85 protein-coding genes, 2 tRNA genes and 2 pseudogenes are annotated in these 98,996 nt (G+C 46.0%); 39 read left to right on the top strand and 50 right to left on the bottom strand.

Going from position 1 to position 98,996, the window contains the following annotated elements; genetic code table 11:
• Positions 1 to 1,023: 1,023 nt before the first annotated feature.
• A tRNA-Leu gene (locus tag L4D06_RS20005) sits at positions 1,024 to 1,109 on the bottom strand.
• Between the two features lie 181 nt (positions 1,110 to 1,290).
• Between L4D06_RS20005 and L4D06_RS20000 the strand changes: the two genes are divergently transcribed.
• Positions 1,291 to 1,767, top strand: coding sequence for an RDD family protein (locus L4D06_RS20000; RefSeq protein WP_274166775.1), 477 nt, complete (start codon positions 1,291 to 1,293; stop codon positions 1,765 to 1,767).
• 145 nt (positions 1,768 to 1,912) lie between these two features.
• Here L4D06_RS20000 and lptG read toward each other — a convergent pair whose 3' ends face one another.
• Complete coding sequence (lptG, locus tag L4D06_RS19995) at positions 1,913 to 2,986, bottom strand: LPS export ABC transporter permease LptG (RefSeq protein ID WP_274166774.1); 1,074 nt, start codon at positions 2,984 to 2,986, stop codon at positions 1,913 to 1,915.
• Entirely contained in the window at positions 2,986 to 4,086 is a 1,101-nt protein-coding gene (gene lptF, locus L4D06_RS19990) for an LPS export ABC transporter permease LptF (protein WP_274166773.1), read from the bottom strand. The genes lptG and lptF overlap by 1 nt, the downstream gene beginning before the upstream one ends.
• A 193-nt stretch (positions 4,087 to 4,279) precedes the next feature.
• On the opposite strand from lptF, the gene pepA reads away from it, so the two are divergent.
• From pepA to L4D06_RS19970, 4 genes are all read left to right on the top strand, one after another.
• A complete protein-coding gene (gene pepA, locus L4D06_RS19985; RefSeq protein ID WP_429740905.1) occupies positions 4,280 to 5,788 on the top strand; it encodes a leucyl aminopeptidase in 1,509 nt (502 codons plus the stop codon).
• 145 nt (positions 5,789 to 5,933) lie between these two features.
• Positions 5,934 to 6,383: a DNA polymerase III subunit chi gene (locus L4D06_RS19980; protein WP_274166771.1), complete on the top strand. Its 450-nt coding sequence runs from the start codon at positions 5,934 to 5,936 to the stop codon at positions 6,381 to 6,383.
• 24 nt (positions 6,384 to 6,407) lie between these two features.
• Positions 6,408 to 9,281 carry a valine--tRNA ligase gene (locus L4D06_RS19975; protein ID WP_429740902.1) on the top strand — a complete coding sequence of 958 codons (2,874 nt, stop codon included), beginning with the start codon at positions 6,408 to 6,410 and terminating at the stop codon, positions 9,279 to 9,281.
• A 369-nt stretch (positions 9,282 to 9,650) separates the two neighbouring features.
• Positions 9,651 to 10,052 (top strand): DUF2061 domain-containing protein, encoded by a 402-nt coding sequence (locus tag L4D06_RS19970; protein ID WP_274166769.1) that lies wholly within the window; start codon positions 9,651 to 9,653, stop codon positions 10,050 to 10,052.
• An 83-nt stretch (positions 10,053 to 10,135) separates the two neighbouring features.
• Here L4D06_RS19970 and L4D06_RS19965 read toward each other — a convergent pair whose 3' ends face one another.
• Entirely contained in the window at positions 10,136 to 11,245 is a 1,110-nt protein-coding gene (locus L4D06_RS19965; RefSeq protein WP_429740900.1) for a YjgN family protein, read from the bottom strand.
• A 423-nt stretch (positions 11,246 to 11,668) separates the two neighbouring features.
• Here L4D06_RS19965 and L4D06_RS19960 point away from each other — a divergent pair, with 423 nt between their 5' ends.
• Positions 11,669 to 12,583, top strand: a complete 915-nt coding sequence (locus L4D06_RS19960; RefSeq protein ID WP_429740899.1) for a bifunctional helix-turn-helix transcriptional regulator/GNAT family N-acetyltransferase — start codon at positions 11,669 to 11,671, stop codon at positions 12,581 to 12,583.
• Between the two features lie 116 nt (positions 12,584 to 12,699).
• Here L4D06_RS19960 and rraB read toward each other — a convergent pair whose 3' ends face one another.
• Positions 12,700 to 13,104: a ribonuclease E inhibitor RraB gene (gene rraB / locus L4D06_RS19955; protein WP_274166766.1), complete on the bottom strand. Its 405-nt coding sequence runs from the start codon at positions 13,102 to 13,104 to the stop codon at positions 12,700 to 12,702.
• Between the two features lie 573 nt (positions 13,105 to 13,677).
• On the opposite strand from rraB, the gene arcA reads away from it, so the two are divergent.
• The 5 genes from arcA to L4D06_RS19930 all read left to right on the top strand — a co-directional run bounded on the left by arcA (position 13,678) and on the right by L4D06_RS19930 (position 18,537).
• Complete coding sequence (gene arcA / locus L4D06_RS19950) at positions 13,678 to 14,898, top strand: arginine deiminase (RefSeq protein ID WP_429740897.1); 1,221 nt, start codon at positions 13,678 to 13,680, stop codon at positions 14,896 to 14,898.
• A 206-nt stretch (positions 14,899 to 15,104) separates the two neighbouring features.
• Positions 15,105 to 16,109, top strand: a complete 1,005-nt coding sequence (argF, locus tag L4D06_RS19945) for an ornithine carbamoyltransferase (protein WP_274166764.1) — start codon at positions 15,105 to 15,107, stop codon at positions 16,107 to 16,109.
• Between the two features lie 404 nt (positions 16,110 to 16,513).
• Entirely contained in the window at positions 16,514 to 17,443 is a 930-nt protein-coding gene (gene pyrB / locus L4D06_RS19940; RefSeq protein ID WP_274166763.1) for an aspartate carbamoyltransferase, read from the top strand.
• Between the two features lie 16 nt (positions 17,444 to 17,459).
• Positions 17,460 to 17,927 (top strand): aspartate carbamoyltransferase regulatory subunit, encoded by a 468-nt coding sequence (gene pyrI, locus L4D06_RS19935; protein WP_274166762.1) that lies wholly within the window; start codon positions 17,460 to 17,462, stop codon positions 17,925 to 17,927.
• A 220-nt stretch (positions 17,928 to 18,147) separates the two neighbouring features.
• On the top strand, positions 18,148 to 18,537 hold the full coding sequence (locus L4D06_RS19930; RefSeq protein WP_274166761.1) for a RidA family protein: 390 nt from the start codon (positions 18,148 to 18,150) through the stop codon (positions 18,535 to 18,537).
• A gap of 94 nt (positions 18,538 to 18,631) precedes the next feature.
• Here the strand turns inward: L4D06_RS19930 and idi are convergent, their stop codons facing one another.
• The 8 genes from idi to nudF form a co-directional block, all read right to left on the bottom strand.
• On the bottom strand, positions 18,632 to 19,168 hold the full coding sequence (gene idi, locus L4D06_RS19925; RefSeq protein WP_429740894.1) for an isopentenyl-diphosphate Delta-isomerase: 537 nt from the start codon (positions 19,166 to 19,168) through the stop codon (positions 18,632 to 18,634).
• A gap of 88 nt (positions 19,169 to 19,256) precedes the next feature.
• Complete coding sequence (locus L4D06_RS19920) at positions 19,257 to 19,985, bottom strand: 1-acylglycerol-3-phosphate O-acyltransferase (protein WP_429740892.1); 729 nt, start codon at positions 19,983 to 19,985, stop codon at positions 19,257 to 19,259.
• 220 nt (positions 19,986 to 20,205) lie between these two features.
• A complete protein-coding gene (parC, locus tag L4D06_RS19915) occupies positions 20,206 to 22,485 on the bottom strand; it encodes a DNA topoisomerase IV subunit A (protein WP_429740890.1) in 2,280 nt (759 codons plus the stop codon).
• 26 nt (positions 22,486 to 22,511) lie between these two features.
• Positions 22,512 to 24,404 (bottom strand): DNA topoisomerase IV subunit B, encoded by a 1,893-nt coding sequence (gene parE / locus L4D06_RS19910; RefSeq protein WP_274166757.1) that lies wholly within the window; start codon positions 24,402 to 24,404, stop codon positions 22,512 to 22,514.
• Positions 24,405 to 24,500: 96 nt separating this feature from the next.
• On the bottom strand, positions 24,501 to 25,079 hold the full coding sequence (yqiA, locus tag L4D06_RS19905; protein ID WP_274166756.1) for an esterase YqiA: 579 nt from the start codon (positions 25,077 to 25,079) through the stop codon (positions 24,501 to 24,503).
• Positions 25,080 to 25,081: 2 nt separating this feature from the next.
• The gene (gene cpdA, locus L4D06_RS19900; protein WP_274166755.1) at positions 25,082 to 25,906 is read right to left on the bottom strand and encodes a 3',5'-cyclic-AMP phosphodiesterase; all 825 of its coding nucleotides are present in this window, start codon (positions 25,904 to 25,906) and stop codon (positions 25,082 to 25,084) included.
• Between the two features lie 51 nt (positions 25,907 to 25,957).
• Positions 25,958 to 26,386: a DUF1249 family protein gene (locus L4D06_RS19895; RefSeq protein WP_429740887.1), complete on the bottom strand. Its 429-nt coding sequence runs from the start codon at positions 26,384 to 26,386 to the stop codon at positions 25,958 to 25,960.
• A gap of 35 nt (positions 26,387 to 26,421) precedes the next feature.
• Positions 26,422 to 27,054, bottom strand: coding sequence for an ADP-ribose diphosphatase (nudF, locus tag L4D06_RS19890; protein WP_429740885.1), 633 nt, complete (start codon positions 27,052 to 27,054; stop codon positions 26,422 to 26,424).
• A gap of 242 nt (positions 27,055 to 27,296) precedes the next feature.
• On the opposite strand from nudF, the gene tolC reads away from it, so the two are divergent.
• Positions 27,297 to 28,625 carry an outer membrane channel protein TolC gene (tolC, locus tag L4D06_RS19885; RefSeq protein WP_429740883.1) on the top strand — a complete coding sequence of 443 codons (1,329 nt, stop codon included), beginning with the start codon at positions 27,297 to 27,299 and terminating at the stop codon, positions 28,623 to 28,625.
• A 124-nt stretch (positions 28,626 to 28,749) separates the two neighbouring features.
• On the opposite strand, the gene hldE is transcribed toward tolC, so the two are convergent.
• Positions 28,750 to 30,180, bottom strand: coding sequence for a bifunctional D-glycero-beta-D-manno-heptose-7-phosphate kinase/D-glycero-beta-D-manno-heptose 1-phosphate adenylyltransferase HldE (gene hldE, locus L4D06_RS19880; protein ID WP_274166751.1), 1,431 nt, complete (start codon positions 30,178 to 30,180; stop codon positions 28,750 to 28,752).
• Positions 30,181 to 30,354: 174 nt separating this feature from the next.
• On the opposite strand from hldE, the gene lpxL reads away from it, so the two are divergent.
• Positions 30,355 to 31,284, top strand: a complete 930-nt coding sequence (lpxL, locus tag L4D06_RS19875) for an LpxL/LpxP family Kdo(2)-lipid IV(A) lauroyl/palmitoleoyl acyltransferase (protein WP_429740881.1) — start codon at positions 30,355 to 30,357, stop codon at positions 31,282 to 31,284.
• 87 nt (positions 31,285 to 31,371) lie between these two features.
• On the opposite strand, the gene glnE is transcribed toward lpxL, so the two are convergent.
• The gene (gene glnE, locus L4D06_RS19870) at positions 31,372 to 34,218 is read right to left on the bottom strand and encodes a bifunctional [glutamate--ammonia ligase]-adenylyl-L-tyrosine phosphorylase/[glutamate--ammonia-ligase] adenylyltransferase (RefSeq protein ID WP_429740879.1); all 2,847 of its coding nucleotides are present in this window, start codon (positions 34,216 to 34,218) and stop codon (positions 31,372 to 31,374) included.
• Positions 34,219 to 34,344: 126 nt separating this feature from the next.
• Positions 34,345 to 35,943 carry a methyl-accepting chemotaxis protein gene (locus tag L4D06_RS19865; protein WP_429740877.1) on the bottom strand — a complete coding sequence of 533 codons (1,599 nt, stop codon included), beginning with the start codon at positions 35,941 to 35,943 and terminating at the stop codon, positions 34,345 to 34,347.
• A 114-nt stretch (positions 35,944 to 36,057) separates the two neighbouring features.
• On the opposite strand from L4D06_RS19865, the gene L4D06_RS19860 reads away from it, so the two are divergent.
• Positions 36,058 to 36,870, top strand: a complete 813-nt coding sequence (locus tag L4D06_RS19860; RefSeq protein WP_429740875.1) for a potassium channel family protein — start codon at positions 36,058 to 36,060, stop codon at positions 36,868 to 36,870.
• A 126-nt stretch (positions 36,871 to 36,996) separates the two neighbouring features.
• Here the strand turns inward: L4D06_RS19860 and L4D06_RS19855 are convergent, their stop codons facing one another.
• Complete coding sequence (locus L4D06_RS19855) at positions 36,997 to 38,523, bottom strand: CYTH and CHAD domain-containing protein (protein WP_429740873.1); 1,527 nt, start codon at positions 38,521 to 38,523, stop codon at positions 36,997 to 36,999.
• A 179-nt stretch (positions 38,524 to 38,702) separates the two neighbouring features.
• Here L4D06_RS19855 and L4D06_RS19850 point away from each other — a divergent pair, with 179 nt between their 5' ends.
• The 3 genes from L4D06_RS19850 to L4D06_RS19840 all read left to right on the top strand — a co-directional run bounded on the left by L4D06_RS19850 (position 38,703) and on the right by L4D06_RS19840 (position 41,530).
• Entirely contained in the window at positions 38,703 to 39,383 is a 681-nt protein-coding gene (locus L4D06_RS19850; RefSeq protein ID WP_274166745.1) for a TIGR00153 family protein, read from the top strand.
• Positions 39,384 to 39,418: 35 nt separating this feature from the next.
• Complete coding sequence (locus L4D06_RS19845) at positions 39,419 to 40,684, top strand: inorganic phosphate transporter (RefSeq protein ID WP_274166744.1); 1,266 nt, start codon at positions 39,419 to 39,421, stop codon at positions 40,682 to 40,684.
• A gap of 231 nt (positions 40,685 to 40,915) precedes the next feature.
• Positions 40,916 to 41,530 (top strand): TIGR04211 family SH3 domain-containing protein, encoded by a 615-nt coding sequence (locus L4D06_RS19840; protein ID WP_429740871.1) that lies wholly within the window; start codon positions 40,916 to 40,918, stop codon positions 41,528 to 41,530.
• Positions 41,531 to 41,686: 156 nt separating this feature from the next.
• Here L4D06_RS19840 and L4D06_RS19835 read toward each other — a convergent pair whose 3' ends face one another.
• Positions 41,687 to 44,044, bottom strand: coding sequence for an AAA family ATPase (locus L4D06_RS19835; protein WP_429740869.1), 2,358 nt, complete (start codon positions 44,042 to 44,044; stop codon positions 41,687 to 41,689).
• Between the two features lie 216 nt (positions 44,045 to 44,260).
• On the opposite strand from L4D06_RS19835, the gene L4D06_RS19830 reads away from it, so the two are divergent.
• Positions 44,261 to 45,502, top strand: a complete 1,242-nt coding sequence (locus L4D06_RS19830) for a multifunctional CCA addition/repair protein (RefSeq protein ID WP_429740867.1) — start codon at positions 44,261 to 44,263, stop codon at positions 45,500 to 45,502.
• Between the two features lie 164 nt (positions 45,503 to 45,666).
• On the opposite strand, the gene L4D06_RS19825 is transcribed toward L4D06_RS19830, so the two are convergent.
• The 3 genes from L4D06_RS19825 to folB are packed head-to-tail and all read right to left on the bottom strand — an operon-like array spanning position 45,667 to position 47,351.
• On the bottom strand, positions 45,667 to 46,470 hold the full coding sequence (locus L4D06_RS19825; protein ID WP_274164784.1) for an undecaprenyl-diphosphate phosphatase: 804 nt from the start codon (positions 46,468 to 46,470) through the stop codon (positions 45,667 to 45,669).
• Positions 46,471 to 46,509: 39 nt separating this feature from the next.
• Positions 46,510 to 46,995 (bottom strand): 2-amino-4-hydroxy-6-hydroxymethyldihydropteridine diphosphokinase, encoded by a 486-nt coding sequence (gene folK, locus L4D06_RS19820; protein ID WP_429740865.1) that lies wholly within the window; start codon positions 46,993 to 46,995, stop codon positions 46,510 to 46,512.
• Complete coding sequence (gene folB, locus L4D06_RS19815) at positions 46,992 to 47,351, bottom strand: dihydroneopterin aldolase (protein WP_274164782.1); 360 nt, start codon at positions 47,349 to 47,351, stop codon at positions 46,992 to 46,994. Before folB ends, folK begins: the two co-directional genes overlap by 4 nt.
• Positions 47,352 to 47,530: 179 nt before the next feature.
• Between folB and plsY the strand changes: the two genes are divergently transcribed.
• A complete protein-coding gene (gene plsY / locus L4D06_RS19810; protein ID WP_274164781.1) occupies positions 47,531 to 48,163 on the top strand; it encodes a glycerol-3-phosphate 1-O-acyltransferase PlsY in 633 nt (210 codons plus the stop codon).
• Between the two features lie 123 nt (positions 48,164 to 48,286).
• On the opposite strand, the gene tsaD is transcribed toward plsY, so the two are convergent.
• Positions 48,287 to 49,306: a tRNA (adenosine(37)-N6)-threonylcarbamoyltransferase complex transferase subunit TsaD gene (tsaD, locus tag L4D06_RS19805; protein WP_274164780.1), complete on the bottom strand. Its 1,020-nt coding sequence runs from the start codon at positions 49,304 to 49,306 to the stop codon at positions 48,287 to 48,289.
• Between the two features lie 195 nt (positions 49,307 to 49,501).
• Here tsaD and rpsU point away from each other — a divergent pair, with 195 nt between their 5' ends.
• The 6 genes and pseudogenes from rpsU (at position 49,502) to darG (ending at position 55,540) form a co-directional block, all read left to right on the top strand.
• Entirely contained in the window at positions 49,502 to 49,717 is a 216-nt protein-coding gene (gene rpsU / locus L4D06_RS19800; RefSeq protein ID WP_002537656.1) for a 30S ribosomal protein S21, read from the top strand.
• 25 nt (positions 49,718 to 49,742) lie between these two features.
• Positions 49,743 to 50,186, top strand: coding sequence for a GatB/YqeY domain-containing protein (locus tag L4D06_RS19795; RefSeq protein ID WP_274164779.1), 444 nt, complete (start codon positions 49,743 to 49,745; stop codon positions 50,184 to 50,186).
• Between the two features lie 152 nt (positions 50,187 to 50,338).
• The gene (dnaG, locus tag L4D06_RS19790) at positions 50,339 to 52,093 is read left to right on the top strand and encodes a DNA primase (protein ID WP_429740861.1); all 1,755 of its coding nucleotides are present in this window, start codon (positions 50,339 to 50,341) and stop codon (positions 52,091 to 52,093) included.
• 81 nt (positions 52,094 to 52,174) lie between these two features.
• Positions 52,175 to 54,019, top strand: a pseudogene (gene rpoD, locus L4D06_RS19785) (RNA polymerase sigma factor RpoD); the annotation flags it as partial.
• Positions 54,020 to 54,172: 153 nt separating this feature from the next.
• Positions 54,173 to 54,248 (top strand) — tRNA-Ile (locus L4D06_RS19780).
• 257 nt (positions 54,249 to 54,505) lie between these two features.
• Complete coding sequence (darG, locus tag L4D06_RS19775) at positions 54,506 to 55,540, top strand: type II toxin-antitoxin system antitoxin DNA ADP-ribosyl glycohydrolase DarG (protein WP_429740859.1); 1,035 nt, start codon at positions 54,506 to 54,508, stop codon at positions 55,538 to 55,540.
• Positions 55,541 to 55,548: 8 nt separating this feature from the next.
• Here the strand turns inward: darG and L4D06_RS19770 are convergent, their stop codons facing one another.
• The 9 genes from L4D06_RS19770 to L4D06_RS19730 all read right to left on the bottom strand — a co-directional run bounded on the left by L4D06_RS19770 (position 55,549) and on the right by L4D06_RS19730 (position 64,857).
• Positions 55,549 to 56,139: a DarT ssDNA thymidine ADP-ribosyltransferase family protein gene (locus tag L4D06_RS19770; RefSeq protein ID WP_429740857.1), complete on the bottom strand. Its 591-nt coding sequence runs from the start codon at positions 56,137 to 56,139 to the stop codon at positions 55,549 to 55,551.
• 159 nt (positions 56,140 to 56,298) lie between these two features.
• Positions 56,299 to 57,837 carry a replication endonuclease gene (locus L4D06_RS19765; RefSeq protein ID WP_429740855.1) on the bottom strand — a complete coding sequence of 513 codons (1,539 nt, stop codon included), beginning with the start codon at positions 57,835 to 57,837 and terminating at the stop codon, positions 56,299 to 56,301.
• Complete coding sequence (locus tag L4D06_RS19760) at positions 57,821 to 58,084, bottom strand: hypothetical protein (RefSeq protein WP_429740853.1); 264 nt, start codon at positions 58,082 to 58,084, stop codon at positions 57,821 to 57,823. Before L4D06_RS19760 ends, L4D06_RS19765 begins: the two co-directional genes overlap by 17 nt.
• Positions 58,077 to 58,319: a helix-turn-helix transcriptional regulator gene (locus tag L4D06_RS19755; protein WP_371732881.1), complete on the bottom strand. Its 243-nt coding sequence runs from the start codon at positions 58,317 to 58,319 to the stop codon at positions 58,077 to 58,079. Before L4D06_RS19755 ends, L4D06_RS19760 begins: the two co-directional genes overlap by 8 nt.
• 93 nt (positions 58,320 to 58,412) lie before the next feature.
• Complete coding sequence (locus L4D06_RS19750) at positions 58,413 to 59,324, bottom strand: hypothetical protein (RefSeq protein WP_429740851.1); 912 nt, start codon at positions 59,322 to 59,324, stop codon at positions 58,413 to 58,415.
• 492 nt (positions 59,325 to 59,816) lie between these two features.
• On the bottom strand, positions 59,817 to 61,730 hold the full coding sequence (locus L4D06_RS19745) for an AAA family ATPase (protein WP_429740849.1): 1,914 nt from the start codon (positions 61,728 to 61,730) through the stop codon (positions 59,817 to 59,819).
• Positions 61,718 to 62,245, bottom strand: a complete 528-nt coding sequence (locus L4D06_RS19740; RefSeq protein WP_429740848.1) for a hypothetical protein — start codon at positions 62,243 to 62,245, stop codon at positions 61,718 to 61,720. The genes L4D06_RS19745 and L4D06_RS19740 overlap by 13 nt, the downstream gene beginning before the upstream one ends.
• Complete coding sequence (locus L4D06_RS19735) at positions 62,238 to 63,473, bottom strand: hypothetical protein (protein WP_429740846.1); 1,236 nt, start codon at positions 63,471 to 63,473, stop codon at positions 62,238 to 62,240. Before L4D06_RS19735 ends, L4D06_RS19740 begins: the two co-directional genes overlap by 8 nt.
• A 142-nt stretch (positions 63,474 to 63,615) precedes the next feature.
• Positions 63,616 to 64,857, bottom strand: coding sequence for a site-specific integrase (locus L4D06_RS19730; protein ID WP_429740844.1), 1,242 nt, complete (start codon positions 64,855 to 64,857; stop codon positions 63,616 to 63,618).
• A 406-nt stretch (positions 64,858 to 65,263) separates the two neighbouring features.
• Here L4D06_RS19730 and L4D06_RS19725 point away from each other — a divergent pair, with 406 nt between their 5' ends.
• Positions 65,264 to 65,827 carry a hypothetical protein gene (locus L4D06_RS19725; RefSeq protein WP_429740842.1) on the top strand — a complete coding sequence of 188 codons (564 nt, stop codon included), beginning with the start codon at positions 65,264 to 65,266 and terminating at the stop codon, positions 65,825 to 65,827.
• 177 nt (positions 65,828 to 66,004) lie between these two features.
• Here the strand turns inward: L4D06_RS19725 and L4D06_RS19720 are convergent, their stop codons facing one another.
• Together L4D06_RS19720 and L4D06_RS19715 are read right to left on the bottom strand one after the other, a co-directional pair.
• Entirely contained in the window at positions 66,005 to 66,367 is a 363-nt protein-coding gene (locus tag L4D06_RS19720) for a hypothetical protein (protein ID WP_429740840.1), read from the bottom strand.
• Between the two features lie 15 nt (positions 66,368 to 66,382).
• Positions 66,383 to 66,574, bottom strand: a complete 192-nt coding sequence (locus L4D06_RS19715) for a hypothetical protein (RefSeq protein ID WP_429740838.1) — start codon at positions 66,572 to 66,574, stop codon at positions 66,383 to 66,385.
• 628 nt (positions 66,575 to 67,202) lie between these two features.
• Here L4D06_RS19715 and L4D06_RS19710 point away from each other — a divergent pair.
• The 3 genes and pseudogenes from L4D06_RS19710 to L4D06_RS19700 all read left to right on the top strand — a co-directional run.
• Positions 67,203 to 67,352 carry a hypothetical protein gene (locus L4D06_RS19710; RefSeq protein WP_429740836.1) on the top strand — a complete coding sequence of 50 codons (150 nt, stop codon included), beginning with the start codon at positions 67,203 to 67,205 and terminating at the stop codon, positions 67,350 to 67,352.
• Positions 67,345 to 67,632, top strand: a complete 288-nt coding sequence (locus L4D06_RS19705; protein WP_429740834.1) for a hypothetical protein — start codon at positions 67,345 to 67,347, stop codon at positions 67,630 to 67,632. The genes L4D06_RS19710 and L4D06_RS19705 overlap by 8 nt, the downstream gene beginning before the upstream one ends.
• Before the next feature lie 28 nt (positions 67,633 to 67,660).
• Positions 67,661 to 67,927 (top strand): annotated as a pseudogene (locus tag L4D06_RS19700) (T6SS effector amidase Tae4 family protein); the annotation flags it as partial.
• A 525-nt stretch (positions 67,928 to 68,452) separates the two neighbouring features.
• Here L4D06_RS19700 and L4D06_RS19695 read toward each other — a convergent pair.
• A complete protein-coding gene (locus L4D06_RS19695) occupies positions 68,453 to 69,415 on the bottom strand; it encodes a transposase (protein ID WP_429740833.1) in 963 nt (320 codons plus the stop codon).
• Between the two features lie 473 nt (positions 69,416 to 69,888).
• Between L4D06_RS19695 and L4D06_RS19690 the strand changes: the two genes are divergently transcribed.
• The 3 genes from L4D06_RS19690 to L4D06_RS19675 all read left to right on the top strand — a co-directional run bounded on the left by L4D06_RS19690 (position 69,889) and on the right by L4D06_RS19675 (position 72,344).
• Complete coding sequence (locus L4D06_RS19690) at positions 69,889 to 71,292, top strand: hypothetical protein (protein WP_429740831.1); 1,404 nt, start codon at positions 69,889 to 69,891, stop codon at positions 71,290 to 71,292.
• 242 nt (positions 71,293 to 71,534) lie between these two features.
• On the top strand, positions 71,535 to 71,792 hold the full coding sequence (locus L4D06_RS19685) for a bacteriocin immunity protein (RefSeq protein ID WP_429740829.1): 258 nt from the start codon (positions 71,535 to 71,537) through the stop codon (positions 71,790 to 71,792).
• Positions 71,793 to 72,122: 330 nt separating this feature from the next.
• Complete coding sequence (locus L4D06_RS19675) at positions 72,123 to 72,344, top strand: DUF7683 domain-containing protein (RefSeq protein WP_429740825.1); 222 nt, start codon at positions 72,123 to 72,125, stop codon at positions 72,342 to 72,344.
• Between the two features lie 134 nt (positions 72,345 to 72,478).
• On the opposite strand, the gene L4D06_RS19670 is transcribed toward L4D06_RS19675, so the two are convergent.
• Positions 72,479 to 72,802, bottom strand: coding sequence for a hypothetical protein (locus L4D06_RS19670; RefSeq protein ID WP_429740823.1), 324 nt, complete (start codon positions 72,800 to 72,802; stop codon positions 72,479 to 72,481).
• Positions 72,803 to 72,939: 137 nt separating this feature from the next.
• Complete coding sequence (locus L4D06_RS19665; protein WP_429740822.1) at positions 72,940 to 73,251, bottom strand: hypothetical protein; 312 nt, start codon at positions 73,249 to 73,251, stop codon at positions 72,940 to 72,942.
• 347 nt (positions 73,252 to 73,598) lie between these two features.
• On the opposite strand from L4D06_RS19665, the gene L4D06_RS19660 reads away from it, so the two are divergent.
• Complete coding sequence (locus tag L4D06_RS19660) at positions 73,599 to 74,741, top strand: hypothetical protein (RefSeq protein ID WP_429740820.1); 1,143 nt, start codon at positions 73,599 to 73,601, stop codon at positions 74,739 to 74,741.
• Positions 74,742 to 74,927: 186 nt separating this feature from the next.
• Here L4D06_RS19660 and L4D06_RS19655 read toward each other — a convergent pair whose 3' ends face one another.
• The gene (locus L4D06_RS19655) at positions 74,928 to 76,076 is read right to left on the bottom strand and encodes an Acg family FMN-binding oxidoreductase (protein ID WP_429740818.1); all 1,149 of its coding nucleotides are present in this window, start codon (positions 76,074 to 76,076) and stop codon (positions 74,928 to 74,930) included.
• Between the two features lie 83 nt (positions 76,077 to 76,159).
• On the opposite strand from L4D06_RS19655, the gene L4D06_RS19650 reads away from it, so the two are divergent.
• Positions 76,160 to 76,624: a MarR family winged helix-turn-helix transcriptional regulator gene (locus L4D06_RS19650; RefSeq protein ID WP_429740817.1), complete on the top strand. Its 465-nt coding sequence runs from the start codon at positions 76,160 to 76,162 to the stop codon at positions 76,622 to 76,624.
• 214 nt (positions 76,625 to 76,838) lie between these two features.
• On the opposite strand, the gene L4D06_RS19645 is transcribed toward L4D06_RS19650, so the two are convergent.
• A complete protein-coding gene (locus L4D06_RS19645; RefSeq protein ID WP_274164756.1) occupies positions 76,839 to 77,132 on the bottom strand; it encodes a hypothetical protein in 294 nt (97 codons plus the stop codon).
• Positions 77,133 to 77,475: 343 nt separating this feature from the next.
• Here L4D06_RS19645 and L4D06_RS19640 point away from each other — a divergent pair, with 343 nt between their 5' ends.
• Complete coding sequence (locus L4D06_RS19640) at positions 77,476 to 77,832, top strand: hypothetical protein (protein ID WP_429740816.1); 357 nt, start codon at positions 77,476 to 77,478, stop codon at positions 77,830 to 77,832.
• A 62-nt stretch (positions 77,833 to 77,894) separates the two neighbouring features.
• On the opposite strand, the gene L4D06_RS19635 is transcribed toward L4D06_RS19640, so the two are convergent.
• The 3 genes from L4D06_RS19635 to L4D06_RS19625 form a co-directional block, all read right to left on the bottom strand.
• Entirely contained in the window at positions 77,895 to 78,581 is a 687-nt protein-coding gene (locus L4D06_RS19635; RefSeq protein WP_274164754.1) for a hypothetical protein, read from the bottom strand.
• Between the two features lie 163 nt (positions 78,582 to 78,744).
• The gene (locus L4D06_RS19630; protein ID WP_429740814.1) at positions 78,745 to 80,403 is read right to left on the bottom strand and encodes an acyl-CoA synthetase; all 1,659 of its coding nucleotides are present in this window, start codon (positions 80,401 to 80,403) and stop codon (positions 78,745 to 78,747) included.
• 9 nt (positions 80,404 to 80,412) lie between these two features.
• Positions 80,413 to 81,207 (bottom strand): enoyl-CoA hydratase, encoded by a 795-nt coding sequence (locus L4D06_RS19625; protein ID WP_429740812.1) that lies wholly within the window; start codon positions 81,205 to 81,207, stop codon positions 80,413 to 80,415.
• 432 nt (positions 81,208 to 81,639) lie between these two features.
• Here L4D06_RS19625 and L4D06_RS19620 point away from each other — a divergent pair, with 432 nt between their 5' ends.
• Both L4D06_RS19620 and L4D06_RS19615 read left to right on the top strand, forming a co-directional pair.
• Positions 81,640 to 83,346 (top strand): glycoside hydrolase family 30 protein, encoded by a 1,707-nt coding sequence (locus tag L4D06_RS19620; protein ID WP_429740811.1) that lies wholly within the window; start codon positions 81,640 to 81,642, stop codon positions 83,344 to 83,346.
• A gap of 168 nt (positions 83,347 to 83,514) precedes the next feature.
• Entirely contained in the window at positions 83,515 to 84,150 is a 636-nt protein-coding gene (locus L4D06_RS19615) for a 3'-5' exonuclease (RefSeq protein ID WP_429740809.1), read from the top strand.
• Between the two features lie 88 nt (positions 84,151 to 84,238).
• Here L4D06_RS19615 and L4D06_RS19610 read toward each other — a convergent pair whose 3' ends face one another.
• Positions 84,239 to 84,448, bottom strand: a complete 210-nt coding sequence (locus L4D06_RS19610; protein ID WP_274164751.1) for a hypothetical protein — start codon at positions 84,446 to 84,448, stop codon at positions 84,239 to 84,241.
• A 719-nt stretch (positions 84,449 to 85,167) separates the two neighbouring features.
• Here L4D06_RS19610 and L4D06_RS19605 point away from each other — a divergent pair.
• Positions 85,168 to 86,070, top strand: coding sequence for a sensor domain-containing diguanylate cyclase (locus L4D06_RS19605; RefSeq protein WP_429740806.1), 903 nt, complete (start codon positions 85,168 to 85,170; stop codon positions 86,068 to 86,070).
• A 25-nt stretch (positions 86,071 to 86,095) separates the two neighbouring features.
• Here the strand turns inward: L4D06_RS19605 and L4D06_RS19600 are convergent, their stop codons facing one another.
• Positions 86,096 to 87,544: a sensor domain-containing diguanylate cyclase gene (locus L4D06_RS19600; protein ID WP_274164749.1), complete on the bottom strand. Its 1,449-nt coding sequence runs from the start codon at positions 87,542 to 87,544 to the stop codon at positions 86,096 to 86,098.
• A 631-nt stretch (positions 87,545 to 88,175) separates the two neighbouring features.
• Here L4D06_RS19600 and pykF point away from each other — a divergent pair.
• The gene (gene pykF, locus L4D06_RS19595; protein ID WP_274164748.1) at positions 88,176 to 89,588 is read left to right on the top strand and encodes a pyruvate kinase PykF; all 1,413 of its coding nucleotides are present in this window, start codon (positions 88,176 to 88,178) and stop codon (positions 89,586 to 89,588) included.
• Positions 89,589 to 89,771: 183 nt separating this feature from the next.
• Here the strand turns inward: pykF and ilvN are convergent, their stop codons facing one another.
• From ilvN to L4D06_RS19560, 7 genes are all read right to left on the bottom strand, one after another.
• A complete protein-coding gene (ilvN, locus tag L4D06_RS19590) occupies positions 89,772 to 90,269 on the bottom strand; it encodes an acetolactate synthase small subunit (RefSeq protein ID WP_274164747.1) in 498 nt (165 codons plus the stop codon).
• Positions 90,269 to 91,987 (bottom strand): acetolactate synthase 3 large subunit, encoded by a 1,719-nt coding sequence (locus tag L4D06_RS19585; RefSeq protein ID WP_429740803.1) that lies wholly within the window; start codon positions 91,985 to 91,987, stop codon positions 90,269 to 90,271. Before L4D06_RS19585 ends, ilvN begins: the two co-directional genes overlap by 1 nt.
• Before the next feature lie 617 nt (positions 91,988 to 92,604).
• On the bottom strand, positions 92,605 to 94,401 hold the full coding sequence (locus L4D06_RS19580; protein ID WP_429740801.1) for an AMP-dependent synthetase/ligase: 1,797 nt from the start codon (positions 94,399 to 94,401) through the stop codon (positions 92,605 to 92,607).
• A 321-nt stretch (positions 94,402 to 94,722) separates the two neighbouring features.
• The gene (gene leuO, locus L4D06_RS19575) at positions 94,723 to 95,670 is read right to left on the bottom strand and encodes a transcriptional regulator LeuO (protein WP_274164744.1); all 948 of its coding nucleotides are present in this window, start codon (positions 95,668 to 95,670) and stop codon (positions 94,723 to 94,725) included.
• A 374-nt stretch (positions 95,671 to 96,044) separates the two neighbouring features.
• Complete coding sequence (locus tag L4D06_RS19570) at positions 96,045 to 97,184, bottom strand: MJ1255/VC2487 family glycosyltransferase (RefSeq protein WP_429740799.1); 1,140 nt, start codon at positions 97,182 to 97,184, stop codon at positions 96,045 to 96,047.
• Positions 97,185 to 97,229: 45 nt separating this feature from the next.
• Positions 97,230 to 97,748: a phosphatase PAP2 family protein gene (locus L4D06_RS19565; protein ID WP_429740797.1), complete on the bottom strand. Its 519-nt coding sequence runs from the start codon at positions 97,746 to 97,748 to the stop codon at positions 97,230 to 97,232.
• Between the two features lie 146 nt (positions 97,749 to 97,894).
• Positions 97,895 to 98,996: efflux RND transporter permease subunit (locus L4D06_RS19560; RefSeq protein ID WP_429740795.1), on the bottom strand; the 1,102-nt coding region annotated here is incomplete at its 5' end.

Genomic DNA, 98,996 nt, shown 5'->3' with positions numbered 1-98,996 from the left:
CGAAAGTGACGCTCAATGAATACTGAATTACTTTTTTGCCCTAAGGCAAAACTGCATTGACTGTGTTGATAGCATTACTCCGAAGAGCTCAACCATCTTGGGTCACTCAGTTCATTGATAAATCTTATGTCTATCAAGTACGAGTGCCCACACAGATTGTATAGGTCAAATTGTTAAAGAACGTTGACTTGGTCACTGGCTTAACTCGCCGTGTTCCGTGTCGATGGGCCGCATTATAGAGAGATCGATCACGTTGGCAATAGCAAAATACAAATAACTTTATAAAATCGACTCAACCGTTCACTTTTTCATCAAAACACCCAAAAGAGACGATTATTTACGCTGTTTTTACCAGTTTCACCTCTAGTTGCTATCTTAGAAGCACACCAAAACCTCTGGAAACAACATGAATTCCTCACAGCTGCGCGAGAAACCTATCTTAAGTACACAGTTATACATCTCTAGATAGTGCGTTCAAACAAATCGAACTGTCTATCTATACCAAAAACATCTCTCTGTTCAGTTTCAGCAATTGAAGTCCATTAACGAGATACTTCATGACAAAAACGCCATGCTTTAATAAGACACGGTAACATTGACACGAAACCGCCTTAACTCGGAATGGTATACCCCACCAACCTGAAGATGCAGGATTCAGCAAGGCTTACTGACGTTATGATCAAAGCGTCCTTTTTTGGTGTAGTGAACTCCATCAAAAAGGGATAACACCGGGCACGGCCTCAGTAAACTCGTCGAAGGGAGGCTCTAAGGTTAGTTGGGTATATATAGAGGAGAGAAATGGTCAATGACTTCAACGCACAGCACCCTTGATGATTATCTTCAAATAAACATTAATTCACAGGCTCTTTGCTATATAGAAGATACAAACTGTTGGAAGTAGAAGTAGAAGTAGAAGTAGAAGTAGAAGTAGAAGTAGAAGTAGAAGTAGAAAGGTTAACGCATAATCTTGAATGCATAGAACGAAAAAAGCCCCAGTCTTTCGACTGGGGCTTTTCCGGAAATTGGTGCCCGGGGCCGGACTTGAACCGGCACAGTTATTCACCGGCGGATTTTGAATCCGCTGCGTCTACCAATTTCGCCACCCGGGCAAGTGAGGCTGATTATACGCAAGCCGAACTACAGCGCAACCCCCTAATTCATTATTTTTGTTCAACCGTTTCTTTTTTCGCCAGCCTGCTATAAATACGCTCAAATGGGAGCATTTTTATGCATTCAACATCACCGCTAAGGCTGGTAGACTCTGCATATACTCAATTTTAGGACAGAAAGATGTCTCAATCTTCAATTCAATACAGTGTCCCCAAAGGCGCAAGCTTTTTTCGTCGTATGGGCGCATGGTTATATGACCTTCTCGTACTTGCTGCCGTGGAGATGTTAGCCATTGGTGTGGTGGTCGGTGGTTTTGCTATTGCGATTCAATTTGGTTTTTCAATTGAAGGTTATGTCGATGTTGGGGATTATCTCACTCGCAATCCAATGGTCAGTCCCCTGTTTACTCTTTATGTGTTTGCTGTCGCATCAGCTTTTTATGGCTACTTTTGGTCAAAGGCAGGCCAGACTGTTGGCATGAAAGCTTGGAAGCTTCAACTCATAAGCGAGTTTGGTGGGAATGTCACGTTTACCCAATCACTGATTCGCATGGCAACTTCATGTTTAGGTGCAGGCAACTTACTCGCCCTATTTGACCGTAACAATCGATCATTTCAAGACCACTTCGCGAACTGTCAAATGGTCAAAATCGACTGACTTACAGCGACGTCTGATACTCCACCGGTTTGATAATAAAAGAGGGAGCCTTTTGGCTCCCTCTTTTTGTCGTTCTGTTATTGGGTATCGTTATTGGTTACGACTAAAAATATCGCCTAACCTTCCACAACTTTCACTTTATCGGCTAGAGCTTTCTATTAAGCAAATAGAGCGTCACACCAATAAACGCCAAACTGGGTGCCACTGCACCAAAAAATGGCGGTAAATTGTAAACTAAGGTCAATGGTCCGAACACCTCGTTAGAAATGTAGAACGCAAAACCGAAAATGACACCTGAGAGTACTCGAGCCCCCATTGTCACAGAACGCAGCGGCCCAAAGACGAAACTCAGTGCCAGCAACATCATTACCCCAATAGAAAGAGGCTGTAGGACTTTGCGCCACAACGCGAGTTCATAGCGAGAAGCATCCTGTTCAGAGGCCTTGAGGTAATCCACGTAACTGTATACCCCACTCAACGAAAGCTCTTCAGGTTTGACCGTCACAATAGAGAGCTTTTCAGGGGTCAACGTCGTTCTCCAAGCTAATTGCTCTTGCTCGGTTTCACTGATTTTAACCGGACCTTCAAAATGGGTGATGGTTACGTTGCTCAACATCCAGCTGTCTTTATCCAGATATGTCCCTTTCTCCGCAAACACCATGGTCTTTAATTCTTGGTCGCCCTCAAACTTCCATATGTTCACGCCTGTTAAAGACTCTTTCTGATCAGTACGTGCAATATAGATGAAGTCTGAACCGTCTTTCGCCCATACGCCGCTACGAACTGACATGACATTACCGCCAGACTTCGCGAATGCTCTTAGCTCACGCGCTGCCTTTTGTGCATCAGGTGCGCCCCATTGGCCAAGCGCCAGCACTATTAGCATGAGCGGCATCGCGGTTTTCAATACGGAGAGACCAATATCGAGTTTTGAAAAACCCGAGGCTTGCATAACAACAAGCTCAGAGCTAGACGCCAATGTTCCTAGGCCAATCAACGCGCCAAGCAACACCGCCATCGGAAAGAACATCTCGATATCACGAGGCATACTTAACATCACGTATTGCACGGCAGTCATCATGGTAAAAGCACCTTCACCGACCGAACGCAATTGCTCTACGAATTTGATAATGGCTGACAACCCCACCAGCGTTGCCAAACAAAGCGAGGTCGTCGCTATGATGGTTCGCCCAATGTAAAGGTCGAGGATCTTAAACATTAAGCGGCTCTCCTCAGTCGATATCTCATTTTCCGCATCGGCAACGTATCCCAACTGATCAGCGCTACTGCCACCAACAAGGCAAGTATATTGATACTCCACAGACCAATTTCAGGCTTTAACGTGCCTTCTTCGATAGCAGACTTTGCCGCACTGATAGCCAGGAAGTAAGTCAGATATATAAGCACTGCTGGGAATAACTTCGCAAAACGACCTTGGCGTGGGTTCACCGAAGATAAGGGCACCACAATCATCGTCATCAATGGAATACAAAGCACCAATGAGATTCGCCATTGCAATTCCGCCTGTGCCGGTGCTGACGGTTCATCAATTAAGGCGACTGTCGGCATTGCATCCCAGTCACGGTGCTTTTGACGCACTTCCCTCTGACCAATCAACACCTGGTAGTTTTCATAGTCTGTGACGGTGTAATCCAATCGTGTTGGGATACCTTCGTAACGAACACCGGTATTCAGATCCAACACCTGACGCCCATCCGGGAGCTCCGAAACGAAGCCTTTTTCAGCAACAATCACATTCGGACGCATCGTTCCGCGAGGAACTGGCTGGGCTATAAAGACATTGTGTAAGTTCTGTCCGCTCTCAGTGATTTCGTTGACATACACAACAGCCTGGCCATCTGGCGTGGTTTGAATTTGTCCTTGCACCAAAAGCTCAAGCCCTGAATCAGACTCGAGGCTTTCCATCACTTTAATTTCTTTGTCATTCGCCCAAGGGGTCAGCCACAGTGCGTTAAACGCCGCAACAGCGCCAGTAATCAGTGCCAAATACAACGCAGCATGGATGAGAAATTTGTTCCCAATCCCAGTCGCATTCATCACTGTAATCTCACTTTCGGCATAGAGACGCCCGAAAGTAATCAAAATCCCTATATAAAGACTAAGTGGCAGCATTAACATCGCCATTGATGGCATGTAAAGGCCCACAAGAGTTAACACATCGCTACCCGGAATTGAGCCATCTGTAGCGTTTGCCAGTACACGAATAAACTTCTGACTAAAAAAGACCAGAAAAAGCACAAACAACACAGCAAGTTGTGTTTTCACTGTCTCTCGGATCAAATACCGAACAATAATCACGGCGTTTTACCTTTAGAAAACTTGTTTTTTTACTCGAATCGCTATAGTTTTTGGGTAAATGAGTTATTTTTTAATCTTTCGGCCAAGTGTTGACCTGCTTAATTCAAATTACCTCGAACAAGAAATCGAGTGCCAATAAAGCGGGCATTATCCAACATTTAGCCTCACTTGTCTTTAGGATGTAGGAGTACGCATGGAGTTCAGTGTAAAAAGCGGGAGTCCCGAGAAGCAGCGCAGCGCATGTATCGTCGTCGGTGTGTTTGAACCACGCCGCTTATCACCTGTAGCGGAGCAACTCGACAAAATCAGCGATGGTTACATCAGTAGTCTTTTGCGTCGTGGCGATCTAGAAGGCAAGCCAGGGCAGATGCTACTTCTGCATCATGTTCCTAACGTACTGTCTGAGCGCGTACTGTTAGTAGGCTGCGGTAAAGAGCGTGAACTGGGTGAGCGTCAATACAAAGAGATCATCAAAAACACCATCAACACCTTAAACGAAACGGGTTCAATGGAAGCAGTTTGTTTCCTGACTGAACTGCACGTTAAAGGTCGTGATACTTATTGGAAGGTACGCCAGGCAGTAGAAAGCACCAAAGACAGCCTATATACCTTTAATCAATTTAAGAGTGTGAAGCCGGAAACCCGTCGTCCACTACGTAAATTGGTGTTTAACGTTCCTACGCGTCGCGAGCTAAACCTTGGCGAGCGTGCCATTGCCCATGGCCTTGCTGTCGCATCAGGCGTAAGAGCATGTAAAGATCTTGGCAACATGCCACCAAACGTTGCGAACCCAGCTTACCTAGCTTCTCAAGCACGCCGTCTTGCTGATGACTTTGATAAAGTCAGCACCAAGATCATTGGTGAGCAAGAAATGAAAGAACTAGGCATGACGTCATACCTAGCGGTTGGTCAAGGTTCTCGTAATGAATCATTCATGTCGATCATGGAATACAAAGGCCACCCAGACCCAGATGCGAAGCCTATCGTATTGGTGGGTAAGGGTTTAACCTTTGATGCGGGTGGTATCTCTCTGAAACCACCAGCAAGCATGGACGAAATGAAGTACGACATGTGTGGTGCTGCATCCGTATTTGGCACGATGAAATCGCTCGCAAAACTTGATTTACCAATAAACGTAGTCGGCGTGCTTGCTGGTTGTGAAAACATGCCTGATGGCAATGCTTACCGCCCAGGCGACATCGTGACCACAATGTCAGGTCAAACCGTTGAAGTGCTCAACACCGATGCTGAAGGCCGTTTGGTACTTTGTGATGCGTTAACCTATGTCGAACGTTACGAACCAGAATGCGTGGTTGACGTTGCAACGCTGACAGGCGCATGCATTGTGGCGTTAAGCCACCACATCAGTGGCTTGATCTCTAACCACAACCCTCTGGCACATGAGATTGTGAACGCATCAGAACAAGCGGGTGACCGCGCGTGGCGTCTGCCGATGACAGAAGAGTACCAAGAGCAGCTGAAGAGCCCGTTTGCAGATATGGCGAACATTGGTAGCCCTGGCGGCGGCACTATCGTTGCTGGTTGTTTCTTGTCTCGCTTTGCGAAGAAATACAACTGGGCACACCTTGATGTCGCGGGTACTTCGTTCCGTGGTGGCGCAAATAAAGGCGCGACGGGTCGTCCTGTCCCACTGCTCGTCCAGTTCTTGCTGAACCGTTCTGGCCTTGAGACCGTGGAGTAACATTTATCCACACTGAAAAGAGGGGGCTGACAAGGCCCCCTCTTTTCGTTTGCAACGAGAGCAAAGAAACAAAAAGCAATAGATTTTGATTCTGACTCACCGCACACTGAGATACGTTAATACGGCTTAAGAGAGAAACGCGAATATGGCACTGGCAACCTTCTATTTATTGGATGATACCCATACCAACCACCAAGATCGCATGGTGGAAAAAGCCTGCCAACTTTCTGCGCATTTTTCTCAACAAGGTATGAAGGTTTACATTTCTGCGAGCGACAAATCTCAAGCAGAAACCGTCGACGAATATCTCTGGCAACAGTCTCCCGATCACTTTGTCCCGCATAATCTTGTAGGCGAAGGCCCAAGAGGTGGTGCGCAAGTTGAGATTGGCTGGTCAGGTGTCAGACATTCAGGACACCGAAATGTGCTGATAAATTTGGCCGAAGAAGCAGCAATTTTTGCGCCTTCCTTTGCACAAGTGGTAGACTTCGTGCCTTGCGAAGAAACTCTCAAGCAGCAAGCGCGAGAGCGCTACAAAATTTACAGAATGGCAGGGCGACAAATGCGAACCCTTGCCATTGATGACATGTCCTAAATCACACGATCCATCAAGAGCGCTATGGAAAAGACATACAACCCAACATCGATTGAAAAAGCGCTGTACCAGCGCTGGGAAGAGGCCGGTTACTTCAAGCCTCATGGTGACACATCAAAAGATGCGTACAGCATCATGATCCCGCCACCAAACGTCACTGGTAGCCTTCACATGGGTCACGCATTCCAAGATACCATCATGGATACCTTGATCCGTTGCGAACGCATGAAAGGCAAAAACACCCTTTGGCAGGTAGGTACCGACCACGCAGGTATCGCGACGCAAATGGTTGTTGAGCGCAAGATCGCAGCAGAAGAAGGCAAAACTAAGCACGATTACGGTCGTGATGCCTTCATCGACAAGATCTGGGAATGGAAAGCTGAATCAGGTGGCACCATCACCAAGCAGCTTCGCCGTCTTGGCGCATCTGTCGACTGGGATCGTGAACGATTCACCATGGACGACGGCCTATCTAATGCCGTTCAGGAAGTGTTCGTTCGCCTTTTCCAAGAAGATCTTATCTACCGCGGTAAGCGTCTGGTTAACTGGGATCCGAAACTGCACACCGCAATTTCTGACCTAGAGGTAGAAAACAAAGACGTCAAAGGCTTCATGTGGCATTTCCGTTACCCATTGGCTGACGGCGTAAAAACAGCAGACGGTAAAGACTACATTGTTGTTGCGACTACACGTCCAGAAACCATGTTGGGTGACACAGGCGTTGCAGTAAACCCTGAAGATCCACGCTACAAAGCACTGATCGGCAAAGAAATCATGCTGCCAATCGTGAATCGTCGTATCCCTATCGTGGGCGATGAGCACGCAGACATGGAGAAAGGCACAGGTTGCGTGAAGATCACCCCTGCGCACGATTTCAATGACTACGAAGTTGGTAAACGTCACCAATTGCCAATGATCAACATTCTGACCTTCAATGCTGACATCCGTGACAGCGCTGAAGTGTTCAACACCAACGGCGAAGCAAGCGACATTTATGGCACGGAGCTTCCAGAAGCTTACCGCGGAATGGAACGTTTCGCTGCACGTAAAGCGATCGTTGCGGAATTTGACACGCTAGGCCTGCTTGAAGAAATCAAAGATCACGATCTAACCGTGCCTTACGGTGACCGTGGTGGCGTGGTCATCGAGCCAATGCTGACTGACCAATGGTACGTACGTGCTGCAACACTGGCAAAACCAGCGGTTGAAGCCGTAGAGAATGGCGACATTCAATTCGTGCCTAAGCAATACGAAAATATGTACTTCTCTTGGATGCGTGACATTCAAGATTGGTGTATCTCTCGCCAGCTTTGGTGGGGTCACCGCATCCCTGCATGGTATGACAACGACGGTAACGTCTATGTTGGTCGCAGCGAAGAAGAAGTGCGTGAACAAAACAACCTTGCACCCGTTGTTGTACTTCGCCAAGACGACGATGTACTGGATACTTGGTTCTCATCTGCACTGTGGACGTTCGGTACACAAGGCTGGCCTGAGCAGACCCCAGATCTGAAAACCTTCCACCCGTCTGACGTGTTGGTCACTGGTTTTGACATCATCTTCTTCTGGGTTGCTCGCATGATCATGATGACCATGCACTTCTGTAAAGACGAAGACGGCAAATCACAAGTGCCATTCAAAACCGTTTACGTTACGGGTCTTATCCGTGATGAGAACGGTGACAAAATGTCGAAATCAAAGGGCAACGTGCTTGACCCTATCGACATGATCGACGGTATTGATCTGGAATCTCTTGTTGAGAAACGTTGTGGCAACATGATGCAGCCTCAACTTGCAGCCAAGATTGAAAAGAACACCCGTAAAGCCTTTGAAGGCGGCATCGAACCTTACGGTACAGACGCACTGCGTTTCACCCTTGCTGCTATGGCCTCTACCGGCCGTGACATCAACTGGGATATGAAGCGCCTTGAAGGTTACCGTAACTTCTGTAACAAGCTATGGAACGCTAGCCGTTACGTACTAATGAATACAGAAGACCAAGATTGCGGCACCTCTTTGTCTCAAGAACAGCGCGACGCGATGGAATTCTCACTGGCAGACAAATGGATTGAATCTCAGTTCCAACTGGCAGCAAAAGACTTCAACGCACACATTGATAACTTCCGTCTGGATATGGCAGCAAACACGCTGTACGAATTCATCTGGAACCAATTCTGTGACTGGTACTTAGAACTGACCAAACCGGTTCTTTGGAAAGGGTCTGAAGCGCAACAGAAAGCGACACGTTACACATTGATCACTGTACTTGAGAAGACATTGCGTCTTGCTCACCCAGTGCTGCCATACATCACCGAATCTATCTGGCAGAGCGTGAAGCCGCTAGTTAACGGTGTTGAAGGTGACACTATCATGCTGCAAGCATTGCCTCAGTATGATGAAGCACAGTTCGATGAAAATGCACTTGCAGACATTGAGTGGGTAAAAGCGTTTATCACTTCTATTCGTAACCTGCGTGCAGAATACGACATCGCGCCAAGCAAAGCGCTTGATGTAATGCTGAAAGCCGCGGACGAGAAAGACGTTGCTCGTCTCGAAGCAAACAAACAAGTTCTACTGTCTTTGGCAAAACTGGATGGCATTCGCGTTCTGTCTGCTGGCGAAGAGACACCTGCGTGTGCAACTGCACTGGTTGGTAAGTCTACGCTGATGATCCCAATGGCTGGCCTAATCGACAAAGATGCAGAGCTAGCACGTCTAGACAAAGAAATCGCAAAAACGGAAGGCGAAATCAAGCGTATCGCTGGCAAGCTTGGCAACCAAGGTTTCGTTGCTAAAGCACCAGAAGCGGTAGTTGAAGCTGAACGTGCGAAGCTAGATGGCTACAAAGAAACACTGGTGAAACTGGAAGAGCAGAAAGCGACTATCGCGGCACTGTAATTCTCACGTTAACCAACTTAACGCAAAAGGCTGATGGGTGACCATCAGCCTTTTTTTATGCGTTTTTCTCACCACCAAGCAACCGAATCCCAGACAAATTGGGCGTCACTTTAACGTTCCACCACTACTTTCCTGCGAAAAAATCGTGCTCAAATTGATTGTCGCGTTTGATTATCATCACGAATATTCATTATTTCGGGTTTCACCAGTCAACATGAAAAAAATTTTAATCGTTACCAATCAATGAATTAGATCGATATTCTTGCCCAATAGTTCAGACCTATCGGAACAATACGTGAAACTCCTATTTACAAATGAGAATCATTTGCAATAATGAAGTCATACCCATGAAGGATCGAAGGACCTGTTATGAAAAAGACCATCAGTTTTGCTGTGATCCATTTTACCGTTGCCTTTACCGTCGCATACATTTTGACTGGTGATATTCTGCTAGGTAGTTTGATAGCCATGGTAGAGCCAATGGTCAACACGGTTGCTTTCTACTTCCATGAAAAAGCATGGGACAGCAAATTATTGAAACGTACGATGAACAACAACCCTGGCCGAAAAACAGCAAGCTTTGCTGTCGTTCATTTCAGTGTTGCATTTGGTGTGGTGTACTTACTGACAGGCGATATCTTGATTGGTAGCGTGATGGCGATGATTGAGCCATGCATCAACACCATGGCTTATTACTTCCATGAACGTGTTTGGCAAAACAAAGAAGCGTTTCGCGCAATGCAATGTCGTCACACGGTTTTCCAAAAATAAAAAGATAAAGCCATAACCATAAAAAGGCAGTTTATTTCTGCCTTTACTCACAAATCATTTCATCGACAACATATCAATTAAAATCATTCAATAGCATGTTGAAAAGACTGTTTATCAACTTTTGAATTTGATTTCATGCCTTCATAACCAACAATGTCAGAACGCACATCCAAATCACCATCAATTATTACCGAAGAGACAAAATAGTTATACTCCCTAACCCTAACCCAAGGTGTCAAAAAACCAAGAGTCAACATTCTCGCGAGCATATTAGACAAAACAAAAATGACAGAATGCATCATTTTTTTGTCATTAAAAACATAAGCGTGAATCATGCGAGATAAAAAATGAAAAACCATTAAGGCTGGTATCGCATGCATAGCATAAAATAAGCCTTTAACAACAATAACTTTAGATGCATATAAGGCATAGTCAACCATCGACATTCGACTACTAACCCCCTCCAGCGTATAATGCGTCACCGCATCCTCTAGCTTCCAATCCAAATAGAATACGCCAACTGTAGAAGAAGAAAAAATCAACAGAGATACCAAACTGACGACGAAGCAGAAAACTTTTGAAATATCAGTTTTAGTTCCAAATTTAGCACCACCATATTCGTATCCACAATTAACATACTTAACCACTTCATAAATTAACTTAGATAGCCCTAAAACAAAAAAAATCCCAAGATAAATCGCCACAAGTAAATTATTTTGAGGGCTAACAACCAAAGAAAATATCATCCCTAATGAAAAAATTAATAATGAGACCAAAGAGCCAACAAAGATTGATTTATACGCACCTATCAAGGTCCCATTAAAATTAAACCGTTTATTCCGATAACTAGTCATACCAGCATTAACTCTAAGGTTTCTTCTAAAAAACCAAGGGGAAACCATCAGAAAAACAATAGCTATAAAATAAGCGCTTTCTTTGCTATGACTTACAAAAAATATGCAGACCACTAATGTTACAAAAAAAATAACCCTCCAAAAGAGTATTCTCACAGGAGAGTCATGATAGTCGAAACGGTCACCTGCTAATTCGGTTTGACCATAGAAGTATTTTTTCGTCCGAACCTTGGCCCAAGCAGAGTAAAGACCAAGTGTCAGCACGCTCATCACAACGTTCATTATCCATGTGTTGAAAAATTCACGACCTGAGCCATGAAATATCATTTTATTTTTCATTGAATCAATCCCTTGCCAACTTCATTGTCAGCATCTCAGCTGAAATGAGTTTTTTATTTATGTTTATGTTTATGTTCATGTCTTAGAAGAATAATATTAATGTCTTAACAGGAATGACGCTCCCTACTCTTATCCATATGCAAACCAGAAGCCTGTCTACCGAGTTGCCTCAGGTACAGAGAGTCTCATGAAAGGCGAGTTTTGTTGGCGGTCATACTCTGTTGCTGACTGTCAACCTAGATCCACTATGCTTTCAAAACAATCCTGAGCCTGCAAGCCAACAAATTGTCGTGGAACAAGCACTTTGAGATTGCTCGGGTATAATTGCTGTAACCAAACAGTTGATACAGCAATAAAGCCAAGGTTCACCTCAAGATTGAATCATGATTCATCTCGATACATTTGAAGTAAAATGGAGAAACAATGCCTACAGGTCCGGTTGAAATCCGCTCTTTAGTCCGTCAACTGCTCAGGCATCGCGGGTTGCTAGATAACATCTATGGCACGGCTGGTCTCACAACCGTGCAATGCCATGTATTGATTGAACTAGAGCAAGGCCCGCTAAGCGCAGAAGAACTCGCAGGGCGACTTAACATTGATGTCATCAACGCCAATCGCACCTTGGCTATCTTGATCAATAACGATACCGTCTCTTACCAAGCCGATGCCAAAAGTGCCCACCCCACCTATTTGTTGTCTGATTTTGGCCGAGCACGACTCGACCAGCATCATGTCGGGATCAATTCAGAAATCGCCTTGTACTTAGAACAACTCGATTTGGACGAAATTGAAAACTTGTCACGCTCTCTGTATCGCTATAATCGAGCGATGGAGCAAAGTCATCACCAAAAAGGCTTTACGTTGCGTTTGTTGGAGCCCGCTGACAACGCCGCCATCGCGGCGGTGATTCGCAAAGTGTCGACAGAATACGGATTAACTGAAGATAAGGGTTACAGCGTCGCAGATCCAACGCTCGACTCACTGAGCGAATGCTACCAAGCTGACAACGCAGCATATTGGGTCGTTGAACAGAATGGGAAGATCTTAGGTGGTGGTGGTATTGCACCATTGAAAGGCGAAGACGCTGTATGCGAGTTACAGAAAATGTACTTCCGCCCAGAGTTACGGGGAAAAGGGTTTGCACGTCGTCTAGCCGCAATGGCCATGAAGTTTGCACGAGAAAAAGGCTACACCGCGTGTTATCTGGAAACCACAGCATGTTTAAAAGAGGCGATTCACCTGTATGAATCGATTGGCTTCGAGCATCTCGACAAGCCGCTTGGTAATACAGGACATAGCGATTGCGAAGTCGTTATGCTGAAAGCTTTCTCGTCATAACAGCCTTGACCTTATTCAAACTCAGGCTCAAGTGGCATTTTCAAATAGCGCCCACAAAAAAGCCGGATATCTCCGGCTTTTGTCGTTTTTCTACTCGGTATTAAAAGAGGACGTGGTTATTTCTCGTCTTCTTCTTCAAGGTCACCTTCTTCTTCGTCAGATTCTTCGTCTGACTCAAAGTAAGTACCCCAACCGTCATAATCAATTTTGTGTTTTTCAGCCAATGCAGCAAGTGCTTCTACTTGTGCATCGATACGATCAGCGTCAAGAGCAGATTCCATTACCGCATCAAAACAAATCACTGTTGAACCGTCATCCAGTTCAAGCTCTTCCGCATCTAGCACTTCATAACCCAATTTGAACGCTTCCACTGCAGCGCCTTCTAGCTCCGCAAAGCTATCAGCTGAAAAGTGGTGTTCAATGGTGTAAAGCGCATCTGGATCGCTACCATCATCTAGCAGCGCAGCAATGATTTCGCGGGTTTCCGCTTTTTGTTCTTCAATAATGTCAGCGTAAGACATTGGATAACTCCAGACTGAAATAATAACCGAGGCACTATCGCATGGATTGGCTTGGTTTGCCACGTTCAATTGATACCAATACCAAGACGCCAAGCGATCGGATTTATCGCGAAAAAGATCGCACACGACACATGTTAATTAAAAGTAAAATTGACCTTAACCAACAAGGTTGTCATTATTTGAGAATGGGGACATAACCATACAAGATGCTGCGCATACCTAGGTTTTGCATCATCTTGCGCCAAGAAAACCCCGAATTATGGAATAGTGTGCATTTCTATCGCATAGATAAGCACAAATAGACGCGAGCATTTATTAGGATATTCAACACTTATCGTTAGCGCGAACTATCCTAAGCCGCTGTTTTGATAAATGGATTTACGACATGTTTTCAGGCGTCTTTGCTATCAAGCGCCCCAATTACAGAATTCTGTCGCTTAATCTCCCTATTTCCCCGTGATTGCAAACATCTTACTCACGCTTAACATCCTCAGTTTTACCCATAAAACCGAGTGAATAGCGAGCATGGTGAGCAACAGGCGGGTCTAATAAAAATTCAAGAGAGAGACGATAATGAGTCAGTTATATGTGGGTTCTGAAGTCGGTCAATTAAAGCGCGTATTGCTGCATCGACCAGAGCGAGCCCTTAATCACCTGACACCATCAAACTATAAAGACCTACTATTTGATGATGTGTTAGCCGTTGAGCGTGCTGGTGAAGAGCACGACCAATTTGCACAGACGCTACGCGACCAAGGCGTCGACGTATTGCTCTTGCACGATCTGTTGGCAGAGACCTTAGCGATCCCCGAAGCAAAAACGTGGCTACTTGATGTACAGGTGGGTGAATACCGCCTCGGTTATCAATTCGCAGGCGATGTGCGCAAATATCTTAATGAACTGAACAATGAAGAATTAGCACATATTCTATTGGGTGGCCTCAGTTATATTGATTTCCCGGTGCAGTCATCTTCCATGATGCAAGCCATGCATGAGCGTACCGACTTCATTATCGACCCACTGCCAAATCATCTATTTACCCGTGATACCTCATGCTGGATTTACGGCGGCGTATCGCTAAACCCAATGGCGAAACCCGCTCGCCAACGTGAAACCAACCACCTTCGCGCCATTTACCGCTGGCACCCTATCTTCGCCGGTGCAGATTTCCTTACCTACCTTGGCGCGGAACAACGTGACTATGACAATGCCATGGTAGAAGGTGGTGATGTATTGGTTATCGGTAATGGGGCAGTCTTGGTCGGCATGTCTGAGCGCACCACCCCACAAGGTGTTGAAGCACTGGCAAGAAACCTGTTCAAACATGGGCAAGCGAAAGAAGTGATTGCAATCAATCTGCCTAAGCATCGCTCATGCATGCACTTAGACACCGTCATGACACATATGGATATTGATACTTTTTCTGTCTATCCGCAGGTTATGCGCAAAGATCTTCAGTCTTGGCGACTCATTAACAAAGGCAATGGCGAGGTTGAGGTCAAAGAAGCTGACTATTTCCTCCATGCGATCGAAAAGGCCCTCGAGCTACCACAACTCAATATCATTACCACTGGTGGTGACAGCTTCGAAGCAGAACGCGAACAATGGAATGATGCCAACAACGTTCTGACTGTGCGCCCAGGTGTTGTCATTGGCTACGAAGGCAATGTCTACACCAACGAGAAATATGATAAAGCGGGAATAAAAGTACTGCCTATCCCAGGAGACCAATTGGGACGAGGACGCGGCGGCGCACGCTGCATGAGTTGCCCAATCGAACGCGACGGGGTGTAAAAATCGCAGATCCTCTTCTGTTTATAACCCCCATCAAGGCCACCCTTCAAGGTGGCCTTTTTAATGAATAGAGATCCATAACAAATAATTATTTATTCACAGGGGTTGCATTCTTAATCACATTTGAGTGAAAATCGTGATTATTATCATAGTAGAGGGTAATTCTACTATTCAGTTGTACGCAAGATTTTGAAGGGAACTCATTTATGGCTTTTAATCTTCGCCACCGGAATTTTCTGAAGCTATTAGATTTCACACCTCGCGAAATCGAACATCTGTTGTCATTGTCGGCCGATCTCAAAAAAGCCAAATACAATGGTTACGAGCAGCCTCGTTTGAAAGGCAAGAACATCGCGTTAATTTTTGAAAAAGCCTCTACGCGAACTCGTTGTGCATTCGAAGTTGCCGCTTTCGATCAAGGCGCGCAAGTGACTTACCTTGGCCCTTCAGGCTCTCAGATTGGCCATAAAGAATCGATGAAAGATACCGCCCGCGTATTGGGCAGAATGTACGATGGCATTCAATACAGAGGGTTTGGGCAAGAGATCGTTGAAGAACTCGGCCAGTTTGCAGGTGTTCCAGTGTGGAATGGCCTCACTGACGAATTCCACCCCACACAAATCTTAGCCGATTTCCTGACCATGCAAGAGTACGGACGCGGCAAACAGCTGCATGATATCAAGTTTGCCTACCTTGGTGATGCACGCAACAACATGGGCAATTCACTCATGGTTGGCGCTGCTAAAATGGGCATGGATATTCGCTTGGTGGCGCCTAAGCAATTTTGGCCAGAAGAAGCCCTCGTGGCGCAATGCCAAACCATTGCAGAATCAACCGGCGCACAGATCACCCTGACCGAAAACGTCGAAGAAGGCGTGAAAGGCTGTGACTTCCTTTATACCGATGTTTGGGTATCTATGGGCGAATCTAAAGATGCATGGGATGAGCGTGTCGCCCTCATGAAGCCATATCAAGTCAATATGGATGTCATCAAAGCCACTGGTAATCCACACGTGAAGTTCATGCATTGCCTACCCGCCTTTCATAACGACCAAACCACGATTGGTGCAGAAGTGGCGGAGAAATATGGCATGAATGGCTTGGAAGTCACCGATGATGTGTTCGAATCGGACTATTCCATCGTATTTGACGAAGCAGAAAATCGCATGCACACCATCAAAGCGGTGTTGGTAGCCACATTGGGTGATTAACCCGTCATAGAAATCCCCCAACTAGCCGCTGTCACTTACAGCGGCTTTTTTATTGGCAATGCAGCCTAATCCAATGCCATTACGTACTTAAACCTTGGTTTTCCCACTCAAAGAGCAGCACAGACACGTTTGTAGCCTCATGCTTGCACACGTAAAAAATGGGCGTATAATTCTTCGCAATTTGTCAAAAAATCGAATCGGAATGCCATATTTAGCGACACAATCGACTGCTAAACACTGCCCAACAGCGGCAATGGCCTCCTATTTTATTTTTCGTGTATTTTCAAAAAAAGCCTCCTGATCGGGAGGCTTTTTTTTGGCTAAAAAACGTACCACTTAGCGCTATCACGTTCTGGGTTTTGCCCAAACAAGCATGATGCGCAACCATTGAGGGAAGAAAAAACATGGCGACCTCGCTGTACAACAAACACATTATCTCCATCCCGGAGTTGTCCCGCGAAGAATTGGAAATCATCGTCGATACGGCTGGCAAATTAAAAGCAGAGCCGAATCCGACATTGCTGAAAAACAAAGTGGTAGCCAGTTGCTTCTTTGAAGCCTCTACAAGAACGCGCCTATCCTTCGAAACGGCTGTGCAACGACTTGGCGGTACAGTGATCGGGTTCCCTGACGCAGGCAATACCTCATCAGGCAAAAAGGGAGAAACCCTGTCTGATTCCGTGCAGGTGATTTCTTCTTACGTGGATGCCTTTGTCATGCGTCACCCTAAAGAAGGGGCAGCGAGACTCGCATCTGAATTCTCTAAGGGCGTGCCTGTTATCAATGGCGGCGATGGTGCGAACCAACACCCAACGCAAACCCTGCTCGACTTATTCAGCATATTTGAAACCCAAGGTCGCTTGGATAACCTCAATATTGCCATGGTCGGTGACCTAAAGTACGGGCGTACTGTGCATTCATTGACACAGGCGCTTTCTAAGTTCGATAACAATCGCTTCTATTTCATCGCGCCGGACGCACTGGCAATGCCAGACTATATTCTGGAAGAACTCGATGATTCAGGGATCCCTTACAGTCTGCACGGCAGCATTGAAGATGTCGTGCCTGAGCTAGATATTTTGTACATGACTCGTGTCCAAAAAGAGCGCTTTGACGAATCTGAATACGCTCACATCAAAGCTGCCTTTATTCTTGATACACCCGCTTTGGAACATGCTCGCGATAACTTAAAAGTACTTCATCCACTCCCGCGCGTTGATGAAATCACTGTCGCTGTCGATAAAACGCCTTACGCCTACTACTTCCAGCAGGCTGAGAATGGGGTGTATGCACGTCAGGCACTACTCGCATTGGTTATGAACGAAGAGATTTAAGGCAGGAGCACAGGACATGGGAAAACAAAACAAACTACAAGTCGAAGCCATTAAGAACGGCACCGTTATCGACCACATCCCTGCCAATGTCGGCTTTAAGGTGATGAAACTGTTCAAGCTGCATAAAACCAACGAACGCATCACCGTGGGTTTAAACCTGCCTTCATCTGCGCTGGGTGCAAAAGACATTATCAAGATCGAAAATATCTTTGTCAGCGAAGAGCAAGCTCAGCAATTGGCACTCTATGCACCGAACGCCACCGTGAACCAGATTGAAAACTACGAGGTCGTGGCAAAACTTCCGCTCACACTACCTCAAACCATTCTTGGCGTTTATCGTTGCCCTAACACCAACTGTATTACCCACGATGAGCATGCTGTTGAAAGCAGCTTTACTGTTATCAACAAAGCGGATGATATCCACTTGAAGTGTAAATACTGCGAGAAAGTATTCTCTCGAGAAATCATGACAGAGCGCCATTAATCCTGCGTCACCATTGCCTGTCCTCGGCGATAAATTTATCGTCACAGCATGGTATGCATGATAAGCCGACGATAACCGTTGGCTTTTTCTTGCTCCTGATGCGCACCAAAGAGCACAACAGATGTAAAATGTGATTTCGCAGGTTTACCTTGCTCCTGCCAAGATGCAGACTAGGCACCTACCTTGTTTCCGTACCAAATGTTTAATTAAGGATTGGTAAATGACTAAAGTGCTTCACACTGAACACGCTCCAGCAGCAATTGGCCCTTATATTCAAGGTGTTGATCTTGGCAACATGGTACTGACCTCTGGTCAGATCCCAGTTAACCCAGTCACGGGCGAAGTGTCTCCAGAAATTGCTGTGCAAGCACGTCAGTCACTGGAAAATGTGAAAGCGGTTGTTGAGTCATCAGGCCTGACAGTCGGCGACATCGTGAAAATGACCGTATTCGTTAAAGATCTGAACGACTTTGGTACAGTGAACGACGTCTATGGCAAGTTTTTCGATGAGCACAATGTCGAGCATTACCCTGCACGTTCTTGTGTAGAAGTGGCACGCTTGCCAAAAGATGTGGGTATCGAAATCGAAGCCATTGCGGTTCGCAAATAATCGACATCGCTTTTCGCATCACAGCGTATAGAATCAAAAAAAGCGGCAACTGCCGCTTTTTTTCTGTTCGATGACAAACGCACACAGCAAGTTGTTAACTCGCTAATTGAGCATCAACATGCCCGACAACTTGCGCAAACCAAGCGGTGAAGTGTTCAGGGGTCGCTGCCAGTGCTGTATTCATCTCTTGCTCAGGCCACCAGCGCCAATCCATGATTTCATCGGGGTTTGGCTCAAGCTCTACCTCATCCACTTGGCATAAAATAATCTGATCAAGCTCATGCTCAGTAAGGTCGTTGTCCAAGGCTGCGCGATAACAAAATGTCACACCCATTTGAAATTTCAGCGGCGCAATGATACCGAGTTCTTCATTTAAGCGACGTGTCGCCGCGACTTCGAAAGATTCCCCTTGCATAGGGTGGGAACAGCACGTGTTGGTCCACAGCCCACCACTGTGATATTTATGCTCTGCACGTTGCTGAAGCAAATACTCACGCCCTGACGCCGTTTCTCGATAAATCATCACAGAAAACGCCAAATGAAGCAGACCTTGTTGGTGCGCTGCCATTTTCTCAGCAAGTCCCGTGACTTCACCACTTTCAGTGACTAAAACAACCTGATTTCTCAGCATAGTGCTTAACTTCTCTCACTCTACTATCGCGTAAAAACTAAAAAAGGATACGCACAGGCGTATCCTTTTGTTCAGCGTGAGCGGAAGTTTATGCCTTTTTGTTTAACTCAGCCACTTCAGCGTCCAGTTGCGCTAACTTTTCTGCCATCACGTCGTGACAACGAGAAGCCAATTCACGGACTTGCTCTTTCGTGATGCCTTCCGTCGAGATAGGATCCATCACTTCCACAATCACATGCCCATTGTCACCACGAGATGCTCTCAGATCTCGGGTTGAACTACACACGATAGGAACAATCGGTACGCCAGCGGCAATAGCAGCGTGAAACGCTCCCGTTTTGAAAGGCAATAAGCCGCGCCCACGAGAACGCGTACCTTCAGGGAATAGCCACACTGACACGTTGTTTTCTTTGATTTGATCCACAACCTGACCAATCGTGCCCATCGCCTTGCTGCGGTTATTACGGTCAATCAGGATATTGCCCGTTAACCAATAAATAGCACCAAAGATAGGAATGTAAGTCAGGCTCTTTTTACCCACGGTCACCGCGCGTGGACGCACCGCGTTAGAAACAGTGACCAAATCCCAGTTACTCTGGTGATTAGCGATATATACGCAGGTACCCACCTCTTTTGAAGCGTCAGTTTCGCGTAAACTCAGCTTGATCCCAAACAAACTAGAGAGTTTGCCGAACCAGCGACCAATGGTGTAAACATTCTCGGGGTTTCTCGGGCTTAACAGGCAGTAACCACAACCGAACACAAAGATGACAATCGCAAACAAGGCAACCGCCAGCAGTCGCAGTATAAAGTACATTCTTCTCTCCTAATGCCTGACACCCGTTATCGGGGGTAGGAAAACATCCCTGTGAGCCCTATTCAACCAAGCGGTAGAATTACAGCGTACAGGTGTAAGCTTAAACATATTGGCGACTAGTATACTTATCCATCGGCAAAATTCACCCACCGAACGATAAAACGTCAACAAAAGCCGATAAAAAACCCTCCGGCTGGAGGGTTTAGAGTATTGTTGATGATTACGCTTCCGGTGTTTCCGAAGGCTCCACCGAATTTGGCGATTCAATCTCAATCGTTGTGACACGCTGCAACCCACGCGGCAACATTGCACCACGTCGACCACGCTCACCGCGGAAGTTATCGATGTCAGTCGGCTTAAGCGACAATTTGCGCTTACCTGCATGCAAGGTCACGGTTGAGCCTTGTGGGATCACACACAACTGTGCCAGCAATTCTTCACGGGCTTTCGCACGCGCTGCAGGAATATTGATAATCTTATTCCCTTTGCCTTTACCCAGTTGAGGCAGCTCTTTCACCGGGAATACCAACATCCGTCCTTCATTGGTGATCGCAAGAATATCGTCACTTTCAATGTCGCTGACTTTTTGCGGCGGCATTACCTCAGAAGCCTGAGGCAAGCTTAACAGTGCTTTACCGCTGCGGTTCTTCGACAGCAGATCGTCATGCTTACACACAAAGCCATAACCCGCATCAGACGCCATCAGCATCAAGTGATCATTCTCACCCATCAATACATGACGGATAGTGGTTCCTGCCGTGACGTTAAGGCGACCAGTGATTGGTTCACCTTGGCTACGTGCAGAAGGCATAGAATGTGATTCCAGCGCATAGCTACGCCCATCAGTCCCAATGAATACAGCGGGTTGACTGCTCTTTCCTCGGGCTGAAGCCAAGTAGTTATCACCTGATTTGTAGCTCAATGTGCTTGCGTCAACGTCATGGCCTTTCGCATGGCGAATCCAGCCTTTCTCTGACAGCACAACAGTGATCGGCTCACTCGGCATCAAATCGCGTTCTGTCATGGCTTTCGCTTCAGCGCGCTCTACCAATGGTGAACGACGATCATCACCGTATTTCTCAGCATCTGCGATGATTTCTTTTTTCAGTAGCGTGTTCAGACGACGCTCAGAGCCCAGCAACTTCTCTAGCTGCTCACGCTCTTTGTTCAATTCGTCTTGCTCACCGCGGATCTTAAATTCTTCTAACTTCGCTAATTGACGAAGTTTGATTTCAAGGATTGCTTCGGCCTGTTTCTCACTCAGGTCGAAACGCGCCATCAATTCTTTCTTTGGCTCATCCTCGGTGCGGATGATCTCAATCACTTCATCGATATTGAGATACGCAGCTAACAAACCCTCAAGGATGTGCAAGCGAGCAAGCACTTTGTCCAAACGGTACTGCAAACGACGTGTCACTGTGGTGCGGCGGAACTCCAGCCACTCAGTGAGGATCTGAAGCAAGCCTTTTACTTGAGGACGACCATCAAGGCCAATCATATTCAAGTTAGCGCGGTAGCTTCGCTCAAGATCGGTAGAGGCAAACAGGTGATTCATCAACTGATCGCAATCGACACGGTTTGAGCGCGGCACGATCACGATACGCGTTGGGTTCTCATGATCCGATTCGTCACGAAGATCGTCCACCATTGGCAGTTTCTTCGCACGCATCTGGTTCGCGATTTGCTCAAGCAGTTTTGCTCCAGACACCTGATGCGGCAAAGAGGTAATGACGATATCGCCATTGTCTTTGTGCCAAACAGCACGCATCTTCACCGAGCCACGGCCTTCACGGTACATCTTCTTCAATTCAACGTGCGGCGTAATAATTTCCGCTTCCGTTGGATAATCAGGTCCTTTCACGTGCTCGAGAATGCCGTCCAAATCCAATTTCGGCGAATCAATCAGCGCCACGACAGCGTTGGCAATTTCACGAGCATTATGCGGCGGAATGTCCGTCGCCATACCTACCGCGATACCCGTCACACCATTCAACAGAATGTGAGGCAAACGCGCCGGCATGGTTTTTGGCTCTTTCATGGTGCCATCAAAGTTTGGCAGCCAATCGACCGTGCCTTGGCCTAGCTCACTCAGCAGAACCTCTGAGAAGCGCGACAAACGAGATTCGGTATAACGCATTGCGGCGAATGATTTCGGATCATCCGGTGCGCCCCAGTTACCTTGTCCATCAACCAATGGATAGCGGTAAGAGAAAGGCTGAGCCATCAATACCATGGCTTCATAACACGCCGAATCACCGTGTGGGTGGTATTTACCCAACACGTCACCCACAGTACGGGCGGATTTTTTATACTTTGCGGTTGCCGACAGACCTAGCTCTGACATGGCATAGATAATGCGGCGCTGTACCGGTTTTAGGCCGTCACCAATAAATGGTAATGCGCGGTCCATGATGACGTACATCGAGTAGTTGAGGTATGCATCCTCGGTGAACTTCCGAAGGGGAAGCTGCTCGACACCGTCATAAGTGATATCAGTCATTGAAAACGTCCGATTCTAAACTCTAATTAAATATCTGCCAGTTCGGCTCTGTCGCCTTTGTCTTGCAACCAGTGGCGACGATCTTCAGCGCGTTTTTTACCAAGAAGCATGTCCATCATGCGGTCTGTTTCTTCTTGATCGTCAATGGTCAATTGCACCAATCGGCGAGTATTCGGATCCATGGTCGTCTCACGCAATTGCAATGGGTTCATTTCACCCAGACCTTTGAATCGCTGAACATCAATTTTCGCGCGCTTCTTGCTCAAGCTTTCTAAGATGCCCGCTTTCTCTGCGTCATCCAGGGCGTAGAACACTTCTTTACCGCAGTCGATACGATAAAGGGGCGGCATTGCCACGTAAACGTGACCCGCTTTAACCAGCGCATGGAAGTGCTTAACAAACAGTGCACAGAGCAAGGTCGCAATGTGAAGACCATCCGAGTCCGCATCCGCGAGGATACAAACCTTGCCATAGCGAAGCCCTGTCAAATCATCGTTATCAGGGTCAATACCCAGCGCCACAGAAATATCATGAACTTCTTGTGAAGCAAGCACCTGATCGGCAGAGACTTCCCACGTATTTAGGATTTTACCGCGCAGCGGCATGATGGCTTGAAACTCACGATCACGCGCTTGTTTGGCTGAACCACCTGCCGAGTCCCCTTCCACGAGGAAGAGTTCAGTACGCGCCAGATCTTGCATTGAACAGTCGGTCAGCTTACCCGGCAATGCAGGGCCAGAAGCGACTTTCTTACGCACGACTTTCTTAGCAGCACGCATACGCTTGTGAGCGTTTGCAATACAGACTTCCGCCAACTGCTCTGCCACTTGAGGACGTTCATTTAGCCACAAGCTAAAAGAGTCTTTCACCACACCTGAAACAAATGCAGCGCACTGACGCGAAGACAAACGCTCTTTGGTTTGCCCTGCAAACTGAGGATCCTGCATTTTGACTGAAAGCACATAGGCACAGCGCTCCCATACATCATCGGCGGTCAGTTTCACGCCACGTGGCAATAGGTTACGGAATTCACAGAACTCACGCATTGCATCAAGAAGGCCCTGACGCAAACCATTAACGTGCGTACCGCCTTGTGCTGTCGGAATCAAGTTAACGTAACTTTCAGTGACGAGTTCGCCACCTTCAGGTAGCCAAATCACCGCCCAGTCGGCTGCTTCATGAGGTGCATTGAAGTCGCCAGTAAACGGCTCAGCAGGCAGCAGTTCATAGCCTTTCACGCCTTCAGCGAGATAGTCTTTCAATCCACTGTCGTAACACCACTTGATGGTTTCATTGGTGTTTTTGTCAGTGAAGACGATCTCTAAGCCTGGGCACAAAACGGCTTTGGCTTTAAGGTTGCTTTTTAGGCGAGAAACAGAAAATTTTGGAGAATCAAAGTACTTAGCATCTGGCCAAAAATGCACTCGCGTGCCTTTCGCTCTGCGTCCGCAAGTACCTGTGACCGTTAAGTCTTGGACTTTGTCACCATGTTCAAAGGCGATTTCATATACCTGACCATCGCGTTTGACAGAAACTTCCACACGGTTCGATAGCGCATTCACCACAGAAATGCCGACACCGTGCAAACCGCCACTAAATTGGTAGTTATTGTTCGAAAACTTACCACCAGCATGCAGTTTACACATGATCAGTTCGACACCCGAAACCCCTTCTTCAGGGTGGATATCAACAGGCATACCTCGGCCGTCATCAATCACTTCAAGTGATTGATCGGCGTGAAGAATGACTTCAACCTTACGTGCATGCCCAGCCAATGCCTCATCGACACTGTTATCGATGACTTCTTGACCAAGGTGGTTAGGACGGGTCGTGTCTGTATACATACCGGGACGACGACGAACCGGTTCAAGACCATTGAGGACTTCAATGGATCCAGCGTTATAAACTTGCTCTGTCATAGATGATTGGTTTCTAAATTTTGTTACATGGTCTGCGATGGTTCGCTTGCTTGTCAAATAATGACACAGCTGATGCGATCTTTCTGTGAGTTACAGTCACAGTCCTAAGAATTGAATAATCTCAGCGGGATATCTATCAAAGCCGACGAAAGCATGATCGCCGCCCGCCTCAACAGTCTGTTTACAGTGCTGATATTTGGAGACGGCCTGCTTGTAATCAAGCACTTCATCACCTTCTTGCTGAAGCAGCCAAATTGAATCGGGATGTGTGATGAATTCTGTATCCAGCGCTTTGAGCTCATCCATATGATGAGGCTCCAGCAAATACTGCTCACCAGTATACGGATTTTGTTGCGGGCCAAGATAATCGGCCAACAACGCATACGGCTTCACAGCAGGGTTAACCAATGCAGCACGAAAGCCATATTTGTTATTGAGCCATGTGGAGAGATACCCTCCTAAAGAACTACCGACCAAACCGATACAATAGTCACCTTTATAACGCTCAACAAGCTGTTCTAGCTGGCTTGCAGCGTCGGCAGGGTAACAGGCGAGGCGGGGAACTTCCAGCTTTATGTCAGGCCGATGAACGTCGCACCAAGTCTTCATTTGCTGCGCTTTTGCTGACAGAGGGGAGCTATTAAAACCGTGGATATAAAGCAGTAAAGGCGCCATGTTTAGTAGCCAGACGAATTCATGTCAGGTTGAAACACGCTGCCGTCCAAACGTCCAATCGTTGAAGTGATGGTGCCGTCTTGATGCAATGAGATTTCTCGCCACCCTGGATTGGTCGAATCAAGAGCAAAATCATCAGAGTCAGGCAGAAACTGAATACACGTCGATGGCGCAGCCATGACTCGACACCCATTTACATTAACGTCTAATGCTTGATGAATATGTCCGCACACAACGCCTTTAACGTTGTTGTACTTTCCTACCAAGCTCCAAAAGTCTTCTTGATTATGAAGCTGATGCTGATCAAGCCAAGCACTGCCGGCAGGAAGTGGATGATGGTGCAACAACACTAAGGTATAGCGATTGGGATTGGCAGAAAGTGCCTGTTCCAGTAACGACAATTGCTCTAGCGACAAACGCCCATGAGGCACGCCTTTTACTTGGCTGTCGAGCATCACTAACTGCCAGTCTTCGCCAACCAATACATGATCGCAACGCACAAGCGTCGATTGCGCCAAGGCTTTTTGCATTTCTGGCTGGTAGTCGTGATTACCCGGTAACCAATAACAAGGCTGAGACCAAGAAGCGATACCATCCACAAAACGCTGATAAGACTCTTCCGTGTGATCTTGAGATAAATCACCCGTTGCGATAATCGCGTCAAACTCTACATTTTTAGCTTGGATCTCAGCCACCACGGCATGATAACTCGCAGCCGTATTCACCCCCAGCAAACAGCCATAAGGATCGGCAAAAAGGTGAGTATCTGTTATTTGCAACAACCGGACGGTCTGGCTGTGTTGGCTAGGTAGATGGCAAGTCCGCAACGTCTTGAAAATCCTGATGGTAAATACGCGTCAACATGTTAACGCGTCAAACTAATAAATAATATTCTGTTTTGCTATTCCGTTTCTCAAACAATGCCCCAGCCAGTCAGAAAGAAACGCATTAATCTGATGTTTCTCATTGCGCTGGTGCATACGTGGATTCGGATAATCATAACTCGGCTGAATTCGAGAAATCTGCTGACTAGTACACACTTCAGCGACTCGTGCATCGTGATACATTCGAACCGTGAGCCGAGGTCTCAAATATTGAGGGATCTCGCCCCGCTGCCAAATATCTAACAGCGTGGTGTAACGTGTCGACTCAACTACATCTAATTGGAACTCATTTCCCTGTATGTCATACACGCAGAACTCCCCGACATCATCCTGACGGGGCATCAGTCGCAGCAACTTGGCATAATTGGTTTCATACATTCGCATCAAGGCAGATAAATCAACCTGATACCCTCGTTTCAACATATCTCTTCCCGCTAGCGGTCCGATGAATGCGTCACTCAATCTTCACGCCACTTTTTTAAGTTTAAAGCTAACCACTGTAACGCGATGATCGACGCCGCGTTTTCAATTTTACCTTCTTCAACCCACTGCATCGCGGTTGTTCGCGGCACAAGGTGAACTAGAATATCTTCGCCTTCTTCAGGCAGACCATGGATGCCTTCAGCATCACTGGCATCAACAATACCCAAATACAAATGAATGCGTTCAGAGCAGCCACCCGAGCTAGAAAGGTAACTGGTCATTGGCACCAATTCATTCACTGAGAGACCAGCCTCTTCTTCGGCTTCACGCACAGCAACCGCATCCGGTATCTCATCTTTGTCGATAATACCCGCGACAATTTCCAACTGCCAAGGCGAAGGGCTCGCGGCCATTGCACCGATGCGGATCTGCTCGACCAGTACGACCTTGTCAGTGACAGGGTCATAAGGGAGCATCGCCACCGCATGCCCTCGCTCGAAAAGCTCACGTTCAATGGTCTCGCTCCAGCCACCAGCAAACAGGCGGTGACGAAAGCGATATTTAACCATCTTAAAGTAACCATTATAGACAACGTCAGAATGTTCAATCTCGACGTCATCTCCACCAAATTGATTTGGGTGCATATTTTGTGGCACGTTTTGTCCCATATAGCCTCCGAGCGGAGTGCAAATGATAAGTCTCACAAATAAGTAGCCGCAATCATAAAGCTTCACTTTTTTGGTATGGATTGCAGAAATATTTGAGTGCCGTCTAAGTTTCGATGCTTTTACGACCAATTTTTCTTAATAAATCCGCACATTGTCAGTTTCAAGTAAGCGAGCATGGTTTACACTAGGCCGATTACCTTTTGGCAATTTATAAAACAACGAAAAGTTCAGGGATTACCTTTATGAAGAAATTGCTTCCCTATTTCATCGGAGTTGCGCTGAGTACAGCAGCTTCAATGGCTAGCGCAGATGATTTGATCCAAGTATACGAACAGGCAAAACAAAGCGACCCACAACTGCTGCAATCAGCGGCTACACGTGATGCTGCCTTTGCTGCTGTTGATACGAATCGCGGTACGCTTTTGCCTCAAATCAATCTTTCTGCTGGTTATAACCTAGCCCGTAACAGCGATGAAGGAACAAATGGTCCTTTCTTCGACACCGACACGCTAACAGCGGGTATCGATTTGAGCCAAGAGCTATTTGACCAAAATAGCTGGATCAATTTAGACATTGCAGAAATCACTGCACGCCAAGCAGATGCTGTTTACGCCGTTGAGCAACAAGGGCTTATCCTTCGCGTCTCTCAATCTTATTTCAACGTATTGCGTGCGATTGATGATCTGATTTTTGTTCGTGCTGAAAAAGCCGCGGTAGGCCGTCAGCTAGAACAAACCAAGCAGCGCTTTGAAGTCGGTCTATCCGCGATCACTGACGTTCATGATGCACAAGCACAATATGACTCAGTACTGGCGCAAGAAATCCTGTCTGAAAACTCAGTGAGCAACAGCTACGAAGAACTACGTGAAATCACAGGCCAACGCCATGAGTCACTGAGTGTTCTTAACACCAAATCGTTCTCGGCTACCCGCCCAGATCAAACGCCTGAAGCACTGGTGAAACAAGCAGAAGAAACGAACTTGAGCCTGTTGGCCCAGCGTATTTCTCGCGATGCGGCGAAAGAGCGCATCAGCTTGGCCGAATCGGGTCATATGCCGTCTCTAACCTTGAACATGGGTTACGGTTACACCGATCAAAACAACAAATCGAATTCAACACGTGATGTGAGCAACAACCAGTTAACGGGTGGCATCAACTTTGCCATGCCGCTATACACGGGTGGCACCATCTCCGCAGGTGTGAAAGAAGCGCAATACAACTATGTATCAGCGTCTGAGCAACTTGAAGGCACCTACCGCACCACAGTGAAAGATGTTCGCGCATTCTACAACAACATCAATGCCAGCATTGGCGCACTGCGTGCGTATGAGCAAACCGTGATTTCACAGCGCTCTGCGTTGGAAGCCACTGAAGCAGGTTTCGAAGTGGGTACGCGTACCATTGTTGACGTATTGGATGCCACGCGCCGCCTTTACGATGCAAACCGCAACCTATCTGATGCACGTTACGACTACATCGTCAGCGTTCTTCAACTTCGTCAAGCAGTGGGTACACTGAGTGAAAATGATCTGGTTGAAGTAAACAGCGGTCTTATCGCACCGAAGAAATAAGCCCTTTGATTATCGTATTTCGTTAAAGTTCGGTTGCTGATAACAGCGCCGAATTTTCTGAAAAAACAAAAAGGCACCGCAGATGCGGTGCCTTTTTTTATTCTTAGCGCCTAGACGGAATCAGTTAGTTATGACCGCTTAAGATTGAATTGATGATTTCAGTGGTTGAGCAACCATCTTCAAAGTTCAGCACCAACACTTCACCGCCAGCAGCGATCACTTCTTTACCACCAGCGATTTCTTCCGGTTTGTAGTCACCACCTTTTACCAGCAAGCTTGGCAGCACATCGCTGATTAAACGCTGAGGGGTTTCTTCACCAAAAGGAACAACCCAATCCACAGCACTCAACCCTGCCAGTACCGCCATGCGGCGATCCGTTGGGTTAACAGGGCGACCAGGACCTTTCAGTCCACGAACAGATTCATCCGTGTTCACAGCCACAATCAAGCGATCGCCCAATTTAGCTGCTTCATTCAGGTAAGCGACGTGACCCGCATGCAGAATGTCGAAACATCCATTAGTCATCACGACTTTCTCGCCACGGGCTTTAGCCATTTGAACGGCAGCAATCAGTTGGTTTTCAGTCACAACACCAAAACCAGATTGGTGGCTACCGTGTACCGCTTCTGTCAACTCAATGGTAGACAATGTTGACGTACCCAGTTTACCCACAACCACGCCCGCTGCAGCATTCGCCAATGCACATGCATCAGCCAGTGATTTACCCGCTGCTAGCGATGACGCCAACACAGAAATCACGGTATCGCCTGCACCTGTCACGTCATACACTTCTTTCGCCAGTGTTGGCAGGTTCAAAGGCTCGTGACCTTCTTGCAACAGCATCATGCCGTGTTCGCTGCGAGTAACAAGCAATGCGTCGAATTCAAACTTACGGATAAGCCCTAAGCCTTTTTCGATGATGTCATCTTCACAAAGACACGCGCCTACCACGGTTTCAAATTCACTCATGTTAGGCGTTAGAAGCGTTGCGCCGCGGTAACGTTCAAAATCTGCGCCTTTAGGATCAACCAGCGTTGGAATTCCCGCACTACGCGCCAATTGGATCATCGGCTGAACATTCTCTAGCGCACCTTTCGCGTAATCAGACAAGATCATCGCTTTGGTTTGCGGTAACGCGGCTTCAATGCGCTCAAGAATCGGTTGCACATCCACGTTACGGAAGCTTTCTTCAAAATCCAGACGGATAAGTTGTTGGTTACGGCTCATCACGCGCAGTTTCGTGATGGTAGGGTAATCCGCCAAGCCAACAAAATGACAATCCACTTTCAGTGAACTCAAGGTGTCATTCAGCACCTGAGCTTGTTCATCCTGACCAACAAGGCCAATCAGTCGCGCTTTGCCGCCAAGCGCTGCAATATTCATTGCCACGTTCGCCGCGCCGCCTGGACGTTCTTCAGTTTGACTGATTTGCACCACAGGAACAGGTGCTTCAGGTGAAATACGGCCAGTTGGGCCATACCAGTAACGGTCTAGCATTACATCACCAACAACCAGAACGTCGGCTTGCTGATAGTCAGGCAAAGTGAGTTTCATCGTTTTCTCCACGGACAAAGGAACGTTGGCGATAATATCATAAAGCCCTCGAAGCAACAGCCGATTAGGGCTATCTCTCCTTCACTAACACACTGAAACATGCATCTTAGTCAAAGTTAAGGTTACAATGCGTTTCTTCTGTATATCGACTGAGTCAGGAAACACATAATCGCCATGAGTCGAACACACGACGCACCGACATTCCAATGGTCTTATCTACACCCTAAATATCTGCATACGTGGATTGGTGTTGGCCTGATGTTTCTCATCAGTTGGCTGCCATATCGCGTTCAGCGCTTCTTAGGTCAGAACCTTGGTCTTCTGATCATGAAGCTGTTCAAAAGCCGTCGAAAAATCGCCGAGCGTAACCTTCAACTCTGTTTTCCTGAAATGACAGGCGGCGAGCGAGACGCCATGTTGAAAGAAAACTTTCAACATATGGGGTTAGCCCTATTTGAAACCTGCATGGCATGGTTTTGGCCGCAATGGCGTATTAAGAAACACATGAAATACGTCGGCTTTGAGCAACTTGACGAGATAAGTGCAAGTGAACAAGGCGTACTGATTGTCGCCGTTCACTCTTTTAACCTAGAGTTAGGCGCTCGCGCATTTGGTGTGCACACCTCCGGTTACGGCGTTTATCGTCCAAACACCAACCCTGTGTACGATTGGTTTCAATACCGAGGCCGCACCCGTGAAAATGGTGCGATTGAACGCCGCGATGTAAAACGTATGGTTAAAGAACTGCGTAAGGGCGAGTTACTTTGGTATGCGCCAGACCACGACTACGGTCGCCATCGCTACGCATGGGCTCCCTTTTTTGCAGTAGAAAAAGCCTGTACAACGACAGGTACGCACCTTCTAGCTTCTGCAGGCAAAGCGAAAGTGATGACATTTACCATCACGCGTGATCGCAACGGCACAGGGTATACGCTGACCCTAGACCCACCAATGGATGCCTTCCCGTATGACGACGAAGAAGCCGCTGCCATTTACACCAACAAATTTGTAGAGCGCTCTATCATGCGAGCACCTGAGCAATACATGTGGTTGCATCGCCGCTTCAAAAGCCGTCCTGAAGGTGAGCCGTCGCTTTATGACTAATACTCGCCATCACAGACAATGATCGCGAAAAAGCCAGCATCACTGCTGGCTTTTTTGTGTCGAGCTATCGGGCTATTAGGTGCGCATTTATTCCATCCATGCTTTCCACGCATCACGCACCACTTTGCGCTCATGACAGAAACGATCATTGGCGATTTCGACAGACGCATCCAACAAGTTGAGACGATGGATTTCATCACGCATTGCCACATAAGCATCACGCAGTGCAAGGGCTTGAGCTGGGACTAAAATCCCCGCTTGCGCCATGTCCTCAAGAATACGGACGTTATCACTCCAACGTGTTAATCCTGATTCGTCCTGACTATTCGCAAGCACCAAAAATTGCGTCAGGAACTCGATATCCGTTATCCCACCGGGATCTTGCTTAACGTGAAACTTACCGCTCTCTTTACTACCAAGATGCTCGCGCATTTTCACTCGCATATCAGCCACGTCTTTTCTCAGCACATCCACGTCACGGGCTTGAGTCAGTACCTGTTTACGCACTTTGGCAAAACCTTGACCCAACGCCGCATCACCATAGATCATACGTGTACGCACCAAGGCCTGATGCTCCCACGTCCAAGCCTCTGTGTTTTGGTATTCTTGGAAAGACTCCAACGTTGTCACCAGCATGCCTGACGCGCCAGACGGACGCAGGCGAGTATCAATTTCATACAATACGCCCGAAGCCGTGCGCGTAGAGAATAGATGAACAATACGCTGAGCCAGACGAAGGTAGAACTGGCGACCATCAATTTCTTTCGGGCCATCGGTATACACATTGTCAGGGCAGTCATGCAAGAACACCACGTCCAGATCCGAGCCATACCCCAGCTCTATCCCACCGACTTTGCCATAGCCAACGACCGCAAAACCACGACCATCTCGCCCAAGCAAATGCGACGGTTGACCATATTTCTCCGCCATTTGATACCACGCCTGATTCACCACCGCTTCCACAATGGCTTCAGCAAGATAGGTCAAATGGTCGCTCACTTTCATCACGGGCAATACACCCGCAATATCTGCCGCCGCAATGCGCAGTAACTGAGTTTGCTTGTATTGGCGGATCATTTCCATTTGCTGCTCCATATCCTCTTCAGGAATACGGGCCAAGAAATCAAACAGCTCGTTGCGGTATTGATCGAGCGGTGTCGGGTTATAAAGGTGCTGGAGATCCAGCAACTCATCCAACAGGATAGGATACGCGGCCAATTGCTCCGCAACCATTGGGCTAGCGCCACACAAACGCACCAACTGCGTGATCGCACCGTGGTGCTCATCAAGCAACTCAAGGTAGGTGGTACGGGTCGCAATTCGCACTAACAGCTTTAACACTCGTTCGAGCACTGCAAGGCTATCTTCACGACAGACAATTTGGCTGAGAACCACTGGCATCAGACGGTTCATCACTTCACGGCCGCGAGGCCCCAACGTCCGTTTCGCGAGTTCTTCTTTAAAGCTCAATAAGGCCTTCGCTTTTTCAGCGGCATGATTGGCTGAGATATCGAACAAGATCTTTTCGACCAAATCAGGATCGCGGGCGGCATCCCAAATCTCACTAAAATCTTCAGCGATCTTCTCACCACCACTGTCTTCTTCATCACCAATCAGATCATCAAAAACGGTATGAACGCCTTGCATGTGACCACCGATCGCAGCCAACAGATCGTCCCAGCTTGCTTCTCCCATTGCGATCGCCAAACGTGATTGATCGATAGGTTTATCCGGCAAGGTTTGTGTCTGTTTGTCGTCAATCGCCTGCAGCAGGTTTTCAACACGGCGTAAATAACGATATGACGCTTCCAGCGTATCCACCTCAGGATCCGGTAACAGACCCAGTTCACGAATCGCATAGAGCGTGAAGAAAAGACCACGTCGGCGAAGAATAGGATCTCGTCCCCCCCGGATAAGCTGGAATGATTGCGCGATAAATTCGATTTCACGAATGCCACCCGCCCCCAACTTGATGTTGTTACTAAGCCCACGGCGGCGCACTTCACTGCGGATCATCGCTTTCATGCGACGTAATGATTGGATCGCACTGAAATCGATATAACGACGGAAAACAAAAGGACGCAGCATTTGGCGTAACGTTTGGTAGCAATCAAATTGCTCTTTGCCCATCACACGCGCTTTTATCATCGCGTAACGTTCCCAATCCCGCCCTTGCTCTTGGTAGTAATCTTCCAGTGCCGCAAAACTCATCACCAAAGGACCACTATCGCCAAACGGACGCAATCGCATATCGACGCGATAACAGAAACCATCGAATGTGTGTTGATCCAGCGCTTTGATCAATCGCTGTCCCAAGCGGGTAAAGAATTGTGCATTGGCAATGCTGCGGCGTGCGCCCTGTGTTTCACCGTTTTCAGGGTAGGTAAAGATAAGATCAATATCAGACGAAAAGTTCAGTTCACCACCACCGAGTTTCCCCATACCGAGGATCAACATAGGCTGTGGGTTTCCATCAGCATCGCAAGGGGTCCCCCAGTCGGTGCAACATTGGCGATAAAGCCAACCATAGGCCTCCATAATCAATGCTTCAGCCAACTTAGACAGGTGCGACAGGCTGTCATCCAATGACATGGTGTTATTAAAATCATGCCACGCAAGCCACGTCATTTCCTGCCTGCGAAAACGACGCAGTTCTCGCATCAAACTGTTTTCGTCTTGCTGTTCATCAAGCTTTGCTTTGAGGCGCTCGCGATACTGTGGTGCACGCAAACCTGATGACAGATTTTGCTCAAGCCAAGGTAGCAAGGTACTGTCATGCAAGATGGATTCAGCAATAAAATCGCTCAACGCCAATGTACGTATCAGCGTTTCGCGAGACGCGCCTTGCCAACTGGCAAGGTTATCCGACTGATTTTCAACAAGTGCTTCTAACCTGCGTGTCGCGCAAGTTTCCAGTTCCATGGGCAACGACATCTGATATTTTTCCTATCACAAAATGCTATTTTTAGTTTCTTCGCTAATTTTCTAGCCAATATCCTCTTTAAAATATCATAAAAAAAGCCCGCACAAGGTGCAGGCTTCTTGATTCTCGTACAGGGACTAGACGGCAAACTCTTTTATTTTCAGATCCAGCGCTTCCGCATTGTTTTGCATTTCGCCAGACGTTTCTGCCAGCTCAGTCACCACGGTCACCGATGCTTGTACCAACTCCCTCACATTGTTCAGGTTCAGGTTCATTTCATCCGTGACCGAGGATTGTTGCTCCGCAGCCGTCGCGATGTGGAAATTCATGTCATTGATTTGAGCGATCTGTTCAACAATCAGGTTCAGTTCATCACCCGCCTTGCTCACCGATTCTACGCTCTCAACCGCTTCCACGACGCTCTGCTCCATCAAGCCCACCGCTTGTTGAGCTGATGATTGCAACTGGCTGATCATATCCTGAATTTCAACCGTCGCTTTTTGTGTGCTTTGCGCCAGATTTCGCACTTCATCAGCAACCACAGCAAAACCTCGGCCTTGTTCACCCGCTCGTGCCGCTTCAATCGCTGCATTCAAAGCCAGTAAGTTCGTTTGCTCAGAGATCCCTTGAATGGTAACCACCACAGAGCTGATTTTTTCGACGCGCTCTTCAACTTGATTGACCACTTTTGCCGATTCACGAATATCGTCAGACAGTTTATTGATCGTTCCAATGGTATTGCTGACATATTGCTGACCGCTGACCGCCTGCGCACGTGAATTTTCAGTCGCTTGCGACGCTGCACGAGCATGGCCTGCGACTTCTTGTACCGTCGATGTCATTTCACTCATGGCCGATGCAAGCTGATCAATTTCACCAAATTGCTCTTTCGTCGATTCTCGCGTTTCATCCATACTGATGGTCATCACTTCTGCCAAAGAGGACAGATCTTCAGATGAGATTCGTTGCGTTTTGATCACGCCAGCTAGCTGAATTCGGGTTTTCTCTAGCTCACGGGCCAATTCACCAAACTCATCATCGCACTCCATCACCACGGGCTGGCTCAAATTCCGACGTGCCATCTCACGAATGCAATCAATCAAGTAGTTGATCTGGCGAAGCATGAGTCGAGAGCCACCAAGCAGAATCACCATAAACGCGACAATCATAAATGCGGTCTGCCAAGCCACTTGCACGAGGTAGGCTTGGTAATACTGATTTGCTGCAGAATCAGGTTGTGATGCAACGGCTAACCACTCTGTTCCCCTAACTGGCACAACAAAGCCATGACGATCTTGTCCCGTCAGGTGATAGGTGAAGTCGCTCTGCGCATTACGCATTTGCTCGTCCAGCATGCGCCCATTTTTGAGTGATAGGTTTAACCCTTTAAAATCACGAATCGTTGGGTGTGCAAGAACTTCACCAGTAGATGGGTTAGCGAAAAAGACATATTCATTGTCTGTGCTGGTCGCGTTCTCACGGTTGGCCACATTTTCCAGCAATGTGCTTCCTTGAGGCTGCGTAAGGAGTACGTTGGCAAGTTCAGCGCTGCGTAACGCCTGACTATGGCTGTGCGTTTCCGTCACAGTAATAACGGATTCTCGAAATGTATTGGCATCCCACAGTTGCTTTGCGATCAGCAACACGGTACTAAATACCATCAGCAGCACAAGTTTAGGGACGAGTTTGATGTTACTAACAGCCTTTTCCCAAGGCTTGAATATCATCTTGGACATTCTACGTGACTCCTTAATCGTGGCTTCGCATCGGTTGCGATACACTAAAGCGATGAGGCATCGTGGCTTCAATTCGCCCTATTTTTAACGACAGCAAAGGCAATTCATTGAGTGATGACTGACTCTAAAACACAAAACCTAGATCTCAATCCGATGAGCTTGTTGAGCTTAGCGCTCTCTTTCGTTTCATTGTGTGTTGTCAGTACCATTCTGTTATTGCCCAAAAGTGATCCCCTTTATACCTTACTGCTCGGTATCGACACGCTGATTTGTCTAATTTTCTTGCTCCAACTCTCGATACATTTTCTTAAAAGTGACAAAAAGCTCAATTATTTGAAAACACACTGGATCGACATACTTGCAAGTATTCCCGTTGTCGAAGCCCTTCGGTTTGCTCGTGTGTTCCAAATTTTCAGGGTGATCAGATTGCTCAAAGTCAGCGAACCGTTGCTGACATACATGGGAAAAAATCGCAACGAAACCACGCTAGCCAGCATACTGCTGCTCATGACCTTGCTGATTTCGACGGGTTCTGCCGCCATTTTTACCTTTGAAAGCCCTGCAGAAAACGCCAACATCACGAGTCTGACTGATGCAATCTGGTGGATGTTTGTCACCATTTCTACGGTTGGGTATGGCGATCATTACCCGGTGACGCCAGTGGGACGAGCCATCTCCGTTATTGTGATCATTTGTGGCGTCGCTATTTTTGGTGCGGTCACTGGCTTAGTCGCGTCTTACATCACTAAGCCAGAGAAGAAAGAGCAGGAACAATCCGAACGTCAGCGCGAAGCCTTGGAAACCATATTGAACCAGCAAGAGAAAATCCTCACTCGCTTATCCGCTATGGAAGAGCGCTTAGATGTGCTTTCGCCAACGACATCCCAACAAATAGCGACACCGCCCTCAGCGCCGCGTCCCAAGTAAGCAAGCGATGTTACTGGTCCCAGTGACAACTCTGGTTCTGGCTCAGATACACAGACAAAAAAATAGCGCCATCAGGCGCTATTTTTCATCTCTAGATCTCGTTTTAAGATCGGGCTTGAGGCAAGCCTACTCGTCCCAGTAAGGGTCCAGGTTTAATCCAATTTGACGCGATTGCATCATGGCATGGGACAAGGATTCTTCCTTGCGTCGCAGCCATTTCTCAATCTGCGCTTTGTCTTCCTCGCTGAAGTCTTCTTCCTCAGCCAACTTGCGCACCGGATCGAGCAACAAAATGTCGTCAATGCCTTGAAGAAGATCCAGCCAAGGCAACCTGAACGTCTCACGATCTTCTACATCATAAAGTGCAGCAACACAGCACCCCGACAACAAATTACGCGTCAGGCGTGGTTGTTGATCCAAGTAGCCAAATCGATCCAATTCATGCTCAAGCGAAAATACACTTAGCAGTTCGTTCCAAGACGTCGTTAATGCGCGGTTTGCAAAGCTTCGAATTGGCTCGGCCAACTTCTCGCGGGCTTTGTCATCCAAAAACGGTTGCCAGCCTCGTGTCAAAATCCATCGGCTAAGATCAAGCAACAAATTGCAGTAACGCGCAGAGTGAAGTAATTCAAGCACTTCCGAACGTTCAGGCAGCGCTTCATAGTTCTCACTCAACTTGGCTAACAACGGCTTTTGCACGTTCAGCTTTCTCAGGAAATAGCCTTTGTCATCCACCAAACGCTCAATAGCTCGCGCTTCGTTGATCCAATCCAGCTCACCTTCTAACCATTGCAGCTCTTGGCGAAGCAACGCACTGGCACGGCGCGGTATTAAACCACCGTATAAAGCTAATGCTTGGCGGATCAACGCCACCGCATTGCACATTTCGAAAATAGCGTCTGGCTCAGGCCGTTCAACATACACTTGTTCGTGGTAATGCCAATGCTCAAGTGCATGTTCTAACGCAGTAACAAATGCTTGCTCGGTGGACTCGGAATCACCCACCTTCACAATCGATAACGGTTTAACAAGGTCGCCTTGATACCCCGTAGCAAGGCGATAGCCTCGCGCAGCTTTACTCAAGTTACCTAGACGCAAGCCGCCGTTTTCAGCCAGCTCGCGGGCTAACACAAACAAAGCATCCGTTTGGCCTGATTTCAGTTCAATCTCTACCTCACAGATAGGATCGTAGCCACCATCAGTGGTGGTGACATCACCGCAATCAAAAGCCAGCTCAACCTGACTGCTGTCGGGCATCGCAAGTAACCATTGTTGGCGTTCAAAATCAGTCGAAAAAAGAGGGTGAATGTTGGCAGCAAGCGCCTCGACATCTAGCCCTGCAGGCCAAGCATCGGCGGGGATCAACGAAAGGTCGGGAACCGGAGAGTCAAGCTCCGCATTGTATTCTGGTCGTTGGTGAAGGCCTGCAACAACACGTCCGGCGGTCTTTAGGGTTTGTACAAATACATCGTCGTATCGTCTTACCCGCAAGCCAATATCGTGCTGGCGCAGCAAAAAATCAGGGGTATCGTAGTAGATATTGCCGAGGTTTCGCTGGCGTTGCTGCAATACCTTTAAATCAGCAATTTTGTCTCGGATCTGTCGCGAAAAATCGGACGAGACAAAAAACTTTAACTCTATCTCAGTTTCCATAAAGGTACCTATAACCAATAGCCAAACAAGAATATGGGGAATTGGGCACTCGAGCAAGAGACTTTCATTGATCTGAAACGGTATCAATGAGAATGTGATTGCGTTAACATTCGCCGCTTGTACACCATCGTGTAAAATTTAGTCCGCACTCAATGCTGACTTGATAGGTAGATACGGCTATGCCAGTAAATACAATCATGGGGCTATTCGCAAAGAGCCCTTTAAAACCTTTGCAACGTCACGTGAGCCGCGTCAATGACTGCTGCTCTTTGCTAGTACCTTTTTTTGCTGAATGTGAAAAAGGGGATTGGGTGGCAGCAGAGTCTTTGCGACACGAAATTTCGACGCTAGAAAAAGAAGCGGATGTCTTGAAGCGCGAAATTCGTCTCAAATTACCTCGTGGTCTTTTTCTCCCTGTAGACCGCACCGATATGCTTGACCTGCTGACTCAGCAAGACAAGCTAGCCAACCTCGCCAAAGACATTGCTGGTCGCGTTATTGGCCGACAACTTCAGGTTCCTTCCCTTCTTTACCCAGACTTTGTTGCTTATGTGCAGCGCTGTCTCGACGCCGCCGATCAGGCGCGCCGCGTTATTAGTGAATTGGATGAATTACTCGAAACTGGCTTTAAAGGACGTGAAGTTACGCTAGTGGAAGAGATGATCAATCAATTGGATGCCATCGAAGATGACACCGATACGATGCAAATTCACCTACGTCAGCAACTAATGTCAATCGAGAGTGAATACAATCCGGTTGATGTGATGTTCCTGTACAAGATCCTTGAATGGGTCGGCGAAATCGCCGATCAAGCACAACGTGTTGGCTCGCGTCTTGAGCTTATGCTTTCTCGTTCGTAGTGCAACGTTCACCGAACAAATAACAAGGTAAGACAATGGAAATCCTAGCGAATTACGGCACCATCATTATTTTGGTGGCCGCGGCTTTTGGTTTCATGATGGCTATTGGTATTGGCGCAAACGACGTTGCGAATGCCATGGGAACATCTGTTGGTTCTAAAGCACTCACCGTTAAACAAGCAATCATCATTGCGATGATTTTTGAGTTTGCGGGTGCATATCTCGCCGGTGGCGAAGTGACCGACACCATCCGTAAAGGCGTCATCGACACCTCTCTCTATGCTAGCCAGCCCGAAGTATTGGTCTACGGCATGATGGCAGCCCTGCTTGCCGCTGGCACCTGGCTTCTGCTCGCCTCTTTCATGGGTTGGCCTGTATCAACGACCCACTCCATCATTGGCGCTATCATTGGTTTCGCTTGCGTATCTGTCGGTACTGAAGCCGTAGATTGGGCGTCAGTGCAAGGTATTGTGGGCAGTTGGATTGTTACTCCCCTGATCTCAGGCATTTTTGCTTACGTGATTTTTGTCAGCGCACAACGTCTGATTTTTGATACCGACAAACCGCTGATCAACGCCAAACGCTTTGTACCTGTTTACATGTTTTTGACGGCTTTGATCATCGCTATGGTCACCATCAAAAAGGGCTTGAAGCATGTAGGCTTGCACCTAACTACGGGTGAAGCGGTCATGGTTTCAATCGCCATCTCTGCACTGATCATGATGTTTGGTTACGTCTACATCAACCGTAAATACAAAGATGATGTCCCGGGAACCAACGGGTACCAAGGTGTAGAACGTGTATTTAGCCTTCTCATGGTGGTGACCGCATGTGCCATGGCATTTGCCCACGGTTCTAACGACGTTGCCAATGCAATTGGTCCCCTATCTGCTATCGTTTCAACGGTAGAGAACATGGGTCAACTGTCAGAGAAAACGCAAATCGCATGGTGGATATTGCCACTGGGTGGCGCGGGTATCGTCGTCGGTCTGGCAACGCTTGGTCATAAAGTAATGGCAACCGTCGGTACGGGCATTACTGAACTGACACCAAGCCGTGGTTTTGCCGCGCAGCTAGCAACCGCATCAACCGTTGTTCTAGCATCAGGCACTGGCTTGCCAATCTCTACCACACAGACGCTAGTCGGTGCGGTACTGGGTGTAGGCTTTGCTCGTGGTATTGGCGCACTGAACTTAGGTGTGGTCAGAAACATCGTGGCATCTTGGGTGGTTACCCTACCAGCGGGTGCGCTGTTAGCCGTGATTTTCTTCTTCATGATGCAGGCAATCTTCGGGTTGTAACCACGCCAAGAAAGGCATTTCCGTCACGTTTTTGTGCAGTGATGTCAGTCTTCGGTTAAAAAAGGGAGGTTATGCCTCCCTTTTGTTGTACCTAGCCCCGAAAATTTTTTAGTATCTGATACCAATCGCATGGTGTTTCCGCTCGAAGATTGCCAAAGCAACCCTGAGCAAGACACATAGACGAAATAAAGACAAACTAACGACACTCACGAACAACCAAAGGAAGAATCCGTGAAGCAACTTTTCTCTGCCCTGGCTGTGTTGATGATGCTAGTGGTCCCATTGGCACACGCTAAGGACAACTACATCTCTGACGAACTTTTCACTTACATGCATTCTGGCCCGGGTTCCCAATATCGCATTATTGGTAGCGTGGATGCGGGAACGAAGATTACAGTTGTGGACCGTAACCGTAATGCAGGTTACAGCCAAGTGATTGATGATCGCGGTCGTAAAGGCTGGGTCGAAACCAAATATGTCACCAACCAGCCGGGTCTAAAAACCCGTCTACCTGCTTTGGAAGAAGAGCTTTCCCGAGTCAAATCTGCATTAGAAAGTGCACAAGGCGATACGGAAGCAAAAACCAAAGGATTAATTTCATCGCTAGAGCAGCGCAATGCACAAGTACAAGAGCTTGAGCAGCACACCAGTGAACTGAATCAAAAGCTGATTGATGCACAGACTGAAATCCGCGAATTGCGTGCACGTATCGACACACAGAAAGACGACCTACTGATGCGTTACTTCACCTATGGTGGCATGGTTGCCGGTGGTGGCTTGCTGTTTGGTTTGATTTTGCCGCATCTTATTCCACGCCGTAAGAAACGTAATAACGGTTGGGCGTAAGCCTACGAAAGATTCAACACGAAAAAGCCGCGAAAGCGGCTTTTTTTGGTTTGGGTATAAGGAAAGGAACGCCCTAAGGTCCGGGTTCTACTAAGATCTTCTCCTAGGCTCTTGCTCTTCCTCGGCCCTGCTCTTCCTAGAACCTACTCTTCATCCTTACCACGTCGACAACGCAGGAATAGCAATCAACGCGTCTTCAAACTGAACAACCACCTGCTGCGGTTCAATGCCACGAAGTAAAACACCGTCGGCCACAAACTCCCCTTCACGTGCCTCTTGCCCATTCACTTTAATCCAACGTGAACGCTCATTTGAAGCATAAATATGGGTTTGAAAATCCATCTTAGGCAGGCGATTCAGCATGTCATTCGACAACTCGGCAATAGACAACACATTGTTATCAGCGCGAGTTCTCTCTAACTTCGCTTCTAATGTTCGCGATTTATCACTGCTTAACGCACTTTCTACTTTCAGAGCCAGCTCAGGTGACAACGCAGACAAGTCGAGATCATCTAGCGAAATCTCATCTTGTTCTATCATCGACAGCGGGGATTTTACTGGTTTACCGCGAGAAGGCGTCGCATCTGTATTCGCACTCGCAGAGCCAGTTTCTAGTGATGGAGAAGAAGGGGCAATACCAATATTCACTACGCCTTCGTCGTTTTCAGGCTCTGGCAGTTGCTGTAACGCGACGTTAAACACTTCCTCGTCAGGCAACACAACAATGTCGCCATCTGCAATTAGCGCTTTCTCAGACGATGTCGCATCGATGCTTTTCATCAAGCTAGGCCCTGGCATTTCAAGCACCCTGTCTAACACCATAAAGGTGATAGGTCCTGGGATACCATCGGCATCCAGATCATTGTTTCGTTGAAACTCACGCACTTTACTGCGCTCTTTTAAACCAAACTGATTCGAAATCGGATCCGTGCTACCCAGTACCAGATTTAATCGCTGCTCCAGCCAGCGAACACGCTCGCCACGTTGCCCCGATTTAATGGCTGACGAATCCCCCAAAGGCGGACGCCATAAAATCAACGCGTCGCCATTCCACATTTGCTTAAGAAACGCTTCGCTAACCAATACACGCTGATCGCCTGCCAGCAACTCGTATTGTTGGTTGCCCTTACTGTACAGCACCGCAAACCATGAACTCCCTTCAGGGCCATTCATGCCGAGTACTGCAGGGCGGTCAATCGTCATTAACTGATCGAAGGGTAATTTGCTTTTGTAACAAGCAAGCTCGCCACGCACTTGTGAAGAACAGCCTGCTGCAAATACATCGGCGTCAAAGCCCCATAGCTTATAAAGCGACTGCATCGCAGATCCAGCACTCAAACTCTCAGCCACCAGCGACGAGAAAGAAACCGTTTCAGGGGTGTTTTTCACTGCAGACGTCGCAGCCACCGCACGGTTAGCTGCAGGCGCTTGGGTGGCCTCAGGCATTGGCGCTGTGGTTTTCATCGCATGATTTGCGGTATCAGCGGTCACCACGGGCTGCTCGACAGGCTGGGTCGAAACGACGGGGGCATTGATGGGTGTAGATACGTTCGCTACCTGCGGTGATACCGTCTCTGCGCCGCCACTTAGCCCAATGCGGATAGCAATAGCGAGCAATGCAGCCCCACCAATCGCCCCCGCATAATATGGCCAATAACGGCTGACAGAACGCTCTGATGCATCGCGAAAAGCAGGCTTACTTGCGTCTTGCCAATCCAGCACGTCTCGGCAGGCTTGCAAGGCGATATCTTTGTTTACGCGCTGCTTGGATTCTCTAAATGCTATCTTGAGCGATTGATCGCTCACCAAGTTAACTAATCGCGGGACACCGCCAGTTTCTTTGGCTATCACCTTTACCGCAGCGGTATCAAACAAGGGAACAAGGCCACCAGCGCAGCTAATTCTGTGCGTCATGTATTGATGCACTTCATCCGCCGTCAGTGGCATTAAGTGATAACGCGCGGTGATGCGCTGTGCTAACTGACGCAAATTCGGCTGACGCAGCATTTGTTGCAGTTCAGGCTGTCCGATCAAAATGACCTTCAACAGCTTGCGATAAGAGGTTTCAATATTGGTCAGCAACCGAAGCTGCTCCAACACATCAGGCATCAGATGTTGCGCTTCATCAACCAATAAGATGGTTTGAACCCCTTTGGACTCGTTATTAAACAACTTATCCGTAATGGCGTCATAGAGGCGCTTAAAGCTGTCATCTTCACGGTATTCAACACCGAGTTCGTCACACAACGTTTGCAACAATTCGAGCACAGAAACACTGGGGTTAAGAATGGTCGCAACCTGTGTTTTCTCAGGTAAACGCTCCAACATCGCTTTCATGGTCGTGGTTTTGCCCGTGCCCACTTCCCCTGTCAACAATGCCAAACCACCACCGTCTTCGATACCCGACAGCACATGGCTCAATGCCTCTTTGTGTCGTTCACTTAAGAAGTAGAATTTTGGATTTGGCACGATCGCAAAAGGCGATTCGGTAAGACGGAAAAAATCTTGATACATGAAGGTTCTCTGTGTTCTCAATCCTGTTTGATTGGCACGTCACGGTATCGCGCCACCCTAACCATGTAAAGGTTATCACTAGGTGTGACAGGTGAATCGAGTGCGGGTTCGCAGCTTTTGCACACTAATGCGATTATCAGCCATCACAATGGATTGGTTTGAGCTCGCCACACGGTTTATGATAATTACATTATTGCTTTAATATCGGATAGTCATGTGAATACCTACCTTGTTGGCGGCGCAGTAAGAGACAAATTGCTGGGGCTCAGTGTGACAGATAGAGACTGGGTAGTGGTGGGTGCCGATATCAACACCATGCTCAATGCGGGATACCAACAAGTCGGCGCAGATTTCCCTGTTTTCTTGCACCCTAAAACCCATGAAGAATATGCCCTTGCACGCACCGAGCGAAAATCAGGTGCTGGGTATACTGGCTTCGTCTGCGATTTCGCCCCCAATGTGACGCTGGAGGAAGATCTTGCTCGTCGCGATCTCACCATCAACGCCATTGCAGAGGCCGCTGATGGCACGCTGGTTGACCCTTATCACGGGCAAGGGGACCTCGAAAACCGAATACTGCGGCATGTGTCCCCCGCATTCGTTGAAGACCCTTTACGCGTACTCCGAGTGGCACGTTTCGCGGCGCGATTCCATCACCTTGGCTTTGTGGTTGCCGACGACACCATGGGCTTAATGCGCACCATCGCTGAAAGCGGTGAGCTGGATGCATTAACGCCCGAGCGCGTGTGGAAAGAATGGGAGAAGTCGCTACAAACTGCCAACCCAGACATCTTTCTTCGTGTCCTTCGTGACTGCGGCGCACTCGCTGTCGTGTTGCCAGAAATCGACGCCCTGTTTGGCGTGCCCCAACCCGAGCAATGGCATCCAGAAATTGATACCGGCATTCACACGCTAATGGTCGCCAAGCAAGCCGCCCAACTCACCGATGACCCTGTGATCCGCTTTGCCGCGCAAGTTCATGACCTCGGAAAAGCGCTTACACCACAAGAAGAATGGCCAAGCCACAAACTGCATACCAAACTTGGGCTAAAGCCTGTGAAAGCACTGTGCCAACGCATTCGTGTCCCCAATACTTACCGCGATGCGGGCTTACTGGTCTGTGCCGAGCACACCAATGTACACAATGCAGGCGAGCTAAAAGCGGCTACCTTCATCAAGATATTTGATCGCAATGATTGCTGGCGTAAACCAGAAAAAGTGCCACAACTAGCCATTGCCAGTGAAGCTGACCATCAAGGTCGAACAGGGTTTGAAACTCGCGCTTATCCGCAAGCGGCTTTACTAGAAGGCGCGTTTCACGCAGCGCTAAGCGTACAAGTGAAGCACATTGTGGCGGCGGGTTTTCAAGGGCCGCAGATCCGTGAAGAGTTAACGCGTCAGCGTATTGAAGCGGTGAAAGGCTTTCTGGCAGAGGCGAGGCCAGAAAAGCCGGAGTAATAATCAAGGTTCTAGGTTCTAGGCCCTAAAAGAACATTGTCCTCAAGTGATTAACTACCCTCAATGAGATACAAAAAAAAAGCGGCTTCTATTGAGAGCCGCTTTTTCTTTTCTAGGACCTAGGAACTAGGCCCTTCTTTTCCTGCTCTATCTGCGCTTAACACTTAGCGCGTAGCAAGAAACGCCATCAAGCCTAGACCCAGCGCAATGCGGTAAATCACAAACGGCTTCATGCCCATGGTAGTCACCAATTTCAAGAACCAGTGAATACAAATGTAAGCACTGACAAACGACACCGCCACACCCACCATGATAGGTGCCCACATCACAGGCACATCACTTTTCACAAGCCCTAGACCAAGGTAACTACCCGCCAGAACAATGATAGGAATCGACATCAGAAACGAGAAACGCGCCGCTGCTTCACGGGTGTAGCCCAAGTAAAGTGCCATGGTCATGGTTGCGCCAGAGCGTGAAGTGCCTGGAATCATTGCCAATGCTTGCGACAAGCCAATCAACAACGCTGATTTTGGTGTGGTTTTGTATTCATCAATTTCAGATTTTGCATTGTTGTCCACCCACCAAAGCAGAAGGCCAAACACAATACACGTCACCGCAATCACCCACGCCGAGCGCAGATAAATCTCAATGATGTCTTTCATGAACAAGCCAAAGATACAGGCAGGGATCGTCGCCAATGCAATCATCCACGCAAGGGTCGCATCAGATGAACGTTCACCTTTGAAGATCGAACGGAAAAATGCGCCCAGCAATTGAGTGACTTCTTTACGGAAGTAGCCGACAACAGCCAGCAATGTGCCAACGTGAACCGCCACATCAAAAGCAAGGCCTTGATCTTGCCAGCCGAGAATTTCCGAAGGAAGGATAAGGTGCGCAGAGCTAGAGACAGGAAGGAATTCTGTCAAGCCCTGAATTAAAGCCAGCGCAAAGGCTTCAAACATGCTCATAATGGTTGATCACTTAAGTTATTTATAAATAGGAATTAATCACAAAGAGAAATCAGTTACAGGCCAGAGAGGTTGCTCGTCACTGAAGGCATCCCAAGCTTGCTGATAAGTTTGCGAATCACCGGGGATCACTTGGTCAGGGCAAAGCTCTGCCAGCGGCCATAAGGTAAAGGCAAATTTATACACATCTTTTCTTGGTAGCACAGGGCCAGAAGGCTGAGAAAGATCGCCATATGTCAGCAGATCAATATCTAACGTACGATCACGGAACTTCACCGCATTACGCTCACGCCCCCAGCGAGACTCAATCTCTCGCAGCGCAGCCATTATACCTTCAAGGCTTAAATCCGTATGGAGTTCAACGACAAGGTTGTAGAAGTTCGGCCCATCAAAGCCAACCGGCACAGCTTCAAATATGCGAGAGCAACGGCAATTTGGATCGAGCTCCTTTAGCGCAGCGATCCCTTCCGTAATGTGGTGCTCACGTTCAATGTTTGAACCAACACTGACCAAAACCTGAATCACCGCGAGCCTCGCTCAATCACAACACCCACAGAGCGAGCTTGAGGCACAGCCCCCGGCTTAATGACTTTTACACGCACCCAAGGCACAGAGAATTGCGATTGAATCAGCGAGGCAATCTCTTCCGCGACACGCTCAACCAGCAGAAAACGTCCGTTTTCGACAAGGTCAAGAATCGCGCCGCTCACGGCTGAATAATCTAAGGCCAACGCAACGTCATCATTGATGGCTGCAGGTTGGTTGTCATGTGCCATTTCAATATCAAACACCAGTTTCTGTTTGATTTGCTGTTCCCAGTCATACACACCAATGGTGGTGATGACCTCTAGCTGGTCAATAAATACTAAATCCATGTTCACTCAAAAAATTCAGAGGTCGGATACCCATTATGCGCAAAAGCACGTAACATCGCTCCATCATCGCAAAAATTGCTGTGATGCATATACACAAAATTTCTATAAAATTGGATACTTTGTGTCTGGTGCGCGAACTATAGCAAGTTCTCACCGCCCTAGCGAATGTTCAACTGGATGAAAAAATGACCGCACTCGGAATGCTTATGATTGTTGCTGCTTACTTACTGGGTTCTATATCCAGCGCAGTACTGATCTGTCGGCTATACGGTCTTCCCGATCCACGAGAACAAGGCTCAGGAAACCCCGGCGCGACCAATGTGTTTCGTTTAGGCGGGCGATTAGCCGCCGCACTGGTCTTACTCTGTGACATGCTAAAAGGCACAATTCCGGTGTGGGCGAGTTACTTAATGGGCATCAACCCCTTTATGCTCGGTTTGATTGGTATCGCCGCCTGTCTTGGCCACATCTACCCCATATTCTTCCATTTTCGAGGCGGAAAAGGTGTCGCCACCGCCCTTGGTGCCATCGCACCTATCGGCTTAGACCTCACCGGCATGATGTTAGGCACATGGATAGCCACCCTATTGCTAACGGGCTACTCATCGCTTGGCGCACTCATGGCCTCCTTGTTTGCCCCACTCTTTACTTGGTTAGTGAAACCACAATTCACTATGCCAGTTGCCATGTTGTCTTGTCTTATCATCTTCCGTCATCAGGAAAACATTAAGCGACTCCTCAGCGGCTCAGAGCAAAAAGTGTGGAACAAAAAGAAAAGGTCTAACACAGAAGAAGAGCAGGAAGAACAAGAGGGATAGATCCTAGGAAGAGCAGTTCCTAGGGCCTAGAAAAAGAAAAAGCGGCTACTGATAACAGTGCCGCTTTCTACTACTTGGAGCGCCAGTATTGCTCTTGGCTTTTCCTAGGGCTAGCTCTAGCTCTTAACCTTCAACCGGCTTTAGCTGATCAATCGGCCAACGTGGGAATGCTTTCACACCCAAGTCATTATGTTCGCCGTTTTTCAAACGCTGCATACCGGCATATGCGATCATCGCGCCGTTATCCGTACAAAACTCAGTGCGAGGGTAATACACCTCACCGCCGATAGACGCCGCCAACGCTTCCAGTTTCAAACGCAAGAAACGGTTAGCACTTACACCACCAGCAATCACAATACGCTTCATGCCCGTTTGTTTAAGGGCACGTTTCACTTTGATCAAAAGCGTATCTACCACGGCATCTTCAAATGCACGAGCAATGTCCGCACGGGTTTGATCGTCATTATCGTTCGCAGCAATGGTGTTCGCCGTGAAAGTCTTCAGGCCAGAGAAACTCATGTCCAAGCCCGGCACCGTTGTCATCGGACGAGGGAAGGTAAAGCGCGAGCTATCGCCTTTCTCAGCCAGCTTAGACAGCAGAGGACCACCCGGATAATCAAGCCCCATCAGTTTCGCTGTTTTATCGAACGCTTCACCAGCAGCATCGTCAATGGATTCGCCAAGGATCTGATATTCACCGATCCCTTTCACTTCCACCAACAAAGTGTGTCCGCCAGACACCAACAAAGCGATAAACGGAAACGGAGGTGGGTTATCTTCCAGCATAGGCGCCAGCAAGTGCCCTTCCATATGGTGAACCGCAACCGCAGGCACATTCCACGCATACGCGAGGCTGCGACCAATCGTCGCGCCAACCAACAAAGCACCAACTAGGCCAGGGCCTGCCGTATATGCCACGCCGTCGAGATCTTCAGGGGTTAAACCCGCTTCTTCCAACGTCGCCTTGATCAGTGGAATCGTCTTCTTCACATGATCACGCGAAGCCAGTTCAGGTACTACTCCGCCGTAGTCAGCATGCACCGCTACTTGACTGTACAACTGATGCGCCAGCAGCCCTTTTTCATCATCATAAATCGCCACGCCAGTCTCGTCGCACGATGTCTCGATGCCTAGAATTCGCATAACACCTCAGCTCACTTCGTTGATATTCAATCTGTCGACTCAAAAACAGGCCGCAATATTACATGGGCACGATCAAATTCACCAGTTATGCTTTACAAGCACCCGCTTATCGGATTAGAATTCCGCACCATTTTTAATCAAAGCTGGTCATTTTGTCTCCAGCGATTAACGAACAACCCCTGAGGTGAAAGGCACATGCCAGTAGTTAAAGTACGTGAAAACGAACCATTCGACGTAGCACTGCGTCGCTTCAAGCGCTCTTGTGAAAAAGCAGGTATTCTTTCTGAAGTTCGCCGTCGTGAGCACTTCGAAAAGCCAACTACCGTTCGCAAACGCGCTAAGGCTGCCGCTGTTAAGCGTCACCTGAAGAAGCTGGCTCGCGAGAACGCTCGCCGCGTTCGCCTGTACTAATTACGATTAATACAGGAATTGTGATATGGAATTGATTGCTCGCATTAAGAGTGAACAAATTGTAGCGATGAAGGCGAAAGATAAACCTCGCCTTGGCACAATTCGCTTGATGATCTCTGCAATTAGACAGCAAGAAATCGACGGTCAGAAAACTCTGACTGACGAAGAATCGCTGGCAGTTATCGTTAAGATGGTTAAGCAACGTCGTGACTCTGTATCGCAATACCAGTCAGCGGGTCGTGATGACCTTGCTGATGTGGAACTGGCTGAAATCTCCGTTTTAGAAGAATTCATGCCGCAACCACTCAGCGACGACGAAGTGGACGCAATGGTAAAAGATGCCATTGCAGCCTCTGGTGCGAGCTCCATGCAAGACATGGGCAAAATCATGGCCATCCTGAAACCTCAAGTTCAGGGCCGTGCTGACATGGGTAAGATCAGCCAATTGGTTAAATCCAATCTGGCATAAGGTTTTTACCTAACCCTGCAAACAAGCCGTGCTATCCCGTAGGGAGTGCGCGGCTTGTTCGTATCTTTCCGTTAGTCATTCTTGTTCCTGTCTTCTAATTAGAAGATACTGAATACATTCACGTTTTTTCATTCAAAACACGCACGTAGGTTATGGCAGGAAAAATCCCACGCTCATTCATTGACGATCTGCTTGCCCGACTGGACATTGTCGAGCTCATAGATGCGCGGGTAAAACTTAAAAAGCAAGGCAAGAACTACGGTGCCTGCTGCCCTTTCCATAACGAAAAAACCCCCTCATTCACAGTGAGTCAGGAAAAACAGTTCTACCATTGCTTCGGCTGTGGCGTACACGGCAATGCCATCGATTTTGTGATGGAATTTGACCGGTTAGAATTTGTTGAAGCCATTGAAGAGCTAGCCTCACAGCTAGGTTTAGATGTACCTCGTGAACAGAGTGACGGTGGCGCCCCAAAAGGCCCCTATGCGCGGAGTGACCAAAAACGCGATCTGTACCAGATGATGGGACAGATAGCCCAGTTCTACCAAGGTGGACTGCGCAGCGAAGCGGGAACAACCGCTATCGATTACCTCAAAGGCCGCGGCCTATCAGGGGAAATCGTGCAAAAATTTGGTATTGGCTTTGTCGCCGACGAATGGGACCAAGTTCGCACACGTTTTGGCAAAGACAATACAAGTCAGCAAGCACTGGTATCAACAGGCATGCTGATCGAAAACGACAATGGGCGTCGCTATGACCGTTTCCGCGGTCGCGTCATGTTCCCCATTCGTGATCGACGAGGCCGAGTGATTGGCTTCGGTGGACGAGTATTAGGTGATGGCACTCCCAAATACCTCAACTCCCCAGAAACGCCTATTTTCCATAAAGGGCGAGAGTTATACGGACTTTACGAAGTGCTTCAAGCACACCGTGAACCCAAACAACTCCTGGTGGTCGAAGGATATATGGACGTGGTGGCGTTGGCACAATTTGATGTCGACTACGCCGTAGCTTCACTAGGTACAGCCACCACCGCAGAGCACATGCAAACCCTGTTTCGACAAACATCGAGCGTGGTTTGTTGCTATGACGGAGACCGTGCAGGGCGAGATGCCGCATGGCGCGCCATGGAACAAGCTCTGCCACATTTAGTTGACGGTCGCCAATTGAAATTCATGTTCTTGCCTGATGGCGAAGACCCGGATTCCATGGTGAGACAAGAAGGCAAAGAAGGGTTCGAACAACGTTTGGCTAGCGCCATGTCCTTGTCAGAATTTCTCTTTTCCACCCTAATGGGACAAGTAGACACCAGCAGTCAAGAAGGCAAAGCCAAATTGACCACGCTAGCGGTCCCCTTGATAGACAAAGTTCCCGGCGGCACATTGCGCCTATATTTACGGAACACCCTAGGGCAAAAGCTTGGCTTACCGGACGAACAGCAACTTGAAAAACTGATCAGCAGACAAGGGCAAGCACAAACACGCAAGCCTCTACCAGAAATGAAACGCACGCCTATGCGTGAAGTCATTACACTGTTATTACAGAATCCTGGGTTTGTTGAATCTGTCCCGCCGCTAGACGGCGTGGAAGAGCTGGGAATGCCCGGTTTAAATTTATTCACTACCATGCTTGAACTTTGCCGTCATCGTCCCAATATTACGACAGGACAGCTGCTCGAACATTGGCGTGGCTCAGATCAAGAAGCATTGTTAGCCAAATTGGCCAGTTGGGAACTTCCCATCAATGAAGACAATGCGTTAGATGTATTTTTAGACTCACTGGACAAAATATTGGCTCAGTGTGTCGCGCAACAAATAGACAAATTACAGGCTCGAGACAGAAGCATCGGCTTATCAGCCGAAGAGAGACGGGAACTATGGCAGTTACTTCAAAGCCGCCCCGACTAGAAAGTAGTCAAAACCTTAGTAATTTGCTAGAATTGGCGGTTTGCGTTTCCGCATACTAAATTCTTCACTCAGACCCGAAGTTGGATATCGTCTATGGATCAAAATCCGCAGTCACAGCTAAAGTTGCTTGTCGCAAAAGGTAAGGAACAAGGCTATCTAACCTATGCAGAAGTTAATGACCACCTACCAGAAGACATTGTCGATTCTGATCAGATAGAAGATATTATTCAGATGATCAACGACATGGGTATTCAGGTAGTGGAAACTGCTCCTGATGCCGATGAGCTGATGATGTCTGAAACTGTAGCTGACGAAGATGCCGTCGAAGCCGCAGCAGCAGCACTGTCTAGCGTTGAATCAGAAATCGGCCGTACAACTGACCCAGTGCGCATGTACATGCGTGAAATGGGTACGGTAGAACTGCTTACCCGTGAAGGCGAAATCGACATCGCCAAACGCATCGAAGATGGTATCAACCAAGTACAGGTTTCGGTTGCCGAATATCCTGGCTCAATTGCATCCCTTCTCGATCAATTCGACAAAGTTGAAGCTGAAGAGCTTCGTCTTACCGACATCATCTCAGGCTTTGTAGACCCAAGCCAAGAAGACATCGCACCAACAGCAACTCATATCGGCTCAGAGCTGACCAATGAGCAGCTAGAGGATGAAGACGATAAAAGCGATGATGACGACGACGAAGAAGAAGAAGACACCGGCATTGACCCGGAGCTAGCGCGTGAGAAGTTCAATGAACTTCGCGTGGCTTACGACACAATGCAAACGGCTATCAACAAAAACGGACGTTTCCACAAAGACACCGCAGAATCAGTTGCAGAACTGTCTGAAGTGTTCAAGCAATTCCGCTTGATACCGAAACAGTTCGATCGTCTGGTTAACGAAATGCGCTCCACCATGGACCGTGTTCGTACACAAGAGCGCCTTGTTATGCGCCTGTGTGTTGACCAAGCAAAAATGCCTAAGAAAACCTTCGTCCAACTCTTTGGCGGAAACGAATCTTCTGACAACTGGCTGGATGCAGCACTAGCGTCAGAAAAACCATTCGTTGACCGTCTAAAACTATACGAAGAAGATCTGCGTCGCTGCGTACAGAAGCTGAAAATCATCGAAGATGAAACCGGCCTGAACGTAGAACGCATCAAAGACATCAGCCGTCGCATGTCAATCGGTGAAGCGAAAGCACGCCGTGCGAAGAAAGAGATGGTTGAAGCGAACTTGCGTCTGGTTATTTCTATCGCGAAGAAATACACCAACCGTGGCCTGCAATTCTTGGATCTAATCCAAGAAGGTAACATCGGCCTAATGAAAGCGGTAGACAAGTTCGAATACCGTCGTGGTTACAAGTTCTCCACGTACGCAACATGGTGGATCCGTCAGGCAATCACCCGTTCAATCGCAGACCAGGCGCGTACAATTCGTATCCCTGTTCACATGATTGAAACCATCAACAAACTGAACCGTATCTCACGTCAGATGCTTCAGGAGATGGGCCGTGAGCCACTGCCAGAAGAATTGGCAGAGCGCATGCAAATGCCAGAAGACAAGATCCGCAAAGTGCTGAAGATCGCCAAAGAGCCAATCTCCATGGAAACACCGATCGGTGATGATGAAGATTCGCATCTAGGTGACTTTATCGAGGATACCACCCTCGAGCTGCCAATGGACTCAGCGACAATGAACAACCTCCGCATGGCAACCAGCGAAGTACTTGCTGGCCTAACGCCACGTGAAGCGAAAGTTCTGCGTATGCGCTTCGGTATCGACATGAATACCGACCACACGCTGGAAGAAGTCGGCAAACAGTTTGACGTAACGCGTGAGCGTATTCGTCAGATTGAAGCGAAAGCACTGCGTAAGTTGCGTCACCCAAGCCGCTCAGAAGTTCTGCGCAGCTTCCTGGACGAATAATCCACACGGGTTAAGCAACAAAAATGAGAAGGCGAGCACAGCTCGCCTTTTTCATATCCAAGAAATGGTTTAAGTGGCTAAAATCCATACTGATTAGGGTATGGTTGCGTCTAGACACCTCGCCCACCATCCCCTATAATCATTCGCCTACACGGCCCCTTAGCTCAGTGGTTAGAGCACTCGACTCATAATCGATTGGTCCCCAGTTCAAGTCTGGGAGGGGCCACCATATACAGCAAGGCCTGAGCGGTTAGTAACCACTCAGGCCTTTCGCGTTTTTAGAGCCGTTATAGCACCGTTATAGCAAAAACAACCATCAACTCTCATCACGTGCATCAATCAAAGATTCAGACATCAAGCTAAGCCCTAAAAACAAATCTCTTTTTCCTGTCTCGTTTTCATACGGCGGAAGACAATTAAGCGTGTATAAAACAGCTAAAATGCCTAAAATAGCTTTGCGGTATGACCTAGGAACAGATTTCCTCAATGATAAAATACGTAAAAGGCGACCTTTTTACCGATAGTGCTGATGCCCTTGTTAACACTGTAAACACCGTTGGTGTTATGGGAAAAGGACTCGCGTTTCAGTTCAAAAACATCTACCCAGACAACTTTGAAGCTTACAAATTAGCCTGTAAAGCTAAAGAGCTAAGAACAGGTAAGATGTTTGTTTTCGAAATAAAATCTTCTTCCCCATCGCGCTATGTAATCAACTTCCCAACAAAGGAGCATTGGCGCGGAAAGTCTAAGATTGAGTACATTGAGAATGGACTGCAAGACTTGGTGGTGGTAGCTCGTCAGTTAAGTTTAAAGTCAGTTGCCATTCCAGCACTTGGCGCTGGGTTAGGGGGGCTGCCATGGAGCCAAGTAGAACGACAAATTAAAGAAATACTGTCTAGCGAGAATAGTGTTGAGTGGAGGATCTATTCGCCTACGGGAGAGTGCAAAGCACAAGAAAAATCCCAAATGACAACAGGTAGGGCTATTTTACTGCACGCAATAGACTCATATATTAGGACAACAAAAAAAGGAAAGGCTTCTGAGTTGGAAGTTCAGGCCTTTGTATTTATGCTTTCACGTAAAGGCATCAAATTAGAGGGGCTAATTTTCGATCAGTTCAGAGACACACCTTACTCTGAAGTCCTCCACAGCTACCTAAAAAAAGTAGATGGTGAGTTTTTATATCTCTCTGGAGCTAGCAACTCTCCAAACAAGACCCTAATAACTATTGAGAAGAAAAGCTTTATAGACTTGAAGCCGTATGTAGATAAAAAGCCAGAATACAAAAACATTATCAAAAATAGCTTGGCGGCATTGTCTGGATATGAAGGTCAGGAAGGGTTAGCTTTGCTCTCTACATCACTTTGGTTGGCAAATAAGCAATCAGAACTCGGATCAAATTACTCTGATGAGCAACTAGCTGATCTAATTCTAGATAACATGCCGAATGCACGAGCATATTCCAAAGGAATGGTTAAAGGAGCCATCAAGCGACTTAGTGAGGACAATTGGCTCCTATGACTCCTTAGTTAGGCTGTAGCAGCGCGTCTAGAGACGAACATGTTTGGATTGTGGTTCACGTAGAATCTCAGTCCAAGCGCATTTCTCAAGCGTTCTACACGCTCTTTTGCCTCTTGTGTTTCAACAACGATTGAGTTGAAATGCTTAGCTTCAACTGCCTTCAAAGATAGACACTCGGCCATGCAAACACGCTTAGATTCAGGATTGTTCTTATAGTCCCTCTGATCCATCAATTTCCAGTCAATTGCCTCCATACCTTCATCATATGACTTAATGTCAAATCCACCGATAGCTAAAGGGTGACGAGGGGAGATAACCCAACCGTCCTCACGAGCAAATTCACGATTGATAGTGATATAGACAAACTCTGCATCAGGGTTGTTTAAGCGCACTCTCCCATCAAATGGATTTTTCACAAAGAAATGAAATGGAACCATTTTGTCTAAATCATGCGCCTCTCTACCTTCGAGAATGTCTCGGTCAGCAACATCTGAAAAGTCAGCCAATCCGTCTCGGGGCAGCAGCCCCTTCGAGAGAATATTTTCTACATTTTCAATCGCTGTAAGGTGGTACAGCAATTTTTGGTCTCTTATTGTCATAGATACAGGTGTCTTGATTAGTTAACATCAAGTGAACGTTATACCTAAAAAACCTAAAAGAAAATGATAACTATCAATTAATCTAGGTATGCTTCAGCACTAGCAATTCACATCAAAATACAGTTATTCACAGAACTCCAAGTAAAAGCACATTTGCCACTAGGACAAATGCCACTCGTTGACGCGGGTAATGATGGTTTTCCCGCCTGCTGAGATACCTTTGAGTACCTTTAAAAGCTCCTCGTCGCTGTACATGGAGCTTTTTACCTCTCCCGTCGCGTAATCCACGCTGAGTTCGTAATGCGGCGCTATGGCTTGTTCTGTGCGCTTACAGAACACACCGCCCATTAATGCCGTGTAGGATTTCCAACAGCCGCTATCCGCCGCGTCATGGATTTCAGTGACTAATTTACTTTCGCCCATCATCTCTTTCAGGCGGCGCAGTTCGCGCCAAACAGTGACCGAACAACCGCCGAGTTGTTGAAACTGGCGAATGCTCCAACAAGCCGCCCATGCTTCTACCCTTGCCGCAGCGCATTTAGGGTCTTCACCGTAAACGCCTGATTCAAGGTTTTCGCCGTCAATGTTCTTTGAAATGTATTTAGCGATGTAACCCGTTGCTGAACCCTTACTAGGGTCAATCTTCACTTCGGTGAAACGGTGTCGATCTGCACCAGCTTCGTCGCCATCTTCGCGCAAGTTGTATTCACGCATGGTATCTATCAACACGTCATAATGCCTTGGCTCAACGAACAACAGTAAGTGCCAATGCGGTGTGCCGTCGTGTTGCGGCTCTACGACGCGAAAACCATAGAAACGCACCTCTTCACGTTGAAGTTTGGCGCGAATGAGTTTCCAAATGTCGTTTAGGTAGGTTTGCGCTTCGGCGGGTGTGTAACCGCCCCACTTTGGGTTTTCATCGCCCGTGGTGGCGTAACTTCGGTGATACTTTGAGGGGCAAGTCAGGGTTAAAAATGTCGCTGAATGGCCTAGTTCGTTGGCAAGATCTTCAAAACCACGTGCTCGAACCATCAATTCCATTTTGCGGATTTTCGGATCAGACACGCCCTTTTGTGAAAGCTCCAACAGGCTAAAGCTTTGGCCTAGTTGGTTCGTGGCTATCGTGTTCTCAAGATAACGTGCTTGGTGAAACTTTTGAGCGGTTCTGGCATCAAGCGTTTCGTCAGAACAGTAGATCGCTTTCACACGGCTGACTTGGTTCAAATGGCGCATCACGGTTTCAATGTTCTTTCGCAATGCCTTGCGGAGTTTACGCAGCCACCATGATTTATCAGAAAGCCTTCTTAGCCTCCCCTCTAACGTGTATTTTTCTTCATCTGGCGGCTCAAAGCCAAAGCTCAGGCAAAGCGCGTGAAGGGCACTAATCGTTTCGTCTTCTGCACCATACAAAGTGCGACGGATAGATAACGCAGCATCAACCAGCGCTTCGGCTTCTTCGCGCAGTTCGTCTTCTGAAATATTGAGGTTGAGCTTTTCAGGGGAAACGGTCAGCTTCGAAACAAGGCTATCAACGGTTTCACGAAGGTCAGTGTTTCGGGTGAAAGCATCTGAAATGGCGATATAGCGCTTAAAGAGAATGCGTTGCGCTTTCGGTGGCAAACGGCAAAGCCGTTCCTCCACGAACGGCCTGTCGAATCGATCCAGTGTTTCGTATTCTTCCTCAGTGATTGGAGACATCAACCGCCCTCCCTTTCTGAGTCAGTTCAAACACATCTCGCTTAATGCCATAAGGGAAAATGGTTCTGTAGGTGATCAGCCCTTCTCGATACAGTTTCAGCACGGTACGAGGGTTCAATTTAATGTCGAAGCCTTTAGAGCCAACGTAACCCGTATTATTCACGCGGTAATCAGCACAAAGCTCAAACCAATGCCCATCTTGCATGGCTTTAATGATGCTAACTAAGTATGGATTTAACTTAAGCATGCACACCCCCATCACATACGAGTTGGGTGTATTTACGTTGGTTATCGAGCCATTGGTCGAGGTCTTCTTTGAGGTAACGCACCGCACGACCGATTTTGATAAACGGTGGCGCTTCGGTGCGATTCTGGCGGTGGCCTTCCATGCGTGATTGACGCAGAAAGGAACGGCTCATGCCGATATAGGCGGAGGTTTCTTGCTCTGTGTATGCGCGTTTTTGGGTGTTGTCTGATTGCATTTGGGTATCTCCTGATGTGTGTTAGGAGATACCGTAAGCGTCCCAATTGGCTTGGGACTCTGGTTGGGACGCTAGCTGGGACTGTTTCTATTTTTAGCTATGTTTTGCCGCCGTCACGTAGTTTTTGAAGGTTTTGTACTTCAAGGTTCTAACCGTGTCTTCCTGCCCGAACCATTCAATTTCATCGTTGTTCATTTCACTAATAATACTGTCTACATCTATCTCTCTTACTTCAGACTGATGATCTCGTTTTATCGCATTCCAAATGGTTCGCGTATCAACGGTAGCGTTTCCGAGCAGTACACGATTAATCATGATTTTGATGGGGTGTGTCTCGACATCACTCGTATCAACAATTTTTTGGCTTTGAAGCCCGTCTTTAGTGGTTTCTAAACCAAATACCTTGTTGACCTCTTCTAGGTCAAAACGAAGATCAGTCTTATTGACCCGAGTACGTACAGTGCCTAGCTGTTTTTCTTTCATGCCAACAAAAGCATTACTCAGCATCTCTAACGCGCCAAGAAATCCCTCCCCTTTATCCTCTTTCTCAACCTCCTTTTTTACTGCCTTTTCTAATCCGCTAGGCATTTCCACAACGCCACCGACTGCAAAAAATGGCGTTGTAGGTAGTTTGGGGAGAGGAGCAACATTGGCAACATAGAAACCACTGGTTTTCGCTGATGGGAAAACGTCACTCACAAGACGCCAGTTTTTAGTATGTTCAGGCTGTGCAATGAGAACCTTGTCCAAATCAATTTTTGGTTCGACGATTGCGCGTTGGGAGTCATTTTTTGACAGTACAATAACGCCATCATAATCAAAGATGTCACCAAGTACCTTTTTGAACCCGTCGTTAGCTTTCGAGTAACAGTAAGCCAAACCTTTAGTGTTGACCTTAGCGAAGAGCAGAAGCTGACGTTGCTCTACCGCATAGAGCAAATCACCTTTGGTTAATGGCGTGACATCTGAGATTTCATCTAAGCGGTAAAAGCGTCTTTTCAGCATCCGTGCCTACTTCCTATCCAGTTTTCTAACCTATAGGTTAAACAAACCGAACAGGCTTGATCAATACGTTCGGTTAGAAGCCGAACGTTTATGCGACTCCGTCGGCTACCTAACCGAACAACTGCTATAACCATGCTCGGCTAGAAGCCCAGTGTTTATGAGGCTTCGTCGGTTACCTAACCGAACAACTGCTATAACCATGCTCGGCTAGAAGCCCAGTATTTATGAGGCTTCGTCGGTTACCTAACCGAACTAGTGCTTTAACCGTGATCGGCTAGAAGCCTAGTGTTCATGCGTCTTCGTCGGCGACCTAACCGAACTAGTGCTATAACCGTGCTCGGCTAGAAGCCCAGTGTTTATGCGGCTTCGTCGGTTACCTAATCAAATAGATTTAAATTTACCTTTGGGTACTCACTTTCCAAGGAGCTAAGGAAGGGCTAGAGGCTAGCCAACAGATCTATGCGTCTTCCTTAAACTTTACTGCGTAAAAAACTATATTTTATGAAGTAACTTACTTTCTTTCGATAGCTTCACCACTACCATATCTTTCATCGAAGATGGGTACTTACCAACCCCAGTTGCTACGATGGCTTGAAAATCCACATCAAGATCGGTGCTAAGATCATTTAGCTTCGATAAAATTAAATCTAGGTTATCTTTATCAATACCAGCTGTCTCAGGCGTATCGACTAGTATCAATTTAGGATAAGGTATATCTAACTCCAAAGACATTTTTAACAAGGTTATGAAATATAAGAACCTAACAGAGACCTTAGAACTTGCCTCTCGGTAAATCCCATCATTTATTACAGGTAAATAAGTGTCAGTGCTAATCTCTGCCTTTCTCACATCAGATAACGAATTCTTCATCAAGTCATTATAAATATCACCAAACTCCAATATTCTATTCTTCAGCTGACTCTCTGACTCAATCTCCACTTTCTTAAAAGCAATTTCTTTCTTTTTATAATCACTTTCTTTAACACTAAGTTCTTTATTGAAACCCTCAAGCTTAGCCTCCATTTTTAACAATTGATAAAGTTCAGAGATCTGCTCTCTTAGCTCTGATATCTTGTCTTCGACGCTGTCTACTTTTGAACTATCAACTTCAATCGCTAAATTTGAAATCATATCATGAAGCTTTTTATCACATTCTCTGATTTTATCTTCCATCTTTTCTTTTATAGCATTAAGCCTATTGATACTCTCATTAAAGCTATCAATTGCAGAGTCAAAAGACTGCAAAGATTTAATTTTATATTTTAGAAGCTCTTGATATTCCTCAGAAGAATAAAAGTAACGTTGATAGTCTTCCTCAACTACTTCATTACCACAAACACATTGATTTGGCACACGGCAAACATCTTTTAGACAATAAGGACATGTATCAGGGCTAAATAAAGACAATTGTTCATGCGTAAGAATTATCTTAGATATTCTATCAATATCAATTTGCGTTGAATCTTTACCTTGAACAATAGTTAAAAGCTCTCTTTCTGTGCTTGATATTTTAGCATTTATTCTATTTAGTTTTCTCTCTTTAATTGCTTTGTTATTTTTAATGCTATCAATTGAACTAAGAAGAGAGTCAGGTGCTGGCTTTATCTTAACAATCTCTTTTCTGTATTGTATGAGCTGATCTAGTCTTTTCTCATTTTCAGATATTTCTTTTGTTATGAACTGAGAGTTTTTAACTTCTGCCCCTTGATTTATTTCTTCAACAAGTTTCTTATATTCAACATAAATAGACCTTGCTGAATCTTTTTCTTTAAGGGCAACTTTCAAATCTGAAAGCGCTGCATAATAATCAAGTAGAGATTTCCCAACCAAAATCTCAAATATTGCTTTTCTTAAGTTTAATGAATCAGATACATAACCAGAATTATCAGACTGTTTATATATTGAACTTGGATCGGCAAGCTGATTATGATATACAAGTCTTAATAAATCGGTGAAATTTATTTTAAAAGTATTATTTCCCTGAGTGAAATTAAAAACACTTATATTAAGCTTATTTAAAATCCAATCAGAAAATATATAGTCCTCAGCCTTACCTCTATTTATAGGAAGGTTAAGTGACATTTCATCACCAGATGAACCATCACTTAAAACCAAAATAGAATTCGCACCAATACGCCTTATTAAACGATATGACTCATTATTAATAGATACATCTAAGGTAACGGAGTTATTCTTATCAAATACTATTTGCTCATGTTGTTTCTCACCGCCTTTTTTAAACTGCTCTACTTTCCCACTCAACCCATAATAAAGCAAATCAAAGAAAGTCGACTTACCAACACCATTGGGACCCTCGATGATCACAATCTTATTATTCATCATTGGGGATTCATAAAAATACTTATCCCCTTTGTAAGAAAGTTTATTTATCTTTAGAAAGCCCATGCATTTATACCTCGAGATTTATATACATTCTCAATAAATTTTTCATATGACAAAACATTGAGCCGCTTAATAACAGATTTAACTAATGCAACATCCTCTCTAATATCTAAAAATGCATCACTATTTAATAACGCATCTGGAATAGCGTTATCACCCAATGAGATGTCATAAACTTCAACGGTATTAGTTCGAATTAGGTTTATATAGCCCTCACTATCCAGAACCTTTAGTAGCTTCTCTACCTCTACTTTTTTTCTTCCCGCATTAGCGAAGCTATCAAATAGAAAATCTCTGTCATTATTATTATTAACCTCTCTATTTTCATACCTATTAATAAGATCTATCAACCTAGAATCAGATATGATTTGAATTAATAACGATATTTTCCTATGGTCTTTAAATTTCTTACTCTTGGCTTTTTTTCCTATCAGATCATTCAAAAGAAATAACGTCACGTAGGTCATAACGTAAAAATCCTCACCAGAAACATACATCATTCTTTTTATATTATTCATAACCATCAAGCGCCAAGTAACAACCATTGAAAAGAGAGTAAACTATTCCTTTTACTAGATCTTCATTTGAGGTGTTATAACTATAGTCTCTCTCAAGATTCTTCACTCTCTCCAAAGCTTTATTCTCTAGCAAAGAGAACACCTGCTGGATTTTTTTCTTATCAAAATCACTATTTTCGTCTAAGTACTCCATAATCACATCATTACACACAGAGTAAACTCTCGCCTTTAATGCCTTATAGTCCTTTCCTAGGCTAGACTCTTCAGATGCAGCTAAAGCAGCTTTAACATAGTAACTTTCAGCTCTTTTCTTATTATAATCAGGACAAACATCAAATATTTTCTGCTTGATATCTCTTACGTCATCCGTATCTATCTTATCCCATAACTCCCAAGAATTATCTTTAAGATAGGACGAACCGCTCTGTTTAGCTTTTAGGTAAATATTTTCTATCTTATCTCTTGAAACTAAACGTTTTATCAATCCTGACGCTGTCTTTTTTTTATTGAAAACATAATGCAATTCATGAAGAATATTGTAATCTTTTCCTTCACACATGAAATCAAAAAATTCGCAGCTTTTTATTTTTTCTATGATTAAACTTTCAGTATCAATATCATCTTGCTCAAAAACCCAAGTGATAGAGTTAATAAACCCCTTAAAGCTATTAACATTTATGCTCTTTACAATTTCCGTATAGCCTACTTTCCCATCATCTCTATCTTGATACTGGCTTATATACTCTTTTTTAAAAATAGCCAAGGCGATAATTACATCATTCTCAGTCAATTCTAATTTTTCCGATATTTTCTTTAGAATGTTATAATTACCAGAAAGACTTTTATCTATATCGGGGTTATTTTCTAAAAACACCTTGTCAATCCTTTCATTAGCCAAACCAGTTTTCGCATAGAAAACAAGAGACAATGCAGGATCTTTTTCATGCAAAATATATTGATCAAAAAAGCTAACCATCGTATTTCTTACAGGTTCACTTCTGAAACTGAAATTAGAAGAGTAATCCTTATCTTCTTCTATTATTTTCTCTTTTAGTTCGCCGTCTGATTTAACATCTAATAGGAAGACATCTTCGACAACTTCAATTGCACAATAGACATGTTCACTACCTTCAGATATTTTATCCAATATTAAACATATTGCACGTTCAATTTGAGTATCAAAACCCTTGCTTTTATCGCCTGCAGTTCTTCCAATTACATTTGTCATGTATCAACACAGCCTAATCAAGTTTCATCCCCACCAACTGTAAAGGGGCATTTGCCTCATATAATACCTTGCCTTTATTAGTTTACACTATATCAATATGACGTATAGTAAGTCAGTCACAACATACATTTTTGAAGATTGTCTACTTACCAATCAAATTAACAGCAGCCGCCTTATGCTCTGGCGCTAAGTGGGCATACCTTAGCGTCATCTTAAGGTCGGCATGACCGAGCAGTTCACGAACTGTGTTCAGGTCAACGCCTGCCATCACTAGCTTGCTCGCAAAGTGGTGGCGGAGGTCATGAAAGTTGAAGCCTTCAATCATGGCAATATCTAGCACTGTCGCCCAAGGCTTTTTCACATCGGTTAGCGGTTTACCTGCTTCTTTTCCTTCAAACAGGTAACGAGAAGCAGGTGTTTGCTCACGCCACTTAGTTAACACATTAAAGGCTTCATTGTTTAACGGCATGGTGCGAGAGAGTTTTGATTTGGCATTGCTGGCTTTCACTTGTAGAAAGCGCTCACCAAAGAACACATCACTCCACTCAAGGCCGAGCAGTTCCCCTCGGCGTAACCCTGTATTAATCGCTAACAACACGAGCGGCTCAACGTAATCTGCAAATGCTACATCATCCAAACTTGGCATAGTGTCATAGCGGCGAATACTTCTGTGTTCGTTGGCTGAACGTCTCGCCTCTCTGATTTTCCAATCTCTTTCTTTTAAAGCATGGCGTAAGCGCTTTTCTTCGGCTTCATTGAGGTAACGAACGCGGGTGTTATCGGCTTTAATGGCTTTCACTTTGCTGAGTTCGTGCGATTCAATCAGCCCCCACTCAACAGCGCGTGATAAAGCACCTTTGAGTGAATTCACTGTGTAGTTAATTGTGCCTGCAGCTTTACCAAGCTTGCGCTCTTTGCTTCGCCATTTCTCAATCTCCCATGCAGTGATCTGGCTTAGGTCTTTGTCTAGCAGGAATTTGAAGCGGCTGAGTAAGTGCTTGATGGTTCTTTCTGAGGTCTTTGGGTTTCGCATGGTCAAGAACGGCAAATAGCGTTCATTGAGGAAAGTGGAGAGCTTGAGGTGTTTTCGGCGCAGGTTGTCTTCCCTTGCCTGCTTTTTGATTTCTTGAACATCATTACCTTTTGCCACTTCACCCGCTTTCGTTTTAGCAAGATCTCTTGCTTGAGCAGGGGTGATTTCGCTCGCCAATCCCAGTTTGTAATTTACCTGCTTTCCATCAATGCGGTAATAAAGGTAATAGGTGACTTTTCCCGCCTTTGACATGAGCGCATGAAAGCCTGCGATCTCGGTATCATTCAGTCGCCTTTCTTCTAAGGTAAGCTGTTTGAGACTGGTGGCGGTTATCTTCTTTTTGATGGTCATTTTGTCGGCGTCCTTGCTTTCAATTTCTCCGTTATAGCATATTTATAGCAAAAATTTTATATCGCCATGAATTCCCGTGAACAAGGTAAAACAAACAACCACACACAAACCTATGATTTAATTAATTTTATATATTCACTCCTGTTCATGGGTGTTCACTGATAAACAGTATTTTAGTTACTCATAATCGCATGGTCTTTAATTCAAAATGGAAGTGTCGCATAGTCCTCGATTATCGATCATTTTTTTCGGACTTCATTTAAAGGTCTGCCTCTGCTTTTTTTCCTATAACCTTTGTATCTGTTAAATACACTGAAGCCACTCGAAGGATGACCACTCAGTCTTGAACTTATTCACCTTCACATAGATATACTTCATTGCTTTTAAGTTTTAGTGAGGGTTTTGGATGTTGAAAGCAAAAGCTATTTTATCTGGCTGCGTGATCTTTCTCTTCGGGTGCGCAAGCAATCTTAGCCTCCCTAGTGACACTGCACGGATAAGATTTGTCGCAACATCAGACCTCTACTCCCATGTATATTCATTTGAAAATTATGGCTGCAAAGGCGGCCGAAACTTCGAAATGACAATACAACAAGGGGGGCTAGATATTGACACTAGTGATTCATTGCTCGGTATGCCTTTGATGGACTTCGACCCAAAATCAGTCAAAGAATACGAACATCCAGCACCTCAGCGTTACTATGGCGCAGTGTCAACAAATGGCAATATTATTAAATATGGAGACTCATCGGCATCGTCTATCAATCTGTTCTGCGCAGTGACATTTTCTGTAAAATTTCAGCCGGGAAAAGACTACGAATTTGTTCATAAGGTAAAACTGACCGAAGACGACATTGATTGTAGTGTTCTAGCCTATCAGCTAGTAGAAAAGGACGATGGATCATTTACTCGGATTCCCGAACCTGTATTACCTGTTTTTGGCGAAAAGTGTGCCGAGGAATTTAATTAACCCAGCCGAGACTTTCTGGACAACCAACACAGGCAAAACCATAAATGGAGCATAGATGGGACACTCGTATTTAGAAAACAATCTTTGGCATGGTGTTTCTAGTTCTAGCTGTGTTATCACTGATTGGGGATTGGCTATCAGGACTTTGAGGTTTTTGGATTGTCCCTACATTGGTTACTATCGCCACTCATCGGTGTGAGATGTCATCTCTGTTTCGTTTATCTCCGGCAACTCACTCATTTTTAAACCACAATGACAGCACTTCACTGAGCCAACGGCCTCTTCAACACGCATTCGCCCAATCGCAATTTGGAGCAAGCTATAGAATCGCTTTCCACAACGAGGGCATTCTGCCGTTGCTAAACGCCAATACAGAACAAATATAGTGATAGAAATTGACGCGTTTAAAATGGCAAAGGGAGGAATAGCAACGGCTGCAACAGATGACAATAGGAAAAGACTAAAGAGAGGCCACTTTAAAGAGTGGAGGTTGTTATGTCGCTGCTTTATCTTTCTGAGGCCAGCTAAGTGCTCTTCCATGCAAAAATCCTCTGCTTATTGGCAAAGTATATCAGCCTCAGTTTCTTGCGTAACAGCATACTGAATCGTCAAACAATCCAACGTCCAATTCTGGCTAATGTGACTTGCTTTGAAGAAAAGTATACCTTCGCCTTTGCTTCCTTCAATACCATACTCCATTTCAGCAAAACCCTCTGATTCAGGACCACCAAGCTTTCCTTGGTTCAAAGAGTAATCATAGGGAATACCTATGTTGACCTTAAAAATATAACTAGCTGGTAACTAGCTGGGACATACATTTTTAGAAGAAGCCAAAATCACCCTCATAACTAGCTGGGACATACATCTTTACTAAGGCCGCTGTTAAATAAGGCTTTTAAGTGGTGGGTGAAGGTTATGGTGAAGAGACCCTTCATCGTTAAGGCGGTTCACCAATTGGTGAAGGACGTATACATGGTGAAGGGAATTTACCTCCTTCACCAACCATCTTCACCACGCTGTAGCCCTTGTCATATAAGGCTCTAAGCAATATTTGGTGAAGGGGTGAAGGAGTTTTGTCAACTTTTAGAATTTGGCTGCTTGTGACAGAGATACCAAAAGCTGAACCTAGCATCATCAAACAACGTGGAAATACCGAGTGATTATATTGACTGGTTTAAACCTACTTCCACTTACTCATCAAGTATTCTTGACTAATCAGCCATGACATTGAAGTTCAGAGAAAAAGAAAACAGCTCTACTAAGCAGTATACTTTCTCGACATTGCAACAAGAACAGAAACGGTGCCCAGCATGATAGACAATCAATTCCACTTTTAACATCATGGATATATCGCTGGTATAGAAACGGATAATTTATGTCAAACCAACATGTTTCCGTCATAGCAAATATGGGCATGCCATCAAACATCAAAGGTGTTGGTGGTGGGGCAAAACTCAAAGCTAAAGATGATCTTTTCTGGGGAGATGAAGCCCTAGCCAAAATGGATGTTGAATGCGATGACTGAGTTAGTGACGACAAAATCAGGAAAAGGAAGCACTTCAGAAACTAAGATAAAAAAAGTTAAGTTCGCTGACTTGTGGAACAATTACCCAGCATCGCGCATAAAACATGACAAAGACGGAAAAGGCACAGACTTCGCTAATCACTGCGCTATCAATGTCAGCACCTCATTATATAAATCAGGTGTAAAACTGAAGCTTTCCCGCGAAAAAGAAAATGCTGGGGATGCCCGACCCCAGATGACAAAGGAAAGGGTATTCACGCTCTTGCCGCACAAGATTTAGCAGATTACCTCAAGAAAAAGCTTTTTTCGGTTGCCCTGCTCCAACAGCGATATCCCCAAAGGATTTATACTCAGGCATAGATGGCAAAAAAGGTATTATTTTCTTTAAAGATTATTGGCTCAGAGGCTCCTCCAGAACGGGGGATCACATCGATCTTTGGGATGGAAATGAGCTGGCTAGTCTTGGATATTTACAGAGTCATATTAGGCGATGGTTCCCCAGTTTTTCTGAGGATTACTTAGGTATGTCAGATTTTGAAAGATGCAAATCAATATTATTTTGGGAAATGACATGAACGTCCTTAAGAAGCTGCTGACTTTGTTGCTTTTATCCTTATTCCTTATGGCTTTTTATGTGATTTTTCTAGGCGAGGCCCTATACGATTTCATCATGCCCTTACTGTTTAATGGACAGACTTTTGAAGGTGAAACAAGAGCTTACTATTATTTTAGATTCTTATTACTTTCATATGTCGTGATATTCGGAATATCGCTTTTTTACTCCCAAAAACTATCAAGATTGTTTCATAAACAAAAAGGAAACCAAACATAGTAACTACAGCAATGTCGCCTCAATGAATGAACTAGCTGGGAGAACTAGCTGGGACATACATCTTAACTAGCTGGGACATACATCTTTAGAGGAAGCCCAAATCCCCCCCAAACAGCACTCTTCGATTCACGGCATTGAGGCGGCAACGTCTCGATATTTCGCCATTCGAAGGAAAATTTGGCTAATTTACAAAGAATTGGCAAATAACAGATATGCAAAAACCACCAGTATGGTGGGGATTCGATGGTTGATAGTATGTATTGAGGCGCTAGCTAGCAGGTATCCGAAACCCGCTCAGCCGCTTTCGACCTAGCAACGGCAGAGCAACTTTAATAGACGACTCTGTGCCAATCATGCAGCCCTTTTCTGCGTGCATATAGGTATCGAGCCATTCGGCTGAATCAAAACCTAAACGATTGAGTATCTCAGGCTCCTGGCTATCAATATAACCTCGTTTATCTTCTCGGCTTTGTCGCCCTGTCCAAACAACAAGCTCTAGGTAATCCATTAGTCTAAACGGTAAGCCATCAGGCATGTCTTCTCGCGGGTTGCCGACGAAGGGAAACAGGTTAGGGGGAGTCGCTTGTGCTTTCTTTAATGACGTAATACGCGCTTTGACGGATGTGTATTCTGATGTTGCTGGGGTTTCCGCTATCGCTGCTCGTACTGGGTTCAAATCAACATACGCCATGGCAGCAGCCAGCGCTTTTTCATCCAGTAATGCTTGGCTTTTAAATCTCCCCTCCCAAAAATGTCCTGTGCATTTGTCCTCGCGATTTGCCTCTAACGAAATGTACTGATTGAGTAAACGCATAAACCAGCTGATTGACGATAGCCGCTCTCGCCACATCTCTGTGATTTCATTGCATCGTTCTATTTCTGCGTCTGAGAGTTTATCTCCCATAATTAAACGCTGAATCAGTGCAGGGCCTTGATGAAAAGACAACCAGCGCTCGACGATTTCAGTCTGTTTCAGACTGTTGGCCTTTTCTATGTTGATGTGGAGTACCACGTGATAATGGTTACTCATGATGGCGTAAGCACAAACATCAATACAAAAAGCATTGGCAAGGGCTAACAAGCGTTTTTCTATCCATCCTCTTCGGTGTTCGTAGGACTGTTGAGCCCGTTCATCATATCCGCATAAAAATGAACGACGGACACAACGAGAAACACAGTGGTAATAGGGCGTGGCGTCGACACTGATAAGAGAGGCGCGTGCTTTTGTCATTGAAATTCAACATGGTTTTGCATTGGCGATGTAAGAATACTATCGCCCAATGGCCAGCCTTTCATCTTCATCCGCCGCGTTTGAGCCTAAAGCCTCGTAACAATGAAACTGACAAATTTATACTTTTCGTAATGTGTGTGTCCCGCTTAATTGGGACACCCGCTTAATTGATGTGTGTGTCCCCGCTTAATTGGGACACATATGGGCGTACCCTTATTCCTCGCCGCTTATTCCTCGTTTGTTCTCCGCTTGTTCTGTTAGTAAGTGAGAACTCATTTCACGTATTTAATGTTTCATTTTTAATATATGTCTTTCATTTCTCGTACCGGCACTTCACATATTGAATTGAATTTTCATTTTTTGTATTTATGTTTCATTAACACATAAACCGAGGATATCAACAACTAAGGTTTGATGTTAAAAAAAATGTGCAATACGATATTTTAACAAATACAAAAAAAGGACTCCCTCATATGGCAACAACAAAAAGCGTACTTACACCTGTATTATTATTGATATTGCTGAGCGGATGTAATGGTGAAAATGGTGACACCACTGGCACCAATGATGAATATTTACTAAGAAGCACATATCACATCAACCCAGAAAACCCATTGATTGCAAATGTGGAAACAACTGATGGTATAGTGGAATTCTATGGCACAAAAGATAGTGAAGGGCTATTAAAAAGCATAAACAAGAAGATAATCTACCGTACAGAAGAAGATATGATGAGTGGCGACTTCATATTAGTGGAAAACCCTGAGCTAGGATTGGAAATTAACACCTTTAGTAGCGGAGACTCTATTTCTATAGACACAAGAAATGAGGAATTGATTAAGTACACCTTCAACTTCTCCGATGGTAATAGTGACACGATATATTATACAGCCGACGATACCCCTGCCCCCACAGTATTGGCCTATAGATCAGGACAATCATCAAGTACAACTTATGATTATTACAGTAATGCTTCAACATTGAATTCAGACACGGGCTTTATCCCTTTGGAAATAGAGCAATGTGGGAAACCGAAACCTGACTTAGATGGCATCACTACAAGAGTATTCTTTGACAACATTTCCATCAGTTACTCAATGTCAGATAGCGGAAATGGTAACTATAAATCTAACCGAAAATTTGAACCAAACGACTTCACCAACGACAAGCTTACAAGAGCTTTCTATGATTCAATTGAAAACGACGTACTCTCTCCACTTTGTGGCGAATTAACAACATCTGATGATCTATCATCCAAAAGTACAGCTAAAAGGCTAAAAGCAGCAAAGAAAGATATTGGGCAAATTGTTGGAAAATATTTCGATGAAATAGGCGTTTCAGTATCAAAAAAAATGGTTGTTGCTCTTGGTATTTTTGACTATGCAAAAACAGTGAGCGAAGTCACTCAATGTGCTTTAAAAAACATAAGCAACGAACTTGACTTTGACACTGGACTTTATCATATAAAAAATTCCATATCAGATCTTGTTATTGATAAGGAATATGATGTGTTCATAAGCTACTTAGATGGCGGGATCAAAAAGATAAAGCATTCAAAATGGACGCCATATTCAAAAATCAAAATTGCACTATCTGATGAACCACAATTACAGTTGATACCACCTTCAGGTACAATATACGAGGATCAGGATTACAATGTCTCGGCTGTGGCTTCTTGTTCTATTGGTGAAACAATAACGATGAAAGTGGATGGTACAGATGGATATACGGACTCTGTGAGCAATATTGTAACTGGTGACCCCTTTCATATAGAACTCAATGTACCAGGTGCTGAGAGAGGGGTAATAGATAGAGTTCAAGCCTCATCGGACAATGACCAAGTATCAACTAAAAAAACCACTATCTACTTCAGATAAAATCGACAAACACAGGTTCTATTGTAACACTTGATAGATGGATTAAACCCACCTATCAAGTGTTATTGGTTAGATATATTCACATAACTGACCACTTTGAAATATCAAAAAAAGGTAAGTTGCTCGATATTTACCACCTTAGTCGATACGATGACTACTTTAATCAGAGCCCTCGCTTGAAAAGATCGAGATATAACAAGTACCATCGTGGCACCCAAAAGACCATACAAAGATTCGCGCAAATGAAAAATAGCTTACTGGACTATACAGAGCAGGAGTTTTTAGACCTACTAGTGAACTCATATGATGATGGCTTCCCTGATGATGACTTGGATAGGCTGGTTTATTTTTTTAACCAGAGTATCGCGCACCCACGAGGTAGCTCCCTACTCACACACCCAACAATAGTGGGTATTGAAGACTCACCAGAGGCAATTATCGCTGAACTCAAAAGGTGGTATACAGAACAAGGGAAACCTTGTTTCAAGGAAGATATTTAGCAAACATCTGATTACACATAAGAGATGCTTGTGCGACTTCTAGCCAAAATATTCAATTCCGATACTTCAACAGAAAAAGAGGATAGCACTCCAGAAAGCATTGTACGTATCGTTAAAGAGTGGAGAGCATCACAAGGCTTGCCCGGATTTAAACGAAAGTCATTCTAGTCAGAATGTAATGTTTGGTTCTGTCACATGGTGTAGCACTAGTATTGTTACTCTACCAATCATTTTAAACGGATTTTTCACGAAACGCTTTACACACACAATAGTCACCTTCAAGTATTCGCGAAAATTTTGGATTAATATCAGGTACGTTGGAAAAGTAATATGTTTGAACTCGATTTTTTTGACAAAAAAACTGAAGTGTTACTCGAAGAATACACCTTAACCACGCTCACCCCTGAAGACGTTCACCGAATATTTGGTTTTCATTTGGAAGGGAACTGCGCTGATGTTGACCTTGAACAACTCGCACAAATAGAGCGCATTGTAGGAAAGTCATTCAACAGTGAAGGAAAAAACATCTTTATCTGTGAAACCCAAGGCTAGAAGCCTTTACGCATTGAAGGTAAAGGGTTACAACTACACGAATCATACCAATTATTAGTAGCTCAGACCTGACAGACTCCCTTTCGAGTTGTTATATTTAAATAGTGAATAATGACAAATTCATTGAGGAAATATTACTCAAATTCGACTTGGTAAACCACTTGTTCATCGTTGAGTTTCAGACACAATTGTGAAATATATAAACAGCCTTCTTTTACGAAAGGCTTACTTCCTGTGACATCAAGTTTTATAATATCTCTAACTTCGTTGATGCTTTTTCCTACCAGGTTTTCATTCGCGACTATAATCGCCTGATTCAACGCATCGGTAGTATACTCGTAACTGGCATTGTGGTATGTCATCGTCACACCATGATTTATCGCTGAATGGACAAAGACAAATAGCCAGAGGACGTTAGTGATTATAAGAGTGACGATTAAAGCAATGACCTTTTTCATACTAGCCTCCATGAACTATCTTTTTATTCTTGCCTTGCTATTAGAATCAATTATTTTTAACTCACTAATTTTACGGAAGTTAAGATATATGGCGAAGATGCATAGTACGAATGCAAGTGCGAAAAACACATTCGTTTTCAATGGGCCCTCATGATAAACCATTCATAACTCACAATAATTACCGTAAAAAACCAAAACTTAACATTTCTTTTCTTTTCTTTGATTTTATAAGACAGATATTCAGGGAAAACCTTCAATCGACCGATAGGAGAGTTTTCAAAAACCTCAATATTATGTTGGAAAAAACGCTCTGCCCTATCTATCTGCTCCTGACAATTTTCAGAGCAAACAGCGCCATTTCCAGTATCAATAGCACACTCAAGACATATTCCCTTAAGGCACGCTTTACAAAGCCCTTTTGCTAAAACGTCATGTTGAAAGCATTCCAATGCTGTCTCCCCTTTATCATTGACACAGCGAACCGTTAAACTCTAGATTGAAAGCGATGATTATTTCCACCAAAGGCATAGGTTAATAGTCGCCCCTGTTTTGTCAACATGAAAAAATGGCTGTTGTATGAATAGTGATGTTTCGCAATTTCAATCCAAGTATTTCATCCTCCCCTTAACTTAACGCGATTTTCATCCCACCACCCAGTCGCAAAAAAGATAAAAATCCAAAAAATATTTCTCAGATTTAGACTGCTTGCATTCACTCACGTAAAATCTGACGGCGTTATATTCATGTTCAAGCATATTCGAAATACTATCTCATAAAATTTGCAAAGGAATGCAATGTGAACAATCTCGTCAGGAAAATTGTTAAATCTATTATGCCCAAAGATGGGATTTTATATACGCCGGAATACCACACTGATTGGGAACCAGTGGCAGTAGCAAACGAAAGCGGTGAAGTATACAAAACAGAGGCTGCATATGCCGTTATTCAAATGGACGATGGGAATACGTTTTACGTGCCATTTATTGCTCCTGGCTTTTTCGCAGTACCTCCTGAAGAGGTGAAGGAATTCACCGTCCATCCTATTTCTGAAGAGCTACTGATCCAGTTTTCTGCAAAAGAAACCAAAAAGAAAAATACCATCGCATTTGGCCTGGTCTCACTGTTGATCGTGGGTTTGATCGCTCCTTCCATCATCAAATCACATCGCGAAAAAGAATATAATCAAGCTATCAACATCGCAACCAATGCGTTAATAGAGGAAAAAAACCAAGAGATAAGAAAGGATTATCAACGAGAACAAGATCGGGCCGCATTAGAAGATCGCATTGCTGAAGTGACGGCAGCAACAGGTGATGTCTATGTGCTAACCAATGCTCCTGCCCCAATTCAAGCGAGCCTGGGGCCAAACCATATCGGGTTTGGGATTGGTATAACGTCAATTGCTGCTGCAGCGATTTATGACAATAACCCTGCTCGAGACTTTCTCGACAATGAAGATAAATATGGATTCACCTTGATGCTAGCCCTGCCTGAAGACGAGATTCGTTTTCCGCAAAGTCGCATTGCATTTACCAAAGCTGAAAGTCAGGAGATCGATCCCGAAACACCAGTGCTCGCTGTCACGGTATCCACCAAATATTCCGACACAGAAATCGATGCCATGATTGCTAACAACCCGAACTTGGGTTCAAGGCAAGAACTCGAAAAATTCGAACCTGCGCTAATAGATGGATACATTCGTCAACAGTACTGGGTTACGCCTAAAGAGTTGGAAACCGGCACGTTGACGTTCTCAAATATCCACCTTCAAAACAGGTCATTTGATATGGAAAACACTCGCTATTTTGTATCAGCCACTAACGGCAGGTTACCCTTAGAAGAACAAAAAGCCTTAATTGACCAATTGCGTGGAAAATTCGGCATTCCCACCGAGGCACTCTCACGCTGTTGCAGTTGGCAGCAAGTAACCTTCCAATAAAGCCGTCCCTTCTGTTGGGCAGACATTGGGCCACGCGCCTTTCAGCGACTTGGCAGAGAGGGAAGAGAAAATGAAGGGAGAGGAAAAAACGTGGTTTTTCCTAAACCTCAGATCCCTCTCGAACTGCAGAAATATTCATCGGCTCACATTGATCTATCGTTCTGCCTTTGTCGTTTATCGCTCTGCTTAAATAAGCAAATCTTGCACTTCTCGCCTTGGTGATTCAGGGGTTGGCTTGGCTTTCCCTAGCCTGAATACCATTTGCACGGTGTCCGTTTCTGGTACGTTAAAATACTCCTTAAATTCCTGCTGCAATGGCAGCATATCTTTATATTCTTGCAAGATTTGGCTCATAGGGTGTTGGGCAATTCCGAGTGAGGCGGTCAGTAGGTTAATACGATTGTATAAGCGCCCGATTTCCACCTGCGTTTTACGCGTGTTGTTTTTACTGACGAGCAACGCAAAGTGCTGAGTGCTCTTGGTCACCGCTTCAGTCAGCTTTATGCCTTCTTTGCCAAAACGGGCTGGGTCGCTCTCTGCTGCGCTTCTAGTAACAAAGAAGGTTTCCGCTAACCAACGTTTTGCGCCAGTTACGCCGTTCTGTGCGAGCCCGAAACCATCACGATGCTGCGCATACTCTTTGTCGTTGAAGCGGAACATATTTATTGTTTCCATGCTTCTGTCAGCATTCTGCTCTTCGATAAACATGGCTTGGTTTAAGAAGCCTCGCATCGCGGCTTTATCACTGTCGCTTTGAACCATTTCAATGCTGTAATCACTGCCTGTCGCCGTGTTGATTATCTGGCTCAACTCGATGTCGCTAAGCAGCTCATGGGTATATTCGGTCTTGTTAGATTGTCGCGTGAGCAAATACGGAAATAGAGGATCGGGCGTGATGCTTTCGTCGCGTTGAAGCGTAATAGCCGCGACGGGTTTATCTTCCAGTGCTTGATGACTGTATTCGCCACGAGGGAAGTAGTGAACGTTCGCCCTCACCCCAAAGTGAGTGGCAGCAATAGCAAGGCTTTCGATGAATGTGCCCTGACCTATATGAATTTGTCGGTGGATAGGGTCGGTTTGTGGAAGAAGCCTGTCGCTGTCGACAAACAGTAAGATCGTATCTTTGCCTTCTAAGGCGACTTTCCATGGCTGAATGTTGTGAGGGTTTGGGCATAGCATCGCGTAACTGAGCAGCGTTTTACGAATGTCGGTGTAGGTATGCGTAGGCCGAAGGGCTGCGCTGGCGGCACCTGACATTTGGCTCACCACAACAGGTCCTGCCGCCAAAACAACCGCTCCTGTTCCCATCACTTTAATGAAGTTCCGTCTATTCATCGCTATCCCCTTTTTTGATGTTCTGCTAAAGTACATTCCATGGAATAAATATACATTCCATGGAATATATATCAAGAGGTTTGATGCATATGTTGACAGAAAAACAATCACTTTCTTTTAAGTTAATGATTTCATTGGGTATCGTACACCAGCTTACCGATGCTTGGTTGAGCAAGGCGCTCGAACCTTGTGGGTTAAACCAATCACAGTTCAATTTACTGAATCACTTTTCTCACCAACCTGAGCGAGAGCAAACGATCAGCCAGCTTGCTCAAGTGATGCAGATGAACCAACCGGGTTTAACGAAAGTCGTCAATAAACTCGCAGATCAAGGGCTTGTTGATGTTCGAAAAGATGATGAAGACGGAAGGAAGAAGTGGATAAAAATCAACGCGAATGGCCTCGCTCGCGTCCAATCCGCCTTCAATAGTTTTCTCCCCAATATTGATCAATGTTTTGACCAATGGGACGACGATGAAATGCGCCAAATGCTGCAACACACTGACAAGCTCAAAACGTGGCTAGATAACAATAGAGAGCCGTCTTAAAGCGCGTTTTTCCGTGTAAATAGGCCTTCGCGTAAATAGGTCATTGCCATCTCTCACCTAGCTATCTCATGCCTAAACGGTCAGGCCAAAGCGCTGCACTGGTGCGACCGCAGAGCAGATGCGTGAATCAGTACGTTAATATTGAATGTGGATCAGGGAAGAACAGGTTCAAAAAAAATGGTGATGCAAGCATATACCCACACTGTGGGGGCCGTTAAAACAAGAACAGCAAGCCTACCCAAGGGATAGCAATGCACGCTATCCCTATTGCGCGAACCAATGATGACGGCTGCCCAGCCACCATGTCAGGAAACAAAAAAGCAAGGAAGCCAATAGACGGCAATGCGAAGTAAAACAAACCCAATCGAGGATGTGTGGGTAGTGCCATACCAAACCACAGATACAACACATACCCAAGGTAAAAACCACTGAGTAAATAGTGCCGATAATCTCGTTCTGACCAAATAAATATAAGTGCCAAATAAGGCACAAGAAGCAACCACTCCATTCCTACACTCCTTTGTATCTAATCAACCCATATACTCGAAACACTCGAATTCAGAGGTCATCAATGCGTTAAATTCGAAGCAGTTTGCATCCTGCCCATTCAAGTTATTAGGTATATAGCCGCGGTCGAAAATGGAAGAAGCATACTGCGCTAGCACCCTAAACCGCAAAGGTGCCCCCAGCTATTCCTCAATTGATACGCCACTCCACACTTATTGCTTTGCTATTACACCTATTCACACATCTCATTTCGAGTACATCGAATTTCAAACGGTCGTTTTATGTCTATAGTCAAACGGTAAGCTAGGATGTTTTTAGGCTTACTTTTAGTGGGGTTAATGGCAATGTTAGACAGACTTGATTACCTGCAAAATCTCTTGCCCAGTGGGAGTACGAATCGCGTCGTGCCCATTTATATGTTTGCAACCGATGAGGGGCTACCCGTCATTTTGCGTGTGAACATGGGCAATGCGCGAAGCGATATTCCTGTCGCGTTATTGGCTTTCGATATTGACCCGATAACCCCAACGTTTCGCTGTGAAGTTCAATACCCAACTGAGAATGTGAAGATCTACCTTTTTGGGAAACTGACGGGGAAAATATTTACGTTGGGCGCGGCCGAAATTGATAACTGGTCAACGCTGGAAGCGTTAGTGAAAGCAAGTCTTGTTACTCAAGAACCTGAACCGATTTCTGAGTGAGCGATGACTAATAGCCTGTCTTTCCGCTTAAAGACAGTTCGACTCTTACTCTCTGTGCTCGCTCAATACTCCACATACTTTTGTGTTTTCGTATCCCACTTAAATGATCGCAACAGGGTTTTTGTTGCATGCTCAATGTCATCTAAAATTTGATGAATACCTTCATCATTAATCGCTTTAAGCTTAGATATTTGGTGATAAAAAACGGTCCACGATACGGTGGCGTCGTCCCAGTACACTACATCTTTTCCTTGGCTTCCTTCTGTCACAAAGATGTATTCGGGTGGCTCTACATGCCGATTTAAATGTTCTGAATCGATATGATACTTGGCAATTTCGGCTTCGATTTCATCAACAAGCTTTTGCTGACCAGCGCCACACGCAGAAATGCTGATCAGCACTTCCCCATTGTACTGACTCATGTCTTTTAGAATGGGAGAAAGTGCGAGAAATAAACGGTGCCAATTAATGAAATCACGCCCAAAAGAAATGCCGTTTGCATTGCCGTGCGCTGATATATGAACACAAAGCGGAACCCTAGCATGATTGGCTGCAATGTAATTCCCATCTATCGATGAAATGTAATCAAGGTATTTGACTAAGTCTTGCTCACAAAACGCCCTAAGAATGGCAACTTCGTGGCCAATGGCTTTGCAGATTTTCTCTAGCGCTTTCGCTTCCGAACGCTCTTGAAGCAGATCCATGGGATCAACACACTCGATGATAAAAAGGCGAATTTTGTCTATCACTGCAACATCCGTTTATCAGCCAAATAGTCTAAAAAAGTTACCATAATCTAGGCGTATGCCGGCGATGACGGTCGAACCGCGAGAGGCACTCGAAGAAAAAGGTCATTGACAGTCTCAACGGATAAGCCATGACGAGCACCAATCTCGCGTGTAAGGGGCCAAGCTAACTCTTTGGCGCCCCTGACTCTTCGCTTTGAAGGCCAGCACTCACTTGCTCGCGTAACTGAAACTTTTGAATTTTCCCCGTCGGCGTTCGAGGGATCGGCGTAAAAGAGAAATGCTTGGGTACTTTAAAGCCCGCCATATGTTGGCCGCACCACGTTTTTAGCTCTTGTTCCGACACGGTTTTGTCTTCGCCGCACTCAACAAAGGCAAACGGAACCTCGCCCCATTTTTCATCGGGGCACGAAACAACCGCAGTCACTGCAACAGCAGGATGCTTGTAAAGAACATCTTCAATTTCGATGGATGAGATGTTTTCGCCACCAGAAATGATGATGTCTTTCGAGCGGTCTTTGAGTTGGATATACCCATCAGGGTGTTTGACGGCCAAATCGCCGGAGTGGAACCAGCCTCCTTCAAAAGCAGATTGTGTTGCCGTTGGGTTTTTGAAGTAGCCTTTCATGACCACATTGCCTTGAAACATGACTTCACCCAGTGTCTTTCCATCTGCGGGTACTGCCGACATGGTTTCAGGGTCAAGTACGTCAAGATTTTCGAGAGGTAGATATTTCACACCTTGGCGCGCTTTAAGCTTTGCTTGTTCTTCGATGGGTAACAGGTTCCACTCTTGGTGCCATTCATTGACGACGGCAGGGCCATAAACCTCTGCTAATCCGTATAAATGCGTGACCTCAAACCCTGCTTCTTGCATCTGCGCGAGCGTTCTTTCCGGTGGCGGCGCAGCGGCAGTGAAGAAGGCCACCTTATTGGTGAGGGTCTGATTTTCCGCAGAAAGAATGATATCCATGACAATGGGCGCACCACATAGGTGTGTCACCTTGTGTTTATGCAATGCCAGCCAAATCGGTTCTTTTCGTACCTGCCGTAAGCAAACATGCGTGCCGCAAATCGCCGATAGCGTCCACGGAAAACACCACCCATTGCAATGAAACATGGGGAGTGTCCATAGGTAGGTCGAATACTTGGGCATGTCCGCAGTGAATACGTTTCCTAACGCGAGAAGGTATGCCCCGCGGTGGTGACAAACCACCCCTTTAGGGTTACCTGTGGTGCCCGATGTGTAGTTGATGGAAATTGCGTCCCATTCATCTTCGGGCATCAGCCACGAAAACGCGCGATCACCCTGAGCGACAAACTCATCGTAGTCCTGATAGTGCTCGTCGGTGTCTACGCTTGATAATTCTGTCCATTCGCTGTCGTGATAAACAATGACCAATGGTGACACGTCAGCCACCGCAAGTGCCGCTTGTGCGACCGACAAGAATTCCCGATCTACAATCAGCACTTTGGCCTGCGCATGAGCGAGCTGATAAGCAATGGTCGCGGCTTCCAATCGCGTATTGACCGAATGCAGCACAGCGCCCGCCATGGGGACACCGTAATGACACTCCAACATTGCGGGGGTATTCGCTAACAAAGCTGACACGGTATCTCCGCGCCCCAATCCCAGATTCGCTAACTGGGAAGCGAGCTGGCGGCTTCTGTCATAAAACGTTTGATAGTTCACCCTGATATTGCCATGAATGATGGCGATAGCATCGGGATAGTTAGCCGCAGTTCGCGCGAGAAATCCCAGAGGCGTTAGCGGCTGAAAATTTGCGGGGTTACGATCGAGCCCGACGTTATATGGGTTTTCCATGCACCCACCTCACTCATTTCGCCAAACAGGGGGACGTTTTTCGACAAAGGCGGAAATCCCCTCTTCGCCGTCTTTGGTCAGCATATTGTCCACCATCACGTCGCTGGCATAGGCATAGGCCTGCGCAAGTTCCATGTCCTGCTGGCAATAAAACGCTTCCTTGCCGATAGAGAGTGTCAGCGACGATTTTTCCGCAATCTTATCGGCAACCGCTTGGGTCATTGCGGTGAGAGACTCACTGTCTGTGGTGCGATTGATCAGGCCTATGCGCTCAGCATCAGAGGCTGAGATCATGTCTCCAGTGAGCAGCATTTCCATGGCATGTTTGCTGGAAACATTGCGGGATAACGCCACCATAGGGGTTGAACAGAAAAGTCCAATATTGACGCCAGGGGTCGCAAACCGCGATGTGTTCGAGGCATATGCCAGGTCGCAACTGGCGACGAGCTGACACCCTGCTGCGGTAGCAATACCGTCTATTTCAGCAATCACCGGCTTCGGGCAATGCACGATGGCGGTCATCATTGCGGCGCATTTGTTCATTAAGGTGGCGAAAAATGCCCGTCCCTTGTCAGATTCCTCTCTCGCTGCAGTGATCTCTTTCAGATCGTGCCCCGCACTAAAGGCAGGACCATTGGCATTAAGAACAATAACATTCACCTCTGACGATTCAGCTGCATTTGCAATGGCAGCATGCAACTCGCCAATCATGGTTTCTGAGAGCGCATTCCTGCGCTGAGGATTGTTCAGGGTAAGTCTTAACACACCGTTATCACTGAGATGAGATTCAATCTGCGTAGGCATTTTTCACTCCATTACTGATGTAGGCAGATTGATTCGACAATCAAAGATGCTCAATCGTACCTAGTGTCCTTAGTTTGGCTTCCATTACAGAACACACAGGCTTATCACGATAGGTTAGATGTAAGAATTGTCGGAATCTCTCAACCTAAAGACGTATTTGGTATCGTTCAGATGCACACACTTTTTTCGCTCAATGCGGCGCACCAAGGTGTTTCTTCCCAACATCACATCTTCCATCCCCTCTTGTATCGAATCCAAGAAAACAGTGTCAGTTCATCCGTGACGTTAGTTACAAATAAAAGTGAAGAGCGTATATCTACGGGGGTAATTAGTCAGAAAAAGAGCGCTGCACAAACAAAGAAGAAAGCGCTTTCAAAAAAACATATAGCTGACTGTCAATGTTGGCATCTTGACCGTAATAGGAGTAGCAACATGGAAGTAAAAACGCTCTCTGCCGTTTTTATCGCATTGTCATCAGCGATGATGCTGTCCTGTACATCAAAATATGACACGGAGAAGCCTTTGATTCAGAACAACAAACATTTCGGATTATCATCAACGGCTGAGATCCTTCTCACCAGCGAAGCTGGCGACAAAATGTCAGTGATGGCAAACCAAACCTTTACCAGTGAGGCTGCAAGCGGCACGCAGATCGTGATCCAACCTGATGTGGTTAAACAAACCATTTCGGGCATTGGTACCTCGTTCACGGAATCCTCGGCATTTGTTCTGGCGCACCTTCCGGTTGAAAAGCGCCATGAAGTGATGAATAAGCTCTACGCTGACACGGGCGCGAATTTCTCACTCACGCGCACGCCCATTGGTTCGACTGACTTTTCTGTTGAAGGCAAATTAGGCTACGCCGAGGTTGAAGGTGACAGTGAGCTCAAACATTTCACTATTGCCCCTGACAGCGACGGATTTTCAAAGGCGAAATACGCAGGGATTCAGGATGAATCGTTTGATGTGCTGCCCATGATCCACGAAGCCATGGCGATCAAAGCGAAACAAGACGATGGCACCTTGAACATCATTGCTTCAGCTTGGACTGCGCCGCCGTGGATGAAAGACATCGATACTTGGTTCATCAAAGGAACAAAAGAAAACAACTGGGAAGGCACCGGCGGAAAGCTCAAGCCGGAATATGTCTCGACCTATGCTGATTACTTGGTGAAATACCTTGAGCACTATAAAGAAGCAGGCGTTGATATTTGGGGGTTAACACCGGTGAATGAACCGCATGGCAACAGCGGCAACTGGGAAAGTATGCATTTCACCGCGGAAACCCAAAACAGCTTCATCAAGGATTTTCTTGGCCCGAAATTAAAAGAAAGCGCGTTCGCTGATACTCGCGTACTGATCTACGATCAAAACCGCGATCACTTGGAACATTGGACCGATGTGATCTTGGGCGATCCTGAAACCGCACCGTATGTGTATGGATCTGCGGTTCACTGGTATTCCAGCACAGTAGATGTTTATGAAGACGTGATGGATCGCGTTCACAATAAATTCCCTGATTTTGCCATCATTCATACCGAAGGCACGATCGATGATCTCGGTAAACCTGCTCCGAATGGGATTTTAGATCCGGTGAAGTTTCAAGAATCAGGCTGGTTTAACAATGACGAATTCTGGTGGAATGAAAACGCAACGGATTGGGCGTACACCGCAACGTGGGCACCCAACCCTGAGAACCACCCGATCTACACGCCAGTCCATCGTTATGCCCGTGACATTATTGTTAGCTTGAATCACTGGATGGCAGGTTGGGTTGATTGGAATGCCGTGCTCGATAGCCAAGGCGGTCCTAACCATGCCGGAAATTTCTGTGGTGCACCCATCATGATCGACGTTGAAAGCGGTGATGTGTATTACACGCCAATTTACGATGTGCTGGCACAGTTCAGTAAGACAATTCGCCCAGGCGACAAGGCGGTGCAAGCCGATAAGATACTGGATGGGTTAGAGGACGACGCGCTGCATACCAGTGCAACGATCAACAGCGACAACCTCTTGAGTGTCCAACTGCTAAATACCACTAAGGAGCCAATCGAATTGGATTTGGTTATTGGTGCGCAAAACGCGCAAATCACTCTTCCAGCAAACTCAATACAAACGGTTCGCGTGCAGCTGTAGTCACTAATACTCTGCAACCCCAGCGTCCTTGTTTGAAATGACATGATGACCGCTATCGGCCTTCGAGCCGATAGCGGTTTTTGTTTTTCGTCTTACGCTCGCCACAGCATCGTGAGTATCTGTATACTGCCTGCCTTCGGCAATTACGCCCTTATCTAGGTCATTCTCATGTCATCATCTCCTGCGAATAGCGTTATCGTTCTCGACTTCGAAACCACTGGCTTATCACCTAATATGGGCGACAGAGCGATCGAGATTGGTGCGGTGAAATTGGTTAACGGAGAAGTGATTGATACATTTCAAGCGCTGATGAATCCAGGCTTTAGGGTGAGCAGCTTCATTGAAGGTTATACTGGGATCACTAATAACATGCTGCGCACCGCAGCCAGTTGTGACGATGTGATGGCGGAGTTTTGCGATTTTATCGAAGGCTGCAACCTTGTGGCTCACAATGCCTCTTTTGATAAACGCTTTTTAGATGCTGAGCTTGAGCGTCTAAATCTAGGCTATTCCGGTCAATTCGCGTGTTCAATGCTTATCGCCAGACGTCTAATTCAAGACGCGCCAAGCCACAAACTGGGCGAACTCGTGCGTTTCAAACATATCGACAATGATGGTGTCTTTCACCGTGCCTTAGCTGATGCACAGATGACGGCAAAGCTTTGGTTACTCATGTTAGAACAGCTTGAGCAACAGCACATAGCTAACCCGAACTTTGGATTCATGCAGACCATTAGCAAAACCAGTAAACAAGCGATGGGTGGGTTGTTTCAAAAAATTCGGGGCAATCAGACGGGGCGATGATGGTATTTCGATAGGTATTTATCTGACGGCAAGATAAATAGTCTATCGGTGTCACTTTCGCGCGAATAGGTTCAGCGCGGTGCAGTCATTAGTAAACGAGAAAGTCTCCCATCACGTTGCCACTCGGCGCAATAATTTTTCCTGCACCAGTTTGGTCACAGTATTCGAAATCGATATCGTGATGGCTTGACGTCATCTTCGGTAAGATGTGTCGCTTCAGAATATCGCTGTTTAACTGATGGATCTCTGCCTGCCATGAGGCCTTTTCTTGGTGTAACTGAAAATCAATTTTTATCATTTTTCACCTTTGGTAATTTGCTGTTTCTTATCGCGAGTTAATTGGTACCAGTGACGCTGTCGGCTTGTTCTACGGGACATAATTTTCCTTATTTCAAATATTCAAATACTCGTGACCACACCCAAAATAATGGGTGCAATATCGCCTACAAAGCGCTCATGAGGCGTATGTAAAACGCACAATCACGACTCGCAAATGCAGAGAGTTTGTGATGTTTCTTTTGGACTGATAGTAAAGCTATTGAATGTACGATGAAGATAAAGTTGACGCAGGGAGATTAAACGAAGGTTTTCGAGAAGTCGCTGAGAAGGAACTTATACTTACTGTGGCATTAACAACTCTTGTCTAAGAGATTCGGGAGACTATACACTGAGATGAACAAATAGCGAACATTTTTTTCACCCTCTTTCCTTCTCTTTTATGTAGACATCTCAAAGACCGTATTTATAGTACGGGAAACCAATGACGTTACCCAAACACTAGAACAAGAAAAACATATAAACCGGTTTATAAAACACATATTTACACCGCCACTCAATCACGTTTCTTTCAACATTTTCATCGATGGAAAGTGCTTCATCATCACACTCGAATGTAACACAAGCGTCTCTACATTGATAAAAGTTCGATGATAATCCCAACTTCTTGAAACCCATCGCAGTTTTTACATGAGTAAATGATAAGTTTCACATTCTTTTGACTATTCCTATGTCCACGTGATGCCAGACTTTAAAGACATATTAGATATACACCCTAATCCCTGTGTGATTCACATCGACTTCGTACCTAAGTATGCAAATAATGCGTTTGCGAAGTTTAGTGGCATGTCGAATGCAGAAGAGGTGCTGAACCTAGAAACGATTAAGGTCTTGTTCGAAGAGTCTCACTGGCCAGAAGCGCTGCGACGTTATCAGCACGCCATCGAAACGGGTACACCAACAACACCTCAAGTCATCAACCACACTGACTTGAAAGGTAATCCTATGATTGCCGAGATCACTGATACTGTGATCGATTGGTTCGGGCAAAAAGCCATGTGCACGTTTGTCAGCGTGGTCACTGACCAAGTTTTTCGCGAACGTACTTTAAGAGACATGGCAAATCGCGATGATCTGACCAACCTGTACAATCGCCGCTATTTATTTGATTTATTCAATAATCGCAATACCACTCCTCAACGCCATCAGTATCTTGCCATGGTCGACATTGATCATTTTAAACGGATCAATGATACCTTTGGTCACCCTGTTGGTGATCTTGTGTTGAAGCAGTTGGCACGGATCATTGAGGAATTCACGAGACCCGATGAATGTGCGTTTCGCTTAGGCGGAGAAGAGTTTGCGCTCTTGATGTGGGAAGACAACGAAAACGAGTTAACGCTAAGACTCGAGGAGTTACGACAAAGCGTTGAAACGCTCATGGTGCGTGTGAGCTATCCAAACCGGCAACCTTTGGCGATTAATTGCACAATATCGATTGGTGCAACAGAAGTCAGTCAATTAGAAGGCTTTCTTTCGGCCAGCCTTCGTGCAGATAAGTGTTTATATCAGGCTAAAGAGCGTGGTCGTAACCGAGTAGTCACTCACGAAAATCACGATGATAATACATCACCAAACAGCTAATACGCTTCACGCAAAGATTGAGATGTTAGCTTGCTACGCAGAGAGGCTTTGGTTGTGCGGCTTTGCTTGAGAGTGCTTGGGTAACAACGCGATTGCGTCCACCCTCTTTGGCTCTGTACATCAATTGATCAGCGTGATGCATTAAGATGTCTAGCGAACAATCTGTCTTTTGAGTATCGATCAACAACGCTCCTATTGAAGCGGTGACATGCAAACCAACTTCATGTTGGGATGCGCTTGGGATAAGCCGACGATGAATATATTCCATCAACACATCAAGCTGACGCTGGTTCTCTACTTCTAACAGCAAACAAAACTCTTCACCACCTAGACGAGCGATAGCAACACCTTCTGTTAACGTATGTTTGAAAGCCTTGCCTAGACTCACTAGCACTTCATCACCTTTCAGGTGGCCTAGCTTGTCATTTATTTTTTTAAAGTAATCGAGATCTATCATCAATAAAGCCAGTTGCTGATGCTTCATCAATTTCCTGACCTGTTTGCTCTCAAATTTACGCTCTAAACCACGACGATTGAGCAGGCCAGTAAGCGAATCCGTAAATGCATATTCTTCTAATGTCTTGTTTAGCGCTTTTAAGTCCCTCGTTTTACGCCGCACAATCTGACGTAACAGAAAAATGTAACTCAGGGCCACAATCGCGAAGACAGTCAAAACTGATGGAAGTACCCAATTTGGGATTGTGAACACTTGCTTGGTGTTAAGCCATTTTTGCTCGATACGCGCCACTTCAACCTCAGGCATCTTGCCAATGCCTGAGATAATTTCATCATGCAGCGCCTGATCGCCCTCAGAAACCGCGGCATAAATCATATTGGTATATAAAGATTCAATGGGTACAAAGCGATGTAAGTCAGGGTCTTGTGATAAATAGTAGGTGGCCACTTGTGTATCAAGGACCATTCGGGTTATTTCACCATTTAACGCAGATTCAATGAGCTTTGCATTGTTGTTGAAACTGATAACCGAGGCTTCAGGGTAATGATATTTGATGTACTCTTCTTCATAACCGCCGCGCACAACACCAACTTCCATGCCAGGCAAAATCCCTTTAATTTTCAGTTCATCACTGTCATTAAGCACATAGAGAGACGACGAAATTTCAAACAAGGGTAAGGTGTAATCTAAATAATGATCTCGGGATGAGGAGTAGAGCAACCCCGCATGCACTTTTCTCCCTGGCTCAGTCATGTGCTCTAAGGATTGGTTCCAGTCCGACAGGACAAACTGAATGGGTACATTATTGACTTCACCGTACACTCGCCAGTAATCGACTAATAAACCTTTGGGCTTACCATTTTCAACAAATGCAAACGGCTTCCAGCTGTGGGAATTAACCACAGTTAGCGTTCTATCGTCGAAGGCAGACATGGCATTGCTGGAAAAAAAAGCAGCGCAAAGCAACGTGATGAAAAGTATTCCAGCGGCGGGTTGATGCAAAAGCATATGTGTCATGAAGCCAAGTCAAAAATTACTTAACTCATTGTGGCAAAGTTGTGTTCACCTCCCTACCTCGATAGCTCGCTGTATCACAATATCGAGAAGTCACTCGATTTGTGAATGAAAACTAATGAGATTCGACAAGCTCAGTACGGATATTGTTGCTAAGTTTCATATAAAAACAGCTCAAATTACGCGTATTGTTACCCATTGTTGCGCAATTTCCCTCTTGAAACGCCGCGATTAAAGGCTCTCCGCTGAATCGATGCCAGATAGTGATCTACCTCTTTTTATGTGGTAAATTTACGGCCGTTGAGATCGGCCTAATACTTGTATCATTTGGTTGGGAAATGGAATGAAGGTGGGAAATACTCTTTATCCATTGCCTGCGATCAAATTTCCGCCACGTAATGCATGTATACTGTGTCCGCTTTCATGGATGAGTTGTGTTGTCCAAGCGATTCCCGCCGTTTGGACAACACAATTATAGTGTCATGAATCTGTATTAACGCTGTAAGAGCAGCGGTGCAATCTGACTGCTCACCACGTCTCTGTTTGTTGTTTTATTACAGACATCAAGCACTAATGAACGTAATTACAGCCAAAATTGTCCCTTGGTTAAAAGCTCGACCGGAGAGAACCCTACATGAAAAAGACCAAAATCGTTTGTACGATTGGACCGAAAACTGAATCAGTAGAAATGCTGACCAAGCTAGCTGACGCTGGCATGAACGTAATGCGTCTAAACTTCTCACACGGTAACTTCGACGAACACGGTACGCGTATCGCAAACCTTCGTGAAGTCATGAAGAACACGGGTAAGCAACTAGCAATCCTACTGGATACTAAAGGCCCTGAGATCCGCACTATCAAACTAGAAGGCGGCAACGACGTTGCTCTAGTAGCGGGCCAAACGTTCACTTTCACTACTGACGCATCAGTAGTAGGTAACTCAGAGCGTGTTGCTGTGACTTACACTGGTCTTTCTCAAGACCTAAACGCTGGCAACATCATCCTTGTTGATGATGGTCTGATCGAAATGGAAGTACTAGAAACCACAGAAACTGAAGTTATCTGTAAAGTACTTAACAATGGCGATCTGGGCGAAAACAAAGGCGTTAACCTACCAGGCGTTTCAGTTAACCTTCCAGCACTGTCTGAAAAAGACAAGAGCGACCTAGTATTTGGTTGTGAGCAAGGCGTTGACTTCGTTGCGGCTTCTTTCATCCGTAAAGCGTCTGACGTTAAAGAAATTCGTGAAATTCTGGCTGCTAACGGCGGCGAGAGCATCCAAATCATCTCGAAGATCGAAAACCAAGAAGGTGTAGATAACTTCGACGAGATCCTTGAACTGTCTGACGGCATCATGGTTGCTCGTGGTGACCTAGGTGTTGAGATCCCTGCAGAAGAAGTTATCTTCGCGCAGAAGATGATGATCGAGAAATGTAACCGTGCACGTAAAGTTGTAATCACTGCAACTCAAATGCTGGATTCAATGATCAAGAACCCACGTCCAACTCGCGCAGAAGCGGGCGACGTTGCGAACGCAATCATGGATGGCACCGATGCAGTCATGCTTTCTGGTGAAACTGCTAAGGGTAAATACCCAATCGAAGCGGTTACCATCATGGCGCAAATCGCTAAGCGTACTGATTCAGTACTGAAAGCTGAGCTGGGTTCACGCCTAGACAGCGCTCGTCTACGCATTACTGAAGCAGTATGTAAAGGCGCAGTAGACACTGCTGAGAAGCTAGGTGCTCCACTGATCGTTGTTGCAACTGAAGCGGGTAAGTCTGCACGTTCTGTACGTAAATACTTCCCAACTGCAAACATCATTGCAGTAACCACCAACGAGAAAACTGCTGCACAACTTTGCCTAAGCAAAGGCATTACGCCAGTAGTTGTTAACCAATTCGAAAGCACTGACGAGTTCTACCGTCAGGGTAAAGAAATCGCGCTAGAATCAGGTCTAGGCACGAAAGGTGACATCGTTGTTATGGTTTCTGGCGCATTGGTTGCTTCAGGTACTACTAACACTTCTTCTGTACACGTTCTGTAATAGACGTTTACTGAAGCTGAAAAAGGAGCCGATAGGCTCCTTTTTTTATGCCTGCGGAAAAGTGGGGAGAGAGCGGTCCTAGGACCGCTCTCTCCCTGCTCTTCAGCCACAAAAAAACCGACAGCGTTTCCACCATCGGTTTCTAATTTAAGTTGCTTTCTGTATTAAGCAGTGGCTACGCGTTTACTGACGCAATGCGCGCTCTCCACGAGCAATACCAACAACACCACTTCGTGCGACTTCAATGATGTCTGTGACGTCTTTCATTGCAGAGATGAAGGCATCAATCTTTTCACTCGTACCCGCTAATTGAACAGTGTAGAGCGAGTTAGTGACATCAACTATCTGTCCACGGAAGATATCAGCAGTACGCTTCACTTCTGCGCGTGCAAAGCCCGATGCCTTCACTTTGACCATCGCCAGTTCACGTTCAATATGCTCTGACTCCGTCACATTGCTGACTTTCAATACGTCGATCAGCTTGTGAAGATGCTTTTCAATTTGCTCACGCTCAGACTCTCTTACCACAGTGGTGGTAATGTTAAGGCGAGATAGCGTTGGATCATCAGTCGGCGAAACCGTCAAAGATTCGATGTTATAGCCGCGCTGAGAAAACAAACCAACAACTCGGGACAATGCGCCTGGTTCGTTCTCCATCAAAACCGATAAAATACTGCGCATTATGTTCTCTCCGTCTTGCTCAACCACATTTCATTCATCGCACCGCCTCGAACCAGCATCGGGTATACGTGCTCGGTTTCATCAACGCTGATATCAAAGAAGACTAATTTGTCTTTCATCGCCAATCCACGCGCCAGCTCACTTTCCAGTTCAGCGGGGTCGTTGATACGGATACCTACATGACCATAGGCTTCTGCAATTGCAGCGAAATCAGGCACAGAATCCATGTACGATTGTGAGTGACGACCTTGATAAATCATGTCTTGCCACTGCTTCACCATACCGAGGAAGCGGTTGTTTAGGTTGATAATCTTGACGGGAATGTCGTATTGCAATGCCGTCGACAGCTCCTGAATGTTCATCTGGATACTGCCATCACCAGTGACACAAATGACTTCAGCATCTGGGAGCGCGAACTTCACGCCCATGGCTGCTGGAAGACCAAAGCCCATGGTGCCAAGACCACCGGAGTTGATCCAGCGACGTGGCTTATCAAATGGGTAATACAGCGCCGCAAACATTTGGTGCTGACCAACATCGGATGCGACGTACGCATCGCCATTCGTCAGCTTATAGACGGCTTCAACAGCCTGTTGCGGCTTAATGCGATCATTATTGGTTTCATACGCCAGACATTTGCGATCACGCCAAACGTTGATGTTGCTCCACCACGCTTCAAGCGCCGCAGCATCGTTCGTGCCGCCCTGTTCGGTCAGGATCTTAAGCATGGTGTTAAGTACTGCATCTGCCGAACCAACAATTGGAATATCCACCGAGACTGTTTTTGAAATACTCGATGGATCAATATCGATATGCATGATCTTGGCATTCGGACAGTATTTTTCGACGTTATTGGTCGTCCTGTCATCAAAGCGGACACCGATACCAAAAATAAGGTCGGAATTGTGCATGGTCATGTTGGCTTCATAGGTGCCGTGCATGCCAAGCATACCCAGTGCTTTGTCACCCGTACTCGGATAAGCACCTAGGCCCATCAGCGTACTGATAACGGGAATATTTAACGTGTCTGCCAGTGTTTTGATTTGCTCGCCACACTCAGAGATGATGGCGCCGCCACCCACGTACAGTACCGGCTTTTTCGCTTCAAGCAGCGCTTTCAGGCCACGCTTTATTTGTCCTTTGTGACCCGTCGTTGTCGGGTTGTAAGAACGCATGGATATGCTTTCTGGGTACTCATAAGGGTATTTGTTCGCTGGGTTCAGCATATCCTTTGGCAAATCGACAACCACAGGGCCGGGACGACCAGTCGATGCCAGATAAAAGGCTTTTTTGATGACTGTTGGAATGTCTTCGGTGTTTTTCACCAAAAAACTGTGTTTTACCACTGGGCGGGAGATACCCACCATGTCACATTCTTGGAAAGCGTCATTACCAATCAGGTTACTCATTACCTGACCAGATAAAACCACCATAGGAACGGAGTCGTAATACGCGGTAGCAATACCGGTAATGGCGTTAGTTGCGCCAGGACCTGATGTCACCAATACCACGCCGACTTCGCCAGTTGCACGGGCATAACCATCTGCCATGTGAACGGCTGCTTGCTCGTGACGTACGAGCACGTGTTCGATGTCACTTTTCTCATGCAGTGCATCATAGATATCCAACACTGATCCGCCCGGATACCCAAATATATGTTTTACGCCCTGGTCGATCATTGAACGAACGACCATGTCGGCTCCTGATAACATTTCCACTATATGCCTCCATGTATGCATAGTATTAGGACTTATTTGTAGCCTAGTGATGGATGCCAACGTGACGTCTTAACTGCTGCCATCCATGCCAGCTATGCCTTTGATTCCGGTCGTAACAAGAATCAAAACAGCTACACTCGAACCCTCTTAAAAACCATGCTCAAAAGCTATGTTTTTGAGGCTGCTCAAGCACCACCAACTTTAACGCTTTGTTAGCAAATCTGTCTATTGGATAACCTATATTTACATGAAAACTCTATTTGATTACGTTTTCATCACCAAAGACTCTACAAAGGCCCATCAATACAGAATCAAAAACCAAAAAAATCAACCCTCGCGGGATTTACTGTTTAGTAGTCGAGAAAATACAGCGTACTGAAAGGTCTTTTTTTGCTGTGTTGGGACGAAAATATGGCTAGATTGGCCGGAAAGTGAAATTTCTCGATTTTTATATCAGCTTTGAGACACACAAAAGAAGCTGCACATCGCCTATCTATATCGTACCGCATACTCCCTTTACTTTGCGCCCACTCCAACATCAGGACGTAAAAAAAACGCAGAGGAGAAACCTCTGCGTTTTTGTGTTTTCCGCTCAACGCCACGTCGTATTGACGCGATTAAGAATGCTTCTTATACATTGATTCGATTTGTTTTTTATAGCGTTCCAGAATCACTTTGCGACGCAATTTAAGCGTTGGTGTTAGTTCACCGTTTGTCATCGAAAACTCTGACGGCAGCAAGGTGAATTTCTTCACTTGTTCAAACTTCGCGAGCTCTTTTTGTAACTCAGTGATACGTTTTTCAAACATTTCGACGACGTCACTGTGTTTAATCAAATCCATACGGTCATGGTATTTAATATTGAGCTCTTTCGCCCAACCTTCCAGTGTTTCAAAACAAGGAACAACCAACGCAGACACAAAGTGACGAGCATCAGCAACCACGGCGATTTGTTCAATAAAGTGGTCTTTACCCAATTTACCTTCAATCACCTGTGGGGCGATGTATTTACCGCCTGATGTCTTCATCAGTTCTTTGATGCGATCAGTGATAAACAAGTTACCCTTAGCGTCAATATGGCCGGCATCTCCGGTTTTTAGGAAACCATCTTCGGTGAAGGTTTCAGCCGTCTCTTTGGCTTTGTTGTAATACCCGCGCATCACCATTGGGCCACGCACAAGAATTTCATTATTCTTACCTATTTTGACTTCCGCACCCGGCATAGCAATACCGATGGAGTCAGGGTCAAACGTGGCATTATCCCAGCAAGAGACGGTCGCGGTGGTTTCGGTCATGCCGTAACCCAATTTGACATTAATGCCGATAGCGTGGAAAAAACGGCCAATCGCGGGCTCAAGCTTTGCGCCGCCACAAGGCATCATTTTGATCTGACCACCCAATAACTGGCGAAGCTTGCTCAAGACTAGCTTGTCTGCCATTCGGTAAGCCGCTTGAAGCGCAGCTGAAGGCTTCTTGCCCTGCTGAAGAGTTGTCGCCATTTTATTGCCGATAGCGACGGCTGCATGGAACATGCCCTTTTTCACCGGGTTTGCTGTGGCAACTTTCTCATGAACTGCGCTGTAGATTTTCTCGTAGAAACGTGGAACTGCACACATCACTGTCGGTTTCACCTCTTGCAAGGCTTCACGCACCATATGGGTGTTGGACAAGTAGCAGTTGGTCGCGCCGTTGTGCAGCACAAACAAGCTCCAGCAACGCTCAAACACGTGCGAGAGCGGCAGGAACGCCAATGACACTTCGTTTTCTGAAATCGACAACACTTTGTCGTGGCTTTCTAGTTGGGCAGCGAAATTCGCATAATCCAACATCACGCCTTTTGGCTCACCCGTTGTTCCAGAGGTGTAGATCAATGTCGTCAAGTCAGACATCGACGCTTCTGAGATACGCGTTTGAAGCTCATGCTCAACATTGTCATTGCCAAGTTTCATGAAGGCGTCGAAGCTCATTCCCATTGAATGACCTGCAAAGTCCACACTTTCGTTAAAACTAATGATGTGCTCAAGCGACGGACACTGCGCCGCAATCAACATTGCAGCGTCTGCGTGGGCTTGGTCGCCAACAAATAATACGCGCACACCTGCATCTTTCAGAATATAGGCGGTTTGATCTGCAGTATTGGTTGGGTAGATAGGAACGGGTACACAGCGAATTTGCAGTGCTGCCATGTCCGCGATCGTCCACTCAGGGCAGTTGTTCGCAAAAATACCAATCTTGTCCTGCACAGCGAGTCCAGAAACAAGCATGGCACGCGAAACATCATCGATGCGCTGACCAAACTGACGCCAACTGATATCGCCCCAACCCTTCCCTGTTTGGAAACGCAATGCGGTTTTGTCTCCCTGAGCTTTTACTTGCTCACGAATACGATTAACGATATGAAATTTCAGCGCCATTTAATTCTCTCTCAGCACATCTTTTGCCTCGCTTAAACATTTAGCAAGACATCGAAAATATGAGCTAACACCTGTAAGCTCAAACTAGACCTGCAGTGTAATGACTCCCCCATCAATTACAAGAAAAAGCACCATCAAAACGGCTAAAAATCACTCAATGAGGATTTAGAACAGCGTTCATTTGAGAGTACACCTGTTCTCTCAATCGGCGCATAAGATGTAACAAGACGTATCAAAATAATGAAGGTAAACGGCAGACAATAAAAAAGCCGACTCGACGTCGGCTTTGGCGGATAAACTTGTCACGTCAACAAAGGGACCTTAAACCAGAGAGTTGCCACAAATCGACAGCAATTGATCTCGCATCCACAGGTGACCTTTGTCTTTTTCTGCTGAGGCATGCCAGCTCAAGTAACCGCTAATACGGTTAGCCTCAAGCGGTAAAGGAAGCATTTTAAGTTGAGTATTGGTTTGGCCTGACTCCACCATCCAGCGCGGCGCAACGGCAACCAACTCAGACTGGCTCACCACATACAAAATGTTGCTCAAGCTAACACCTTGGTAGGCTTCACGGTATCGACCATCGCGATAGAAACCTTCTGCATAACTCAGCATCTGCCCGTTGTGTTTCAATACAGCATGAGATTCGTTGAGCAATGCCTTCGCCGTAATGCTCTCACCCAGTCGTGGATGGTTGTTATTAACGACCACGACCAACTCATCGTTGAACATTTCGGTGCTGCAGAAACCTGCTTCACCAAAACGCATGTAATCAATCACGAAATCCACTTCTTGGTAACGAAGCTTGCGTGAGATATCGCGGTCAAACTCGGTTTCCACCTGTACATTGACAGTCGGTGCAACACGGCGAATTGAATTTAGGATCTGCGGGACAAAGCGCATATCTGAAGGGCTGCAAATCGCCAAACGAAAGCTGCGATTGCTCGTCTCAGGCATAAACACAGAGGTCGGCAGTTCGTTTTTGATCAATTGAATAGCTTGACGGATAGGACCGAATAACTGGCGTGCACGTTGAGTGGGTTTGATGCCGCGTCCATTACGAACAAACAGTTCATCATTAAACATCACTTTCAAGCGAGCAACGGCATTACTTACGGCGGGTTGGGACATGCCTAAACTTTGTGCCGCACGGGTAATATTCTGTTCTTGCATAACCGCATCAAACACTGTGATGAGATTAAGATCGACACTTCTCAGTGTCGTATCTGCACGGTTTTCCGAATTATTGGTCGACTCTATATGTGTCATAACTAAACCTTGAACAGGGGAATCTATGTGCAGAACTTTCTTTATCATTACCAACGCCACTGCCAATAAGGGGAAATCAACATCATGGTGCACCCGTGCATGTCGAGTGCGGCAGTTCGAATCGCTAAGATAAAATGTCAAACACGCGTTCATGCCCTAAATGGTGGAGCATTCACTAACATGAATTGAACACACCGTGAGCAGGACACAAAATTAGTAACATGAGTGACGAAGCAGACCCCAGTAAATTGTTATAAAAACATGTTCAAGGAATACGTGAAAAACATAAAAATCAAAAAAATTAAACCCAAAATAACAAAGCCTTACATATAAAAATCACACCAAAATACCTTGTTGTTTACTCATTCACGCGATCAATGCTGCTTGGCTTTTTTATTTGATATTACAGAAAGGCGCATGTTGAACATGGCATGTTTTCGCTGATGATTTGGCCAGAAATCGGACAATAATTCATTTACATGCTCAGGAAAAACCACCTGAGACCATAACTCCTGATGAAGCAACGGTAACGAACTCATATCTCTTTTAGCTAGCCACTGCGCAAGTGCTTTAGCAACATCTGGGTAAGAAACGCGTTGGCACTCTGAACAACTCAACCATTGTTTTATGACATCAACGTTTAATGTCTCCATGGTGTTGGCCAGCCCAAGCATGTCTAAGGTCGCCACATTGCTTAACTGCTCAAATTGTCCCGCAAGTGGTTTGAGTAAGAGCTTCTTGCCCAGCGATAACGCTTCTGATGGCAGCTCAAATCCGCCGTTAGCAATCACCCCCTCACAGGCCATCAAGGCATCTTGAAATGCCGCTTTACTCAATGGACGAATACTCACATTCTTGGCTCGTGTCACTTGCTGGCAATCCGGATGAAAACAGATGAAAGGTATATTTATGGGTTGCAAGACGCTCAATATCTCTTCTAACCGCTCAAAGGGGAGATACACCAAAATGGCACCATTTGATGATACCGACGCAATCGGCGCGAGATCGATAATGGGAGGTAAAACAGACTGATTGAAGTGATACCAGTGTAGTCCGATACTATGCTGCGTCGGCGCAAAATAGCGCATGATGACCTTGTCCAACATATTCTGGCCTTGCTTAGGCACATCGTACTTAAACGCAGATTGATGGCTAATTGATAGCGAAGGCACGCCTTGTCGTTTTGCCGCATAGGCTGTTATGGGCTCAAAATCTGAAATCACCAAATCATACTGGCAGGCATCTAATGCCTTCACTTCTTGAGTAACGTGCCAGATATTGTTGTTGAGCACGGTTTTGACACGGTCAATCTTTCCTGCATAGCTGTAAAAGGTAAAACCTCGACGCACCATGTAGTCACCAAACACTGCCATGTCGAAATATTCAGATTCAGGGCGACCTGAAAACAGAAACTGCACATCGACACTTGGGATTTCAGCTAATGCTTTTGCCATCGCTCGTGCTCTGGAAATATGTCCGTTGCCCGTTCCTTGGACGCCATAAAGAATTTTCATCACTGCTCTCTATATTGTGTCTGATTGTTACTTCTCACACTGCATTCAAACGTACTCGGATAAACGCAACACCAGTGACGCACAACCAAGCCCCAGTAAGGCACCAACCAACACATCTGATACATAGTGGACACCCAAAAGCACACGTGACGCACCAATACATGCAGCCCATGACCAATAAACAGCACTGTATTCGGGGTAGAAATGACTGAGCACAGTGGCCATAACAAACGCTGCAGATGTGTGCCCAGAAGGCATGCTGTAAAGGTCGGAAGGCACAATAAACGCAGGAAGGTGTTGTGGCCTTGCACGTCGAAAAACACGCTTTAGCCCCATGAAAATAGGTAACTCAATGGCAAAAGCCTGCAAACCGCAGATGAGAAAAGACACGCCTTTATCTCCTGCAGTCAGCGCCAGTAAGGCACCAATCGCGAGATATAAGTGCCCATCTCCGCTTTTCGATACCCAACGAAATACCCGTGCAATATCTGCACTAAATCGATGGCTTAAACAAAGGGTGGATACGGCCTGATCCACCCTTTGTAGGGCTACTAGACTGCGCATTCATCAACTCCATTTATTGACGTGACAACATCAGAATAGAATTGAGCAGTGACAGTCCGGTTACGGTTTGCAGACGACTTGATGAATTTTATGAATGTGCAGATAGAGGAGACGACGAACCTCTAAGAAAGCTCGTCGTCTGTATTTTAATTCAAACGCTCATGTCGTTTCACTTTGCCGAAATCCGCCAAGATCGCGTAAGCGGCGGGGATCATAAACAACACCAGCATGGTGGAAGCAAAAATACCGAACACGATGGAAATCACCAGCGGTTTAACGACTTGCGCTTGAAGACTGGTTTCCAACATCAGCGGTAACAGACCAGCTGCGGTAGTCAGTGAGGTTAAGAACACGGCGCGGAAACGTTCCTGACTGGCGCGTACAACAGCATCGTAGATGTCTTCACCTTCATCAAGATGGTGACGAATGTATTGCACCAACAAGATGGAGTCATTGACCACCACGCCAGCCAGTGACACAAAACCGAGCATGCTTGGCATACTCAATGGGTGGCCGAGTAACCAATGCCCCCAAATCACGCCAACCAGCGCCAGTGGGATCGCCAGCAAAACAACAAATGGTTCTAAATAGCTTCGGAATTGGTAACTCAAAATCACGAAGATCCCGAACAGCCCCATCGCAAACCCTATCGCCATTGATTGCTGCGTTTCTGCCGCGTCTTGGCTTTGGCCTTCAAACAGCACTCTCAGCCCTGGATACTGTTTTTTCAGCTCAGGCACTAACTCGACCTTCAGCTGAGCGAGCACATCGCCAATGCTGACCTGACTTTGTATCACGTCGCCATACACACTCAGTGTTCGTAGGCCATTAATGCGTTGAATACGCACATAGTTACGTTGATAGTTCAATTCTGCCACCGTCGACAATGGCACTTGGCTACCATCAATCAGAACTATCGGGAAATTCGCCAGCCCTTGTAAGCTGCTCGCGTCCCCTTTATCGAGCCTGACATCAATTTCGATACTTTCAGGGCCGACCTGAATTTCATCTGCAGTTTGCCCGAAATAGGCAGAGCGAAGCTGGCGCGCAATCATTTGACCATTGATACCAAAGGCTTCTGCTCCGGGACGTAATGTGATTTTGACTTCTTCTTTGCCGGGGCGCATGTCATCAAGCACGCCGGACACACCCTCAAACTGGGCGATAAATTGCTGGATCTCCACGGAAGCTTGTTTCAGCTCATCCAAGTTATCGTGCTGCAATCGGATATCAAAATCCCGCCCACCC

It is taken from the genome of Enterovibrio makurazakiensis (assembly GCF_050336585.1).
Classification (GTDB): domain Bacteria; phylum Pseudomonadota; class Gammaproteobacteria; order Enterobacterales; family Vibrionaceae; genus Enterovibrio; species Enterovibrio gelatinilyticus.
The sequence above is the reverse complement of the archived record's forward strand: the minus strand, read 5'-3'. Positions and strand labels throughout refer to the sequence as shown.

Bases quoted from the DNA above. Each gene is read 5' to 3' on its own strand.
- arcA (WP_429740897.1), top strand. From the start codon at position 13,678: ATGAGTCAGTTATATGTGGGTTCTGAAGTCGGTCAATTAAAGCGCGTA.
- pyrI (WP_274166762.1), top strand. From the start codon at position 17,460: ATGGGAAAACAAAACAAACTACAAGTCGAAGCCATTAAGAACGGCACC.
- L4D06_RS19860 (WP_429740875.1), top strand. From the start codon at position 36,058: ATGACTGACTCTAAAACACAAAACCTAGATCTCAATCCGATGAGCTTG.
- L4D06_RS19645 (WP_274164756.1), bottom strand. From the start codon at position 77,132: ATGGAGTGGTTGCTTCTTGTGCCTTATTTGGCACTTATATTTATTTGG.
- L4D06_RS19765 (WP_429740855.1), bottom strand. From the start codon at position 57,837: ATGTCTCCAATCACTGAGGAAGAATACGAAACACTGGATCGATTCGAC.
- yqiA (WP_274166756.1), bottom strand. From the start codon at position 25,079: ATGGCGCCTTTACTGCTTTATATCCACGGTTTTAATAGCTCCCCTCTG.
- darG (WP_429740859.1), top strand. From the start codon at position 54,506: ATGATAAAATACGTAAAAGGCGACCTTTTTACCGATAGTGCTGATGCC.
- L4D06_RS19705 (WP_429740834.1), top strand. From the start codon at position 67,345: ATGACTGAGTTAGTGACGACAAAATCAGGAAAAGGAAGCACTTCAGAA.
- parE (WP_274166757.1), bottom strand. From the start codon at position 24,404: ATGACAGAGCAAGTTTATAACGCTGGATCCATTGAAGTCCTCAATGGT.
- L4D06_RS19850 (WP_274166745.1), top strand. From the start codon at position 38,703: ATGCCAGTAAATACAATCATGGGGCTATTCGCAAAGAGCCCTTTAAAA.
- ilvN (WP_274164747.1), bottom strand. From the start codon at position 90,269: ATGCGCAGTATTTTATCGGTTTTGATGGAGAACGAACCAGGCGCATTG.
- parC (WP_429740890.1), bottom strand. From the start codon at position 22,485: ATGACTGATATCACTTATGACGGTGTCGAGCAGCTTCCCCTTCGGAAG.
- L4D06_RS19825 (WP_274164784.1), bottom strand. From the start codon at position 46,470: ATGAGCATGTTTGAAGCCTTTGCGCTGGCTTTAATTCAGGGCTTGACA.
- pyrB (WP_274166763.1), top strand. From the start codon at position 16,514: ATGGCGACCTCGCTGTACAACAAACACATTATCTCCATCCCGGAGTTG.
- L4D06_RS19975 (WP_429740902.1), top strand. From the start codon at position 6,408: ATGGAAAAGACATACAACCCAACATCGATTGAAAAAGCGCTGTACCAG.
- L4D06_RS19965 (WP_429740900.1), bottom strand. From the start codon at position 11,245: ATGAAAAATAAAATGATATTTCATGGCTCAGGTCGTGAATTTTTCAAC.
- L4D06_RS19640 (WP_429740816.1), top strand. From the start codon at position 77,476: ATGTTAGACAGACTTGATTACCTGCAAAATCTCTTGCCCAGTGGGAGT.
- L4D06_RS19795 (WP_274164779.1), top strand. From the start codon at position 49,743: ATGGAATTGATTGCTCGCATTAAGAGTGAACAAATTGTAGCGATGAAG.
- L4D06_RS19730 (WP_429740844.1), bottom strand. From the start codon at position 64,857: ATGACCATCAAAAAGAAGATAACCGCCACCAGTCTCAAACAGCTTACC.
- L4D06_RS19670 (WP_429740823.1), bottom strand. From the start codon at position 72,802: ATGAAAAAGGTCATTGCTTTAATCGTCACTCTTATAATCACTAACGTC.
- dnaG (WP_429740861.1), top strand. From the start codon at position 50,339: ATGGCAGGAAAAATCCCACGCTCATTCATTGACGATCTGCTTGCCCGA.
- L4D06_RS19675 (WP_429740825.1), top strand. From the start codon at position 72,123: ATGTTTGAACTCGATTTTTTTGACAAAAAAACTGAAGTGTTACTCGAA.
- L4D06_RS19725 (WP_429740842.1), top strand. From the start codon at position 65,264: ATGTTGAAAGCAAAAGCTATTTTATCTGGCTGCGTGATCTTTCTCTTC.
- plsY (WP_274164781.1), top strand. From the start codon at position 47,531: ATGACCGCACTCGGAATGCTTATGATTGTTGCTGCTTACTTACTGGGT.
- L4D06_RS19685 (WP_429740829.1), top strand. From the start codon at position 71,535: ATGAAAAATAGCTTACTGGACTATACAGAGCAGGAGTTTTTAGACCTA.
- lpxL (WP_429740881.1), top strand. From the start codon at position 30,355: ATGAGTCGAACACACGACGCACCGACATTCCAATGGTCTTATCTACAC.
- L4D06_RS19735 (WP_429740846.1), bottom strand. From the start codon at position 63,473: ATGACAAATGTAATTGGAAGAACTGCAGGCGATAAAAGCAAGGGTTTT.
- L4D06_RS19650 (WP_429740817.1), top strand. From the start codon at position 76,160: ATGCATATGTTGACAGAAAAACAATCACTTTCTTTTAAGTTAATGATT.
- pykF (WP_274164748.1), top strand. From the start codon at position 88,176: ATGAAAAAGACCAAAATCGTTTGTACGATTGGACCGAAAACTGAATCA.
- tsaD (WP_274164780.1), bottom strand. From the start codon at position 49,306: ATGCGAATTCTAGGCATCGAGACATCGTGCGACGAGACTGGCGTGGCG.
- pepA (WP_429740905.1), top strand. From the start codon at position 4,280: ATGGAGTTCAGTGTAAAAAGCGGGAGTCCCGAGAAGCAGCGCAGCGCA.
- L4D06_RS19710 (WP_429740836.1), top strand. From the start codon at position 67,203: ATGTCAAACCAACATGTTTCCGTCATAGCAAATATGGGCATGCCATCA.
- tolC (WP_429740883.1), top strand. From the start codon at position 27,297: ATGAAGAAATTGCTTCCCTATTTCATCGGAGTTGCGCTGAGTACAGCA.
- L4D06_RS19605 (WP_429740806.1), top strand. From the start codon at position 85,168: ATGCCAGACTTTAAAGACATATTAGATATACACCCTAATCCCTGTGTG.
- L4D06_RS19620 (WP_429740811.1), top strand. From the start codon at position 81,640: ATGGAAGTAAAAACGCTCTCTGCCGTTTTTATCGCATTGTCATCAGCG.
- glnE (WP_429740879.1), bottom strand. From the start codon at position 34,218: ATGTCGTTGCCCATGGAACTGGAAACTTGCGCGACACGCAGGTTAGAA.
- nudF (WP_429740885.1), bottom strand. From the start codon at position 27,054: ATGGGACAAAACGTGCCACAAAATATGCACCCAAATCAATTTGGTGGA.
- L4D06_RS19960 (WP_429740899.1), top strand. From the start codon at position 11,669: ATGCCTACAGGTCCGGTTGAAATCCGCTCTTTAGTCCGTCAACTGCTC.
- L4D06_RS19980 (WP_274166771.1), top strand. From the start codon at position 5,934: ATGGCACTGGCAACCTTCTATTTATTGGATGATACCCATACCAACCAC.
- L4D06_RS19615 (WP_429740809.1), top strand. From the start codon at position 83,515: ATGTCATCATCTCCTGCGAATAGCGTTATCGTTCTCGACTTCGAAACC.
- L4D06_RS19600 (WP_274164749.1), bottom strand. From the start codon at position 87,544: ATGACACATATGCTTTTGCATCAACCCGCCGCTGGAATACTTTTCATC.
- L4D06_RS20000 (WP_274166775.1), top strand. From the start codon at position 1,291: ATGTCTCAATCTTCAATTCAATACAGTGTCCCCAAAGGCGCAAGCTTT.
- L4D06_RS19745 (WP_429740849.1), bottom strand. From the start codon at position 61,730: ATGGGCTTTCTAAAGATAAATAAACTTTCTTACAAAGGGGATAAGTAT.
- rpsU (WP_002537656.1), top strand. From the start codon at position 49,502: ATGCCAGTAGTTAAAGTACGTGAAAACGAACCATTCGACGTAGCACTG.
- lptG (WP_274166774.1), bottom strand. From the start codon at position 2,986: ATGTTTAAGATCCTCGACCTTTACATTGGGCGAACCATCATAGCGACG.
- L4D06_RS19855 (WP_429740873.1), bottom strand. From the start codon at position 38,523: ATGGAAACTGAGATAGAGTTAAAGTTTTTTGTCTCGTCCGATTTTTCG.
- L4D06_RS19755 (WP_371732881.1), bottom strand. From the start codon at position 58,319: ATGCAATCAGACAACACCCAAAAACGCGCATACACAGAGCAAGAAACC.
- argF (WP_274166764.1), top strand. From the start codon at position 15,105: ATGGCTTTTAATCTTCGCCACCGGAATTTTCTGAAGCTATTAGATTTC.
- L4D06_RS19770 (WP_429740857.1), bottom strand. From the start codon at position 56,139: ATGACAATAAGAGACCAAAAATTGCTGTACCACCTTACAGCGATTGAA.
- L4D06_RS19845 (WP_274166744.1), top strand. From the start codon at position 39,419: ATGGAAATCCTAGCGAATTACGGCACCATCATTATTTTGGTGGCCGCG.
- L4D06_RS19625 (WP_429740812.1), bottom strand. From the start codon at position 81,207: ATGCCTACGCAGATTGAATCTCATCTCAGTGATAACGGTGTGTTAAGA.
- L4D06_RS19720 (WP_429740840.1), bottom strand. From the start codon at position 66,367: ATGGAAGAGCACTTAGCTGGCCTCAGAAAGATAAAGCAGCGACATAAC.
- idi (WP_429740894.1), bottom strand. From the start codon at position 19,168: ATGCTGAGAAATCAGGTTGTTTTAGTCACTGAAAGTGGTGAAGTCACG.
- L4D06_RS19570 (WP_429740799.1), bottom strand. From the start codon at position 97,184: ATGAAAATTCTTTATGGCGTCCAAGGAACGGGCAACGGACATATTTCC.
- L4D06_RS19630 (WP_429740814.1), bottom strand. From the start codon at position 80,403: ATGGAAAACCCATATAACGTCGGGCTCGATCGTAACCCCGCAAATTTT.
- L4D06_RS19580 (WP_429740801.1), bottom strand. From the start codon at position 94,401: ATGGCGCTGAAATTTCATATCGTTAATCGTATTCGTGAGCAAGTAAAA.
- L4D06_RS19920 (WP_429740892.1), bottom strand. From the start codon at position 19,985: ATGTACTTTATACTGCGACTGCTGGCGGTTGCCTTGTTTGCGATTGTC.
- L4D06_RS19690 (WP_429740831.1), top strand. From the start codon at position 69,889: ATGGCAACAACAAAAAGCGTACTTACACCTGTATTATTATTGATATTG.
- L4D06_RS19750 (WP_429740851.1), bottom strand. From the start codon at position 59,324: ATGCTGAAAAGACGCTTTTACCGCTTAGATGAAATCTCAGATGTCACG.
- L4D06_RS19930 (WP_274166761.1), top strand. From the start codon at position 18,148: ATGACTAAAGTGCTTCACACTGAACACGCTCCAGCAGCAATTGGCCCT.
- L4D06_RS19835 (WP_429740869.1), bottom strand. From the start codon at position 44,044: ATGTATCAAGATTTTTTCCGTCTTACCGAATCGCCTTTTGCGATCGTG.
- hldE (WP_274166751.1), bottom strand. From the start codon at position 30,180: ATGAAACTCACTTTGCCTGACTATCAGCAAGCCGACGTTCTGGTTGTT.
- L4D06_RS19740 (WP_429740848.1), bottom strand. From the start codon at position 62,245: ATGAATAATATAAAAAGAATGATGTATGTTTCTGGTGAGGATTTTTAC.
- L4D06_RS19695 (WP_429740833.1), bottom strand. From the start codon at position 69,415: ATGACAAAAGCACGCGCCTCTCTTATCAGTGTCGACGCCACGCCCTAT.
- rraB (WP_274166766.1), bottom strand. From the start codon at position 13,104: ATGTCTTACGCTGACATTATTGAAGAACAAAAAGCGGAAACCCGCGAA.
- L4D06_RS19970 (WP_274166769.1), top strand. From the start codon at position 9,651: ATGAAAAAGACCATCAGTTTTGCTGTGATCCATTTTACCGTTGCCTTT.
- L4D06_RS19655 (WP_429740818.1), bottom strand. From the start codon at position 76,076: ATGAATAGACGGAACTTCATTAAAGTGATGGGAACAGGAGCGGTTGTT.
- L4D06_RS19865 (WP_429740877.1), bottom strand. From the start codon at position 35,943: ATGTCCAAGATGATATTCAAGCCTTGGGAAAAGGCTGTTAGTAACATC.
- L4D06_RS19610 (WP_274164751.1), bottom strand. From the start codon at position 84,448: ATGATAAAAATTGATTTTCAGTTACACCAAGAAAAGGCCTCATGGCAG.
- L4D06_RS19565 (WP_429740797.1), bottom strand. From the start codon at position 97,748: ATGCGCAGTCTAGTAGCCCTACAAAGGGTGGATCAGGCCGTATCCACC.
- leuO (WP_274164744.1), bottom strand. From the start codon at position 95,670: ATGACACATATAGAGTCGACCAATAATTCGGAAAACCGTGCAGATACG.
- L4D06_RS19895 (WP_429740887.1), bottom strand. From the start codon at position 26,386: ATGTTGAAACGAGGGTATCAGGTTGATTTATCTGCCTTGATGCGAATG.
- L4D06_RS19760 (WP_429740853.1), bottom strand. From the start codon at position 58,084: ATGCTTAAGTTAAATCCATACTTAGTTAGCATCATTAAAGCCATGCAA.